111 protein-coding genes (1 of these 111 running past the window's edge) are annotated in these 115,343 nt (G+C 54.8%); 47 read left to right on the forward strand and 64 right to left on the reverse strand.

All coding sequences use genetic code 11. The features are described from left to right. The 7 genes from ACN0RL_RS04010 to aspS form a co-directional block, all read right to left on the reverse strand. Positions 1–128 (reverse strand): biopolymer transporter ExbD (locus ACN0RL_RS04010; RefSeq protein WP_417514392.1); only part of this gene is annotated, 128 nt, incomplete at its 3' end. A gap of 55 nt (positions 129–183) precedes the next feature. After that, positions 184–876, reverse strand: a complete 693-nt coding sequence (gene tolQ, locus ACN0RL_RS04015) for a protein TolQ (RefSeq protein WP_417513949.1) — start codon at positions 874–876, stop codon at positions 184–186. Between the two features lie 3 nt (positions 877–879). Then, the gene (gene ybgC, locus ACN0RL_RS04020) at positions 880–1,341 is read right to left on the reverse strand and encodes a tol-pal system-associated acyl-CoA thioesterase (RefSeq protein ID WP_417513951.1); all 462 of its coding nucleotides are present in this window, start codon (positions 1,339–1,341) and stop codon (positions 880–882) included. Beyond that, positions 1,328–2,365: a Holliday junction branch migration DNA helicase RuvB gene (gene ruvB, locus ACN0RL_RS04025; protein WP_417513953.1), complete on the reverse strand. Its 1,038-nt coding sequence runs from the start codon at positions 2,363–2,365 to the stop codon at positions 1,328–1,330. Before ruvB ends, ybgC begins: the two co-directional genes overlap by 14 nt. 139 nt (positions 2,366–2,504) lie before the next feature. After that, positions 2,505–3,134 carry a Holliday junction branch migration protein RuvA gene (ruvA, locus tag ACN0RL_RS04030; protein ID WP_417513955.1) on the reverse strand — a complete coding sequence of 210 codons (630 nt, stop codon included), beginning with the start codon at positions 3,132–3,134 and terminating at the stop codon, positions 2,505–2,507. 30 nt (positions 3,135–3,164) lie between these two features. Beyond that, positions 3,165–3,692: a crossover junction endodeoxyribonuclease RuvC gene (gene ruvC, locus ACN0RL_RS04035; protein WP_417513957.1), complete on the reverse strand. Its 528-nt coding sequence runs from the start codon at positions 3,690–3,692 to the stop codon at positions 3,165–3,167. Positions 3,693–3,727: 35 nt separating this feature from the next. Continuing rightward, positions 3,728–5,530, reverse strand: coding sequence for an aspartate--tRNA ligase (aspS, locus tag ACN0RL_RS04040; protein ID WP_417513959.1), 1,803 nt, complete (start codon positions 5,528–5,530; stop codon positions 3,728–3,730). Positions 5,531–5,865: 335 nt separating this feature from the next. Here aspS and fabR point away from each other — a divergent pair, with 335 nt between their 5' ends. Beyond that, entirely contained in the window at positions 5,866–6,489 is a 624-nt protein-coding gene (fabR, locus tag ACN0RL_RS04045) for an HTH-type transcriptional repressor FabR (protein ID WP_417513961.1), read from the forward strand. A gap of 23 nt (positions 6,490–6,512) precedes the next feature. Here the strand turns inward: fabR and ACN0RL_RS04050 are convergent, their stop codons facing one another. Genes ACN0RL_RS04050 through tadA form a run of 4 tightly spaced genes read right to left on the reverse strand, consistent with a single transcriptional unit; the run spans position 6,513 to position 9,852 of the window. After that, positions 6,513–6,944, reverse strand: coding sequence for an HIT domain-containing protein (locus ACN0RL_RS04050; protein ID WP_417513963.1), 432 nt, complete (start codon positions 6,942–6,944; stop codon positions 6,513–6,515). A gap of 19 nt (positions 6,945–6,963) precedes the next feature. Further along, a complete protein-coding gene (locus ACN0RL_RS04055) occupies positions 6,964–8,307 on the reverse strand; it encodes a UDP-glucose dehydrogenase family protein (RefSeq protein ID WP_417513965.1) in 1,344 nt (447 codons plus the stop codon). Between the two features lie 39 nt (positions 8,308–8,346). After that, positions 8,347–9,342, reverse strand: coding sequence for a UDP-glucose 4-epimerase GalE (galE, locus tag ACN0RL_RS04060; RefSeq protein ID WP_417513967.1), 996 nt, complete (start codon positions 9,340–9,342; stop codon positions 8,347–8,349). Positions 9,343–9,348: 6 nt separating this feature from the next. Further along, the gene (gene tadA, locus ACN0RL_RS04065) at positions 9,349–9,852 is read right to left on the reverse strand and encodes a tRNA adenosine(34) deaminase TadA (protein ID WP_417513969.1); all 504 of its coding nucleotides are present in this window, start codon (positions 9,850–9,852) and stop codon (positions 9,349–9,351) included. Between the two features lie 343 nt (positions 9,853–10,195). Between tadA and ACN0RL_RS04070 the strand changes: the two genes are divergently transcribed. Further along, entirely contained in the window at positions 10,196–10,753 is a 558-nt protein-coding gene (locus ACN0RL_RS04070; RefSeq protein WP_417513971.1) for a hypothetical protein, read from the forward strand. A 28-nt stretch (positions 10,754–10,781) separates the two neighbouring features. Here ACN0RL_RS04070 and ACN0RL_RS04075 read toward each other — a convergent pair whose 3' ends face one another. The 6 genes from ACN0RL_RS04075 to ACN0RL_RS04100 are packed head-to-tail and all read right to left on the reverse strand — an operon-like array spanning position 10,782 to position 20,905. Beyond that, on the reverse strand, positions 10,782–11,906 hold the full coding sequence (locus ACN0RL_RS04075) for an ABC transporter permease (RefSeq protein ID WP_417513973.1): 1,125 nt from the start codon (positions 11,904–11,906) through the stop codon (positions 10,782–10,784). Between the two features lie 2 nt (positions 11,907–11,908). After that, complete coding sequence (rbbA, locus tag ACN0RL_RS04080; RefSeq protein WP_417513975.1) at positions 11,909–14,707, reverse strand: ribosome-associated ATPase/putative transporter RbbA; 2,799 nt, start codon at positions 14,705–14,707, stop codon at positions 11,909–11,911. Continuing rightward, positions 14,704–15,765 (reverse strand): HlyD family secretion protein, encoded by a 1,062-nt coding sequence (locus ACN0RL_RS04085; protein ID WP_417513977.1) that lies wholly within the window; start codon positions 15,763–15,765, stop codon positions 14,704–14,706. The genes rbbA and ACN0RL_RS04085 overlap by 4 nt, the downstream gene beginning before the upstream one ends. A 16-nt stretch (positions 15,766–15,781) precedes the next feature. Further along, a complete protein-coding gene (locus ACN0RL_RS04090) occupies positions 15,782–16,414 on the reverse strand; it encodes a TetR/AcrR family transcriptional regulator (RefSeq protein ID WP_417513979.1) in 633 nt (210 codons plus the stop codon). A gap of 25 nt (positions 16,415–16,439) precedes the next feature. Then, positions 16,440–19,541 (reverse strand): efflux RND transporter permease subunit, encoded by a 3,102-nt coding sequence (locus ACN0RL_RS04095; protein ID WP_417513981.1) that lies wholly within the window; start codon positions 19,539–19,541, stop codon positions 16,440–16,442. Then, positions 19,538–20,905 carry an efflux RND transporter periplasmic adaptor subunit gene (locus ACN0RL_RS04100; RefSeq protein WP_417513983.1) on the reverse strand — a complete coding sequence of 456 codons (1,368 nt, stop codon included), beginning with the start codon at positions 20,903–20,905 and terminating at the stop codon, positions 19,538–19,540. The genes ACN0RL_RS04095 and ACN0RL_RS04100 overlap by 4 nt, the downstream gene beginning before the upstream one ends. A gap of 207 nt (positions 20,906–21,112) precedes the next feature. On the opposite strand from ACN0RL_RS04100, the gene ACN0RL_RS04105 reads away from it, so the two are divergent. After that, on the forward strand, positions 21,113–22,144 hold the full coding sequence (locus ACN0RL_RS04105; protein ID WP_417513985.1) for a zinc-dependent alcohol dehydrogenase family protein: 1,032 nt from the start codon (positions 21,113–21,115) through the stop codon (positions 22,142–22,144). A gap of 260 nt (positions 22,145–22,404) precedes the next feature. After that, positions 22,405–22,749 (forward strand): NirD/YgiW/YdeI family stress tolerance protein, encoded by a 345-nt coding sequence (locus ACN0RL_RS04110; RefSeq protein WP_417513987.1) that lies wholly within the window; start codon positions 22,405–22,407, stop codon positions 22,747–22,749. 161 nt (positions 22,750–22,910) lie between these two features. On the opposite strand, the gene ACN0RL_RS04115 is transcribed toward ACN0RL_RS04110, so the two are convergent. The 3 genes from ACN0RL_RS04115 to guaB form a co-directional block, all read right to left on the reverse strand. Further along, positions 22,911–23,156 carry an EAL domain-containing protein gene (locus ACN0RL_RS04115; RefSeq protein ID WP_417513989.1) on the reverse strand — a complete coding sequence of 82 codons (246 nt, stop codon included), beginning with the start codon at positions 23,154–23,156 and terminating at the stop codon, positions 22,911–22,913. A 75-nt stretch (positions 23,157–23,231) separates the two neighbouring features. Then, positions 23,232–24,809 carry a glutamine-hydrolyzing GMP synthase gene (gene guaA, locus ACN0RL_RS04120; protein ID WP_417513991.1) on the reverse strand — a complete coding sequence of 526 codons (1,578 nt, stop codon included), beginning with the start codon at positions 24,807–24,809 and terminating at the stop codon, positions 23,232–23,234. A 62-nt stretch (positions 24,810–24,871) separates the two neighbouring features. Continuing rightward, positions 24,872–26,335: an IMP dehydrogenase gene (gene guaB, locus ACN0RL_RS04125; RefSeq protein WP_417513993.1), complete on the reverse strand. Its 1,464-nt coding sequence runs from the start codon at positions 26,333–26,335 to the stop codon at positions 24,872–24,874. A gap of 220 nt (positions 26,336–26,555) precedes the next feature. Between guaB and xseA the strand changes: the two genes are divergently transcribed. The 3 genes from xseA to ACN0RL_RS04140 all read left to right on the forward strand — a co-directional run bounded on the left by xseA (position 26,556) and on the right by ACN0RL_RS04140 (position 30,258). Then, entirely contained in the window at positions 26,556–27,914 is a 1,359-nt protein-coding gene (xseA, locus tag ACN0RL_RS04130; RefSeq protein WP_417513995.1) for an exodeoxyribonuclease VII large subunit, read from the forward strand. A 111-nt stretch (positions 27,915–28,025) separates the two neighbouring features. Next, the gene (locus ACN0RL_RS04135; RefSeq protein ID WP_417513997.1) at positions 28,026–29,918 is read left to right on the forward strand and encodes a propionyl-CoA synthetase; all 1,893 of its coding nucleotides are present in this window, start codon (positions 28,026–28,028) and stop codon (positions 29,916–29,918) included. Positions 29,919–30,048: 130 nt separating this feature from the next. Further along, positions 30,049–30,258: a cold-shock protein gene (locus tag ACN0RL_RS04140; RefSeq protein ID WP_417513999.1), complete on the forward strand. Its 210-nt coding sequence runs from the start codon at positions 30,049–30,051 to the stop codon at positions 30,256–30,258. 81 nt (positions 30,259–30,339) lie between these two features. On the opposite strand, the gene leuA is transcribed toward ACN0RL_RS04140, so the two are convergent. After that, positions 30,340–32,046: a 2-isopropylmalate synthase gene (gene leuA / locus ACN0RL_RS04145; protein WP_417514001.1), complete on the reverse strand. Its 1,707-nt coding sequence runs from the start codon at positions 32,044–32,046 to the stop codon at positions 30,340–30,342. Positions 32,047–32,192: 146 nt separating this feature from the next. Here leuA and ACN0RL_RS04150 point away from each other — a divergent pair, with 146 nt between their 5' ends. Both ACN0RL_RS04150 and ACN0RL_RS04155 read left to right on the forward strand, forming a co-directional pair. Beyond that, the gene (locus ACN0RL_RS04150) at positions 32,193–32,690 is read left to right on the forward strand and encodes an Lrp/AsnC family transcriptional regulator (protein ID WP_417514003.1); all 498 of its coding nucleotides are present in this window, start codon (positions 32,193–32,195) and stop codon (positions 32,688–32,690) included. Between the two features lie 120 nt (positions 32,691–32,810). Beyond that, positions 32,811–34,538 carry a proline--tRNA ligase gene (locus ACN0RL_RS04155; protein ID WP_417514005.1) on the forward strand — a complete coding sequence of 576 codons (1,728 nt, stop codon included), beginning with the start codon at positions 32,811–32,813 and terminating at the stop codon, positions 34,536–34,538. Positions 34,539–34,584: 46 nt separating this feature from the next. Here ACN0RL_RS04155 and murB read toward each other — a convergent pair whose 3' ends face one another. From murB to ACN0RL_RS04200, 9 genes are all read right to left on the reverse strand, one after another. Beyond that, positions 34,585–35,613, reverse strand: coding sequence for a UDP-N-acetylmuramate dehydrogenase (gene murB, locus ACN0RL_RS04160; protein ID WP_417514007.1), 1,029 nt, complete (start codon positions 35,611–35,613; stop codon positions 34,585–34,587). Beyond that, complete coding sequence (locus ACN0RL_RS04165) at positions 35,610–36,089, reverse strand: low molecular weight protein-tyrosine-phosphatase (RefSeq protein ID WP_417514009.1); 480 nt, start codon at positions 36,087–36,089, stop codon at positions 35,610–35,612. The genes murB and ACN0RL_RS04165 overlap by 4 nt, the downstream gene beginning before the upstream one ends. Continuing rightward, positions 36,086–36,901 (reverse strand): 3-deoxy-manno-octulosonate cytidylyltransferase, encoded by an 816-nt coding sequence (gene kdsB / locus ACN0RL_RS04170; RefSeq protein ID WP_417514011.1) that lies wholly within the window; start codon positions 36,899–36,901, stop codon positions 36,086–36,088. Before kdsB ends, ACN0RL_RS04165 begins: the two co-directional genes overlap by 4 nt. Before the next feature lie 27 nt (positions 36,902–36,928). Then, positions 36,929–37,117, reverse strand: a complete 189-nt coding sequence (locus tag ACN0RL_RS04175) for a Trm112 family protein (RefSeq protein ID WP_417514013.1) — start codon at positions 37,115–37,117, stop codon at positions 36,929–36,931. Between the two features lie 19 nt (positions 37,118–37,136). Further along, complete coding sequence (gene lpxK, locus ACN0RL_RS04180) at positions 37,137–38,174, reverse strand: tetraacyldisaccharide 4'-kinase (RefSeq protein ID WP_417514015.1); 1,038 nt, start codon at positions 38,172–38,174, stop codon at positions 37,137–37,139. Continuing rightward, positions 38,171–39,949 carry a lipid A export permease/ATP-binding protein MsbA gene (gene msbA / locus ACN0RL_RS04185; RefSeq protein WP_417514017.1) on the reverse strand — a complete coding sequence of 593 codons (1,779 nt, stop codon included), beginning with the start codon at positions 39,947–39,949 and terminating at the stop codon, positions 38,171–38,173. Before msbA ends, lpxK begins: the two co-directional genes overlap by 4 nt. Then, complete coding sequence (locus tag ACN0RL_RS04190) at positions 39,946–40,371, reverse strand: ExbD/TolR family protein (RefSeq protein WP_417514019.1); 426 nt, start codon at positions 40,369–40,371, stop codon at positions 39,946–39,948. The genes msbA and ACN0RL_RS04190 overlap by 4 nt, the downstream gene beginning before the upstream one ends. Positions 40,372–40,376: 5 nt before the next feature. Further along, on the reverse strand, positions 40,377–41,003 hold the full coding sequence (locus ACN0RL_RS04195; protein ID WP_417514021.1) for a MotA/TolQ/ExbB proton channel family protein: 627 nt from the start codon (positions 41,001–41,003) through the stop codon (positions 40,377–40,379). Between the two features lie 72 nt (positions 41,004–41,075). Next, positions 41,076–43,604: a DNA internalization-related competence protein ComEC/Rec2 gene (locus ACN0RL_RS04200; RefSeq protein ID WP_417514024.1), complete on the reverse strand. Its 2,529-nt coding sequence runs from the start codon at positions 43,602–43,604 to the stop codon at positions 41,076–41,078. Positions 43,605–43,628: 24 nt separating this feature from the next. Between ACN0RL_RS04200 and ACN0RL_RS04205 the strand changes: the two genes are divergently transcribed. After that, the gene (locus ACN0RL_RS04205; RefSeq protein WP_417514026.1) at positions 43,629–44,177 is read left to right on the forward strand and encodes a DUF2062 domain-containing protein; all 549 of its coding nucleotides are present in this window, start codon (positions 43,629–43,631) and stop codon (positions 44,175–44,177) included. On the opposite strand, the gene lolD is transcribed toward ACN0RL_RS04205, so the two are convergent. Beyond that, a complete protein-coding gene (gene lolD / locus ACN0RL_RS04210; protein WP_417514394.1) occupies positions 44,165–44,854 on the reverse strand; it encodes a lipoprotein-releasing ABC transporter ATP-binding protein LolD in 690 nt (229 codons plus the stop codon). The genes ACN0RL_RS04205 and lolD overlap by 13 nt on opposite strands. A gap of 13 nt (positions 44,855–44,867) precedes the next feature. Continuing rightward, complete coding sequence (locus tag ACN0RL_RS04215) at positions 44,868–46,109, reverse strand: lipoprotein-releasing ABC transporter permease subunit (protein WP_417514028.1); 1,242 nt, start codon at positions 46,107–46,109, stop codon at positions 44,868–44,870. Between the two features lie 122 nt (positions 46,110–46,231). On the opposite strand from ACN0RL_RS04215, the gene ACN0RL_RS04220 reads away from it, so the two are divergent. From ACN0RL_RS04220 to infA, 9 genes are all read left to right on the forward strand, one after another. After that, entirely contained in the window at positions 46,232–46,819 is a 588-nt protein-coding gene (locus tag ACN0RL_RS04220; RefSeq protein WP_417514030.1) for a PilZ domain-containing protein, read from the forward strand. 104 nt (positions 46,820–46,923) lie between these two features. Then, on the forward strand, positions 46,924–47,226 hold the full coding sequence (locus ACN0RL_RS04225; protein WP_417514032.1) for a hypothetical protein: 303 nt from the start codon (positions 46,924–46,926) through the stop codon (positions 47,224–47,226). A 109-nt stretch (positions 47,227–47,335) separates the two neighbouring features. After that, a complete protein-coding gene (locus ACN0RL_RS04230; protein ID WP_417514034.1) occupies positions 47,336–48,388 on the forward strand; it encodes an agmatine deiminase family protein in 1,053 nt (350 codons plus the stop codon). A 14-nt stretch (positions 48,389–48,402) separates the two neighbouring features. After that, a complete protein-coding gene (locus tag ACN0RL_RS04235) occupies positions 48,403–49,320 on the forward strand; it encodes a carbon-nitrogen hydrolase (RefSeq protein WP_417514396.1) in 918 nt (305 codons plus the stop codon). A 7-nt stretch (positions 49,321–49,327) separates the two neighbouring features. Further along, a complete protein-coding gene (locus ACN0RL_RS04240) occupies positions 49,328–50,239 on the forward strand; it encodes an AAA family ATPase (protein WP_417514036.1) in 912 nt (303 codons plus the stop codon). Positions 50,240–50,370: 131 nt separating this feature from the next. After that, positions 50,371–51,324 (forward strand): thioredoxin-disulfide reductase, encoded by a 954-nt coding sequence (trxB, locus tag ACN0RL_RS04245; RefSeq protein WP_417514038.1) that lies wholly within the window; start codon positions 50,371–50,373, stop codon positions 51,322–51,324. 173 nt (positions 51,325–51,497) lie between these two features. After that, a complete protein-coding gene (gene aat / locus ACN0RL_RS04250; protein WP_417514040.1) occupies positions 51,498–52,211 on the forward strand; it encodes a leucyl/phenylalanyl-tRNA--protein transferase in 714 nt (237 codons plus the stop codon). After that, a complete protein-coding gene (locus ACN0RL_RS04255; RefSeq protein ID WP_417514042.1) occupies positions 52,212–52,925 on the forward strand; it encodes an arginyltransferase in 714 nt (237 codons plus the stop codon). 153 nt (positions 52,926–53,078) lie between these two features. Further along, entirely contained in the window at positions 53,079–53,297 is a 219-nt protein-coding gene (gene infA / locus ACN0RL_RS04260) for a translation initiation factor IF-1 (RefSeq protein ID WP_166255363.1), read from the forward strand. Positions 53,298–53,390: 93 nt separating this feature from the next. Here infA and clpA read toward each other — a convergent pair whose 3' ends face one another. Together clpA and clpS are read right to left on the reverse strand one after the other, a co-directional pair. Further along, positions 53,391–55,661: an ATP-dependent Clp protease ATP-binding subunit ClpA gene (clpA, locus tag ACN0RL_RS04265; RefSeq protein ID WP_417514045.1), complete on the reverse strand. Its 2,271-nt coding sequence runs from the start codon at positions 55,659–55,661 to the stop codon at positions 53,391–53,393. Between the two features lie 18 nt (positions 55,662–55,679). Further along, positions 55,680–56,039 (reverse strand): ATP-dependent Clp protease adapter ClpS, encoded by a 360-nt coding sequence (clpS, locus tag ACN0RL_RS04270; protein ID WP_072797840.1) that lies wholly within the window; start codon positions 56,037–56,039, stop codon positions 55,680–55,682. Positions 56,040–56,363: 324 nt separating this feature from the next. Between clpS and cspD the strand changes: the two genes are divergently transcribed. The 8 genes from cspD (at position 56,364) to ACN0RL_RS04310 (ending at position 63,415) form a co-directional block, all read left to right on the forward strand. Beyond that, on the forward strand, positions 56,364–56,675 hold the full coding sequence (gene cspD / locus ACN0RL_RS04275; RefSeq protein WP_417514047.1) for a cold shock domain-containing protein CspD: 312 nt from the start codon (positions 56,364–56,366) through the stop codon (positions 56,673–56,675). A gap of 179 nt (positions 56,676–56,854) precedes the next feature. Continuing rightward, positions 56,855–57,493 (forward strand): pseudouridine synthase, encoded by a 639-nt coding sequence (locus ACN0RL_RS04280; RefSeq protein WP_417514049.1) that lies wholly within the window; start codon positions 56,855–56,857, stop codon positions 57,491–57,493. After that, entirely contained in the window at positions 57,490–57,939 is a 450-nt protein-coding gene (locus ACN0RL_RS04285; RefSeq protein WP_417514051.1) for an NUDIX hydrolase, read from the forward strand. The genes ACN0RL_RS04280 and ACN0RL_RS04285 overlap by 4 nt, the downstream gene beginning before the upstream one ends. Before the next feature lie 51 nt (positions 57,940–57,990). Then, positions 57,991–59,175 carry a tRNA 2-thiouridine(34) synthase MnmA gene (gene mnmA / locus ACN0RL_RS04290; protein ID WP_417514053.1) on the forward strand — a complete coding sequence of 395 codons (1,185 nt, stop codon included), beginning with the start codon at positions 57,991–57,993 and terminating at the stop codon, positions 59,173–59,175. Beyond that, positions 59,172–59,816 carry a high frequency lysogenization protein HflD gene (gene hflD, locus ACN0RL_RS04295; protein WP_417514055.1) on the forward strand — a complete coding sequence of 215 codons (645 nt, stop codon included), beginning with the start codon at positions 59,172–59,174 and terminating at the stop codon, positions 59,814–59,816. Before mnmA ends, hflD begins: the two co-directional genes overlap by 4 nt. A gap of 89 nt (positions 59,817–59,905) precedes the next feature. Continuing rightward, positions 59,906–61,273, forward strand: coding sequence for an adenylosuccinate lyase (gene purB / locus ACN0RL_RS04300; RefSeq protein WP_417514057.1), 1,368 nt, complete (start codon positions 59,906–59,908; stop codon positions 61,271–61,273). Positions 61,274–61,290: 17 nt separating this feature from the next. Further along, positions 61,291–62,442, forward strand: a complete 1,152-nt coding sequence (locus tag ACN0RL_RS04305; RefSeq protein WP_417514059.1) for a JmjC domain-containing protein — start codon at positions 61,291–61,293, stop codon at positions 62,440–62,442. Between the two features lie 4 nt (positions 62,443–62,446). Further along, complete coding sequence (locus ACN0RL_RS04310; protein ID WP_417514061.1) at positions 62,447–63,415, forward strand: GNAT family N-acetyltransferase; 969 nt, start codon at positions 62,447–62,449, stop codon at positions 63,413–63,415. Here ACN0RL_RS04310 and ACN0RL_RS04315 read toward each other — a convergent pair. Beyond that, on the reverse strand, positions 63,404–64,414 hold the full coding sequence (locus ACN0RL_RS04315) for a LysR family transcriptional regulator (RefSeq protein ID WP_417514063.1): 1,011 nt from the start codon (positions 64,412–64,414) through the stop codon (positions 63,404–63,406). The two genes, ACN0RL_RS04310 and ACN0RL_RS04315, sit on opposite strands and share 12 nt — an antisense overlap. A 246-nt stretch (positions 64,415–64,660) precedes the next feature. On the opposite strand from ACN0RL_RS04315, the gene ACN0RL_RS04320 reads away from it, so the two are divergent. Continuing rightward, entirely contained in the window at positions 64,661–65,434 is a 774-nt protein-coding gene (locus ACN0RL_RS04320; RefSeq protein WP_417514065.1) for a hypothetical protein, read from the forward strand. A 50-nt stretch (positions 65,435–65,484) separates the two neighbouring features. Continuing rightward, the gene (locus ACN0RL_RS04325; RefSeq protein ID WP_417514067.1) at positions 65,485–67,557 is read left to right on the forward strand and encodes an ATP-binding protein; all 2,073 of its coding nucleotides are present in this window, start codon (positions 65,485–65,487) and stop codon (positions 67,555–67,557) included. On the opposite strand, the gene ACN0RL_RS04330 is transcribed toward ACN0RL_RS04325, so the two are convergent. Further along, positions 67,523–67,984, reverse strand: a complete 462-nt coding sequence (locus tag ACN0RL_RS04330; protein WP_417514069.1) for a MarR family winged helix-turn-helix transcriptional regulator — start codon at positions 67,982–67,984, stop codon at positions 67,523–67,525. The genes ACN0RL_RS04325 and ACN0RL_RS04330 overlap by 35 nt on opposite strands. Positions 67,985–67,987: 3 nt before the next feature. Then, positions 67,988–68,479 (reverse strand): glutathione peroxidase, encoded by a 492-nt coding sequence (locus ACN0RL_RS04335; protein ID WP_417514071.1) that lies wholly within the window; start codon positions 68,477–68,479, stop codon positions 67,988–67,990. 273 nt (positions 68,480–68,752) lie between these two features. Here ACN0RL_RS04335 and ACN0RL_RS04340 point away from each other — a divergent pair, with 273 nt between their 5' ends. The 3 genes from ACN0RL_RS04340 to htpX all read left to right on the forward strand — a co-directional run bounded on the left by ACN0RL_RS04340 (position 68,753) and on the right by htpX (position 71,440). Continuing rightward, a complete protein-coding gene (locus ACN0RL_RS04340) occupies positions 68,753–69,967 on the forward strand; it encodes a pyridoxal phosphate-dependent aminotransferase (RefSeq protein ID WP_417514073.1) in 1,215 nt (404 codons plus the stop codon). Positions 69,968–69,994: 27 nt separating this feature from the next. Continuing rightward, positions 69,995–70,465, forward strand: a complete 471-nt coding sequence (locus tag ACN0RL_RS04345; RefSeq protein ID WP_417514075.1) for a hypothetical protein — start codon at positions 69,995–69,997, stop codon at positions 70,463–70,465. A 90-nt stretch (positions 70,466–70,555) separates the two neighbouring features. Further along, the gene (htpX, locus tag ACN0RL_RS04350) at positions 70,556–71,440 is read left to right on the forward strand and encodes a protease HtpX (RefSeq protein ID WP_417514077.1); all 885 of its coding nucleotides are present in this window, start codon (positions 70,556–70,558) and stop codon (positions 71,438–71,440) included. A 5-nt stretch (positions 71,441–71,445) separates the two neighbouring features. On the opposite strand, the gene pdxB is transcribed toward htpX, so the two are convergent. Genes pdxB through ACN0RL_RS04365 form a run of 3 tightly spaced genes read right to left on the reverse strand, consistent with a single transcriptional unit; the run spans position 71,446 to position 74,465 of the window. Further along, positions 71,446–72,600, reverse strand: a complete 1,155-nt coding sequence (gene pdxB, locus ACN0RL_RS04355) for a 4-phosphoerythronate dehydrogenase PdxB (protein ID WP_417514079.1) — start codon at positions 72,598–72,600, stop codon at positions 71,446–71,448. A gap of 17 nt (positions 72,601–72,617) precedes the next feature. Further along, positions 72,618–73,904 carry a DEAD/DEAH box helicase gene (locus tag ACN0RL_RS04360; RefSeq protein ID WP_417514081.1) on the reverse strand — a complete coding sequence of 429 codons (1,287 nt, stop codon included), beginning with the start codon at positions 73,902–73,904 and terminating at the stop codon, positions 72,618–72,620. 6 nt (positions 73,905–73,910) lie between these two features. Next, the gene (locus tag ACN0RL_RS04365) at positions 73,911–74,465 is read right to left on the reverse strand and encodes an elongation factor P hydroxylase (protein WP_417514083.1); all 555 of its coding nucleotides are present in this window, start codon (positions 74,463–74,465) and stop codon (positions 73,911–73,913) included. A 185-nt stretch (positions 74,466–74,650) separates the two neighbouring features. Here ACN0RL_RS04365 and dsbD point away from each other — a divergent pair, with 185 nt between their 5' ends. Beyond that, positions 74,651–76,543, forward strand: a complete 1,893-nt coding sequence (dsbD, locus tag ACN0RL_RS04370) for a protein-disulfide reductase DsbD (protein ID WP_417514085.1) — start codon at positions 74,651–74,653, stop codon at positions 76,541–76,543. Positions 76,544–76,569: 26 nt separating this feature from the next. Here the strand turns inward: dsbD and tusA are convergent, their stop codons facing one another. After that, positions 76,570–76,809 carry a sulfurtransferase TusA gene (tusA, locus tag ACN0RL_RS04375; RefSeq protein ID WP_417514087.1) on the reverse strand — a complete coding sequence of 80 codons (240 nt, stop codon included), beginning with the start codon at positions 76,807–76,809 and terminating at the stop codon, positions 76,570–76,572. Between the two features lie 85 nt (positions 76,810–76,894). Between tusA and ACN0RL_RS04380 the strand changes: the two genes are divergently transcribed. The 10 genes from ACN0RL_RS04380 to ACN0RL_RS04425 all read left to right on the forward strand — a co-directional run bounded on the left by ACN0RL_RS04380 (position 76,895) and on the right by ACN0RL_RS04425 (position 86,205). Then, positions 76,895–77,185 carry an antibiotic biosynthesis monooxygenase family protein gene (locus ACN0RL_RS04380; RefSeq protein ID WP_417514089.1) on the forward strand — a complete coding sequence of 97 codons (291 nt, stop codon included), beginning with the start codon at positions 76,895–76,897 and terminating at the stop codon, positions 77,183–77,185. 366 nt (positions 77,186–77,551) lie between these two features. Then, positions 77,552–78,982, forward strand: a complete 1,431-nt coding sequence (gene ccoN, locus ACN0RL_RS04385) for a cytochrome-c oxidase, cbb3-type subunit I (RefSeq protein ID WP_417514091.1) — start codon at positions 77,552–77,554, stop codon at positions 78,980–78,982. 14 nt (positions 78,983–78,996) lie between these two features. Further along, positions 78,997–79,605 (forward strand): cytochrome-c oxidase, cbb3-type subunit II, encoded by a 609-nt coding sequence (ccoO, locus tag ACN0RL_RS04390; protein WP_417514093.1) that lies wholly within the window; start codon positions 78,997–78,999, stop codon positions 79,603–79,605. A gap of 4 nt (positions 79,606–79,609) precedes the next feature. Beyond that, positions 79,610–79,795 carry a cbb3-type cytochrome oxidase subunit 3 gene (locus tag ACN0RL_RS04395; protein ID WP_417514095.1) on the forward strand — a complete coding sequence of 62 codons (186 nt, stop codon included), beginning with the start codon at positions 79,610–79,612 and terminating at the stop codon, positions 79,793–79,795. Next, positions 79,792–80,682, forward strand: a complete 891-nt coding sequence (ccoP, locus tag ACN0RL_RS04400) for a cytochrome-c oxidase, cbb3-type subunit III (protein ID WP_417514097.1) — start codon at positions 79,792–79,794, stop codon at positions 80,680–80,682. The genes ACN0RL_RS04395 and ccoP overlap by 4 nt, the downstream gene beginning before the upstream one ends. A gap of 132 nt (positions 80,683–80,814) precedes the next feature. Continuing rightward, a complete protein-coding gene (ccoG, locus tag ACN0RL_RS04405; RefSeq protein ID WP_417514099.1) occupies positions 80,815–82,245 on the forward strand; it encodes a cytochrome c oxidase accessory protein CcoG in 1,431 nt (476 codons plus the stop codon). Between the two features lie 47 nt (positions 82,246–82,292). Next, entirely contained in the window at positions 82,293–82,808 is a 516-nt protein-coding gene (locus ACN0RL_RS04410; protein ID WP_417514101.1) for a FixH family protein, read from the forward strand. Then, the gene (locus ACN0RL_RS04415) at positions 82,805–85,210 is read left to right on the forward strand and encodes a heavy metal translocating P-type ATPase (RefSeq protein WP_417514103.1); all 2,406 of its coding nucleotides are present in this window, start codon (positions 82,805–82,807) and stop codon (positions 85,208–85,210) included. Before ACN0RL_RS04410 ends, ACN0RL_RS04415 begins: the two co-directional genes overlap by 4 nt. Positions 85,211–85,261: 51 nt before the next feature. After that, entirely contained in the window at positions 85,262–85,519 is a 258-nt protein-coding gene (gene ccoS / locus ACN0RL_RS04420) for a cbb3-type cytochrome oxidase assembly protein CcoS (RefSeq protein ID WP_417514105.1), read from the forward strand. Further along, complete coding sequence (locus tag ACN0RL_RS04425; protein WP_417514107.1) at positions 85,516–86,205, forward strand: sulfite exporter TauE/SafE family protein; 690 nt, start codon at positions 85,516–85,518, stop codon at positions 86,203–86,205. Before ccoS ends, ACN0RL_RS04425 begins: the two co-directional genes overlap by 4 nt. A gap of 40 nt (positions 86,206–86,245) precedes the next feature. Here ACN0RL_RS04425 and ttcA read toward each other — a convergent pair whose 3' ends face one another. Further along, entirely contained in the window at positions 86,246–87,139 is an 894-nt protein-coding gene (ttcA, locus tag ACN0RL_RS04430) for a tRNA 2-thiocytidine(32) synthetase TtcA (RefSeq protein WP_417514398.1), read from the reverse strand. A gap of 84 nt (positions 87,140–87,223) precedes the next feature. Between ttcA and ACN0RL_RS04435 the strand changes: the two genes are divergently transcribed. The 3 genes from ACN0RL_RS04435 to ACN0RL_RS04445 are packed head-to-tail and all read left to right on the forward strand — an operon-like array spanning position 87,224 to position 89,638. Continuing rightward, on the forward strand, positions 87,224–87,886 hold the full coding sequence (locus tag ACN0RL_RS04435; protein WP_417514109.1) for a TetR/AcrR family transcriptional regulator: 663 nt from the start codon (positions 87,224–87,226) through the stop codon (positions 87,884–87,886). Positions 87,887–87,932: 46 nt separating this feature from the next. Further along, positions 87,933–88,610 carry a DNA-J related domain-containing protein gene (locus ACN0RL_RS04440; RefSeq protein ID WP_417514111.1) on the forward strand — a complete coding sequence of 226 codons (678 nt, stop codon included), beginning with the start codon at positions 87,933–87,935 and terminating at the stop codon, positions 88,608–88,610. After that, positions 88,607–89,638: a polysaccharide deacetylase family protein gene (locus ACN0RL_RS04445; protein ID WP_417514113.1), complete on the forward strand. Its 1,032-nt coding sequence runs from the start codon at positions 88,607–88,609 to the stop codon at positions 89,636–89,638. The genes ACN0RL_RS04440 and ACN0RL_RS04445 overlap by 4 nt, the downstream gene beginning before the upstream one ends. 5 nt (positions 89,639–89,643) lie before the next feature. Here the strand turns inward: ACN0RL_RS04445 and ACN0RL_RS04450 are convergent, their stop codons facing one another. The 7 genes from ACN0RL_RS04450 to ACN0RL_RS04480 form a co-directional block, all read right to left on the reverse strand. Next, the gene (locus tag ACN0RL_RS04450; protein WP_417514115.1) at positions 89,644–90,612 is read right to left on the reverse strand and encodes a MalM family protein; all 969 of its coding nucleotides are present in this window, start codon (positions 90,610–90,612) and stop codon (positions 89,644–89,646) included. 34 nt (positions 90,613–90,646) lie between these two features. After that, positions 90,647–92,272, reverse strand: coding sequence for an OmpP1/FadL family transporter (locus ACN0RL_RS04455; protein WP_417514117.1), 1,626 nt, complete (start codon positions 92,270–92,272; stop codon positions 90,647–90,649). Between the two features lie 39 nt (positions 92,273–92,311). Then, positions 92,312–93,322 carry a transporter gene (locus tag ACN0RL_RS04460; RefSeq protein WP_417514119.1) on the reverse strand — a complete coding sequence of 337 codons (1,011 nt, stop codon included), beginning with the start codon at positions 93,320–93,322 and terminating at the stop codon, positions 92,312–92,314. Between the two features lie 60 nt (positions 93,323–93,382). Next, a complete protein-coding gene (locus ACN0RL_RS04465) occupies positions 93,383–94,183 on the reverse strand; it encodes a C39 family peptidase (RefSeq protein WP_417514121.1) in 801 nt (266 codons plus the stop codon). Between the two features lie 275 nt (positions 94,184–94,458). Beyond that, on the reverse strand, positions 94,459–95,922 hold the full coding sequence (locus ACN0RL_RS04470; protein ID WP_417514123.1) for an SLC13 family permease: 1,464 nt from the start codon (positions 95,920–95,922) through the stop codon (positions 94,459–94,461). Between the two features lie 51 nt (positions 95,923–95,973). Further along, on the reverse strand, positions 95,974–97,728 hold the full coding sequence (locus ACN0RL_RS04475; protein WP_417514125.1) for an N-acyl-D-amino-acid deacylase family protein: 1,755 nt from the start codon (positions 97,726–97,728) through the stop codon (positions 95,974–95,976). Positions 97,729–97,776: 48 nt separating this feature from the next. After that, positions 97,777–98,097, reverse strand: a complete 321-nt coding sequence (locus ACN0RL_RS04480) for a TraR/DksA family transcriptional regulator (protein ID WP_417514127.1) — start codon at positions 98,095–98,097, stop codon at positions 97,777–97,779. 152 nt (positions 98,098–98,249) lie between these two features. Between ACN0RL_RS04480 and ACN0RL_RS04485 the strand changes: the two genes are divergently transcribed. Continuing rightward, entirely contained in the window at positions 98,250–100,049 is a 1,800-nt protein-coding gene (locus tag ACN0RL_RS04485; RefSeq protein ID WP_417514129.1) for a PHA/PHB synthase family protein, read from the forward strand. Between the two features lie 70 nt (positions 100,050–100,119). On the opposite strand, the gene ACN0RL_RS04490 is transcribed toward ACN0RL_RS04485, so the two are convergent. The 15 genes from ACN0RL_RS04490 to ACN0RL_RS04560 all read right to left on the reverse strand — a co-directional run. Further along, complete coding sequence (locus ACN0RL_RS04490) at positions 100,120–101,130, reverse strand: AgmX/PglI C-terminal domain-containing protein (protein WP_417514131.1); 1,011 nt, start codon at positions 101,128–101,130, stop codon at positions 100,120–100,122. Continuing rightward, complete coding sequence (locus tag ACN0RL_RS04495; RefSeq protein WP_417514132.1) at positions 101,127–101,633, reverse strand: ExbD/TolR family protein; 507 nt, start codon at positions 101,631–101,633, stop codon at positions 101,127–101,129. The genes ACN0RL_RS04490 and ACN0RL_RS04495 overlap by 4 nt, the downstream gene beginning before the upstream one ends. Continuing rightward, a complete protein-coding gene (locus tag ACN0RL_RS04500; protein ID WP_417514134.1) occupies positions 101,630–102,151 on the reverse strand; it encodes an ExbD/TolR family protein in 522 nt (173 codons plus the stop codon). Before ACN0RL_RS04500 ends, ACN0RL_RS04495 begins: the two co-directional genes overlap by 4 nt. 24 nt (positions 102,152–102,175) lie before the next feature. Further along, the gene (locus tag ACN0RL_RS04505; RefSeq protein WP_417514136.1) at positions 102,176–102,907 is read right to left on the reverse strand and encodes a MotA/TolQ/ExbB proton channel family protein; all 732 of its coding nucleotides are present in this window, start codon (positions 102,905–102,907) and stop codon (positions 102,176–102,178) included. A gap of 138 nt (positions 102,908–103,045) precedes the next feature. Beyond that, positions 103,046–103,351, reverse strand: a complete 306-nt coding sequence (locus ACN0RL_RS04510) for a hypothetical protein (RefSeq protein WP_417514138.1) — start codon at positions 103,349–103,351, stop codon at positions 103,046–103,048. A 15-nt stretch (positions 103,352–103,366) separates the two neighbouring features. After that, entirely contained in the window at positions 103,367–103,954 is a 588-nt protein-coding gene (locus ACN0RL_RS04515) for a tetratricopeptide repeat protein (RefSeq protein ID WP_417514140.1), read from the reverse strand. Beyond that, complete coding sequence (locus ACN0RL_RS04520; RefSeq protein WP_417514142.1) at positions 103,941–106,934, reverse strand: tetratricopeptide repeat protein; 2,994 nt, start codon at positions 106,932–106,934, stop codon at positions 103,941–103,943. The genes ACN0RL_RS04515 and ACN0RL_RS04520 overlap by 14 nt, the downstream gene beginning before the upstream one ends. Next, positions 106,927–108,915 (reverse strand): hypothetical protein, encoded by a 1,989-nt coding sequence (locus ACN0RL_RS04525; RefSeq protein ID WP_417514144.1) that lies wholly within the window; start codon positions 108,913–108,915, stop codon positions 106,927–106,929. The genes ACN0RL_RS04520 and ACN0RL_RS04525 overlap by 8 nt, the downstream gene beginning before the upstream one ends. Then, a complete protein-coding gene (locus ACN0RL_RS04530; protein WP_417514146.1) occupies positions 108,912–109,457 on the reverse strand; it encodes an AraC family transcriptional regulator in 546 nt (181 codons plus the stop codon). Before ACN0RL_RS04530 ends, ACN0RL_RS04525 begins: the two co-directional genes overlap by 4 nt. Positions 109,458–109,476: 19 nt before the next feature. Next, positions 109,477–110,637 (reverse strand): DUF3570 domain-containing protein, encoded by a 1,161-nt coding sequence (locus ACN0RL_RS04535; RefSeq protein ID WP_417514148.1) that lies wholly within the window; start codon positions 110,635–110,637, stop codon positions 109,477–109,479. After that, complete coding sequence (locus ACN0RL_RS04540) at positions 110,624–110,860, reverse strand: DUF4266 domain-containing protein (RefSeq protein WP_417514150.1); 237 nt, start codon at positions 110,858–110,860, stop codon at positions 110,624–110,626. Before ACN0RL_RS04540 ends, ACN0RL_RS04535 begins: the two co-directional genes overlap by 14 nt. Before the next feature lie 20 nt (positions 110,861–110,880). Next, positions 110,881–111,378 (reverse strand): TlpA disulfide reductase family protein, encoded by a 498-nt coding sequence (locus ACN0RL_RS04545; protein WP_417514152.1) that lies wholly within the window; start codon positions 111,376–111,378, stop codon positions 110,881–110,883. A gap of 17 nt (positions 111,379–111,395) precedes the next feature. After that, positions 111,396–112,055 (reverse strand): outer membrane beta-barrel domain-containing protein, encoded by a 660-nt coding sequence (locus tag ACN0RL_RS04550; protein ID WP_417514154.1) that lies wholly within the window; start codon positions 112,053–112,055, stop codon positions 111,396–111,398. Further along, positions 112,025–112,774: an SH3 domain-containing protein gene (locus ACN0RL_RS04555; RefSeq protein WP_417514156.1), complete on the reverse strand. Its 750-nt coding sequence runs from the start codon at positions 112,772–112,774 to the stop codon at positions 112,025–112,027. The genes ACN0RL_RS04550 and ACN0RL_RS04555 overlap by 31 nt, the downstream gene beginning before the upstream one ends. Before the next feature lie 20 nt (positions 112,775–112,794). Beyond that, a protein-coding gene (locus tag ACN0RL_RS04560) for a hypothetical protein (protein WP_417514158.1) crosses the window boundary here: on the reverse strand, positions 112,795–115,343 show its 3' portion. 112 nt of this gene lie beyond the right edge of the window; only the last 2,549 of its 2,661 coding nucleotides appear in the window; its start codon lies off the right edge, out of view — the gene reads right to left on this strand; its stop codon occupies positions 112,795–112,797.

A 115,343-nucleotide genomic window follows, 5' to 3' on the forward strand; every position in this document is an offset into this window, starting at 1 on the left:
TGAGTCAGCATGGGCGCCGTGACCATGAAAATAATCAACAGCACCAGCATCACGTCGATGTATGGAACGACGTTGATTTCCGACATCGGCTTCTTCCGATTTTCGGGCATCATCCCCATACCTTTCATAGCGCTGCACTCCGGCTGTTAACGGTTGGCATGATTGCTCTCGTCACTGCTCTCTTCACTGCTGTGCGCCCCTATCGGCGCTGTGGACACGACGATGCAGAATGCTGGAAAACTCGTCGGCAAAGGTTTCGTAGTTCTTCAGAAGTGCGTCCGACTTGGTAGAGAAGCGGTTATAGGCAATAACTGCTGGAATCGCTGCGAACAAACCCATGGCGGTTGCTATCAACGCTTCTGAAATACCTGGAGCCACCGTAGCCAGGGTCGCCTGCTGTACCTGTGCCAACCCCCGAAACGAATTCATGATGCCCCAGACAGTACCAAACAGGCCGACATACGGACTGGTCGAGCCCACAGTAGCCAGAAACGGCAAATGGGCTTCCAGACGTTCCTGCTCGCGGGAAAATGCGACACGCATGGCTCGCTGGGTGCCTTCCATAACGGCATCGGCATCCCGGCTTTGCTGCCGCAGCCTGGAAAACTCTTTGAAGCCCGCACGGAACAACGATTCCATACCAGAGAAGGGTGTCGGTTCGGCATTCACCTCCCGGTAGAGTTGCCCCAGGTCCATACCGGACCAAAAGCGCTCCTCAAACGCAAGCTGCGCCTGTCGGGCTTTGCGAAATACCTGATAGCGCTGAAAAATCAGCGCCCATGACACCACCGATGCGGCTGCGAGCAACAACATGACCAGCTGTACCAACACACCGGCGTTTGAGATCAGACTCCAGACTGATAATTCCGAATCCACCGCTTACTCCTGGCTTGTTTGGTGTTCCGTTTCAGGGTGCGGCCTGCTCTGCTCGAGCAAACCCCGCATATTTTCAGGTAGACGCATTGGCCGCCCGCTGTCGAGGGCTATACACGCTACTTTTACATCCGCTTCGCACAACATTTTCTGATCATGCACCCGCAAGACCCTTTGCCTGAATTCCATCCAGACCCGGCCAAAGGCCACAGGTTCCGCCGTTACGACTAGCTCATCATCAAGCTTTGCCGGCGCGACATAATGAATCGACAAACGTTGTACAACATAACTTATGTTGTCCGCCAAACCTGCCCTGAGCCCGATTCCGCAACTGCGAACCCACTCTGTGCGGGCACGTTCCATGTAGTGCAGATAGCGGGCATGAAAAACAATACCACCGGCGTCTGTATCTTCAATATAAACCCGGACGGGCCAGCCAAACGCTGCTGACTCTTCACGATTGATCAACAGGACCTCCTTCTGCGTTTGTACTCTCCCTCACAATACCAAAATGCTGATAAGCGTGAGAGGTCACCATACGACCGCGGGGTGTGCGCATCATGAATCCCTGCTGAATCAGAAAAGGTTCAAGGACATCTTCAATGGTGCCGCGCTCCTCGCTGATTGCCGCTGCCAGGCTTTCAACGCCAACCGGACCGCCATCAAACTTCTCAATCATCGCCAACAGCATGCGCCTGTCCATGTGGTCAAAACCCTCGCTGTCCACCTTCAGCATGTTCAGAGCCTGATCCGCAATACCTGCGCTGATGTGCCCGTCGGCCCGCACTTCCGCATAGTCTCTTACGCGACGTAACAGGCGGTTGGCTATCCGGGGCGTCCCGCGTGAGCGACGCGCTATCTCATAAGCGCCCTCTTCATCAATATCGACACCTGAAAGCCGTGCGGAACGTGCGATGATATGGGTGAGATCCGCCGTGTTGTAGAATTCCAGGCGCTGCACGATGCCAAAGCGATCCCGCAGTGGAGACGTAAGCAAACCTGCCCGTGTGGTTGCTCCGACCAGGGTAAAAGGTGGTAAGTCCAGCTTGATCGAACGTGCTGCCGGACCTTCGCCGATCATGATATCCAGCTGATAGTCTTCCATCGCCGGGTACAGTATTTCTTCTACCACGGCGCTGAGCCGGTGTATTTCATCAATAAAAAGAACGTCGTTCTCTTCAAGATTAGTGAGCATTGCGGCCAGATCACCGGCTTTCTCGAGAACCGGGCCGGAAGTGGTCTTTATCGCCACACCCATTTCATTGGCAATGATATTGGCAAGCGTGGTTTTACCAAGCCCGGGCGGCCCGAAAATAAGGACATGATCCAGCGCTTCCCGGCGACCCCGGGCTGCTGAAATAAAGATGTCCATCTGCTCCCGCACCGCAGGCTGTCCCACATACTCGGAGAGCAACGCGGGCCGGATAGCGCGATCCTGAACCTCTTCGTTGTCACCGGCCCGGGCTGAGATCAGTCGGTCGGATTCAATCATTTACTTTTCCGTTTATCGGGAATCAATAGATTGCCACTTAAAGCCAGAAGTGCACCAATTGTACAAACAGCCCTGCGCGTGTCACGTTACGCTCTCTACAGGTTTGGCGCTACATAAGCGACACATTAAAGTCATGTCATCATGCAGGGATCATGTTTCTCAGTGCAAGACGAATCAGAGCTTCGCTGGACATGCCCTCTTCTGCCACCTTGCTGATTGCCCGCGCAGCCTCCTGGGGTTTGTAACCAAGTGCTATGAGCGCAGCCTCTGCTTCGTCTTCCGGGTTGTGGGAGGCCATTGCCAGCTGAGGGGAATCCGTGATCGAGCCGGCCGTGCCAGCAGGCACAGGTGCAAAATGGCCTTCCAGCTGCTTGATGCGGTCTGCCATCTCAATCAGTAAACGCTCGGCTGTCTTCTTGCCGACACCCGGGAGTTTGACCAGAGAGTTGATATCACGCCCTTCGACACAGCGAATAAACTGCTGGGCATCCAGGCCGGACAGAATGCCGGCGGCCAGCTTGGGGCCCACGCCATTTACTTTTATCAGCAACCGGAAAAGGTCGCGATCAAGACGCGAGGCAAAGCCGAAAAGGCTCTGGGCATCTTCGCGAACCACAAAATGTGTATGAAGGGTAACCTCCTGCCCGGGTTCTGGCAGGTGAAAAAACGTGGTGTACGGGATTTCTACTTCGTAACCCAGGCCGCTGCATTCAACCAGCGCCTGCCCGGGTGTTTTTTCGACCAGAATGCCTCGGATACGACCTATCAAGGATTGCCTCCTGCCGCTCCGCAGAGCAGTTTATTGTTGTCGCACACGCCCGCTGCGTGCCTTGCCCGCAACACCGGCTACTCTCAGGATGCTTTGATTCATGTGCGCATGACACAACGCAATTGCCAGGGCATCAGCGGCGTCAGCCTGGGGTTTTCGGGAGAGTGACAGCAACACCTGAACCATGTGCTGTACCTGAGATTTGTCGGCACTGCCTTTGCCTACCACGGCCTGCTTGACCTGCCGTGCGGAGTACTCATACACCTCAAGCCCGCTGGTGGCAGCACCAACGATGGCGGCACCACGAGCCTGCCCGAGCTTGAGTGCTGAATCGGGGTTGCGCGCCATAAAAACCTGCTCAATGGCAAATTCCTGGGGCCGGTATTCGCCGATCAGGCTTACCAGGCTCTGAAAAATGATTCGCAGGCGCTCCGCCATGGGTTTTTCGCCCACGCGGATGCACCCGCTATCGATATATTCTATGTGCCTGCCCTCAACACGGACAATACCGTAACCGGTGATCCTTGAGCCGGGATCGACACCCAGAATAATCGCCACATCAGTGCCCTTTTATTGACCTGTCAGCGCCCCGCTTATTGTTCGCCAGCAGCCGACGAGTTACCTTCAACCGCTTTGGCTGACTTGCGAAGGCGGATGTGCAGTTCACGCAGCTGCTTCTCATCCACTTCACCCGGCGCCTGAGTCATCAGACAGGTAGCACTCTGGGTTTTCGGGAAAGCAATCACATCGCGAATCGAGCTGGAGCCGGTCATCAGCATAATCAGGCGATCCAGGCCGAATGCCAGACCCCCGTGGGGCGGGCAACCGAACTTGAGCGCATCGAGCAGGAACCCGAACTTGGCACGGGACTCTTCCTCACCGATACCCAGAATGCGGAACACTTCCTGCTGCATTTTATCGCTGTGAATACGAATGGAGCCGCCACCCAGCTCGGTGCCGTTCAGGACCATGTCGTAAGCTCGGGACAAGGCCGTTGCCGGGTTGGCCGCCAGCTCTTCCGGGCTGCAACTCGGTGCAGTGAACGGGTGATGAATCGCGGTAAGGCCGCCGTCTGGCAGTTCTTCAAACATTGGGAAATCAACAACCCACATCGGAGCCCAGTCGCAGGTCAGCAGGTTCAGGTCGTGGCCGACCTTGATACGCAATGCGCCCAGGGCTTCGTTGACGACCGTGGTCTTGTCGGCGCCAAAGAATACGATATCACCGTCCTTTGCTCCGGTGCGCTCGATAACGGCCATGGCGACGTCATCACCCAGAAACTTGACGATGGGCGACTGCAAACCTTCAACGCCTTTGGCAAGGTCATTTACCTTGATGTAGGCCAGACCTTTAGCTCCGTAGATACCCACAAACTTTGTGTACTCATCAATCTGCTTGCGGCTGAGCGTGCCACCCTGGGGTACACACAGCGCTGCTACGCGGCCTTTGGGATCCCTGGCTGGCCCGGCAAACACTTTGAAATCCACGCCGGCGACCAGATCACCCACGTCCTGAAGCTCCAGAGGAATACGCAGATCCGGCTTATCACTGCCGAAGCGATCCATGGCCTCGGAATAAGGCATGCGCGGAAATGCGGGCAGCTCGACATCCATGACATCCTTGAACAGAGAACGAATCATGTCCTCATTCAGGCTCATCAGGTCTTCTTCATTAATGAACGACGCCTCGATATCCACCTGGGTAAATTCAGGCTGGCGATCCGCTCGCAAGTCTTCATCACGGAAGCACTTGGCAATCTGGTAGTAACGATCCACGCCCGACACCATCAGCATTTGCTTGAACAGCTGGGGCGATTGCGGAAGCGCGAAGAAAGAGCCCTCATGGGTACGGCTTGGCACCAGATAGTCCCGCGCACCTTCAGGCGTCGCACGGGTCAGAATGGGTGTTTCCACATCCATGAAACCGTTGCCGTCCAGGTAATTGCGGATGTAGCTGGTCACACGCGAGCGGAAGCGCAAACGGTTCAGCATTTCCGGGCGACGAAGATCGACAAAGCGGTAGCGCAGGCGAACATCTTCACCTACATCTACATGTTCATCCAACGGGAACGGAGGTGTAGCGGCGGCGTTCAGGATGGTGACTTCTTTACCGAGCAGTTCAACCTGCCCTGTGGACATGTTGTTATTCTCTGTACCGGCAGGACGACGACGCACAAGGCCAGTGACTTTCACCACATACTCGCTGCGTACTTTCTCTGCCAGCGCAAAGCTCTCCTCGGTGTCCGGGTCTACCACGACTTGCGCAATACCGTCCCGATCGCGCAGATCCAGGAAGATAACCCCACCATGGTCACGGCGGCGGTGTACCCATCCGCAAAGTGTAACTTCCTGATCAATGTGAGATTCGTTGATCCCACCGCAATAATGACTGCGCATACCGGTTCCCGTAGTGTCTGATGTTTACGTAATTGTCTGATAAGTCTGCCAGGCAAGCGGGCGTATGGCCTTCCGAAACGCGCTGTGAATACGTCCGTGTACGCTCGGCTCCGCCATCCATGGCTCCGCACGGTTTCGGAAGGCCATACGCCCGCTTGCCGTTAACTTTGTTCTTGCCCGCCAAATATGGAAGGAACCATACTGGAAAAGCCCATCATTATAAACATATTGGCGCCGGAAATCAGGCGTGTTTGGCCCGGAGTAAAAGGGCTCTGGTGACTAGCAGTAAGCAGATCGATAGAATGCTGCATTCATTTGTCATTGGAGCCGCTACCTTGTCAACCAGAGCCGAGCAGAAACTCATCACCCGGCGCACACTGATGGACGCAGCACTCGGTCAGCTAAGCGCGGATCGTGGTTTCGGGAGCCTGAGCCTGCGCGAGGTTGCGCGAGAGGCTGGAATCGCGCCAACGTCGTTTTATCGTCATTTTGCAGATCTTGATGAGCTGGGACTGGTGCTGGTCGACGAAGGCGGCGTCGCCCTGCGGCAACTGATGCGCCAGGCACGCAAAAGGATTGCACGGGATGGCAGCGCCATCTCCACCTCAGTAGAGACTTTCATGGAGTATCTTGGCAACAACGCCAACGTATTCCGCCTGATGCTCCGGGAACGTACCGGCGGCTCCAAACCCTTCAGAACGGCCATCAAAGCTGAAATTGATCATTTCGTAACAGAGCTTGCTGATGACCTGAGGCGTTTCGCCGAGGAGCAGCATAAGCCTTTGTCTGATGCGCGGGTGGTAGCCGAAGCGATGGTCACGCTGGTATTCAACCAGGGGGCGGAAGCACTGGATGCCACACCAAAAGAACGGGATGAGCTGAAAGCCAAACTGAAAACCGAGCTCCGGATGATTCTGATCGGCTCCCAGATGATGGCCAAGCACGCATCGATTCGGTAACCGGCATCAGCGGGCTTAATTACTCAGCAAACACCCAGCTCTGAAAGCACCGGCACCAGAGACCCCCTGACCTCCGCCAGCCGATTTTCATCATAAGGAACGGGTGGCTGCTTACCCCACACAGGGCCAGGCCAGGCCGGATCACCCTCGAAACGGACAATGTGATGCAGGTGCAACTGGGGCACCATGTTTCCGAGCGCCGCGACGTTCATCTTGTCGCCACCGAATACTTCCATCATGCCACGACTGAGCGCAGAGGATTCCTGCATCAACCGATGTTGCTGCTCCGGGCTTAACTCGTAGATTTCGCGAATGCCGGCAAGTGCCGGCACCAGCAACACCCAAGGCCAGGTCTGATCGTTCATCAGCCGGATTTCACACAGGCTGCTGCGGCCAAGGCTGATGGTATCTGCCGCTAGCCGCTCGTGAAGTGTGTATTCCTGCCCTTGAGTCATCGTCGCGCCCTGCCCTGATTTATAAGGAATGAAACTGGTTACGGCCACGCCCGATGGCGTAGTAAATCAGCTCGTGACGCTCCAGCATTTCAGGTTCGTAAAGGTTACGGCCATCGAACACAACAGGCTCGCGTAATGCTGACGCGATCGCTGCAAAATCCGGTGAGCGGAACTCTTTCCACTCAGTACAGATCGCCAGCACATCTGCGCCCCGAAGCGCCTGCTCTTTGGTGCCACACAGCGCCAGGCCTTCGTGGTCGCCGTATATACGCTGAGTCTCTTCCATGGCTTCCGGATCAAAAGCCTGAACGGTAGCGCCGGCTTTCCAGAGATCTTCCATCAATGTGCGCGCTGAAGCTTCGCGCATGTCATCGGTATTTGGCTTGAACGCCAGCCCCCAGATTGCTACGACCTTGCCCTTCAGATCACCGCCAAAATAGTGGCTGATCTTGTCAAATAGAACGTGCTTCTGAGCGTAGTTGACAGCTTCTACGGCATTCAACAAACGCGCATCGTAACCGCAGTCGGCCGCCGTGCGTGCCAAAGCCTGCACGTCTTTCGGGAAGCAGGAACCGCCGTAACCGCACCCCGGGTATATAAAGTGATAACCAATACGCGGATCCGAACCCATGCCGCGGCGCACCGCTTCAATATCGGCACCCAGTCGCTCAGACAGGTTGGCAATCTCATTCATGAAACTGATTTTAGTCGCCAGCATGGAGTTGGCCGCGTACTTGGTCAGCTCCGCAGACCGGATATCCATAAAGATCATACGATCGTGGTTGCGGTTGAACGGGTAGTAAACTTCGCGAAGCACATCTGCCGCTTTATCGCTGTCGGTACCGATAATGATGCGATCCGGCTTCATGAAATCGTTGATCGCCGCCCCTTCTTTCAAAAATTCCGGGTTGGAGACCACATCAAACTCAAGTTCCAGACCACGGCTGTCGAGCTGGGCCCGAACGGCAGCTTTGACCTTGTCACCTGTACCAACCGGCACGGTGGACTTGTCCACGACGACTTTATAGTCGTCCATGTACTGCCCGATAGACCTGGCTACGGCGGTGACATACTGCAAATCTGCAGAGCCGTCTTCGTCCGGCGGCGTGCCCACTGCGATGAACTGGAGTGTGCCGTGCTTTACCGCTTCCTGCGCATCCGTGGTAAATGCCAGGCGCCCGGCCTCAACGGTGTGTTTTACGATATCCTCAAGCCCTGGCTCATAAATAGGGATATGACCATTTTTCAGTTTGTCGATCTTTGCCTGATCAACGTCCATGCAGAGTACGTCATGCCCAACATCGGCCAGGCAGGCTCCGGTAACAAGCCCAACATAACCGGTACCAAAAATCGTAATTTTCATCCGTTAAATCCCGACATATCATAGGTTTAAAATTAAGTCTTACTGGCCAGCTTCAGCTTTCTTCTTTTGCCAGATTGCTTCCCAGGCCAACGCGGTGCCGACAATCGTTTCGAGATCGTCATAGGCAGGCTGCCAGCCCAGGGTCTTTTTAATGAGAGCATTATCTGCCATGAGCGCAGCCGGATCACCAGCGCGGCGGCCTACTTCAGTCACCGGGAAGTCGACACCGGATTGTTTGCGCACAACGTCGATCACTTCACGCACAGTGAAGCCACGACCATAGCCGCAGTTCATGATTCTGGATTCACCGCCATTGGCCATATATTCAAGCGCCATAACGTGGGCACTGGCGAGATCTTCCACATGAATATAATCGCGCACACAGGTGCCGTCGCTGGTGTCGTAATCCGTACCGAATATACTCATGCCGTCGCGCTGCCCGGTTACGCACTCACAGGCCACCTTGATAAGGTGCGTCGCTTCCGGCGTCGCCTGCCCAAGCAAACCATCCGGGTTAGCCCCAGCCACATTGAAATAACGCAGCACAACATAATTGAGACCGGAAGCTGCGGCGAGATCCGTGATCATGCGCTCGCTCATCATCTTGGATGCACCGTAAGGATTAATTGGCGCAAGAGGAAGGTCTTCGGTGAGAACCGTCTGCTCCGGCATTCCATAAACCGCAGCGGTTGATGAAAAAACCATATACGGGACCTTGTACCTGTCGACAGCTTTGAGCAGGTTCAGCGTATTACGGGTGTTATTGCTGTAGTACTTTAGAGGGTTGGTAACAGATTCCGGCACCACGATATTGGCCGCAAAGTGCAATACCGCCTCAAACTGATGATTTGAGAAAACCTGATCAATCTCGGCTTCGTTCGCCAGATCGCCGATAACCAGCTCACCGGCGGTTACAGCCCAACGATAACCGGTCGAAAGATTATCGAATACAACGATATCGTGCCCGGCCGCTGCCAACTGGCGCACTACATGGCTGCCAATGTACCCGGCCCCGCCGGTCACTAGTACTTTCATGCAGAACTACTCCTTCCCTGAATTCTGTTTGCGCCGCTGCCGGATTTCTGCCCGTCGGCGGCTGAAAAAATTACTGATGATCTGGCTGCAGTCATCCTGCAGGATGCCACCCACCACGTCTACTTGCCAATTAAGGTGGGGCTCATCCAGTGTGCGACGGGCCGATTCAATGGCACCCGCCTTGGGCTCACGGGCACCGTAAACCAGTCGGCTGATACGGCTGTGCACAATTGCGCCAACGCACATTGTGCAGGGTTCGAGGGTTACGTAAAGGGTCGCTCCGGTAAGCCGGTAATTACCTGCCCTCGCTGCCGCATCACGCAGTGCGCATATTTCAGCGTGGGCGGTGGGGTCACACCCGGTAATTGGCACATTAAAGCCTGTACCCAGCTCTTTGCCATCACGAACTACAACGGCACCAACCGGAACCTCATCCACAGAAGCGCCACGAGCGGCCAGTGTGAGTGCCCGGGCCATCCAGTAATCGTCAATGTTCTGTATATCCGGCATAAACGCGGCTCTGCTGATAGCGCCCTATACAAATACGACACTGGGTACACCAAGAAGCGCCACGAAAATACCATTGTTCGCTTTTTTTACCAAGCAGCCGATCTCAGGAACGCCGGAAATCTCGGTCGTGTTGCATACACGGGCGCGGTGGTTCGTTCCGGCTGGCGTGGAGCAGTTTGACGAACACCTCGGCCATCACGCCTTGGCGTTCGATCGCACTGCGCTTTGAAATTTGCAGCTAAGCTGTCTGAGATGTCACCAGAATTTCCGTGAACCCTTCATCAAGCATTTTTATGAGCGACGTTGAAGAAGACATCTCAACCGGAAAGCGAGGAGTACAAACATGAGTAAACATGCGATAGCGATCAGCAATACCTTGATGAGCGCCCCGTTACGAAGCCGTGGAAGACAATTTAGAATGGTCGCAGCCGCTGCTCTGCTGGGCAGTCTGGTACTTAATGGAGCCGTCATTGCTGCAGAACCCGTGGGACCCGATCTGACGGAGAAACTACGGGGACTGTTGGCAAAGGAGATGATCGAGATTGAGACAGCGATGAAGGCGACCTACAGCGCCATCATCCAGGGCAGGCATGATGAGGTAGCGCAGAAAGGACAAGCCATCCACGACAGCTTCATCCTCAAACAGTCCCTTACCAAGCAGGACAAGCAAGATCTGAAATCGGCGGTGCCAAAGGAATTTCTGCAGATGGACCAGTATTTCCACCAGTTGGCAGCGGAGCTGGCTGAGGCGGGGAAGCAGCAGGATACCCAGGCCCAGGCCGAAACCTTCAATCGTATGACCGAATCCTGTGTAGCTTGCCACAGCCGCTATGTGACGGATCGATTCGAGGGTCTGAAAGAGCAGTCAGTTCCTCAGGAATGGGGTCACTCCACTGAATAGTTTTCCTGGGCGCCGGGCGAGCCTCTTGCTAACCGGAAAGGCTCATGGACCTGCGGAACAGCGCCAGACTCGCTGCGAAAAATCCGATGCCCAACCCGGCCATCATCGACAACTCGAACCATACGTTGTCGGGGCCAGCACCGCGGAACACCACGGCTTTGGCAAACGCGAGAAAGTGTCGCGAAGGCAGTGCCAGCGTTAAACGCTGGACAATATCAGGCTGGCTTTCGATCGCCCCCATACCACCGGAAAGCATGATAATGGGGATGATCACCATGATCACTAACAGTGCAAATTGAGCCATGCTGCGCGCCATAGTGCCGAGGAACATTCCGATGGCAGCAGCGGCAGCCAAATACACGGTCGTGCCCGCCAGCAACAATGGTATAGATCCGGCCACAGGCACATGCAGAATCTCTTGCACGACCAAAACAAGCGACAAGGTGAATGCTCCCAGCACCACAACAACGTTGGCCAGAACTTTGGAAAGTGCAATTTCGAGCGGCGTGAGTGGCATGACCATCAGATGCTCGATGGTGCCCTGCTCTCGCTCACGCAGCATCGCCGCGCCCGTCAAAGCGATGGTCAGAAGCGACAATTGATTAAGCAACGAAGACACTGCCTTGAACCAGACAGGATTTCCATTGGGGTTGAAAGCCCGGCGTAACTCAAGCTTCAGTGCGGGCTCAGGAGTCTCAGGAGTACCTGACAGAAAGGCACGGCTTTCGGAAATCAGAATATTGGAAATGTAATCCGTGCCGAGCTGAGCTTGTGAAACGGCCGTTGCGTCTACCTCAAGCTGCGCGGCGGGCGCCAGGCCCGCGATTACGTCGGCTTCAAATTGCGGCGGAAAGCTGAGCACAAACATGATACGCCCGGCATCCATCTCTGCTGCCACCTGATCCGCTGAAATAGTAACGGGAGGCTGAAACCAGGGCGGTCCCAAAGCATCCGTTACTTGCCGGCTAAGCGACGATTGATCTTCATCGACAATGGCAATCGCCGCATTGTAGACCGTATCGCCCGCCCCACTGGCCTCAAGAATGACAGCGATCACGAAAGACCACAGAATCAGGATAACCATCACCGGGTCGCCAAGAACGCTTTTCAGTTCCTTGCCTGCTAGCCAGAAGGTATTGGCAAGACGCTTCATGCTTACTTCTCCTGCTTACGCAAAGCGAGCACGGCCAGCCCGGTCAGAACCGGTCCGAAAGCGGCGAGACGCCAGAGGTGCCCTGACAGCTCCGACAGGCCCAGCCCCTTGGTAAAGGTGCCCACACTGACCCCCATGTACCAGGTTGTTGGCCAGAAGGTGCCGACAACCTGCGCCGCCCCCTCCAGCGAGGACACCGGGGCTATCATTCCGGAAAACTGCAGGGTCGGCATAACCGAAAGAATGGCTGCCGCAAAGACGGCCGTCACCTGGGTTTTAGCGATCATCGATACGATCAGGCCGTACCCTGTTGCGGCAACAGCGTAAAGCAAGGCGCCCAGCACCAATGCAAGCGGAGCGCCCTTGAGCGGAATGCCCAGAACCGTTACCAGCAACGCCGTCAGGATCACAAAGTTCAAAAGCGTGATGACGATATAAACCAGTTGTTTTCCGATCAGGAATTCGGCGCGGCTGGTGGGTGTAACGTAAAAATTGGTGATTGTGCCGATTTCTTTTTCCCGTGCCACGCTGACCGCCATCAGGATTGCCGGGAAAAGTAACAACAAAAGTGGTGGGATTGACGGGCCGATGGAAGGCAGGCTTTCCATCGCAGGATTGTAGTGAAATCGCGGAACCAGGGTTGCCGGCGCGGCCGCATCCGGTGATCGGGGTGTCATCAGGTCTTCCAGCGCCAGTGCAGATTGCGCGTCAATACCCATTATGTGAGCGTGAGCGCCCTTCACGTAGCTTTCCACGGTGCCCGCCCGGTTGGTATCTGCGCCGTCAATCAGCGCGGCTATTTCGTTTATTCCGGTTCCACGCACCGATCTTCCAAAATCTGGCGGTATCTGGATTGCCAATGCCAGCTCACCGCTTTTAAGACGCTGCTCGAGCTCTTCCACACTGCTGATAGCCGGTCGTTTCAGAAACCATTGAGAATCCTCAAATCCTGAAAGATAGGCCCGGCTTTCCGGGCTTTGGTCCAGATCCAACACGGCGAACGGAATATTGCGCACTTCCTGTGAAATACCAAAAGACATAATAAGCAAAAGCAGAGCGCTGCCAACGAACGAGAATACCAGCCGCACAGGGTCCCGCCTTACCTGCATCGCCTCTCGTGTGGTGAAGGCCAACATGCGTTGCAAGCTGAAGCGTGACGCGATTGGGTCCGGCTCATCCACATCATTCCTGCCAAGCAAGTGTTCGTCTTCAGTTACCGCCTGCAGCTGAGCCGGCTGCGTTGGCAACGAGGCATCAAGCATATACGCTATGAAGGCCTCTTCCAGTGTTTCAGCGCCCCGTGCCTCGATCAGCGCTGCGGGTGCATCCGACACCAGCACCTTGCCCGCGTGCATCAATGAAATCCGGTCACAACGCATGCCCTCGTCCATAAAATGGGTCGAGATAAAAATCGTGACTCCATCCCGATGCGCAAGCTCCAGCAACATGTCCCAGAACACATCCCGTGCCTGCGGATCAACGCCGGAGGTTGGTTCGTCCAGAATCAGAATCGCAGGGGCATGAATAACCGCCACCGCCAGAGAAAGGCGTTGCCGCACACCCAGGGGCAATGATGCGGCCCCCTGATCAAGATAGGATTCGAGCCCGAAACGTGGAACCAGCTCCTCCATCCGCTCAGCGGTCAGAGCTCGGCCCAGGTGAAACAGACGCGCGTGCAAAAGCAAGTTCTCACGCACCGTAAGTTCGCCATAAAGGGAAAACGACTGGGACATAAAACCAACCTGCCGACGTGCGTCGAGATTCTGCGCATCCACCGGCTCACCGAAAATCCAGGCTTCACCCCCGGTTGCCGGTGTAAGACCGGTCAGCATTTTCATGGTGGTGGTTTTGCCGCAACCGTTCGACCCGAGGAACCCGAAAATCTCACCCCGCGCGATCTCGAAACTTACGGAGTCCACAGCCGTAAAATCGCCGAATCGCTTGGTCAGGTTATGGGCCCTGATGGCCGGCGGTTCTGCCTTTCCTTTGGTTGCAACTGGCGCGTCGGTAGCCTCGTAACTCTCAGGAATCGTCGCAGGCTTGCCGCCCAGCAGTGTCACATAGGCCGCTTCGACCGTCTCTGTGCCAGTCTGGGCCAGCAACTCTTCCGGGCTTCCAGCGGCCAGGATACGCCCGTCGTTCATCGCGACCAGATGCTCAAAACGTGCGGCCTCTTCCATATAGGCGGTTGAGACAAGAACACTCATCTGCGGACGATCGGCGCGGATGGTATCGATCAGATCCCAGAACTGACTTCGTGACAGCGGGTCCACCCCGGTTGTCGGTTCGTCGAGCAACAGGAAATCCGGATCGTGAATCAGCGCTGCGCAGAGTCCCAGCTTCTGCTTCATACCACCCGAGAGCTTTCCAGCGGGGCGGTTCATAAACGGGTCCAGGCCTGTTGCCTGCGTCAACCGCGCAATCCGCGCCTTCCGCTCGGATTTGTTCAGCCCGAACAGTTTGCCGAAGAAATCGAGATTCTCTTGCAGGGTAAGATCATGATACAGATTGCGCCCGAGCCCCTGGGGCATAAAAGCGATCCGACTCCCGGCATCGGTCCGATGGCGTTTTTTCGCCATATCGCCGCCCAGTGCTTCAATGTGCCCGGTCTGCAGGCGTTTGGCACCGGCGATCAACCCCATCAGGGTGGATTTACCCACGCCATCCGGCCCGATCAAACCGACCATACGCCCGGCGGGCAACTCCAGGGTTACATCATTGAGCGCACACACCTTGCCATAGTGATGACTCACGTCAGCCACGCGTGCAACCGGCGTATGAGACCGGTCTGTGACAATCATTTTTCAGAGTCCCCAGGTACCTCGCCGATCGTGCCCGCCGGGCTGTTTGGTGCAGGCAGAACGTTAGCCACGGGTGGCGTCAACCCTTCCGGCCAGTCAGGCAAGGTTCCATCCGCTTGCACTAACCGAACCCAGGCCTCGCCGCGCACACCGGTTTTTACCTGTGCAAGCCGGACAGCAACCATCTCAGGAGGAATGCGCACACGGACGCGGAACATCAGGCTCTCCCGCTCATCCAGAGTCTCAACCTGTTTTGGCGTGAACTGCGCCTGTGGCGCGACAAAGCTCACCACCGCCGGTATCGCCATATCCGGCATGATGTCAGCCACAATCCGGGCCTCATCCCCCAATCGTACTTTTGGCGCTGCATTGGCAGGCAAGAAAAACTCCATATAGACGTCGCCAAGGCTGACCAGCGTCAGCACCTTGCCACCGCTACCCAATACTTCTCCGGGCTGGGCAAGACGATAGAGCACCCGCCCCGCCTGCGTTGAATAAAGCGTGCTGTCGGCAATGCGAGCCTCAATTTCCTGCAAAGCGGCATTTTCCGCATCAACCGCCCGCTGTTTCGCAACCGCTTCAGCATCCCCTGCAACCAATACGGACTCGGCCACCTTGGCTTCCATCCGCCGGATATCCAGTTCTTCACGGGTTACGACACCGCGTTTGCTCAAGGTTTCCGCTCGAGCCAGATTGCTTTGCGCCAAAGCCAGCTTGGCTTTAGCCTGAGTGATTCCGGCGTTCGCCACATCCACAGCGGCCTCGGCGCTGGCCACCGCAGCCTGCGCCCGTTTTTGCTGCGCTACGAGTTCGTTAGTATCCATTACGGCCAAAAGGTCGCCTGGCCGGACCAGATCACCCTCACGCACTGCAATGTCCGAAACCCGGGCTGCCAGGCGAGTGGAAACGTCAATCAGGTCTGCTTCAATCCGCCCATTACCGCGGGCAAAACCATCGGGTGGCAGGTTGTCCGATGCCAGTAGCACCTTCCAGATAGCGTAACCCAGAAATACCGCCAGAACGGCCAGAACAATAGCAGTGGAAATTTTACGCGACATGATTGCTCTCCTCGCTTCAGAGCTCTCCTCGTTTTTCCGGATCCGCACAGGTAATTCCGCGCCGGTATATGGCAAATACACCCGGGGCGTCCCGGCGCATCTGCTCCATATCGCCCGAAATCAGCGACTGCATGATCAATCCTTGGATGGTGCCAATAAACAGTATGGCCGCGGCGTGGTTATCCAGATTCGCGGGCAACTCACTGCGGGATTTCGCTGTTTCTATTAACGTATTCAGGCGTTCTGCATACTGTTTAAGCAACGCATGAGCCAGACGTTTCGCCGGTGTTGCCTTGGCGCCCTGAAGCTCACCAAACAGCATACGAGGCGCCCCTGGGTGCTCAGAGACAAACGCAATGTGGGCCATAAACATGGCTTCCATTGCTTCAAGGGGCGAATCCACTCCGTCCGCAGCTTTCTCGATCCTTGACATCAGGCGTTCGGCAACCCATTTCATGACCGCCTGCCAGATGGCCTCTTTATTCGGGAAATGCCGGAACAGAGCTCCCTGCGTCAACTTCATATGTTTGGCGATTGCCGCCGTCGTTATGTCACCAGGGTTGGTCGTCGCGGCGAGATCAATCACTGCCTCAACGGTAACGTTGCGGCGCTCATCGGCTGGAAGGTTCTTTTGTCTTGTCTTTTCCATCACACCCTCTCATAAACATTACAGACTATTCGGTTTCTGCAGGCTCGTTGGCGGTCCAGCCCCAATCATCGAACAACACATAGACCGCCGGGATCATGACCAGCACCAGTACGGTCGTCGCCAACAGGCCAAATACCACGGAAATCACCAGAGGCTTGATGGCCGCAGACTGCACGCTGGTTTCTGCCAGCAAGGGCAGTAACCCGGCTATGGTAGTAGTGGATGTAATCAGGATGGCACGTAGCCGGTCACGACTGGCCTGCCCAGCTGCAACGATTGCGCTCAAACCTTTGCGTCGGTTTTCCTTGATGAACTGAACCAGCAGTATGGAATCGTTTACCACTATGCCGGCCAGAGAGGCGGCACCGATCATAGACGGCATGGAGATGTACCAGCCCAGCAAAACGTGCCCCCAAAGCGCGCCGACAAAAGCCAACGGAATAGCCAGCATAACGATAAGTGGCTCGGAATAGCTTCGGAACTGGAAAGACAGAATCACAAATACACCAAGCAAACCAATCATCAGCCCTCGAGCAATGGACCCGCCGGTTTCTGCAGAACGCGCCACCTGGCCCTCAAAGGTGATGGCAACATTCGGGTGGCGTTGCTCTAATCCTGCCAGCCATTGGCCGCGCATATCATTAACAACCGCCTGAGCGCTCGCCTTACTTGCATTCACATTGGCCTGAACCGTAACCGTACGCTGGCCACCAACGCGAGTGATCATGGCCCAGTCGCGCTGGTCGTGAATATCGACTACAACTTCCAAAGGCATCTGGCGCCCATCAGGCATCAGGATTGTCTGGTCTGCAAGGTCGTCCAGGCCGTCTCTATCGCCTTGAGATTGACGCACCAGAATATCCACATCGCGCCGGCCAATTCGCTGCGTATCGACAACTTCCCCGAGAAATGCCGCGCGCAACTGCGAGGCGACCATTTCAGCGGTTAATCCTGCGGCCAGCGCACCGTCTGTCAGCGTAAAGGTTCGCTGAGGTTTGCCAGGGCGTAAATCGTCGATAATGTTGTAGACGGCCTCATAACCCGCCAGGTAATCGCTTACGTCCAGCGAGGCAGCCTTGAGGTCAGCCAGATCCGGACCCTGTAGCCGAACCTCAATGGGTATGCCCGCCGGACCGAAGCCAGGCTCCTGAATAATCAGGCTTGAAAGCCCCGGGATATCGCCTATCTCGTTGCGCCAGGCAACCGTAAGCTCATCCAGGTTCATGGTCCGGAGCTCTGCGCTCAACAGATCGACCATCACTGTAGCAACATGAGCGCCTGCCTCACGTGCACTGGGGTTGTAGTTAAAGCGCACCTGGATAGCATCAACCAGAGGCGCCTCATCGGGCTGATCCGGCGTAAAGATTTCGTTCAGATGCCACATGGCATCCGAAACCTGCCCGGCAGCGCGCTCTGTGTGTGCCAGGGGCGTACCCTGAGGCAACAGAATCCGGGCCTCCAATGTATCGCCGTCAAGATCAGGCATGGCTTCTGTGCTTACATGGCCTCCAGCCATAAAACCAGCTGTACCCAGCAAAATGAATAACACTCCACCCAACACCCCATAACGCCAGCGCACCGCTTTGTCGGCGAGCCTGCCGACGCGCTCCTGAAAGAGACCGAAGTGGTGGTCAAAGGCTGTGCGAAAACGGGATTGAGTGCTCGCCTGCAACGACAAAACACTGCCCTTGAGATGGTGCGGCAAAATCCAGAGTGCCTCGATAAGACTCGCGAACAAAGCAGCAATCAACACCACCGGCAACACTTTAAGAACCGCCCCCAACTCGCCAACAAGAAAGGCCAGCGGCGCAAATACCCACACAGTTGTCAGGAAAGACGACACAACTCCGGGTAAGACCTGCCGAGTGCCCTCCACTACGGCTTCCAGCGGCGAAGCACCACCACGGGCCTGTACTGCAATGTTATCGGCTATCACCACGGCATCATCCATAACGATGCCAATCGCCATCAACAAGGCAACCAGGGTGATCATGTTTAACGACAATCCGCTCAGGCTCATCACGAAAAAGGCGCCTGCAAACGCTATGGGCAAGCCGAGTACAGCCCAAAGAGCAAGGCGTGGACGGAAGAACAATCCCATCACCACGATCAGCAAAGCCAATCCCGCTATACCGTTACTTACCAGCATTTGCAGGCGATCGCGAACGATGCTGGTCATATTCTGGGTCATAGTCAGCTGCAGTGGCCCATCGATACGCTGACGCTCGGCATTTACTAACGCTGTAAGCTCCTCCAGCACATTCAATGAATCATCACGGAGCGTTTTGCTGACCTCCAGGACGACCGCTCGCTGGTCGTTGAAATAGACCAGCGCCTCGGGCTGTTCTCCGGTTTCCCGCAGCGTTGCGATCTGGCCGAGAGTAAGCTCGCCCCCGCCGCTTCCTGATACCACCACCAGATCCGCCAGCTCCTGCAAGCTTCGCCTCTGGTCGGTAAAGCGCAGCAAGATGTCGCGATCAGGAGTCTCCAGAGTCCCCAGGGGAACATCAATGCTCTGCTGCCTTAGCCGTATCGCCAGATCACTGGCAGACAATTGATACTGAGCCAGCGATGCCCGCGGTATCTCCACCTGCCACTGGCGTTGTGAAAGTCCTTGCAGAGTTACCTGAGCAACACCGGGCAGCGCCATGATGCGTTCTTCCAGCTGCAACGCATAGTCTTCAAGGCGGTTCGGTGCCAAATCGCCATGCACGGCCACCGCCGCTACCAGATCGCTTCGGTGCAGTTCCCGCACCACCGGTCTTTCTGCTCGCGCCGGCAGGTCGGTGAGCGCATTAACCTCAGTATCGATATCACTCAGAAAACGAATGGAATCCCCGGCAGCTTCCATAGAGACAGTAGCGCGGGCAAGATTGTCCTGCGCAACGCACTCTATCTCGTCGAGGTAATCAACACCTTTGACGGCATCGTATAAACGCCGACAGACTGCATCTTCCACGTCGGCAGCACTGGCACCGCGATAGACAACGTCGATACTTATTTCAACAGGGCGATAATCCGGAAAGGTTTCACGCTTCAGATTCGGTGCAGCAAATAACCCCGCCGCCAATAATAATATCAGCAGCAGGTTTGCCGCTGTCGGGTGGCCTGCAAACCAGCGGATCATTGCGCAGCACCCAGCGCAAGTTGTTGCAGGTGTTGCTCGAGAACCGCATCACGATGTGGCACAACTTTCATGCCTGCGATCGCAGGCACAGGGTCATCCGTGATTAACAGCTCGCCGGTCGCCAGTCCACTTTCAATTACTGCAAGGCCATTCTGCTCAAAAACCACAACAACGGGGCGCCGCTGGAGTAAGTTATCATTGCCCAGCAGATATACTTCGCCCTGATGCACTGCCGAAGCCGGCACAGCCAGCAAGGGCCTCGGGCTCGGGGCGAAAAACCTGACCTGCACATGCATATCGCGTTGAAATGCAGGACGTTCAGGAACGCTTGCAAGACTGTATGGCTTTTCAACTGTAACAATTACTCGCCCGCTGCGTGTGCCAGGATCCAGACCACTAGCCACCCTGCTGACGCTTGCAGGCCAGCGCACGGATGGGAAACCGGTTAGCTCCACTTCACTTCGGATCGCTGAAAAATCAAACCTCTCGGTAATATCCAGTGCACCTGACTGCGAATCAACTGGCCTCGAAACCGCTGTCATAAGCCTGCGCAACATGGACAATGGCACCTGAGCTTCTACTTCGGCCTGCTCGATTCCGTCCGCAAGAAACAGCGGTTGCCCCAAGGCTGCGTATTGATGTTCTTCTACATCAACAGTACGGATACGCAGATCATAGGGGGCAATAAACCGGGTATCTTCGAGATCCTGGCGCCCCTGCTCAAGGCGCGTATGAGCGCGCTGTATCTGGGCGTCAAGATATTGCTGTTTTGAAGGCAACAACGAGAGCTGATTCTCCAACGACTGCACAAGTTGGCGCTGCGACAGCGTTGCGCGTCGCTGCTCATCAAGCCGTGAACGAGATACAGCACCGGTTTTCAGAAGACGCTCGATACGACCCAACTCGCCTTCAGACAACTCTAGCCGTTCGCTTTCCAGCTGCAGCAGCTGGCGGGTATTTTGTGTTTCTGCATCAAGCTGAGCTTGCTCAGCCGCCAGAGAAGCCAGTTCGGCTTCCGTCTCGGCAATCGCCAACTGGTAACGCCCCGGATCCAGCGCGATCAGCAAGGCACCTGCTGGCAGCAAAGTTCCGCTGTTCAGCTCTGGATGGCGCTCAACAACCCGGCCGGCAACGTTGGCCACAGCCTGCCAGGTTTGTACCGGGCGCGTAATTCCAAAACCCCGCGCGGTGAGGACAAAAGGCATGGGCTGAACTTCAATAACGGTCAGCGGCATAGGTGCAGTATTCGACTCATTGTGCGCTGGCCTCTCACGCAAAAAAACAAGAAGCACAATCAGCAAAATCCCGCCAACAAAGCCGACCAACGCCAACAACTTTCTGTTACTGAACTGCCGCAGAGCCATGAGGTTTTCTCTTAAAAGAATATCTGAATTAGATAGTAATTAGTCACTATCTTTTTTGCAACGAATGAATGATGAACCTCATTTTGAGCCCGAAGACCCAACGAACACGATATTGACGTGAATCAAGGACGCTGAATGCAGCCCGTGCATTCTTGAAGGAGCAGTACCTGATATTGGCAGTTTTGAACCGTCAACGGAGGAAGTGTCATGAAAGCATTGGTATTTCACGGTCCCGGCAAACGCAGCTGGGAAGACAAACCCAAACCGGCAATCGAGAAATCCACGGATGCGGTGGTTCGCATAACGCATACAACCATTTGCGGCACCGATCTGCACATATTGAAAGGCGATGTGCCTGCGGTAACACCGGGTCGCATTCTGGGGCACGAAGGCCTGGGGGTTGTGGAAGAGGTAGGTGACGGCGTAAGCAACATCAAGGTTGGCGATGAAGTGCTGATTTCCTGTGTCACTTCCTGCGGTCGCTGCGACTATTGCAAACGCGGCATTTATGCCCATTGCCGTGACGGTGGCTGGATACTCGGTCACCTGATTGACGGAACCCAGGCGGAGTACGTGCGCATCCCCCATGCAGATAACAGTCTGTACCTGCTTCCCGATGAGATGGACCGCGCCGCGGCTGTAATGCTCAGCGATATCTTACCGACAGGGCACGAAATTGGCGCCCTGAACGGAGAGGTGAAACTTGGTGATACGGTGGCCATCGTCGGCGCGGGCCCTATCGGACTGGCGGCATTGATGACCTCGCGTTTCTATTCTCCAGCCCGGATCATCATGATCGACCCGGACGAGAATCGCCTGGCTATGGCCAAAATGCTCGGCGCCACAGACACCATTGCCCGGGATCCAGTTGAAGCTATCAAAAAGATGACCAATGGCGAAGGCGTAGACGTGGCCATGGAGGCAGTAGGTATTCCCGAAACCTTTGATATCTGCCAGAGTATTGTGCGCGCAGGCGGCCACGTGGCCAACATAGGCGTACACGGCAAGAGCGTTGAGTTCAAACTGCAGGATTTGTGGATCAAGAACATCACTCTACGCACTGGCCTGGTGAACACAGACACCATTCCGGTGCTGATGAAAGTGGTCGAGAGTGGCGGCGTGAAGCCCGAGGACCTGGTCACTCACCGCTTCAAACTCGACGAAATCGAAAAAGCCTACGATATATTCAGCGAAGCAGCGAAGGAGAAAGCTATCAAGATGCTGCTGACTGCCGAATAACAATAGCGGTCTTTAGGGAGACTCTGAATAAGTCTCCCTAAAAACAATGCCGCATCGAATTGAGGCGATAGTTGGCCGTTATGAATTCCTGGAACACGCAGACGCAACAGGGGCGGTCTGGCAGCGGTGAGCAACGATCTGGTTGCAAGTGCGCATGATTTGAAAGGTTACATATTTTCAATGTAAAGCGGTTTCGGGAACTGCCTGTTAAGGGCTGAGTCAATAGAGTGTAAGTACACTTTAATCGCCCGAGGTGAATTATGAAAATACGCCATGCCATATTGCCGATCGCGTTGATGTTTGCCTTCCCTGCCAGCCACGCTGTGGCCGATTCCGTTACTCCTATTTCTGCTATTGAACGCGGAATTTCCGTTACCATTAAGGGAGAGGTTATTCGAATTACCGACGAAGACGAGTTCCGGTTGCAAGATGATACGGGTTCCGTGCTGGTGTACATTGGCTGGAGGAATCCGATGAGTGTGAGTACGGGGGATACAGTTACGGTTGAGGGTATGGTTGATAACGACCTGATCAATGCCTTCCGCCCGGAAGTATACGCCCGTAGTATTACCAAAGAAGACGGTACAGTTATAAATCTGAGGTAGTTGCCGGTTAGCCGTGCAAACGGTATGACGACTCCTCGCCAACTGCATAGGCCAACATCTTGAGCTGAACCGTTGGTTTTTCGGGCCACTTGGTGGCCCGGATTAATTAACTGAAGGTGAAGATCGACATTTCAATGGCTTAATTCAACCATTCAGCACTATCATGGATTTTCTGTGTACTTGAAACTGGCCAGCTCTTTGGCCGGTATGGGTTTACTGAAGTAAAAACCTTGTGCAATGTCACACCCAAGTTCCTCTAAAAGACCGAGTTGCTCGCGGGTTTCAACGCCTTCAGCAACAACACGCAGCCCCAGGCTATGGGCCATCGCTATTGTTGCAGTTACCAGGTTACGATCTGCCAGCGCAACAGAGCTTCTGCACCTATGATGCTTCTTTTTTCCCTGCATAAAAAAACCCCCTGTTAAGGAGGCTTTTCATTCTGGCTTCGTTACACTAACTGCGCGACAGTGTCGTGCGGGAAATCACTCCCACTCGATTGTTGCCGGCGGTTTTGAAGACACGTCGTAAGTCACCCGTGATACACCGCTGATTTCATTGATAATGCGGTTGGACACTGTTTCCAGGAGTTGATACGGCAGGTGGGCCCAGCGGGCTGTCATGAAATCGATAGTTTCAACAGCGCGCAGTGCGATCACCCACTCGTAGCGACGGGCATCGCCTACCACACCAACTGACTTTACCGGCAGAAATACGGCAAATGCCTGGCTGGTTTTGTGGTAAAGATCAGCCCGGTGCAACTCTTCCAGGAAGATGGCATCGGCTCGGCGCAGGATATCGGCGTAGTCTTTCTTCACCTCACCCAGAATACGCACACCTAAGCCCGGCCCCGGGAATGGGTGGCGGTATACCATATCGTACGGCAGGCCCAGTTCCAGCCCAATGCGACGCACTTCGTCTTTGAACAGCTCACGCAGGGGCTCTACCAGCTTCAGCTTCATGGTTTCTGGCAGGCCACCCACGTTGTGGTGGGATTTGATCACATGGGCCTTGCCGGTTTTAGAAGCGGCAGACTCGATCACATCCGGATAGATAGTGCCCTGGGCCAGCCAGTTCACATCTTTAATGCGCGTGGCCTCTTCATCGAATACATCAATGAAGGTATTACCAATCACCTTGCGCTTTTGTTCCGGATCGCTAACGCCCTTGAGGTTTGTCAGAAAGCGTTCTTCCGCATCAGCGCGAATAACCTTTACGCCCATGCTGCTGCCAAACATATCCATCACCTGATCGCCTTCGTTCAGGCGCAGCAGGCCGTTGTCGACAAACACACAGGTAAGCTGGTCGCCAATGGCCTTATGCAGAAGCGCTGCCGTTACAGACGAATCCACCCCGCCAGACAAGCCCAGCAACACTTTGTCAGAGCCTACCTGTTCGCGGATCTTTTCCACTGCGTCGTCAACAATCTTGGCAGGAGTCCATAAAGCCTCACAGCCACAGATGTTCATTACGAAGTGCTCGAGAATGCGCTTGCCCTGCAGGGTATGCGTCACTTCCGGGTGGAATTGCAGGCCGTAAAGGTTACGCGACAGATCCTGCATCGCTGCGATAGGCGCGCTCTCTGTAGAAGCCAGCAATTCGAAGCCCTCGGGCATAGCCACAACTTTGTCACCATGGCTCATCCACACGTCCAGCAGCGACTCACCTGTTACTGTCAGGTGGTCAGTGATGTCCTGAAGCAACGGCCCTTTGGCACGCACTTTTACCTGAGCATAACCGAACTCGCGCTTTTCGGAGCTGGCTACCCGGCCGCCCATCTGCTCGGCCATGGTTTGCATGCCATAGCAAATACCCAGCACCGGAATACCAAGATCAAACAGCCCCTCAGGGGCGCGTGGGCCACCCAGTTCAGTGACCGATTCCGGCCCACCCGCCAGCAGAATGCCTTTAGGGTTGAACGCCTGCAGTTCTTCTTCAGTGATATCGAAAGCGCGAACCTCACAATACACACCGATTTCACGTACGCGGCGGGCAATCAGCTGAGTGTATTGGGAACCAAAATCCAGAATCAGGATACGGTGGTCGTGAATGTTGTGGGCCATAGAATCCTCGAAGAAAATAAGCTGTGCGGCTCCGGTCAGAGCCGCACCCGGGCTGTCTGCTCTTAGCTGACGCGGTAGTTTGGCGCTTCTTTGGTGATGGTTACGTCGTGTACATGGCTTTCACGCATACCGGCGCCAGTAATGCGCACAAAACGGGGCTTGGTGCGCATCTCTGTCATGTCTGCACTTCCGGTATAGCCCATAGACGCGCGCAGGCCACCGATTAACTGATGGATGATATTGCGCATAGGCCCTTTGCAGGCAACACGGCCTTCAATGCCTTCCGGCACAAGCTTCTCAATACCTTTACTGGCATCCTGGAAGTACCGGTCACTGGAGCCCTGCCCCATGGCACCCAGCGAACCCATGCCGCGGTAAGCCTTGTAGCTGCGCCCCTGATAAAGCTCGATTTCACCGGGAGCTTCATCAGTACCGGCAAGCAGGCTGCCGATCATGACGCAGTGAGCGCCGGCAACGATAGCCTTGGAAATATCGCCGGAAAAGCGCACACCACCATCAGCAATCAGTGGAATGTCACGGTCTTTCAGTGCTTCAGCGACACTGGACACTGCCGAAATCTGCGGCACGCCCACGCCAGCCACAATGCGAGTGGTGCAGATAGAACCGGGGCCGATGCCCACTTTAACAGCATCTGCACCGGCATCGGCCAGAGCTAGAGCAGCTTCAGCAGTAGCAATGTTGCCACCGATTACCTGTACGTCAGGGTAGTTTTCCTTGATCCAGCGAACCCGTTCAATCACGCCGCGAGAGTGGCCGTGGGCGGTATCGACAACGATCACGTCGACGCCGGCATCTGCCAGTGCAACAACCCGCGCTTCGGTATCACCTCCGGTACCAACTGCAGCACCTACTCGCAAACGCCCCTGGCTGTCTTTACATGCCAGAGGGTAATCTTTGGATTTCTGGATGTCTTTCGCGGTGATAAGACCCCGGAGCTGGAAATCGTGATTCACCACCAGAACTTTTTCGATGCGGTGGCGATGCAGCAGCTCTTTCACTTCGTCCAGGCTCGCGCCCTCGTTTACCGTAACCAGCTTCTCTTTCGGTGTCATTATCTGATGCACCGGTGTATCCATACTGCTTTCGAAACGAATGTCACGGCCGGTAACGATGCCAACCAGCTCGGTTCCGTCAACGACGGGCAATCCGGAAATGTTGTTCGCCATGGTGATTTCCACCAGCTCACGAACGGTGTTTTTCGGGCTTACAGTAATCGGGTCTTTTACCACGCCACTTTCGAACTTTTTCACCCTGCGCACTTCAGCAGCCTGCTGATCAGGGTTCATGTTCTTGTGCATAATGCCAATGCCGCCTTCCTGCGCCATGGCAATCGCCAATTCTGCGTCGGTTACCGTGTCCATGGCCGCAGAGACCAGCGGTATGTTCAGCGTAATGTTCCGGGTCAGTCTGGTGCGCAGATCCGCCTGATGGGGCAACACCTCGGAATAACCGGGTACCAGCAGAACGTCATCAAATGTGAGAGCTTCTTCGGCAATTCGCAGCATTGGGATAGGCCTTTTGAACGTGCTAAATTTAAACCTTCCGTGCGGCACCTCTGGATAAAGAGGGTGCAGCCGCAAAGTAAAACGCGTAATCGACCTATTATAAAGAGGTGTCGCAGGTCAGTAAACTGCGCAGTTCATCGTCACAAACCGCATGCGCTTGAAATTCCAGCACTTTACATTCATATTTTTCGGCTATTGCGTATAAGCCGGTCAGGAGTTTTTGGTGAACAACGTGTTTCAGGATACCCGGCCCAGAGCGTTGAGCGTCAGCGAACTGAACCATCAGGCCAGGCACTTGCTGGAATCCAGCTTTATGCAGGTCTGGGTTGAAGGCGAGTTATCAGGTTTTTCACGGCCTTCGTCCGGCCACTGGTATTTTTCCCTGAAAGACCGGAAGTGCCAGATTCGCTGCGCCATGTTCCGCGGGCTGAACCAGCGCATTCGCGACATACCGAAAGAAGGTGACCAGGTTCGCATTCGCGGCAAGGTGACCCTCTACGAAAACCGGGGTGACTTTCAGATTATTGTCGAGCACATTGAGCCTGCAGGCCTTGGCGCGCTGCAGCAGGCCTTTGAGGAATTAAAGCGCAAGCTTCAAACAGACGGCCTGTTTGAAGCAGGCCGAAAAAAACCGATCCCCACCCTGCCCGCACACATTGGTGTTATTACCTCGCCAACTGGCGCTGCCATACACGATATTCTTACGGTTCTGGCCCGGCGCTGCCGTGCCATTCCGGTTACGCTCTACCCGACAACCGTGCAGGGCAAGCCGGCTACGGCAGAAATTGTCCGGGCCATTGAACTGGCACAGGCTCACGGCGTAGCCGACGTGCTGATCATCGGGCGTGGCGGTGGCTCGCTGGAGGATCTCTGGTGCTTTAACGAAGAAACGGTGGCACGCGCAATCGCAACCTGCACCATCCCTACCGTCAGCGCTGTTGGCCATGAAACTGACGTTACCATCGCTGACTTCGTAGCAGACCTTCGGGCACCCACGCCCTCCGCCGCCGCGGAAAAAGTATCGCCCGACCAACGAGACATGCTCCGGCAGATCAATGACCGGGAATTCCGTTTGGCAAACGCTGCCCGGAGAGCGCTTCAACGACTGAACACCAAGCTCGAGCACCTTGCAGCGCGCTTACGCGATCCGCGAAGAGAACTTCTGGAAAAGGCTCAGCGCCTGGATGACCTCGAACTTCGGTTAGGCAAAGCCATGGAGCAACGTCTGGACCGTTCACAGGTGCGCAGAACTCACCTGGCTCAACGATTGGCGATGCAATCTCCCGGCAAGCAGCTGGCAAACAGTCGCGAAGCCCTCGAACGATCTGCCTCACAACTGGATAAAGCCCTACAACGAATCCTCGCGAGACTACAGGACCGGCTGGAGCACACTGCAGCAACCCTGAACGTGGTAAGCCCTCTGGCCACACTGGGGCGCGGGTATGCCATCGTTCGCGATGAACATGGCAACATCATCCGCAACGCGGGCAATGTAGCTGTGGGGGACCGGATTTCCGCGCGCCTGGCAATCGGAACCGTCACGGCCGAAGTAAAGTCTGCAAACCCGGATAACCGGTAACCTCAAAACGCCGGAGACTAATCCTATGGTCTACTGGATCACTATCTCAAAGCGCCTAAAGTTGGAGATACTGACAACAGAATAACAACAGGCACAATGAGGTAGAAAGGTATGGACTACCACTCAGAATTCCGGAGATCGATTGACAAGCCGGAAGAGTTCTGGCGTGAACAGGCAGCGAGCATTGACTGGATAAAGCCACCCGGGACCATCTGGCAAGCCACAGACAACGGCCATGGCCAATGGTTTCCTGACGGCATGCTTAATACGTCCGATATAGCCCTGGATGCAAATGTCCGTGCTGGCCGTGGCGATCAGAAAGCCCTCATATATGATTCGCCGGTTACGGGCGCCAAACTCAGCTATACATATAGCGAGCTTACCGACGAGGTTGCCCGTTTTGCCGGGGCCTTGAAGGCGCAGGGGATCAAAAAGGGCGACGTGGTAATCATCTATATGCCGATGATTCCGGAAGCTGCCATTGCGATGTTGGGCTGTGCCCGTATTGGCGCTGTTCATTCAGTGGTTTTTGGCGGCTTTGCAGCCCACGAGCTCGCGGTGCGAATTGAAGATGCCCAACCCAAAGCAGTCATTACGGCGTCCTGCGGCATAGAGGTCACGAAAGTAATCGAGTACAAGCCTCTGGTAGACAAAGCCATTGAACAGGCCTCACACAAGCCTGACTTCTGCATTGTTTATCAGCGCCCGCAGGCTAACGCCCGGATGCAGGATGGGCGAGATCATGACTGGAGTGATCTGATGGCCAGTGCCGAGCCGGCAGAGCCCGTGCCAGTGAAGGCGACAGACCCGCTTTACGTGCTCTACACCTCCGGCACTACAGGCAAACCAAAGGGGGTGGTAAGAGACAACGGCGGCCATGCCGTCGCCCTCAAGTACAGCATGAACCTGGTGTATGACGCCAAACCAGGCGACATTTTCTGGGCGGCTTCGGATGTGGGCTGGGTGGTAGGCCACAGTTATATTGTGTATGCCCCGCTATTCGCTGGTTGCACAACCATACTTTATGAAGGCAAGCCGGTCAGAACGCCTGATGCAGGTGCTTTCTGGCGGGTAGTTCAGGACCACGGCGTCAACCTTCTGTTCACTGCCCCTACCGCTTTTCGCGCAGTGCGCAAGGAAGACCCGGAAGCTGACCAGCTTTCCCGTTATGACATCAGCTCATTGCGCCGTATTTTCCTTGCCGGTGAACGCCTGGACCCCCCGACTTATGAGTGGCTCCGGGAACACACACAGCTGCCGATACTGGATCATTGGTGGCAAACAGAAACCGGATGGGCAATTTGCTGCAACCCTGTCGGGATCGAAACCATGGTCACCAAACCGGGCTCCGCAACCGTTCCTTCCCCGGGCTATAACGTTCAGGTTGTGAGCCCCGATGGCAGCCAGATGCCAGCGGGAGAGCAAGGCCAGATTGCGGTGAAACTGCCACTTCCGCCCGGCTGCCTGATCACTGTCTGGGGCGATGACCAGCGATTCCAGGACAGTTATCTCAACTCTATTCCCGGCTTTTACAGCTCTGGCGACGGCGGCTTTATAGACGAGGATGGCTATGTTTTCGTAATGGGCCGTACCGATGATGTGATTAACGTCGCAGGACATCGTCTCTCTACCGGTGAGATGGAAGAAGTGGTTGCCTCACACCCGGCTGTCGCCGAATGCTGTGTGGTGGGTGCACACGACGATATGAAAGGCCAGATCCCACTCGGCCTGGTGCTTATCAAAGATGGCGCCACCATTGATCATGACGAGCTTGAGGAAGAGCTTGTCGAGATGGTGCGGGATAAAATCGGGGCTATTGCCTGTTTTCGCAGGGCTTTAGTGGTAGACCGCCTGCCAAAGACCCGCTCCGGTAAAATCCTGCGGCGGGTTATCCGTCAGATTGCTGATGGCGAAGAATATGCCGTTCCCAGCACCATTGATGATCCGGCGATTCTCGAAGAGATCAGCGAGCAGTTCGGTCACAGTTCATTCAAAAAAACCTAACATGTTGTTTTTGAATGATTTAAAAGCACTCAAAAAACATTGACGACCTCCAAACTCGGTCTATACTGAAAATGCTGTGGAAAATCTTCAGTGCCCCGTGGGGGAAATCTCAGAAATACAGGAAAGATCAATGTCCGATACAAAAACAGGCACAGTAAAGTGGTTTAACGAGTCCAAGGGCTTCGGTTTTATAGCTCAGGATGGTGGCAGTGACGTCTTCGTACATTACAGCGCCATTACCTCGAGCGGCTTCCGCACTCTGACAGAAGGTCAGCAAGTGCAGTTCACCGTCACACAGGGCCCCAAAGGCCCCCAGGCGGAAAACGTGACCCCGGTCTGAGGCCCTTGCTCGCCCTCTACCCCTCACGGGCATGAGAAATACAAAAACGCCGGCACTCGTGCCGGCGTTTTTGTGTGCTGGTCAAGCGCTTATCGCGCGCTCCGTGGTATCTCCCTGGCTATTTCCCGTCTCTGCAACCTCACCTGCAGCCTGGGCAACAGCTGAAAACAGCGCCTGCAAAGTTGCGGAGGTGGTGTCCTCAGCCAGCGCAGCAGCACTGCAATGCTTTCCGCCTGCAGTCAGACGGATGCAGGCCAGAGCATTGGCACGCGTGCCCTCTCCCAACGCAAATTCGTCATAGGCTTCTACCGCTATTTTAAACCCGAAACGCTTCTCCAGCGCTGCAGAAACCGCTTCCACCGCACCAAGGCCGCGACCTTCAAGGCGCACAGGATCCGACTCCTGACCAAAGGTTACTTCGGCAAACACACCCTGATCGTCTCTGTGCAGATCATAGGCACGCAAGGCCCATTCGTCATGAACCTTCAGATAACGCCGCTCGAACAGGCTGTGGATGGACATTGAGTCAATCTCACCCCCGTTAGTCTCTGCAGCCTTCTGAACAACCTTGCTGAATTCAATTTGTAACCAGCGCGGCAGGCTGATGTTGTAATCCCGCTCAAGAACGTAGGCAACTCCACCCTTGCCCGATTGGCTGTTGATGCGCACAACCTCTTCATATCGACGCCCCAGGTCGAACGGATCTATGGGTAAATAGGCCACATTCCAGGCGTCTCCATCTTTCCTGAGCGCCAGGCATTTGCGAATCGCGTCCTGATGGCTTCCTGAGAATGCCGTAAAAACCAGTTCGCCCGCGTAAGGGTGGCGCGGATGGGTTGAGATTTCAGTGCAGGCTTCAACAACCTCGGTAATCTCCGCCATGCCGGACAAATCCAGCTCCGGATCAATGCCCTGGGAATACAGGTTCATGGCCATGGTCACCAGGTCCATATTGCCTGTGCGCTCTCCGTTACCCATCAAGGTTCCTTCAACACGATCTGCACCGGCCATAACAGCGAGTTCTGCCGCTGCCACACCACACCCTCTGTCGTTGTGCGTGTGAACACTGATGCTGACATGCTCGCGCCGGCGGATTTTGTCACAAACCCATTCGATCTGGTCGGCAAACACATTTGGCGTCGCCATTTCAACGGTGGCGGGCAGGTTGATGATAACCGGCTGCCCCTCGTCCGGGCGCCAAACCCCGGTTACCGCATCAATGACTTCGACCGCAAAGTCCAGCTCGGTGCCGGTGAAGCTCTCCGGGGAGTACTGAAATGTCCACTCGGTGTCCGGGTAGCGCGCCGCAAAATCCTTGACCAGCTGAGCACCGTTAACCGCGATATCACAGATTCCCGCACGATCCAGCCCGAACACCTGTTCCCGCTGTACCGTCGATGTAGAGTTATAAACGTGAACAATGGCGCTGCGAGCGCCCCGCAACGCCTCATAAGTGCGCTCGATCAACTCGGGCCGGGCCTGGGTCAGCGCCTGAATTTTCACATCGTCAGGAATGCGGTTTTCTTCAATCAGCTTGCGACAGAAATCGAAATCCGGCTGGCTGGCCGCCGGAAAACCGATCTCGATTTCCTTGAACCCCAGCTTCACAAGCAAATCGAACATGCGTTGTTTCTGGGCAACATTCATGGGCTTTACCAGAGCCTGGTTGCCATCGCGAAGATCCACAGCACACCAGGTCGGTGCCTTTTCGATGACCTTATCAGGCCAGCGGCGATCTGTTTTTGCTACCGGCCGGAAGGCCGCGTATTTGCGATGATCAAAAGCCATGTCGGTGGTTCTCCGTTACGTTTCTCGGGTTTGCATCAATACCATCTAGCTTAACCTGTTCTCTGAAGCATGTGATTGCTAACTCGAGGGCAAAAGCGTAATTTAAGGGTCATATATTTTAATTATACTTATATAGAGGCAATTTTATGCCCATAAAATCCGAAACACTCGTACCAATTGATAAAACCGACCGGCGCATTCTGGCCCAGATCCAGAAAGATGCTTCCCTCACCAACCAGCAGCTTGCGGAAAAAGTGGGGCTATCGCCCTCCCCATGTCTGAGGCGGGTGCGGGCGCTGGAGGATGCGGGCATCATTGTGCGCACGGTGACGGTTCTTGATCACAAGAAACTGGGCCTTTCGCTGACCGCCATTATTCTGATTGGAATGGACAGGCACACGCCTGAACGCTTCGCAGCGTTTGAAGAACAGGTCGGCGAATACCCTGAGGTTCTGGAATGCTATCTGGTTACCGGCCACGACGCAGACTACATGTTGAAAGTGGTGGTACCGGATATGGAGCACTACCATCATTTTCTGCTCAACAGGATTACCCGAATTCAGGGCGTGAGCGGCGTTCATTCAAGCTTCGTACTGAAGCGTGTTATCGACAGCACAGCTCTGCCTCTGGGGTACTTATCCTGATACCGCGCTCCCTCACCGGATAACCTCATTCGCCATCTGTACCTTGTGCGACAGGCTCCGTACAATAACCATCACTTTACCAAGTACCAATCTACGCAACTCCAATGAACGGAAACCACAATGCGAGCAAGCCGTTACCTGATTGCAACCCAGAAAGAGACACCCTCTGACGCGGAGGTTATCAGCCACCAATTGATGCTGCGTGCCGGTCTGATCCGGAAACTGGCGGCTGGCCTTTATACCTGGATGCCAATGGGCCTGAGAACCCTGCGCAAGGTTGAGCGAATTGTTCGGGAAGAAATGGACAAGAGCGGTGCGCAGGAAGTTCTTATGCCCGCAGTCCAGCCTGCGGAACTGTGGCAGGAATCCGGTCGCTGGGAGCAATACGGTGGCGAACTGCTGCGAATGAACGACCGCCATGGCCGTGAATTCTGCTTCGGGCCCACCCACGAAGAAGTTATTACCGATCTGATCCGCAATGAGCTGAAAAGCTACAAGGAGTTGCCCGCAAACTTCTATCAGATCCAAACCAAGTTCCGCGACGAACGTCGTCCACGTTTCGGTGTCATGCGCGCCCGGGAGTTCATCATGAAAGATGCCTACTCCTTTCATGTGAGCGCGGAATCTCTGGATGAAACCTACCAGATTATGCACCGCACCTACTGCGCCATTTTTGATCGCCTGGGTCTGGATTACCGCCCGGTACAGGCAGACTCCGGGGCTATTGGCGGCAGTGCATCCCACGAATTCCACGTTCTCGCTTCGTCTGGCGAGGACGACATCGTATTCAGCACAGACAGCGATTACGCTGCCAACATTGAGAAGGCTGAAGCCGTTGCTCCATCCGGCGATCGCTCAGCGCCGGCAGAAGACTTGCAAGAAGTAGCAACGCCGGACCAGCGTACCATTGAGGCTATCTCGCAATTTCTCAGTATTGACGCCACCCGCACGGTAAAGACCTTACTGGTTAAAGCCGAAGCAGACGATGAAGGTAATGCGGGCCTCATCGCCTTGATATTGCGTGGCGATCATACACTGAACGAAATCAAGGCAGAGAACCTGGAAGGTGTGGCCGAACCTCTGACCATGGCAACCGACGAAGAGATCGAAGCGGCAATCGGTTGCAAAGCGGGCTCAATTGGCCCGGTAAACCTGCAGGTGCCGGTTATTGTGGATCGCAGCGCAGCTCATCTGGCCGATTTTGTATGCGGCGCTAACAGGGAAGGCTACCACCTGACCGGCGTTAACTGGGAGCGGGATCTGCCGCTTGGCCGGGTTGAAGATATCCGCAACGTTGTAGAAGGCGACGCCAGCCCTGATGGCAAGGGTACGCTGGAGATACGCAGAGGCATTGAAGTCGGCCATATTTTCAAACTGGGCAACAAATACAGCACCGCCATGAACGCCACGGTACTTGATGAAAATGGAAAAACCGTGATTATGGACATGGGCTGCTACGGTATTGGTGTTTCTCGCATCGTTGCTGCCTCAATCGAACAGAACCACGATGACAAAGGCATTATCTGGCCTGATGCCATTGCCCCGTTCCAGGTGGCTATTGTTACGCTCAATGCCCATAAAACGCCTATCGTGGCCGAAGCCGGTGAGAAACTCTACGAGCAGTTAACGCAGGCTGGCTATGATGTCCTGCTGGACGACCGCAAGGAGCGCCCCGGCGTGAAGTTCGCCGACATGGAGTTGATCGGCATTCCTCATCGTTTCGTTATTTCCGATCGTGGGCTTACCGCTGGCACTCTTGAGTACAAAGGGCGCAGAGACACTGAAAAGCAGGATATCGCAATCGAGGACGCACTCGGGCTCCTTATCAAGGCATCGCCTGTTAAATAACATCAGGCTCCGGCAGGCTGGCGGCTGAGTGTTCAGATATGGACATTCAGCCGCCTACGATGCCCGGCTCCATTTCCAGATCTACATCAAAGCGTTTCTTTACCGACTGGCGAATATCCGAGGCCAACTCAAGCACATCCTGGCCCGCCCCACCCGAATGGTTGATCAACACCAGTGCCTGACGGTTGTGAACGCCAACGCGGGCATTCCGATAACCTTTCCATCCACACTGATCTATCAACCAGGCTGCTGCCAGCTTGACCGTATCTTTCTGCAGATAGCCGACGACGTCCGGATGTTCGGCCTGCAACCTGCTGAACTGTTCGGCAGAGACCACAGGGTTTTTGAAAAAACTGCCAACGTTCGGAATAATGTCCGGGTCCGGCAACTTGCGGCGACGGATCGCCATCACGGCCTCGGCGACTGCCAGCACATCGAGATCCTGAGAAACCGTTTCCCCCAGATACTCCTGAAGGTCTTTGTAGCCAAGTTGCAAAGGCTTCTCGCGGGACAGGCGCAACCGGATCTCGGTGATGATGTAACGGCCGGGCGAGCGCTTGAACAAACTGTCGCGGTAGGCAAAACCGCATTGCGCGTTATCCAGGCATACAACCTCGTTGAGTTTACGATCCAACGCAGTTACTGAAACCAGCGTATCGCAAAGTTCAACACCATAGGCGCCTATGTTCTGAACCGGCGCTGCGCCGGCGGTTCCGGGTATCAACGCAAGGTTTTCAATACCCCTGTACCCTGACCCGGCGGCATACAACACCGCCTCATGCCAGCTTTCACCAGCACCCAACACAAGTGTCGCCCCCGTGTCGTCCACCTGTTCCCAGTGACGCGCAGCTATCTGCATGCGGATAACGAGGCCGCTGAAGTCTCCGGCAAAAACCAGGTTACTGCCACTGCCAAGTACCAGTGTCCGGACCTCATTCTTTTCAGCCCACGCCAGTGCCCGACGCACATCATCCAGGCTCACAACATCCATGTAGTATCTTGCAGTTGCGGATACGCGCAGAGTATTGAGCTCGGTAAGCCCGACATTTTTCTGCAGTTCCGCACACGTTTTCACGCGAAACGCTCCTTAATATCGACGAGCAAGCCCTCGCCTGCCTCTTCAATCAGGTCAAGCACCTCTTCGAATCCGTCCTCGCCACCGAAATAGGGATCTGGCACCTCAGCCAGACTGGAGCGACCGTATTCCAGAAACAGTGTGGGTTGTGTACCCCCATTCTGGTGCCAGATATCTTTTACATCAGCCAGATTCTGGCGATCCATCACAACCACGTAGTCGAAGGTATCCAGATCTTTTTCGGTAAATTGACGAGCCTTGAGCATGCTTATATCAACGCCCCGCTTCACCGCAGCTTCCTGTGATCGCAGATCAGGCCCCTTTCCTATGTGCCAGTTGCTGGTGCCACAGGAATCGATGTGTACCCGGTCTTGCAATCCGGCCTGCTCTACCAGTTTGCGAAAAACGCCTTCTGCAGTCGGTGAACGACAGATATTACCCAGACACACAAAAAGCACACTGGCGGGCTTGCTCATACCCCCTTTACTCCTTTTTCATCAGATTTGGTCATCCAGGCTCTGACCCGCTGCAGGTCTGCTTCGGTATCAACGCCTGGCGGTGGCGTACCGGCCGCTACCTCAACGTGAATCCGTGCACCGTTATAAAGTGCACGGAGCTGTTCCAGTGACTCAGCCTGCTCAGCAGGCGCCGGTGCCCAGCTGACAAAGCGACTGAGTACACTGGCGCGGTATCCATAAATGCCTATATGCCGAAAATACCCGGCACCGTCCCTCAGCGCAGATCCCGCATTCGGGCCCGAAAGGTTGCCCTCGCGCATATCGCTCCAATGGTCCCGTGCCCAGGGAATGGGTGCCCGGCTGAAGTAATGCGCCATACCCTCCAGATCAAAAACCACTTTTACAACATTGGGGTTGAACACCTGCTCAATGTCGTGGAGCCGCTCACAGAGTGTCGCGATGGCAGCCTCCGGGTAGCGTTCGAGGTTGTCGGCAACCTGGTCTATCAACCGTGGCGGGATCAAGGGCTCATCGCCCTGAACATTAACAACGCGGTGGTCCGCATCGAGCCCGAGTTTGCGCACAACTTCTTCCAGACGATCGGTACCGCTGACATGATTGGGTGATGTCATCACAACTTCGGCACCAAACGCCTCGCAGGCAACCTGGATACGGGAGTCGTCCGTTGCAACGACAACGCGGCCTGCCCGGCTCTCGGATGCGCGCTCACAAACGTGCTGGATCATGGGTTTGCCGGCGATATCCAGCAGCGGCTTACCGGGCAATCGTGTAGAGGCATAGCGGGCCGGAATCACAACCGTAAACGACATGGGGCTTCGATCCTGCAGAGAGATGGCTCAGTTTTTGTGAAGGCGCTCATCAGTGGAAAGTGTGCGGGCCTCGGCGGCCAGCATGACAGGAATACCTTCGCGTATAGGGAATGCCATGGCGTCCTGATAGCAAACCAGTTCAGTTCTGGCCTCATTGAGTTTCAGATCACCTTTACAGACAGGACAGGCCAACAAGGCCAAAAGTTTTTTATCCATAATTCAGTCTCACTGACAGTTAAGAAGTCGATGGCCCGCTGCACGCCCGCAGTTTCGCAAGCACAGCCTCTGAAAACGCCTTGGGCAGCTCCGCTTCAACATAGAGTACCCAGGCGTTATCCGGGGCGAAACCACGGCATTTGACCCCGTCTTTAGCCGTCATTACGAGCATGTGACCGGATTCGGTGCCGAGATCTTCAGGGCGGAAACGATGATGGTCGGGAAAAGGCACGGCAATTAATTTTGCGCCCAGCGCCTTCAGGGTATCAAAAAAGCGTGTCGGGTTTCCGATACCGGCGATTGCACGGATTTTCTGGCCCTGAAGGCTTTCGGGTGATCGGGTCTCACCTGTTTTCAGATTGACCAGGCGCGTTGGCTTCAGGCGCATGGCATACATTTGGGGATGCGCAATGCCCGCGAACGAGTGCAATGGTACAAGGCCGTTCTCGTCGGCCGTATCGGTGCCGTTAACAACAACAAAATCCACGCTGTTCAGACGGCTTACAGGTTCACGCAGGGGCCCGACCGGAATCAAGGCACCATTACCAATGCCGCGGGCGCCATCAAACACAGCCAGTTCGATATCCCTCGGCAACCGATAATGCTGAAGCCCGTCATCACTGATGAGGACGTCGCCCAGGGCATTATCCAACGCAAATGCTGCACCCCGGCGCCGATCCGGATCAACCACAACCGGCACGCTGGTTGCCTGGGCCAGCATTACAGGTTCGTCCCCTGCAAGCGCCGGCAGGGTGTCTTCGGTCACCAGAAGCGGGTACCCGGCCGATTTGCCGCCATAACCTCGGCTAAGAATAACCGGCCGCCAACCGGCAGACCGGATTTCATCGACAAGCCAGGCCGTTAATGGAGATTTTCCTGTACCACCGGCGGTGATGTTACCCACAACCACTACGGGCACAGGAAGTTTCTGGACATAGGCATCATGGGCTTTTTGCCGCCGCGCATCAGAGACCGCCCGGTAAATCCAGGAAAACGGCGACAGAATAAGGAGTGGGCGACCCTTACCGTACCAAAGGCGCTCTATGAGGGAAGTCATGACTGCTCACTGAACTGCATCTGATGTAGCTGAGCGTAGGCACCGCTACGGGCAAGCAGCTCGTCATGGGCACCAGATTCAATAATACGACCGTTTTCCATAACGAGAATCCGGTCTGCCTTCTCAATTGTCGAAAGCCTGTGGGCAATTACCAACGTAGTCCTGCCCTGGATAACCATTTCCAGCGCTTCCTGAATATGACGTTCCGATTCGCTGTCCAGTGCTGATGTCGCCTCGTCGAGAATCAGGATGGGCGCGTCCTTAAGCAATGCTCTGGCAATTGCCAGGCGTTGTCGCTGTCCGCCAGAGAGCATTACGCCGTTGTCTCCGATCATGGTATCGAGGCCATCCGGCATGCGATCGATAAATTCCAGTGCATGAGCTTTCTCAGCGGCTTCGCGGATTTCTTCTCTGGAGCAGTTCCGGAGTGCACCGTAAGCTATGTTGGCTGCGATAGAATCGTTAAAAAGCACAACGTTCTGAGTAACCAGGGCAATCTGGGATCGTAGTGCCTTGAGAGAAAAGTCTTTCAGGGAATGCCCGTCAATCCGGATATCACCATCGGTATACTCGTAGAATCTTGGCAGCAGGCTCACCATTGTTGACTTTCCGCTACCTGAACGCCCCACCAGCGCTACACTCTTCCCTGCCGGAATTTCAACGGAAATACCTTTCAGCACATCGTCGAGCTGGTCCCGGTAGCGGAAGGAAACGTTGTCAAACTCAATAACCCCTTCGACGCGTTCGGGCGCATAGGAACCGGGATCCTGCTCCGGAACCTCATCAATCGTTTCAAATACATCGTAGGCAGCTGCTACGCCTTTCTGGATCTTGGCATGAACCGAGGTAACCTGGCGGATTGGCTTGGCCATGGTTGTGGCGGCTGTAATAAACGCCACCAACTGGCCTGTTGTCATCTCGCCGCGTATCTCTGGTGCAAGCATGGTCCACACGAGCGCGGCAATGGCAATTGCTACCAGTGTCTGGATAACGGGAACACTGATAGCCTGGGTAGACGCCATCTTTAGACTTTGCTTTAAGTTATTATCATTAACTTTCTGAAAACGTTGCTTTTCATACTCTGTTCCACCAAAAGTACGAACGACCCGGTAACCGGCAATCGACTCCGACGCCACGTGGGTGATGTCCCCCATGGAGCCTTGAATGCGCTGACTGATCTTGCGAAAGCGCTTGCTCGCATAGCTGACGACTGCTGCGATCAGCGGGCCGACGGCGAGAAACACCAGCGTCAGTTTCCAGTTTGTATAGAGCATGAACCCGAGCAGACCCACAATTGTCAGGCCTTCCCTCAGGGTTATGGTTATGGCGTTGGTTGCGGCTTCCGCCACTTGCTCGACGTTAAAAGTGAGCTTTGACACCAGCCTTCCGGCGGCGTTTTCATCAAAATACCGGGATGGGAGCGTCATCAGACGGTTGAACACGTCATTCCGGAGCGCATTGATAACCTGCCGCCCCACGTAACTGATGAAATACTGGCTCATGAAGGTTCCAACACCACGGAAAGAAAACACCCCGACAATCAGAAACGTCAGTAGCAACCGATTCTGCTGCGTCGGATTTTCAATGGCAGCAATGACATACTCCATGGCGGCTGCCATTCCAGTGGAGGCCGCGGCATAAATTACATTGCCAACTACAGCCAGAGAAAATGCCAGCCAGAAGGGCTTTACGTAAGTCAGCAGTCGCTTGTAGGTCGGCCAGCTTTCGCCAGCCTTGACGCTTTTTGGATCAGGTAGCGGCTCAGCAAGACTCACTGACTGTCTGCCTCACGCTCAGTGGTAATGCTCAGCCTGGAGAAGCCCAGGCGACCTGCCACGTCCATTGCCCGGACAACATACTCATGGGGAGTGCGGGCATCCGCAGTGATAATAAACGGCAGGCCGGTTTCGCCTTCGGCCAACTCACTCACTCCCCGCTCCAACGTCTCACGGCGGTTATTGACCAGGGCCTTGTTGTTAAGAACGTACTGCCCCTCTGCGTTGATCACGACGTCGATTTGCTTCAACTCCGCGGGCGAAGCAGGCTCGCCACTGGCTTCGGGCAATTCCACCTGCAAATGACTTTCCCGGGTGAACGTCGTAGAGACCATAAAGAAAATCAGCAGCAGGAAAACCACATCGATCAGCGGCGTCAGATCTACTCCGACTTCCTGACTTCTCTGGCGTGTGAACTTCACAGTGCTCAGGCCCCTTCCACGTCGATTTCGCGATCACCATGAACAACTTCAACAAGTTTGATGGCTTCCTGCTCCATGCCAACAACAAGCTCGTCTACCCGCCGGATGAAATACCGGTGACAGATCAGTGCCGGGATAGCAACAGTAAGGCCAGCTGCCGTAGTGATCAAAGCCTCGGAAATGCCACCTGCGAGGTTTCCGGCGTTGCCTACACCTGCAAGCTGAATTTCAGCAAACACCTTGATCATGCCGATCACGGTACCCAAAAGGCCAAGCAGAGGGGTGATGGTTGCAACGGTACCCAGAGGGTTCAGGAATCGCTCCAGGTCGTGTATCACCTGGCTGGCTTCGTGCTCAATGCTTTCCTTCATGATCTCACGGCCATGCTTGGCATTGATCAGTCCGCCAGCGAGAACACGGCCCATCGGTGAAGAGCTTTGCAGCGCTTTCAGCTTACGACCATTAAGTTCTTTTTTCTTGATCCAGCGCCACAGTTCGTTAATCGTCTGAGGCGGTGCGACCCGGGATGCTCTCAGTGTCCAGAATCGCTCCAGAATAATCGCAAGCGCCAGAATGGAACAGGCAACGATTGGCACCATCAGAATGCCACCAGCTTTCAACAGCTCGAACACGCTTGATCTCCCTGATTGTTTACAAGCCGCGCTACTTTAGCATAGCTGCCTGCCGAGGCCACACCCGGAATGTCACAGTATTTTACACTGGTCTCTGGTCAGGCCAGGGCCACTGATCCAGAAGGGGCCCTGATGTCGGGATTCCTGAATTTTAACGGCGTCGCCCGAAATCGTCATAACAAGCGCGCCCGAACAGGCTGTGTTGAATGCCTCGACGCCCGCTTCCCGGTAACGAGCCGTTATGTCCCGGTGAGGGTGCCCGTATCGATGCCGGTAACCGGCAGTATAGATCACCGTGTCCGGGCTGAGCGCACTGATCCAGGCAGTGGAAGATGATGTTTTGCTGCCGTGATGAGGTGCAATCAGTACGAGTTCCGCCGGAGGATTCGCGGCTAATTTTTTCTCACTTGCGCGCAGATAAAGGGACTCGGTAGCAGTGCTGATATCGCCCGGGAAAATCCATTCAATGCCGGACTTCTTATCCCGGGCAATCAGAACACAGGACGCATCGTTCCCGTTTAACCTGCCATTTGCTTGCCAGAAGGAAAGCGACAATTCGTTTGTCAGATTCTCTTCGCCAGCGCAGCTGTGGACCTGAACCTTTAAGGGTTCTCGGCCCTCAGAGCGCCGATCTAATTTTTCTCGAACAGCCTCAGGCTCACCAGTCAGGATTCGGCCTATTTCAAATTCATCAATAAGCAGCCCGATACCGCCGGCGTGATCGCTATCGGCATGGCTTATCACCAACGTATCAATCCTTCTTATACCCAGCGCCCGAAGATTGGGCAGAAGTACCGACTCTGCAGCCGAGAAAACACCTTTCACTTCCGGCCCTGTGTCGTATAGCAATACTTTGTCTCCGGCCCGAAGCATCGCTGAGAGCCCCTGGCCGACATCCCACACCCGCACTTCCGGACTCGCAATCCGCGGGTTGCCAGTATCCGTTGGGGCGCTGGCCGCAATTACCCACGCCAACACAAAAAAAGTCCCGGTAGTGCGAAACAGCCTGATCGGAACTGTGATAATGAGCATCACCAGCAAACCCAGAAAGGCAATCTCCGGAAGGGTTCCTTCAACATTTAGCCAGTTCATGCCTGCAAACCACTCAAGAAAGGTCCACATCACCCCAAGTACCGAGTCCATTGCCGGAACAACCAGGCTCGATATGCCGGGGAAAAGGGCTACTGCAAGCCCACCCGCAATCAATGCGGGCATCACCACCAGCGAGACCCAGGGAATTGCGAGAACATTGGCAAGCAACCCGGCCACTGGCTGCCCCTGCCCCGTCACTTCAAGAATCGGCCAGAGCCCGGCGAACACCGCACCCTGGGCGAGGACGAGGCCGGCGAGCCAACCGGTTCCACCCAAACGGCCGGCAAAGACACAAATAAGAACGGAAACTGCCCCAAAGGACAGCCAGAAACCCTGGTCCAGCGGGGCAAACGGATCCAGCAGAAGAACCAGCCCGAGCGCAATAACGATGGAATGCCCGGCGGACACCTGCCTCGCCATCAACAGCAACCAGCCACCGACCGTCACCATAACAAGCGCCCTTCGGGTGGGTACTGTAAAACCGGCAGCGAGCGCATAGAGCGTGCAACACAGAACAACCGCAAGGAAGACCCCGAAGCGCACGGAGTCTTCGCTCATGCGGTAAGTGGATATTGCCAGCAGAAGCCTACGCGCCACAAAGCCCGCACCCAGCGCTACCAACCCCAGATGAAGGCCCGAGATAGCTACAAGATGGATGGTGCCGGTTGCTTTCAACACCTCCCAATGCCGGGAGGAAAGGTGTCCACGGTTACCGATCAGCAGCGACGCAATCAATGGGTGGTGTCGGGCATCCGCGAATTGCGTATCAACCCATTGCGCCAGCCCGATATGAAAACGGTGATACTGACATCTGATTGAACAGACGACAGAAGGATCCGGCTCAGCACTGCGCACACTGCCGGTTGCCCGGTAGCCTTTACGAAACAGCCAGTCCTCGTAGCGAAAACCAACAGGATTCAGGGCGCCATGGGGCTTTTTAAGCACAACCTCCAGACGCAAGCGGTGATCCGGAAGAGCATCCGCAGGCTTACCATACCAGGCCAGACGCAACCTTTTTGGCAGAGTGCTGTGACGCTCCGGGATCCGTGAATGCCCGTACCACCGGGTTACGCAGAAGCTGAAACGAATGCTTTCAAAGCTGCCGGCCTGGGGAAGATTACAAACGTAGCCGGAAATAACAGTTTTTTCGCCCTCAAGACCCGAGGGAAGCCGCTGTTCGAGGCGTTCATGTGCCCACAAGCCCGCCCATGCAACACCCAGAACAAAACCGAACAAAAAGGCCCGTACGAGCGGGAATGGCCGCAGATGTTTCGGTAAAAACCATAATAAAGTTGGAAGTGTGCACCCGAGCAGCCACACTGATGGTGGCAACACCGTCAATCTATAAAGTAAGATGACGCCGCAGGAAAAGGCGAAGACGCACAGTACTGCAGGAAACGCAGAGCCCTGCGAACCAGACAAACCAGAGCCATTGAAAGAGCTTCCGGACAATCCTTGTCCTCCCGATGATGTTATCCGTCGGCGACATCCTTGGCGCCGGAATTTCATTCTACTTTAAGGTAGAGTTCCCCAATGCCGAAGAAGTTCATCAAACGATATCTGCCATCACCTGAAAAGGTGCAAGCGATGCAGTCGCTTGGATTTCTTGGCGATATCCTGAATGAACCCAACCTCTGGCATATCAACCGTCACAGCGTTGCCCGGGCGTTTCTGATCGGTATATTTTTCTGCTTTATTCCCATGCCGTTCCAGATGCTTGCAGCAGGCTTCTTTGCCATCTGGTTTAACGCCAACCTGCCTTTATCTGTAGTGCTGGTATGGATCAGTAACCCCATTACCATGCCGCCCATGTTTTACTTCAATTACAAAGTAGGCGCCTGGGCACTTAACCGACCGGTTTTGAGCTTCGATTTTCAGCTTTCATGGCCGTGGATCAGCGAGCGCTTGCTGGACATCGGCATTCCGCTGTATCTGGGCTCGTTGATCATAGCCACGATTTCAGCTTGCCTGGCGTACCTCGCAATACAGTTTATCTGGCGCCGGAAAATCCGCACCGATTGGCAGCTGCGCCGCAGCGCCCGTCAAGAGCTCCGGCGCGCATCGCGCGATCAGGCCTCCTGAACCAGCCTGCCCTGCTCCAGCCTCAGAACCCGCCCGAGACTTCTGGCCATCTTCATATCGTGGGTGACCATAACAAAAGCAATCCCGAACTGATCCCGCAGAGACTCTATGAGCTCCCGCACACCTTCACCCGTGTGCTCATCAAGATTACCCGTAGGCTCGTCCATCAGCACACAATCCGGCTCATTGACCAGAGCTCGGGCAATCGCAACACGTTGGCGCTCGCCACCGGAAAGCTCACCAGGCTTATGCTCCAGACGCTCAGCAAGCCCGACCCTTTGCAAAATTGATTGTGCGCGCGAACGTGCATCGCTAATGGCCGTTCCCCCCAGGGCACAAGGCATCATGACGTTCTCAAGCGCTGTAAATTCCGGCAACAGATGATGGAACTGGTAAACGAAGCCCAGGTGACGATTGCGAAAGCGCGCCCGCCCGGCCTCGGACAACCGGTGAATGTGCTTGCCACAGATTGAGATTTCCCCGGACGACGGCTTATCCAGCCCGCCCAGGAGGTTCAGCAGGGTTGTTTTTCCGGCACCGCTGCTTCCCACGATCGCAACGGTTTCACCTGCCGTGACTTCCAGTGAGATATCAGAAAAGATGGTCAGTTTTTCCGGGCCCTGAGTGTAGGTCCGGGTTACCTGACGGCAGTCGATCACCAGAGGGACATCCTTCATGTCACCGTTTTCCTTATTCATAACGCAGAGCCTCTGCAGGATCTATCCGCGACGCTCTCCACGCCGGATAAATGGTTGCCAGCAAGCTCATGGCAAGACCGGCGCCGCTGATAACCGCCACATCCTGCCATTGCAACTGGGAGGGCAGATAACTGATGAAGTACACGTCTGCACTCAGGAACTCGTGCCCCAGAACGCCTTCCAGCCAGGAAATAAACGCACTGATGTTCAGCGCACCCAGAATACCGAGCGAAGTACCAATCAGCGTGCCGAAAATTCCGATAACGGCCCCCTGAACGATAAAGATCCTCATGATACGACCCGGTGTTGCTCCCATGGTACGGAGAATAGCGATGTCTGCTGTTTTGTCGGTCACCACCATGACCAATGTCGACACAATGTTGAACGCCGCAACCGCCACAATAAACATCAGCAACAGCCCGATCATGGTTTTCTCCATGCGGATGGCCTGGAACAGGTTGCCGTGGGTTCGGGTCCAGTCTGAAATATAGTACCGACCAGAAAGCTCTCTCGCCGCCTCTTCCGCGACTCTCGGCGCAGCAAACAGGTCATCAACAAGTAGCCGCACGCCTTGAGCTTTACCGCCGGTTCGCATCAGCTTTGCTGCATCATCCATGTGGATAAGCGTGTAATTGCCATCCAGTTCGGCGCCAACACTGAAAACGCCCTTAACCGTAAAGCGCTTTAAGCGCGGCAACACACCGGCAGGTGTTACCGAGGCTTCAGGTAGCACCACGGTTACTTTGTCACCCAACTGCAAGCGCAGGCTGGCCGCCATGCTGCGACCTACGATAATCCCGAATTCGCCCGAAACCAGATCATCCAGCTTGCCCTCAATCATGTGGTTCTCGATGATTGAAACCGTGCGCTCCTCCTCCGGCAAAACGCCATTGAGCATGACTCCACGTACATCGCCACCACCGGTAACCATGCCCTGGCCCTGAATAAACGGAGCCGCAGCAAGAACCCTGGGGTGCTGCTGCACCTGGGCATCCACTGTCTCCCAGTCGTCCAGAGGCCCACTGCCCTGAATAATGGCATGAGGGACCATGCCGAGGATCCTCTGTTTGAGCTCACGGTCGAATCCGTTCATCACGGACAACACGATGATCAATACGGCAACACCAAGCATCAGACCGATCATGGATGTAAGCGAGATGAACGAGATAAAGTGGTTACGCCGTTTGGCCGCGGTATAGCGCAAGCCGATATAAAACGATAAGGGTCTGAACATGAGGAGGTGCCTGTCGCTACCTTCGGGTCAATCGTGGTCTGGAATTCCCGGCGGCCTTTCAGCACGACGGGAAACTGCTAAACTTTTACTATTGGCTATCATTCTTGATCCCGGAGCCCTGAATGCACACCCGAGACACACCGTCCGAACCGGCAGGCTACGTGCCTGAGCGTCGGGAATTCTACCGCATCGAAGACCGGATTGGCCTGGAACTCAATAAACTGGCGCCTTCGGCCGGGCTCGACGAAAATGTTTTTAACGTCGATCATCTCGAAATCCTGGAGGCGGAGTTCAGGCGCCTTGATCAGGACATCAAATCCCAGCTTGCCAGCCTTGCGGATCAGGATCGCTTGCTCACAGGGCTGATAAAGTCCCTGAATGGCAAGCTGGACACGCTTGCGCGCATTATGGCCTTTCAGCAAAATCCCTTGCAACCTGGGGACTGGCAGGACGTTACGCTGAGCGAAGGAGGCCTGGCGTTTTGCGCAAGCCCGCAGGCATGGCAAACTGGCGACAGGCTTGCCGTTCGTATGACCTTGCCGCCCGAACTTTCCCAGCCCCGTGCGATCGCACAGGTTCTGGATATACAGGCTGATGAAACAGGCAGCGTAAGGGTTCATACCGGTTTTATCCGGATTCAGGACAGCGATCGCCAGCAAATAGCCCGACATGTGATGCGGTGGCAGATTCGCCAGCGGCAAAAAGAGTAGACTGGCGAAAACATGTGACTTTTACCCGAATTTCTCGGATATTACGTTTTATCCATGTCACCGGAGCATGTGCCGGCGACCCCAGTATTAGTGGAGAACCATCAATGACAGTAAAGCGAGCCCTGACTGGCACACTGGCAACGGCAATACTACTCACTCTGGCACCGGTTTCCGGCGCGTTTGCCGAAGAGCTTCGCGTACCCGTTGGCAGTCAGGCGGACAGAAGCCAGCAAAGTGTACCCCGGACGGGAATGACACAAGCTTCAGTGAAAGCTTCCTGGGGCGAGCCGGCGAACGTTGAAGGCCCTGTCGGGCAACCTCCGATCAGCCAGTGGCATTACGGTAAATTTGTGGTCTATTTCGAAAATGACCGCGTTATACACTCCGTACTGACACCCCAGCGCTGATATTATCAAGCATAGCGTTTTTCCCGCCCGCCACTCCGGGCACATACCCTGACGATATGCCGCCGTTTCTATAGAATGGCGGCTTTTGCAATTTTAAGGTGACTGTAAAGTGACATCCTTACGCGTGTTGCCCGCTGAGTGGGCGCCCCAAAGCGCCGTTGTGCTTACCTGGCCCCACCCAGGTACTGACTGGGCAGGGATGCTTGATGAGGCTGAACCGGTATTTCTTGAAATTGCCCGTTCGGTTCTTCGCTTTGAACACCTGGTCATCAGCTGTGAACACGTCATTCGACTGCAGGATCTTGAGCGCGAGCTCAACACCTGGGCCGACCAGCAAGGTCTGCCGGGGCGAGTGTTTGCCGTGCCGGCACCGGCGAACGACACCTGGGCCCGCGACCATGGCCCGATCACCGTGCTCACGGATAAAAAGCCCGCCTTGCTGGATTTTCGCTTTAACGCCTGGGGCGGCAAATTCCCCTGGGAAAAAGACGATGCTCTCAACCGTCATCTCGCCAATTTCGGAGTATTCAAAGCTACACCCATGCAAGCGGTGGATTTTGTTCTTGAAGGCGGCTCCATCGAATCAGATGGCGAAGGTACCCTGCTGACGACCAGCGAATGCCTTCTGACACCTTCGCGCAACGGCTCTATGGATCGAGGCGCCATTGAGCAGTTGCTGTCCGAGATGCTGGGGGCGGAGCGCATTCTGTGGCTTAACCATGGCTATCTGGCGGGGGATGATACCGATAGCCACATAGACACACTGGCCCGTTTTTGTGCGCCGGACCATATCTGCTATGTCACCTGCCCGGATGTGGCCGATGAACATTACAGCGCGCTGGCTGCAATGGAAGAAGACCTTCAGGAATTCCGACAGCGCGATGGCACGCCATACAAGCTGACTGCACTGCCATGGCCGGACCCGGTATTTGGCGATGACAATGAACGTCTTCCCGCTACTTATGCCAACTTTTTGATCATAAATGGCGCCGTTCTTCTGCCAGTCTATGGTGTGCCTCAGGATGACGAAGCCATCCGTATCATCGGTCGGATTTTCTCTGGCCGGGAAATCATTCCCATAAACTGCCGGACGCTGGTGAAACAACACGGTAGCTTGCATTGTGTCACCATGCAGATTCCGGAGGGAGTCGTTACTTTATGAGCCGTAACCCACAAATGCGTTCGCGCCCTGGCCCACTCGCAATTGCCGCCGTTCAGCAGGCATGCAGTAAAGACAAGGCTGCCAGTCTGGCAACAACTGAAATGCTGGTTCGTGAGGCGGCAACAGGCGGGGCCCAGCTGATTATCCTGCAGGAACTTCACGCAACTCAGTACTTTTGCCAGTCTGAGGATACCAGCATATTCGACCTGGCCGAGCCCATCCCCGGCCCCACCACCGAACGGCTTTCGGATCTTGCACGGGAACTGGGTATTGTTCTCGTCGGTTCTGTTTTTGAGCGGCGCATGAATGGCGTTTACCACAACACCGCAGTCGTCATCGAAACCGATGGCTCCATCGCCGGCCTGTATCGAAAAATGCACATTCCGGACGATCCCGGGTTTTATGAGAAGTTCTATTTCACACCTGGTGATGCACAGTTCAACGATGGCCGAAACGGCTTTTCACCCATAGAGACCTCAGTGGGCAAGCTGGGCGTTCTCGTATGCTGGGATCAGTGGTATCCCGAAGCCGCCCGCCTGATGGCTCTTGCAGGTGCAGAGATACTCATTTACCCCACTGCCATAGGCTGGGACATCACCGATGACCCGGACGAACAGGCCCGCCAGCTGGAGGCCTGGGTAACCGTTCAGCGCGGTCATGCTGTGGCCAATAATCTTCCAGTGGTCGCGCCCAACCGGGTTGGTACCGAACCGGACCCCACCGGACACTCCGATGGTATCCGCTTCTGGGGTAACAGTTTTATCTGCGGCCCCCAGGGAGAGTTTCTGGCCCGGGCTGATGACAGCACCGAGTGCATCCTGAGCGTCACACTTGATCGCAACCGCAGTGAATCGATTCGACGCATCTGGCCGTATTTCAGAGACCGACGTATCGACGCCTATGGCGACATTCTCAAAAGAGTGAGGGACTGAAAGCGGCATGAAAAACCTGGTAGACACCGTTGTTACGGAACTGAATCAGATTCTGCTTGGCAAGGAGCGCCAGGTTCGCCTTGCCCTCTGCGGCCTGCTGGGCCGGGGCCACTTACTGATTGAAGACATCCCCGGAATGGGAAAAACAACTCTGTCCCACGCTCTGGCCAAAGTCATGGGGCTCAGCTACCAGCGTATCCAGTTCACTAACGACCTGCTTCCCGCAGACGTACTGGGCTACTCCATGTACGACAAACAGGCCGGCAGCCTGGTATTCCATCCCGGACCCATTTTTGCTCAGGTTGTGCTGGCAGATGAGATCAACCGGGCCTCTCCACGAACACAGAGTGCTTTACTGGAAGCCATGGAGGAGCGCCAGGTTTCCATCGAAGGCGAAACCCGCCCGCTGCCGCATCCGTTCTTCGTTATCGCAACCCAGAATCCGACGGAGCAAGGCGGTACCTATCCGCTACCGGAATCACAGCTCGACCGCTTCCTGATGCGGATACGTCTTGGCTACCCCGACCCCAGAGCCGAGCGGGAACTTCTGGAAGGTGAAGATCGCCGGGTTATGACCGATCGGCTCGACACACTGCTCTCCGAAGCAGATCTCGCAAAACTCCAGGACGAAGTAGCCCGCGTGACTGCAAGCCCGGCACTGCTGGACTATATTCAGCGCCTTCTCGAACAGAGTCGCCGGATGCCCGGAGTGCTTTATGGCTTGTCACCGAGAGCCGGGCTGGGATTGCTCAGGGCCTCAAAAGCCTGGGCCCTGATGGAAGGCCGCCAACACGTTCTGCCAGATGATATTCAGGCTGTCTTCCCGTCGGTTGCCGAGCACCGTCTCGAGCAAGGTGAATCCGGCAAAAGCGCCGAACGCGTACGACAACTGCTGACTACAGTATCCGTACTGGAGTGAATAGCTAAGCTTTATCAGCAGAATTGGCCAAAACAAATGGCAGCCCGCTGCTTTCGTGATAGCCTTTTGGCCTTCCTCGTAATACTGGCTCTGAAAAAGCCTGACACGTACCAAATCAGTGAGAGACATCCATGAGCGAAACCAAGCATTCCCGGCTGATCATCCTCGGCTCCGGCCCTGCCGGATACACCGCTGCCGTCTATGCAGCCAGGGCGAACCTGAACCCGACCCTGATCACCGGTATTGAAGTCGGCGGCCAGCTCACCACCACCACCGACGTCGACAACTGGCCCGGCGACAATGATGGCGTACAGGGCCCGGAACTCATGCAGCGTATGCTCAAACACGCCGAGCGCTTCGAAACCAGCATCGTTTACGACACCATCAGCGAAGCCGACCTGCAGAGCCGCCCTTTCCGCCTTAAAGGCGACAGCGGCGAATACACCTGCGACGCCCTTATCATCGCCACCGGTGCATCCGCTATGTACCTGGGCCTGGAATCCGAAGAAAAATTCAAAGGCCAGGGCGTATCTGCCTGCGCCACCTGCGACGGATTCTTCTACAAAAAACAGAAAGTTGCTGTTATCGGCGGCGGCAACACCGCCGTTGAAGAAGCCCTGTACCTCTCCAACATCGCCGCAGAAGTCACACTGGTTCATCGCCGTGACAGCCTGCGCGCCGAGAAAATCCTGCAGGACAAACTTTTTGAAAAAGCCGAAAACGGCAACGTTAACATCGTCTGGGATCACACCCTCGACGAAGTCCTGGGCGACGGCACCGGCGTAACCGGCATGCGCATCAGAAGCATGAAAGACGACTCCAAACAGGATCTGGACCTGGCCGGCGTCTTCATCGCCATCGGACACAAGCCCAACACCGGCTTGTTCGAAGGCCAACTCGACATGGAAAACGGCTACATCAAAATCCGCTCAGGTCTGGAAGGCATGGCCACCCAAAGCAGCATCCCGGGCGTATTTGCCGCCGGCGACGTAGCCGACCACGTTTACCGCCAGGCTGTGACTTCCGCAGGCTTCGGTTGCATGGCGGCACTTGATGCTGAGAAGTTTCTGGATCAGCAGGATTAGTCCGGACTGAGCTACACTGAACGAAGGTAACTCTTTCGCCGATAAGGCAGGTGGGGGCCGGCTTTCTGAAACTGTGCGGAGCCATGGATGGCGGAGCCAAGCGTACACGGACGTATTCACAGCGTGTTTCAGAGAGCCGGCCCCCACCTGCCGACACCTCCAAGTTATAGAGAATGACCTCACTACCCTGGCTAGACCCCGACCAACTGTGGTTCCCCCCAGCCGAAGAAGCCCTCGACGACCCCGATGGCCTCCTCGCGCTGGGAGGCGACCTCTCCACAGAGCGGCTGATCCTCGCGTACCGAAGCGGCATCTTCCCCTGGTACAGCGAGGAGCAGCCCATACTCTGGTGGTCTCCAGACCCCCGCTGCGTCCTCTTCCCCGAAGACATCCACATATCCCGCAGCCTTCGCAGAACCCTCAACCAACGTCGCTTTCACGTCACCGCTGATCAGGCCTTTGGTCGCATTATCCGCCTGTGCGCTTCCACCCGCAGTGAAGGCACATGGATAACCGACGACATGATAGCCAGCTATTCCAGCCTGCACCGCCAGGGCGTTGCCCACTCCATCGAGGTGTGGAACCGGAACGGTGAACTGGCCGGCGGTATGTACGGGATAGCAATAGGGCAATGCTTCTTCGGCGAATCCATGTTTTCCCTGGAAACAAATGCATCCAAAGTGCTGATGGTTCACCTGGCCCACCAACTGCAAGACTGGGGCTATCGAGTAATGGACTGCCAGGTGGAAAGCGACCACCTGATTACCATGGGCGCCCGCACCATACCCAGAAGCGAGTTTTTATCTATAATCGGTGCATACGCAGATCGAAAACCGGATCAGCCCGACTGGACATTCAACTGGCAATGGCGCGGGCCGGAGGCATGAATGAGTAGTCTCAGAACCCTGGTATTCTTTGCAACACCTGCCCACGATTGCAGCTATCTACCCGATCGCGAAGCAACTACCATGTTCGTCGATCCACGGGCTCACATCGACAAAAAGCTATACAGCCAACTTACGTCACTGGGCTTCCGGCGTAGCGGCTCTCATTATTACCGCCCTCATTGCGAACTCTGCAACGCATGTATCCCGGTTCGGCTGAACGTAAACGAATTCCGCCCGGACCGCAGCCAGCGCCGTGTTCTTAAAAAGAACAGTGACCTGGAGTGCAAACTTGTACCCGCGGCTTTCAGTGAAAGCTACTACAAGCTTTACGCCAACTATGTTGAGCTGAGGCACAAAGACGGCGACATGTATCCACCCTCGCGAGAACAGTTCACTTCTTTTCTTGTGGAAGGCTCTACAGATTCCTGGTTTCTGGAGATGCGCATAGACGGAGAACTGGTCGCCCTTGCGGCAGTGGACGCGCTGGATGACGGGCTCTCGGCCATTTACACCGTGTTCGACCCGGCTTTTGAACACCGAAGCCTGGGAACCTTTGCTGTGCTATGGCAAATCGAAGAGACCCAGCGGCGCAATCTGCCTCACCTATACCTCGGCTACTGGATAAAGCAGTGCAGGAAGATGAACTACAAAACCCGCTTCAGGCCTATAGAGGCTCTGCAGAATGGCCATTGGAGAACTATAGATGTCGCTTAGTGTCAGCTTTTGGTTGAAAATAGCCTGAAAACCGGCGCCTGAGCGCCTTTTTCCTGAGCAGCCAACCAACTCACTTTGCCAAACGCTTACAAATCAGGCAGAATTGCGCAATTTAAAATTACGGAAAGTATTCCCAACAGAGGTTTCTACTGAATGGCGAAGTCAGATGCTATTGAAATGGAAGGTGTTATTCTTGATACCCTTCCCAACACCATGTTTCGGGTTGAGCTGAGCAATGGTCATGTTGTTACCGCTCACATTTCTGGCAAGATGCGTAAAAACTATATCCGCATCCTGACCGGCGACAAGGTCAAGGTTGAGTTGACGCCTTACGATCTGAGTAAAGGCCGGATTGTGTACCGCGCCCGCTAAGATCTCAGCGACGCCCAGAAAGCATAAAAAAAACCGCTGCGTTAATGCAGCGGTTTTTTTGTGGACGGTTTAAAAGCCGAACCGGCAACCGACTCAGACGGCTTCCGCTGGCTCGGCCTCATACTCGAATACCAGCTCATCATCCTTGAGGTGGATAAACACATCGCCACCCTTCTCGGATAAACGGCCAAACAGGATTTGCTCCGCAAGCGGACGCTTGATCTTGTCCTGAATCAGACGCGACATCGGGCGGGCTCCCATCGTGACATCATAGCCTTTGTCCGCCAGCCAGAACTTCGCGGCATCATCCACATGAAGCACAACGTGCTTTTCATCCAGCTGTGCCTGCAACTCGGTCAGGAACTTGTCCACAACATGTGTGATAGTGTTCCTCTGCAAGTCACCGAACTGAATAATGCTATCCAGGCGGTTACGGAACTCCGGCGTGAAGGTCTTGCTGATAATTTCCATGCCATCACTGCTGTGATCCTGCTCGCTGAAGCCCATCGAACGGCGTGCCATACTCTCAGCACCGGCGTTAGTGGTCATTACGAGAATCACGTGGCGGAAATCCGCTTTGCGCCCGTTATTATCGGTCAGGGTCCCGTGATCCATCACCTGCAGAAGCAGATTGAACACCTCGGGGTGCGCCTTCTCGATTTCATCCAGCAGCAAAACACAGTGAGGATGCTTGTTGACGGCTTCTGTTAACAGGCCACCCTGATCATAACCAACGTACCCCGGAGGCGCGCCAATCAAACGGGAAACCGTGTGGCGCTCCATATACTCGGACATATCGAATCGAACCAGCTCGACACCGAGCGCTTTCGCAAGCTGCTTGGTCACCTCCGTTTTACCAACACCCGTAGGACCGGCAAACAGGAAAGAACCTTCCGGCTTCTCCGGCGCTTTCAGGCCGGCACGCGCCAGCTTGATTGCCATTGTCAGGGATTCAATAGCCGGATCCTGCCCGAAGACCACCATCTTGAGATCCCGCTCCAGATTCCGTAACAGATCCTTGTCGCTGGTAGACACGTTCTTGGGCGGAATACGAGCAATCTTGGCAACAACTTCCTCGATTTCCGACACATCAACCGTTTTCAGGCGTTTCTCCTCGGGCATCAGGCGCTGGCGTGCGCCGGCCTCATCGATCACGTCGATGGCTTTATCCGGCAAGTGACGGTCGGTGATGTAACGATCCGCAAGCTCCGCCGCCACGCGAAGCGCCTGGTCTGTATATTTCAGGTCGTGGTGCTTTTCAAAGTTCGGCTTCAGGCCTTTCAGTATCTGATAGGTATCTTCAACGCTGGGCTCGTTCACATCAATTTTCTGAAAACGACGGGCCAGCGCACTGTCCTTCTCGAAAATGCCCCGGAACTCCTGGTATGTGGTGGAACCGATGCAGCGGATTTCTCCTGAACTCAGCATAGGTTTGAGCAGGTTCGAAGCATCCATGACTCCGCCAGACGCGGATCCCGCACCGATAATGGTGTGGATTTCGTCAATGAACAGTATCGCGTGCTTTTCTTTTTTCAGATCCGCGAGCAGCCCCTTGAGGCGCTTCTCGAAATCGCCACGGTACTTGGTTCCGGCAAGCAGAGCACCAAGATCCAGAGAGTACACAACGCCATCAGCGATGATATCTGGTACCTGCCCATCAACAATGCGCTTGGCCAGGCCTTCTGCAATCGCAGTTTTACCGACACCGGCCTCACCGACCAGCAACGGATTGTTCTTGCGGCGGCGCACCAGAATCTGCACCACTCGCTCGACCTCATGCTCTCGGCCAATCAGAGGATCAATACGACCCTGGCGAGCCTGCTCATTCAGGTTGGTTGCATAATTTTCCAGTGGCTTGGACTGGCCACCTTCTTCACCTGCCTCATCGTGAGAGATCTGCTCATGCCCATCCTGATCTTCCGCTCTCTGCACCCGGGAAATTCCGTGGGATACAAAGTTCACAACATCAATGCGAGCAACACTCTGTTTCTTGAGCACGTACACAGCCTGGCTTTCCTGCTCACTGAAAATGGCAACCAGAACATTGGCACCGGTAACCTCTTTTTTACCGGAGGATTGCACATGGAAAACTGCGCGCTGCAACACTCGCTGAAAGCCAAGCGTTGGCTGAGTCTCGCGCTCGTCGTCGCTGCTCGGGATCAGTGGCGTTGTGGAGTCCACAAATTCGACCAGCTCATCATGAAGCTGCTTGAGATCTGCCCCACAGGCTTTGAGAACACCCACCGCCGATTCGTTGTCCAGCAAAGCCAGCATCAAATGCTCCACGGTCATAAACTCATGACGCTTGTCGCGGGCACTTTTGAAGGCCGTATTCAGCGTAATTTCAAGATCTTTGCTCAGCATGGGCCACCCCGCCGTCTATCAGTCCGCACATTCAATCTCGCAAAGGAGCGGATGGTCGCATTCCGAGGAATACTGGTTCACCTGTGCCGCCTTTGTTTCCGCGATGTCCCGGGTATACACCCCGCATACTGCCTTTCCCTGCGTATGGACGAGCAGCATCACCTGTGTCGCCTTTTCTTCATTCATCCCGAAGAATGTTGTCAGCACATCCACAACAAAATCCATGGGTGTGTAATCATCGTTCAGAAGCATCACCTTGTACTGAGATGGACGCTTCAGCGCAGGCTTTTCGGGAGCAACGCTGAGGTCATCGTGACGCCCCGGCTGTTCATCCTCCCCCTGGTTTAATACTAGTAGAGAATTTTCGATAGTCCGCATCATTCTTTACCGCTTATCGGTACCTTATATCAATGTGGTTGTCCGGCCCCGGGTTTTCAAGTCAGATCCCTGCCCGGGGATGAGATAATTACCTATACGTTCATGATACCGCTTCCGGACTGCGTTCAACCACACATTACAGCAATAGAAGCTATTGACTCGACTCCGGGTTTCGCCGACAGTTAGCCTATAGTGTTAAATAATGTAAATACATGAGAGATTCATGTAACAAGATCGTCAGATGTGCGATTCCAGGACTGGTCAGCACGCGGAATATCCAATGTGACAACAACAAGTGACAGCAAAAGAACAGGGGAGTTCATCATGCCAAAAGGCAAAGTAAAGTGGTTCAACAATGCCAAAGGGTACGGTTTCATCATAGAAGATGGCTGCAGTGACGACCTGTTTGCCCACTTTTCGTCGATTCAGATGGATGGTTACAAGACGTTAAAAGCAGGTCAGGCAGTCAATTTCGACAAGAAGCCCAGCGATAAGGGTGTGCACGCTGTCAACATTGTGCCAGAGGAACAGGCCGGCGCGCCGACCCGGGCGGACATGTCGGATGCCCCGGAGCAGGCGCCCGGAGCCGCTGATGCGGATAGCGGCGACTACCCTTCCCGCGCGGCAAACGCCTGACCCACACACCGGGCTGGTTTTTCCGCTACCGAGCAATCCTGTCGGATAGAGCCGGCGGGGTCTCGCCCTTGAGCCCTGAGGGCGCAGTGCAGCGTTTGCCTTGCACTTTCAAACACAGGCTTTTCTACGTACCCTTCTGACTGATTTTCTTTTAATCTGCCCGCCCGGGAGACATCTCCATGGCTGAACTCGTCCTTTTTAACAAACCCTTCCAGGTACTTTGCCAGTTTACGGATGAGCCCATATCCGCCGGGCAGGAGCCTCGCAAAACCCTGGCTGACTGGATCAGCATTCCGGGCGTCTATCCGGCCGGACGGCTGGATTACGACTCCGAAGGGCTTCTTCTGCTCACGAGTGACGGCGCCTTGCAGCATCGTATTTCTTCACCAGCTCTTAAAATGCCGAAAACATACTGGGTACAGGTCGAAGGCGAGATTACCGCAGGTGCAATAAAAGAGCTCTCGACTGGAGTTACGCTCAAAGATGGTCGCACCCGGCCGGCACAGGCCCGCAAAATAGAAGAGCCGGACCTGTGGCCCAGAGTTCCCCCCGTACGCCAGCGAGATACCATACCAACCAGCTGGCTGGAGCTGACCATCGCCGAGGGCCGGAACAGACAAGTGCGGCGGATGACCGCCGCAGTCGGGTTTCCAACGTTGCGGCTGATCCGCTATCGTATTGGCGACTGGACTCTGGATGGGCTTGAGCCGGGCAAATACCAGAAGATCACCATCAATCTGCCTGCAGCATCTCAGCCCGCAAAGCGCCCGATGCGTGCCCGACCTGCGAAGGCGCCACGGAGGACCCGACGATCATGACATGGACACCCCACGCCACAGTAGCCGTGGTTGTTGAAGATGAACATGGCCGCTTCTTGATGGTTGAAGAGCACAGCAGCGGGCGGGTTGTGTTCAACCAACCGGCCGGGCATGTCGAGGAAGACGAAGACATCATCGACGCAGTGCGACGGGAGGCACTCGAAGAAACCGGCTGGGACATTGAACCTGAACACTTTCTGGGGCTCTACACCTACAAGGCACCGGCGAACGGCGTAACCTACTATCGTTTCTGCTTCATAGGTAAAGCTCGCAAACAGGTAACGGAACAACTGGACGCTGGCATAATCGCAGCCCACTGGATGTCGCTGGAAGACATACGCCAGCTAGGCAAGAAACTCCGCAGCCCGCTGGTTATAAAGAGCATAGAGGATTACCGAAGAGGTCGCTGCTATCCGCTGGACGTGATTGCAAACACGCAGACGTAACCGGTACAAAATGGTAAACTCCCGCGTTTTTCACCGGTGCCCGGAACTGTCATGACAAATCCAACCCCCGAAGCTCGCTCCCCGGAAGACACACGCGTCATCGTCGGCATGTCTGGTGGTGTCGATTCCTCGGTCGCGGCCTGGTTACTCAAAGACCAGGGTTACCAGGTCGAAGGCCTGTTCATGAAAAACTGGGACGAGGATGATGGTACAGAGTACTGTACCGCCATGACCGATCTGGCAGATGCTCAGGCGGTCGCAGACGCTATCGGGATCAAGCTCCACACCGCGAGCTTCGCAGCCGAGTACTGGGATCGCGTTTTCGAACATTTCCTCTCCGAGTACCAGGCTGGCCGCACCCCGAACCCCGATATTCTTTGCAATAAAGAGGTCAAGTTCCGGGCCTTTCTGGATTATGCAATCACACTTGGAGCGGATTACATAGCCACGGGCCACTACACCCGGCAGCGGCTGCTCAACGACGGGTCAGGCAAAGCGCTTTTATTGAAAGGTCTTGATGCCAACAAAGATCAGAGCTACTTCCTTCACGCTGTGTCCGGTGACCGGATCGCACGCACCTTGTTCCCGGTTGGCGAGCTGGAAAAACCGGAAGTTCGCAGGATTGCCGAGCAGCAAGGGTTCATCACCCATGACAAGAAGGACTCTACCGGTATCTGTTTTATCGGTGAGCGAAAGTTCAGCGACTTCCTGAAACAATACCTGCCGGCACAGCCTGGTGATATCGAAACTCCAGAGGGCAAAAAGATTGGTCGGCACCAGGGCTTGATGTATCACACCATTGGCCAACGTCAGGGCCTCGGTATTGGTGGACTCAGCGACTTTGGCGACGACCCCTGGTACGTGGCCGGAAAAGATCTGAAGCGCAATGTGCTGACAGCCGTTCAGGGCAAGCATCACCCGTTATTATTCTCCCGGGGCTTGCTGTCCGATCCGATCGACTGGGTCGCGGGCGGGCCGCCGGCGCAATCGTTCCGCTGCAAAGCGAAAACCCGCTATCGCCAGCCTGACCAGGACTGCGAGGTGACGGTAATTGATGGCGGCGTAAAGGTGGTGTTTGATGAAGCCCAGAGAGCCGTCACACCCGGGCAGTCTGTGGTTTTCTACAATGACGACAATTGTCTCGGAGGCGGTGTGATCACAGAGACCTGGCGTGACGGCGAACCCCTCCCGGAGCGCCTCTCTCCCACTGATCCAAATCAGGAAGCAATACAATGAGCCGGTCGCTTCACGATCAGACACTGGCTTTGGCAGGCGTATTCCAGGCTGCCAATCTGGTTCAGCAAATCGCCAACAACGGACATTGCAACGAAACCAGCCTGGAGGCATGCCTGCGCTCGCTGTTTGCAACAAATCCCGCAACCACGCTCGATGTCTACGGCGGCGAACTGACCGATGTACGTGAGGGGCTGGTTACGCTCTCAACGGTTATGAGCGAACAGAGCAAACAGCAGGATGTCGAGGTTCTGCGTTATGTACTCAACCTCATTCATCTGGAATCAAAGCTCAACCGGCAGAGTGACATGATCGACGTAATCGGCAGCCGTATCGAACAGGCCCGGCATACTGCCAGCCACTTCGGCTATATCCATACAAACCTGATCAGCAACCTGGCCTCTATTTACACCGATACCATCAGCACCTTTCGCTTGCGCATTCAGGTGAGCGGCAACCCCTCGCTGCTGCAACGAGACGAGAATGCTGCAAAAGTCAGGGCGCTCCTGCTCGCAGGTATTCGTTCGGCGGTGCTCTGGAGACAGACCGGAGGCCGCCGCTGGCAGCTGGTTTTGTCACGCCGCAAGGTAATTCAACATGCGCGGGAACTTGCGGAGCAAGCGAACCGCGCACTTGATAAGTGACCCCTGGCCACTGATTCATCGGCTGCGCTGGTGTATTATGTTGCATCCTTTTTTCTGAACCGATTCTTTGATTATTTGCGAGGTTTTCGATGGAACTCAACGCCCTGACCGCCATTTCTCCGGTCGATGGACGCTATGGCAGTAAAGTCAGCGTTTTCCGTGACATTTTCAGTGAATATGGCCTGATCAGGAACCGCGTGACGGTCGAAATCCGCTGGCTGCAGCAGTTGGCGGCACATCCCGAAATCATTGAGGTGCCAACATTCACTGCAAAAGCCAACACTTTTCTGGATCAGTTGATCAGTGGATTCAGCCTGCAGGATGCTGAGCGCATCAAGGAAATCGAGCGCACCACAAACCATGACGTAAAAGCGGTCGAGTACTTTATCAAGGAAAAAATCGCCGACGTTCCCGAGCTGCACGCGGTCACCGAGTTTGTTCACTTTGCCTGCACCTCTGAGGACATTAACAACCTCTCTCACGCCCTGATGCTTCGCGAGGGTCTCGATAATGGCCTGCTGCCCGCAATGAGCCGGGTTATCGAGAAGCTGGGCGAACTCGCTCAGGAGCATGCTGAACAACCAATGCTTTCCCGCACACACGGCCAGACAGCATCGCCAACAACCGTCGGCAAAGAACTCGCCAACGTTGTTTATCGCCTGCGTCGACAAATGAAGCAAATCCGGGATATTGAGGTTCTGGGCAAGATCAACGGCGCGGTTGGCAACTATAACGCCCACATCTCTGCTTATCCGGCTTTGGACTGGGCAGCTAACGCCCAGGCATTTATCGAAGGCCTGGGCCTGGACTTCAACCCTTACACCACACAGATTGAGCCTCATGACTACATCGCTGAGCTTTTCGATGCGGTCGCGCGTTTTAACACTATCCTTATCGATCTCAACCGGGACGTATGGGGCTACATCTCGCTGGGCTATTTCAAGCAGAAGACTGTTGAAGGCGAAGTAGGCTCTTCGACCATGCCCCACAAAGTCAATCCGATCGATTTCGAAAACTCCGAGGGCAACCTGGGCATTGCCAATGCTCTGCTCGGCCATCTGTCTTCCAAGTTGCCGATTTCACGCTGGCAGCGCGACCTCACAGACTCCACAGTACTGCGCAACCTGGGTGTGGGCTTTGCTCACAGCCTGATTGCCTATGAAGCCACCCTGAAGGGATTGGGCAAGCTGGAGATCAACCCGGCACGCCTGAACGAGGATCTCGACAAAGCATGGGAAGTTCTTGCAGAGCCGATCCAGACTGTGATGCGCAGATACAACATCGAGAAGCCCTATGAGAAGCTAAAGGCGCTGACACGCGGCAAGGCCATGACCCCTGAAGTTATCAGGAGTTTTGTTGAAAGTCTGGACATGCCCGATAGCGCGAAAGCGGAACTAATGGCCCTGACACCGGGCAATTACATCGGTAACGCCATCGATCAGGCCCGCAACATCTGAACCGAAGGAGTACAACAATGGATATGCTTGGTGGACTTTCGCCTTCTGAATTTCTGAGGGACTACTGGCAAAAGAAACCCTTTGTCATCCGCCAGGCATTTCCCGGCTTTCAGTGCCCTGTCGACGCTGACGAACTGGCCGGCCTCGCTTGTGAAGAAGGCGTGGAATCACGCATCGTCATCGAAAACGATGACGGCAAGCCCTGGCAGTTGCACAATGGCCCCTTCTCGGAGGAACGCTTCAGCCAGCTACCCGACAAGGACTGGACCTTACTGGTACAGGGCCTTGATCACTGGGTTCCAGAGGTCGCTGACCTACTCGAACACTTCCGCTTTGTGCCCAACTGGCGCCTTGACGACATCATGGCGAGCTACGCACCCAAGGGCGGCAGCGTAGGCCCCCATTACGACCAGTATGATGTGTTTCTGCTTCAGGCTCAGGGACACAGGCGCTGGACGTTTGGTGGCCGCTGCGATCAAACCTCGCCCCGTGTGGAAGGCACGCCGCTGCGCATTCTCAGCAACTGGGAAGGCGAAGAAACCGTTACTCTTGAGCCGGGCGATATGCTGTATCTGCCTCCGGGTATTGGCCACCACGGTATAGCCGAAGATGATTGCATTACACTCTCGGTGGGCTTTCGGGCACCAACGATTGAGGATCTGCTCACCGGGTTTACCGACTTCCTGTGCAACCAGTCAGATGCCTCCGATCACATGAATGACCCGGATCTTCAGGTTCAGGACAATCCGGGCACCATTGCGCCGGGCGTTATTGACCGGCTGCAAGCGATTCTGACAGAAAAGCTTGAAGACAAGCGCCAGTTGGCGCTGTGGTTTGGTCAGTATGCGACAGCACCTAAAAACATGGATGTTGTGGTGCCTGCGGAAGAACCTGCCTCGGAGGAAGACTTTGCTGCCGCTATTCGCGCCGGCGAACAACTGCGCTGGAACGAAGGCTCCCGCTTTGCCTTCCATGAACAAAACGATGAAACCGCCCTGTTTGCAGACGGCGAGCAATTTCTACTCAAAGGTGATGCCCGCCCATTGGCACCCCTGTTGTGTGCAGGAGCTCGCATTGACATGAGTGCCCTGGCTCAGTTTGCCGGAGACCCGGCCCTGCTTGGCCTTCTGACAAATCTCTATAACCAGGGTTCAGTGTATTTCGAGTGATGCTATGACGGTCAGGATTCGAAAATACAGCTGGCAGCTTGCCCCGGGGCACATCCGGGAAATTCGTCAGGCCGTATTTGTTGAAGAACAGCAGGTTCCACCTGAGCTGGAATGGGACGACACCGACGAAATCGCCGATCATTATCTCGCGGTCCTGCCCGACAACACGCCTGCGGGCGTGGCCCGATTATTCTCCACCCTGGGCGAAACCGGCCATATCGGACGTATGGCCATATTGCCGGAATTCCGTGGCCGGGGCATAGGTGAGGCTCTGCTCCGGCACCTGATCACCGAATCCGCCGGGCAGTACCAGGAGCTGAAGCTCTCTGCCCAACAACATGCCGTAGCCTTCTACCAGCGCGCGGGCTTTCATGTTTGCTCCGAGCCTTATGACGATGCCGGCATACCCCATCTCGATATGCGCTGTCTTGCTCCGGGTCTGCTTCAAGCGGAGACCGGCTCCGGGAGACCCCGCCCACTGCAACTGGGCGCAGACTCGCAATCCTGGCTCTTCGACAACGAAAGCAGCCTGCATGATCTGATGGACTCCATGGTCGGACAGGCAAGCCAGCGCTTGTGGCTGTACGACCGGATACTGAGCCATGAGCGTTACGATCGACACAGATTCAGGGAGCTGGTATCCAGTCTTGCACGTCGTCACCGGCTCAGCGAGATACGTCTGTTAATCCATGATGACCAGCCACTTATCAAGCGCCGGCACCAGTTGGTTGAGCTAATGCGAAGGCTCCCCAGCCGTATCCAGCTGAGACTGGTCAACAAGGATTATCCCCACGAAGACCAGCCATTCATCCTCGCAGACCGCGAAGGCGTAGTGTACCGGCATGACTTCACACAGCCCTCCGGGTTTGCAGGCTTCGCGGAAAGCGGCCGTGTCAGGCTGCTGTCCGACAACTTCCAGCGCATGTGGGACGCAGGGCGCCCATCGCTTGAACTGCGCGAGTTACCGATCTGAACCCTGCGCCAGAGGCGTATCCACAGATTCGAAACGGGCGCCAAAGGGTGCGAATTCCTCATCTACTTCTTCCGCGACATCTGAAATCAGCCTGCGAAGCCACTGGTGATCCGAGTTGTGCTGTAACAGCGGGCTCCAAGCCATTTTAAGCTCAAAAGGCGGGATATCGAAGGGTGGAATTTTCACCACCAGATTTGCGTTATCTTTTTGCAGCCAGGCCGCCCGCGACGGAAGCGTCGCAATCAGATCGTGCTGCTCCGCAAGCAACATGGCCGACTGATAATGCCGGGTAAACACCGAGATCTGCCGTTTTCTCCCCATTCTCGACAAAGCTTCATCCACCCAGCCGAGGCGCTGTACGTCCTTCGGATTTACTCCGACACCTACGCCAAATCCGGTTTTACTGACCCAGATATGGCTAGCGTCAAGGTAGGTATCCAGTGTGAAAGGCTCACTCAGTATCGGGTTTCGGGCGTTCATCAGGCAGGCAAAATATTCTATCCAGAGAGTTTTCTGGTGGAACGACTGAGGAATCTTGTCGAACCGGTTAATCGCCATATCAAGGCGCCCCTGCTCCACGTCCAGAAAGCTCACATCGCTCGGAGTCAGTACATCCAGCGTTACGTGTGGCGCCTCCTGGCGAATCCGCCTTAAAACTCTGGGCATAAGACAGGATTCTGCATAATCACTGGCCATGATGCGAAATACCCGCTGGCTCTCCAGTGCCGCAAATGGCGTCTTTTCCTGCACAGCCTGTTCAATATCCGAGAGAATACTCCTGACCAGTGGCTGCAGCTCCCGCGCACGTTCTGTCGCTGTCATGCCCTCACTCGTCCGTACCAGTAGAGGATCACTGAACAGATCCCGCAAACGGCGCAAGCTGTTACTCATAGCCGGCTGGGTAATGCCAAGATGGTTTGCTGCTTTGGTGACATTGCGCTCTCTGAGCAACACATCCAGGTAAACAAGAAGGTTGAGGTCGATGCGGGAAATATCCATAAACAACTCCGAAGCAGGATAAAAGCAATCAGACGGGCGTAATTCGAGCGACCCATTCACTGAAGCAATATACACAATAAAAATAATTCACGAAATGAATACGCGAAGTCGATCTTTCACATTTGATTTCGGATTCAATGTCGAATTTCTGCTAATCTTTCGGACAGTTGCCGGATATATCGGCATATCAGGCCGGAGCCCTGATCAAGGCATGACTCGTCTAAAAGCCGGAGCCATTACCCAAACATGAACGCCATTACCATTGTTTTTGCCCTGGCGGCCATCGTTGTGATTTCGATCGTCGTTATTGTGGTCAGCCAAATGCGCGAGAAGGCCAAAATCGAACGTATTCGAAAAACCACTGCGCTTGAGGACAGCTATAAGAGATGCAATCGCCTGCTCTCTGAGCTGCCCGGGCAATATCTCACACCGGACCTGAAGCTGTTACTGCTCAAGCGCATGGAAGATGTCTGCAATGACCTTGCAGGGCTGAAATCCGGGCTACCGGTTGAGCAATGGCGCGAGGCCGCAGCACAGCGAAAAGTCCGGATTCGGGAAAACCGGGATGACGTACCGCCGGTCAAGATCGACTCACCCGAAAAATCCGCGTACGTCAAAGAGCTTCTGCAAAATCTGTTCAAGATGATCGAAGCCATGCACAAAAGTGGCCGGATAGATGGCGCAACTGCCAAGAAAAATCTGAAATATGTTCTGTTTCTGGTCCACAAAACCCACGCGGATCTTCATGTTTTCCAGGCCCGCGACCATATTCGTCAGAATCAGATACGAAAGGCCATCCACTCATACCATCTGGCCAGTACAGAAATGGGTAAGTCCCGCGACAACCCCCTTGCCATGAAAGCTGTCAAGAGTTTCCGAACACGTATAAAGGAGCTTGAAGCCGCGGGTACAGGTGGCAACACCAACAACCCTGCGGAATCTCAGTCCAGCATGGATAAGCAGTGGGACAGTTTTCTGCACGACGAAGAATGGAAGAAAAAAGCCGACTACGACGACTGAATTCGTGAGCCGGGCAGATCGGCTGCCCGCATACAGGGACAGTGACACCCGTGACCAGAGGCTTCAAACACCGGCTTTCCTATCGTCTCACTCGCGATACCGTTCTGATCGCGATGCTTTTAGGGCTGGTACTCAACGTCATACAGATCACTCTGGACTATTTTGGTGCCCGCGACTCCATGGAAGCGGACATCCAGGCACTGATTGAAATCAGCCACAGCCCTGCCTCCCAGATCGCCTACAACATTGATGTGCGCCTCGCTGAAGAGCTGCTCGACGGCCTTCTCAGGCACCCTGCTACCATTGACGCCAGAATTGTCGATAGTGAAAACAGCACTATGGCAGCGGCCAGCAAGAGCAGCCCCGGTTCACCCTATCGCTGGGTCAGTGACAGACTGTTTGGCTCAAGCAGGGTTTTCAGCCGGGAGCTTCGTGTTTCCCAGCTCAACAATCTGCCTCTGGGTCAGCTGGTGGTAACAATTGACACCTTCCACTACGGCCTGCAGTTTCTGGAACGCGCGACTTACACGCTTATCAGCGGATTCCTGAAGAGCCTCATTCTTTCTGCCTCGCTACTGGGTATTTTCTATCTCATCCTCACGCGGCCGATGCTCAGTGTTATCGGGGCACTGAAAGAGGTCAAAGCCAGATCCCCGGAGAAGATCCGCCTGCCCATTCCTGCGGGCCATAAGCAGGATGAAATAGGGACGATGGTGGAAATCATCAATCAGCATCTGGAAACCGTAGACTTCACTCTGGCCCAGCTGCGCATGGCAGAAACTGCCATGAAAAACTACTCCAGCGAGCTGGAGCATGAAGTCGAGAGTCGAACCCGGGAAATTTCGGAAAAAAACCAGGCTCTGCAACGGGGCAACAGAGCTCTGATAAAAGCCAAAGAAGACGCCATGCGCAGAGCCAGAGCCCGGGCTAACTTTCTGGCCAGCATGAGCCATGAAATACGTACGCCTCTGAACGGAGTACTTGGCATGCTGGGGCTTGTTATGGAGAGCGAGCAGGATTCCGCCAAGCGCCACCGCCTTCAGATCGCTATGTCAGCCGGCGAAAGTCTTCTCGGTATACTCAACGACATTCTGGACATTTCCAAAGTTGAAGCCGGAAAGCTCAATCTGGAGAACATTCCCTTCGATATGCATGGGCTGATCGAAGAATGCGCGATGCTGCATTCTCAGCAGGCCGGCAAAAAAAATATAGACCTGATTGCAGAAACAGAACCGGGTTTTCCGGATGGGTTTCTGGGAGACCCGACCCGGATTCGCCAGATACTGAACAACCTGCTGAGCAATGCCATCAAATTCACTGACTCAGGCAGCGTACGCATCAATGTTCGCTATTCCGCAGGCATTCTGACCCTCGAAGTGAGCGATACCGGAATCGGTATGAGCAAAGAAGGCCTGCGCCGGATATTCTCTCCCTTTGCCCAGGCCGACACGCAAACCACTCGCCTGTATGGCGGCACAGGATTGGGCCTGACGCTCTGCCGCCAGCTTATTGAACGCATGCACGGTGAAATAAATGTGGAATCAAAGGAACAGCAGGGAACCCGGTTTACCGTCACCCTGCCCCTGCCGGTCCACAGCAATTTGACCACCGTAGCTTCCCAGGAGCATTTCCAAACAGACTATCTACCGAACCAGCTCTCAAGCCATTTATCGAACTATCAACGGCGCTCCGGGCTGGCTGAACTGTCCGAAAGCAGCGAAATGCAAGCAGCCTCACCACAGCGTTCGCTCAAAATACTGCTGGTCGAAGACAACGAAGTAAACCAGATGGTGGCGAGCAGTTTGCTGAAAAAAATGGGGCACCTTGTGGACTTGGCGGATAACGGGAAGTTGGCAATTGATGCACTGGAACAGAGCCATTACGATCTGGTGCTAATGGATTGCCAGATGCCGGTAATGGACGGCTTTGTAACAACGCGAGAGATCCGCAAGAATCCGGAGTGGCGCGAACTGCCTGTGATAGCCGTTACCGCCAATGTGATGCAGGGCGACAGGGATGACTGCCTTGCCTGCGGAATGGACGACTACATCACCAAGCCATACAACCGCAGTCAGCTGAACGCCGTCATTATGCGCTGGGCACCTTCTCCTGAGTCTCAATAGCCCTTAGCACTGCATTCAGCTCAGCCTTCAGCGCCAGCAACCGCTCAGGAGCAACGTCCAGACCGCACAGAAGCTTCTGTGGCACCTGCAAAGCCTTAGCCTTCAGATCAGCGCCATGCCCGGTTAACGATATAGTCACCACCCGCTCGTCATCGACGCCGCGTTCCCTGAGGATGAGCCCCCGCAAAGCCAGGCGTTTCAGCAGCGGGGTAAGCGTACCCGAATCCAGCCGCAGCCGTGCCCCAAGATCAGAAACCCGGGTTGCCTGCCCGGTCCGGGCTCGCTCCCAGAGCACAAGCATTACAAGATACTGCGGGTATGTCAGTTCCAGCTCCGCCAGCAGCGGGCGATACCGGGCAGTGATCGCCCTGTTGGCCGCGTACAGGCTGAAACAGATCTGGTTATCCAGCGCGAGTAAGTCGTCCACAGGTCAGCTCGAGAGAAGCTTTTCAATATCTGTCTTGATACTTTCAGGCTTTGTCGTTGGCGGATACCGACGCACTACTTTGCCATCGCGGCCTATCAGAAATTTGGTGAAATTCCATTTTACCTTCTCTGAACCCAAAAGCCCTTTAGCCTCAGCCTTAAGAAACTTGAACAAAGGGTGGGCATTGTCTCCGTTAACATCGACTTTTGAGAACATAGGAAAGTCAACGCCGTAGTTCAGGCTGCAAAACTGGCTGATGGCATCATCATCAGCAGGATCCTGATTCATGAACTGGTTGCAGGGAAACCCGAGAACTTCCAGCCCCTGCTCCCCCAGCTCTTCGTGCAATGCCTGCAGCCCCTCAAACTGGGGAGTAAAACCACATTTGCTGGCTGTATTTACGACCAGCAATACCTTGCCCTGGTAGTCGGCCATCTTCTTTTCGTTACCCTTGATATCTCGAACCGTAAAGTCATAAACCGAATTACCAGCCACAAATTTCTCCTCGGCAAAATGTGAATGCCTGTTTCGACCAGACACGATTATAATCTTGCACATTTAAATTGCACACAATGTATTTAAGCACTATACATGGAAATCTGCACATGCAATTGTTTTATCGGGTATTAATTTATGGAATATAAAGCTGCCCTGCCATAATTGATCACAATTACACTGTTGCCGTTGGCACTGCCTCCGCTAGAATAGTGGTTTGCCTGAACGGCAGGTGTCTGTTTTACGTCTACTGACTGAGGAAGCCCGTGTCTTATGCAGAACCACTACAAATCCGCCAAGCTGGATAACGTGTGTTATGAAATCCGTGGCGTCGTAATGCGGGAGGCACGACGCCTGGAAGAGGAAGGTCACCGGGTACTCAAACTCAATATTGGCAACCCTGCTGCTTTTGAGCTCGACGTTCCTGAAGAAATACAGCAGGACGTGATCTACAACATGCAACAGGCACAGGGCTATGTTGAATCAAAAGGCCTGTTTTCCGCTCGTAAAGCGGTAATGCACTATTGCCAGCAGAGAGGCATCGACAAGGTCGATATTGATGACATCTTTCTGGGCAACGGCGTCAGCGAACTGATAGTCATGACCATGCAGGCCATGCTCAACACCGGTGATGAAGTGCTTATTCCGGCGCCTGACTACCCTCTGTGGACAGCAGCTGTCACGCTTTCAAGCGGCAAGCCCGTGCACTACCGCTGTGATGAAGAGCAGAACTGGTTTCCGGACATAGACGACATCCGTAAAAAGATCACCCGTCGCACCCGCGCCATTGTGCTGATCAACCCCAACAATCCAACTGGGGCCGTGTACAGCCAGGACTTGCTGGAACAGGTCATTGAGCTGGCCCGTAAGCACAACCTGATCGTGCTCTCCGATGAGATCTACGACAAGATCCTTTTCGATGGAACCCGGCACGTATCCACGGCCTCGCTGGCCGATGATGTGCTGTTCTTCACCTATAACGGTCTTTCCAAGAATTACCGCGCCGCCGGCTACCGATCCGGCTGGATGATCATCAGTGGCGCCAAACATCTGGCCAAAGACCTGATTGAGGGCATCGACATGCTCTCCAATATGCGCCTTTGTGCCAATGTTCCAGCGCAGCTGGCCATACAGACAGCACTGGGCGGCTACCAGTCAATCAACGATCTGGTTGCGCCGGGCGGACGGCTTTACGAACAGCGCGAAACCGCCTGGCGAATGCTGAACGATATTCCCGGGGTAAGCTGTGTGAAGCCACAGGGCGCCCTCTACCTTTTCCCGCGGCTGGATCCGAAAAGATTCCCCATCGTTAATGATGAAAAGCTGGTTCTGGATCTTCTGCTTCAGGAGAAAATCCTGCTGGTTCAGGGTTCTGCTTTCAATATTGACGACAAACAGCATCTCCGGGTTGTGTTCCTGCCCCGTAAAGACGTGCTGGAAGATGCCATGGGCCGCCTGGGTAACTTCCTGACAAAATACAAACAATGAAAGTACTGGCAGTAAAGGACCCTGCGCATGGCTGACATCCACGTTGAAGAGTTCTACAAAGACGCAGCGATCGCACTGGCTCAGCTATACAGCGCCTTCCCCAGACGTATAGACCTGTTTGTAGAAGATATTGCCGGCCCGGACGAAACAGACGAATTCGGTCTGCACAGCAAACGTCATATGGCGTGCTTTGGTGCTCTGCTCTGGCTGGCCGAAGAGGGGTTTTTGCGCTACGTGGATACCATCCGACAAGATGCTCTGGATCAGGCAGTGCTCTCCCGGGACGCATTTATTCGTTTAAGCTCTCCGGCACCTGAATCTCTCCTGGAGTCGCTCATGGGGCCAGAGGGTGCCCCGAAAACACCGCTACCCCCCTCTTTACAGGAAGACCTCTCCAGCTACATCCATCTGGTACGCACCGCGCTTAAAAGCGGCCATTCCGTGCGTATCGGCCACATAGTGCGGGCCACACTTTTTTCGGCCAGGCCAAACCATTAAATCCCGGTAACATCATTGAAGCGCTGAACCCTGACCCTATTTACCGGTCTGAAACCCGGCTTTTCACTTTGAACGGATCAGGAAACCAACATGCGTATTCTGCTGTTTCTGGCAACCAACCTTGCCGTTATTCTTGTCGCCAGTTTTACACTGAAACTTCTGGGCGTGGACAGCTACCTGGCCCAGAACGGAATTGAATACGGCTCCCTGTTGGCGTTTGCTGCAGTGTTCGGATTTGCAGGCGCCATTGTCTCCCTGCTTATATCAAAACCTGTTGCAAAGTGGAGCACCAAAGCCCGGGTGATCGATTCTCCTCGCACACCCGCTGAGCGCTGGCTCCTTGAGACAGTAGCCCAAATGGCAAAAACAGCTGGCATTGGCATGCCGGAAGTCGCCATATTCCCCGCCAGCCAGTCCAATGCTTTTGCCACGGGCTGGAACAAGAACAACGCATTGGTTGCCGTCAGCGAAGGCCTCTTGCACAGGTTCAGTAAGGATGAAATACGTGCGGTTCTGGGCCATGAAATCGGGCACGTTGCCAACGGCGATATGATAACGCTCGCGCTCATTCAAGGTGTTGTGAATACCTTTGTGATCTTTGCATCACGAGTGATCGGCTCGTTCGTTGACCGTGTCGTCTTCAAAAATGAAAGTGGACACGGTATCGCTTTTTTCGTGGTGAGTATTGCGGCGGAACTGGTGCTTGGCATTCTGGCCAGCACCATCGTTTTCTGGTTCTCTCGCAGGCGTGAGTTCCGGGCAGATATAGCCGGCGCTCAGTTGGCTGGTCGCGCGGCCATGATCAGCGCTCTCGCACGCTTGAAACAAGAGAGCGAAGTGCCGGATCAAATGCCCGACAGCCTCCAGGCTTTCGGCATTAACAGGGGCGCTCGCAGTGGTTTGAGCGCACTGTTCATGACGCACCCCCCTCTTGAAGAGAGAATTACAGCACTACAGCAATCAAACCTTGCGTAGTTTTTTCAGATTTTCAGCTTGAAGCCGATGGCGCGGAAGCTGTCCTGCAAGGATCTACTCGTGCCTTTGAGCTGAACTTTCAGGCTGGAACACTCCCTGCGTACCGGATAATCCCGCCGCAGACGATCAAACGCAGCACCGCGCTCGTCTTCCGGAGCTTTCATGATCTGTCGCAAACGGGCATCGTCCTGTCGTGGATCATAGCAGGCTCGCAACGCTATCCGGATGGCTGCACACTCATCCGCCGCGCTGGTAAACGAGACTTTGCTGAGGGCAGGCTCAGGCAAAAACTGGCCTGCCTGTTTGCGCGTCGGCAGCCCAAGAAACCTGCTCATCGCCTGGTATATCATTTCTGTTCCCTGAACCTTGCCTTCAAGGCTATAGCCTGCGATGTGGGGCGTAGCCATCCATACCTTTTCTACCAGTTCCGGGTTGATCTTCGGTTCATGTTCCCAAACATCAAGAGCCAGCAGCGGGGCGTTAGCGCGCCCCAACCTCTCGCACAGTGCCGCATTATCAATAACCTCACCTCGCCCGGCATTGATCAGTAGCTGTTCAGACGTCAGCCCGGCCAGCTCCTGTTCGCCGATCATGTGGAACGTGGCGTGGTCAGAATCACGGGTCAGGGGGGTGTGCACTGAAACCACATCGCACGCAAGCGCCTCGCCCAGATCGACAAAGGAATGATCACCTTCCGGTTCACGTTCAGCGCGGGGCGGATCGCAGAGCTTGACGCTGAAACCAAGGCGATTGAGCTTATCCGCCAGCTCACCCCCCACATTCCCGACCCCGACAATGCCTACTGTGAGCCGCGACCAGTCTTCCAGACCACGACGCTCTGCATAAAGAGACAAAACTGCCAGCACATACTCGGCAACACTATTGGCATTGCAACCGGGAGCCGCCGAAAAGCGGATGCCGTTTTCCTCAAGCCAGCCCAGATCTACGTGATCGGTTCCGATGGTCGTGGTTCCGACGAAGCGCACGGCACTGCCTTCAAGCAATGCCCGGTTTACACGGGTAACGGAGCGCACCAGAAGTATATCGGCGTCGCGGACATCCGCAGCGCTCATCGTCCGGCCGGAGACACGACGGACTTCACCGATATCGCCAAAAAAGGCTTCCAGCAGCGGGATGTTCTCATCTGCGACGATCAACATATTGAATTCCCGTCGAATCAGTTCCTGCGTGGCCGCGGGCTGCGCCCACCGGGGCCCCGTCCACCCTGCCCCTGGGAGGGGCGGCGGCCGCGCTTGCGGGTAATGGGCGGATTATCCATTTCGGCCATCAACTCTTCTTCCGGAACGGTTGTTTTAAGCTTCTGGCCGATGTACTTCTCAATCGCCGGAAGACCAAATGAATCGTCCTCGCCCGCAAAGCTGACGGATACGCCGGTTTTTCCTGCCCGGCCCGTGCGCCCTATGCGATGCACATAATCTTCAGCGCTGTCTGGCAGGTTATAATTGAAAACGTGGGTAACACCGTCCACATGGATACCACGCCCGGCGACATCGGTAGCCACCAGCACCTGAATGCTGCCTGCCTTGAACTGATCCAGGGTTTTCAGGCGTTTGGCCTGGGCAATCTCGCCGGACATAAGGGCTACTTTAACGCCCTGGTTGCGCAGATCCTCTTCAAGATCCCGGCATTGGTCCCGTCGATTGGCAAATACCAGCGCCTTGTCTACTTCCGGCCGCTTGAGGTAATTCACGAGCACTGGTAATTTCTCGTCGTCACCCACCATGTAAACCGTTTGCTCAACCCGCTCAGCCGTTTTCTGCTCCGGCTCGATTTCCACAAATTCCGCGTTATTAGTCCACATAGAAGCAAGGTTCAGAACGTCCTGATTGAACGTCGCACTGAACAGCAACGTCTGGCGTTCATCCTTGGGAGTGCATTTTCGGATAATGCGCTTCACATCAGGAATGAACCCCATATCAAGCATCCGGTCTGCTTCATCAAGGATCAGAATATCGATCTGGTCAAGAAATACATCCTGTGAACCAAGGAAGTCGATCAGACGGCCAGGGGTGGCCACCAGAATATCCACAACACCGTTGTGAAGTTGTTCGCGTTGTTTGTCGTAATGCATGCCGCCAACAACCGTAACGACCTTGTGGCCGGTATGCTTGCACAGCTCCTCGGCGTCTTTGGCGATCTGCATGGCAAGCTCGCGGGTCGGAGCCAGCGCAAGCACACGGGGCTCGGAAGCAAAACGGTCGTTTTCAGGTATCGGGGTCTCCAGAAGGCTCTGGATGGCGGTAATGAGAAACGCCGCCGTTTTACCGGTTCCGGTCTGGGCCTGACCGATCAGGTCCTGACATGCCAGCGTCCAGGGCAGAGTCTCCGCCTGTATCGGTGTGCAGTATTCAAAACCTATGGCAGCAATGGCGTCCAGAAGGCGCTTGTCCAGATTCAGGTCGCTGAATCTCAGATCGCCGGTGTGCTTTGGGTCAGATGTCATGGAGTCTCAGTTTGCCTCGTAATGTTCTTTTGCGGAATATAAGGGAACCACACGCCCGACATCATCACGCCAGGCTGCCTTGAAAGTATTACCGGTTCCATAAAACGATTTCAGCGTATCAAAAAAGGACTGCGCCCGCTCAGGAAGGCCGTTGGCTAGATAGTCTTCTGCCTGATCCAGCACCCCGCTCCGGAAGCTGCTGTCATCACACGCACCATCTCCGGACAGGTTATCCACGCTGATGTGAAAGCACGAGCCGGCGGCTACTGAAAACAACCACTCTATGGCCTGTGGCTTTATCTCTACTTGCTCAAAATAACGCTGCTGCGTGGCTGTCCGGCCGTCCGGACAGTACCAGTAACCATAATCGTGAAGTGTGCGCCTGTGCTCACCTGCAATACACCAATGACTTATTTCATGCAAAGCACTGGCATAATAGCCATGGGCAAAAACAACCCGTGCCGGTTCTGTGGCACTTCCTGCAGGCAGGTATTCAGGTTCTTCGCCGCCTCGGACCAGAGTTGTCCGGAAATCTTCCCGGAACAGGTCATTAAACAGCATGATAAGATCGTTTGTACTGTGATTCATTGGGAAGCTATTGTGCGACTTTAACGCGCCTATTGCCAGAGGGAACTTTCGCCGGGCCACTGTGTCCACTGGCTTCCTGAACATTGCCGGGCAGGCGGCTCGCCTAACAAAGCCATCTGTTCTTTTTTACATGAACAAACCGGGAAACTGTGCATTCAATGAGAGTTCTATCCACCACGTCCGACAGTATCCACCGCCTCTCGGGGCCATTCAGCCTTGTACTCCTGTTGGTACTGCTGCTGACAACCACCAATACATCCTGGGCGCTTGGCAGCAACAACTCCCTTTTCGGCGGCCAGGGCAACCAGTTTCTCCCGGTAGACGAGGCACTCCCATTCAACCACACGACTGATGGCAATGCTGTGGTGCTGTTTTGGGACATAACACCCGAACATTACCTTTACCGGGATCGTATCAGCATCAAAGCCCTGGATGAGCGCATCGGCACTGGCGCCATAGAATTCTCAAGCCCGGGAACTGAAACTGAAGACGATTACTTTGGAAAAACCACTGTTTTCTTTGACCCTGTTGAAGCCAGGGTTCCGGTAACGCTGCCTGAGAATATCCGCGAAGCCCGATTCGAGGTAACCTATCAGGGCTGCGCAAAGGCCGGCCTTTGCTACCCGCCCCAAACCCGTGAAGTGCTCTACTACCAGAGCCAGGATGCCGGTTCTGGTTTGCAGCAATCCGGGCAAAGCAGCCTGCCCCCACGAACAGACACCAGCTCTGCAACCGGGCTTGCAGGCTTCCTTTCAGAGCAGTCGACGCTCGTAATTGCCGGCGTTTTCCTTCTTTTGGGCCTGGGGCTGACGTTTACACCCTGCGTGTTACCTATGGTGCCGATCATCTCATCACTGGTATCCGGTCAGAACACACGGACAACCGGGCATGCGCTGTTACTCTCTGGCAGCTATGTGCTAGGGATGGCCCTGACGTATGCAGGAGCCGGCGTGCTCACCGGGCTACTCGGAGCAAGCTTCAATCTGCAGGCCCAGCTTCAGTCACCCTGGGTACTCAGCATTTTCGCGTTGATGTTTGTGGTGTTTGCCCTGTCAATGTTCGACCTGTTCGAGATTCAGCTCCCGCGCTTTATCAGCCAGCCGCTGAATGACGCAAGCCAACGACTCACTGGCGGCCGGGTTGTCAGTATATTTGGCATCGGCGCCCTATCCGCACTGATCGTATCGCCCTGCGTATCTGCTCCACTTGCCGGCAGCCTGCTTTATATATCCACAACGCAGGATGCCGTCATTGGCGGCATTGCGCTTTTTTCTCTCGGGCTCGGCATGGGCATCCCGCTTATTCTGGTGGCCGTGGGTGGGCGCACTCTTTTGCCAACGACAGGGCACTGGATGACCACCGTCAAACACTTCTATGGCGTTATGCTGATTGCCGTAGCCATCTGGTTGATTGAGCGTCTGGTCCCGGGCTGGCTAGGGCTGACACTCTGGGGCGGACTGCTTGCCATAACCGGCGTTCAACTGGGAGCTTTCGACGCAGCCAAAGCTGGCTGGGAACGCACCCGAAAAGGCGTTGGCCTGATCTTTTTCGCCTACGGCCTCGCTCTGCTGGCGGGGGCAATTGGCGGGGCAAACGACCCTCTGGCCCCGCTGGATCCCTTTATCGCAAAAGCCAGCACGTCCGGACCATCAGGCTCGGCTATTCCCTCTGATAACAGCCACGCAGATTTTGCCCGGGTAGAGAGCCCTTCAGAAATTGAGGCAATGCTGTTACAGGCCAGACAACAGGGCCAGCCGGTTGTGCTGGACTTCTATGCAGACTGGTGCATTTCCTGCAAAGTCATGGAACGTAACGTATTCAGTGATGCCAATGTGGTTCGCGCGCTCAGCCCGTTCACGCTGCTACAGATTGATATGACAGACAACACGCCAGCCCAGCAGGCAATGCTGGACAGCCTGGGATTATTCGGGCCACCGGCCATTCTGTTCTATGACAACACTGGTGAAGAAATGACACAGCAACGGGTTCTGGGAGAAATGGACCGGGACCAGTTCATGAATCACATCAATGGCCTGAGCCCTGCTATCTGAAAACCTGCAAACCCCGGGAAACCGGTTCAGGCACCGCGACGTATGTAATAAACAAACCGGTCGCCCTGCTCTGCGTGGTCAATCAATTCATGCCCCAGAAACTGGCAGAATCTCGGCACATCGCGGGTTGTTGAAGGATCTGTTGCAGTGACTCTGAGAATTTCCCCCGGTGCCACATCCTTGATGCGATTGTGAAGCATCATAACGGGCTCGGGGCAAAACAGCCCGCATGCATCCAGCTCGGCATCATACTCGGCAGCGGTCACAATACCTCTCCTTCTATGGTCGTCTGTTTTTCAAGAAATACGTGCTAAATTACTGTTTATACCATTAAAACATCTGGAGGTTTGCATGATCCGGGTTCTGATTGAACGCCATATAGCCGAATCACTCGAAACTGCTTACGAGGAACGCTCGCGCAGAGTTCTGCAACAGGCAGTTGCAGCCCCGGGATTTATTTCCGGCGAAACACTGGTTGACAGCCACGATGCCAATCACCGCATCACTCTGGCCAACTGGCGCTCCGAAGCGGACTGGAACCGCTGGTACCAATCTCCCGATCGTCGCAATCTGATGATAGAGCTGGTGCCGATGATGGACAAGGACGAAACCATAACGGTGCTTCAACAAAGCGGTGTTTGACCAGTACCGGCCCATAGTGCAGCGACCCGATGAGCACCAGCAAGAGCTTTTCGGGCTTGCCGATAACGTCCTGCACTAAGCGAAGGCCCGAGGGCGCAATCAAACTGTTATAGCTGGAAAATAAAGCGGTTTCTCCCTGCTCAATGCTGCGTTTTTTGTTCTTAATCAATTTTACCAAGTTCAACTTGCACGCCTCCGGGGCTATGATAGAGCCTCAGCTCGCAAAGCGTTAGGGAACAACGCCATGCTACTGATTCGGGCGCATTTGATGGATGTCAGGAGTTGATCCGCATCATTGCAAACAGCTAATGGTTTCTCCATACTTGCGCCCGCATAATTCCCCACTCTGAACCCATTGGTAAGGCTATGAGCACACAAAATCCGAACCTGACATATAACTACAAGGTGGTGAGACAGTTCGCCATCATGACAGTGGTATGGGGTATTGTTGGCATGGCGCTGGGCGTGTTGATTGCAGCACAACTGGTCTGGCCATCCCTCAACCTCGATCTGCCGTTTACCCATTTCGGTCGCCTCAGACCGTTGCATACCAACGCTGTTATCTTTGGCTTTGGTGGTAGTGCCCTGTTTGCGACATCATATTATGTGGTTCAGCGCACCTGCCAGACACGCCTGATTTCTGACAAACTTGCAGCCTTCACCTTCTGGGGCTGGACTGCGATCATTGTGTCTGCGGCAATTACCCTGCCAATGGGTTTGACCAGTACCAAAGAATACGCAGAACTGGAGTGGCCGATTGATATTGCCATTGCCGTGGTCTGGGTTGTCTATGCTCTGGTGTTCTTCGGCACCATTACCAAACGCAGCACTCCCCACATTTATGTGGCCAATTGGTTCTATGGCGCTTTCATCATTACCATTGCAGTACTGCACATTGGTAACAACCTGGCATTGCCGGTCAGTGCTTTCAAGTCCTACTCTGCTTATGCCGGTGTAACCGACGCAATGATGCAGTGGTGGTACGGCCATAACGCCGTAGGCTTCTTCCTCACTGCTGGCTTCCTGGGCATGATGTACTACTTCGTTCCCAAGCAGGCCGGACGCCCTGTCTACTCGTACCGCTTGTCGATTGTTCACTTCTGGGCACTGATCGCCACGTACGTGTGGGCCGGTGGCCACCACCTGCACTACTCTGCTCTGCCAGACTGGGCCCAGACCGCCAGCATGATCATGTCCCTGATCCTGCTCGCTCCGTCGTGGGGTGGCATGATCAACGGTATGATGACCCTCTCCGGAGCATGGCACAAACTGCGCACCGACCCCATCCTGCGCTTCCTTGTGGTTTCCCTGTCGTTCTACGGCATGTCCACCTTTGAAGGCCCGATGATGTCCATCAAGACAGTTAACGCACTGTCTCACAACACAGACTGGACCATAGGCCACGTGCATTCCGGCGCTCTGGGCTGGGTTGCAATGATCAGTATCGGTGCAATCTATCACCTGATTCCCAAGCTCTGGGGTCTCAAGGAAATGTACAGCACAAGCCTGATCAACGTGCACTTCTGGCTGGCAACGGTCGGCACTGTTCTGTACATCGTCGCAATGTGGGTTAATGGCATCATGCAAGGCCTGATGTGGCGTGCAGTCAATGATGACGGCACCCTCACCTACAGCTTTGTGGAGAGCCTTGAAGCTTCCTACCCAGGCTACTTTGTGCGCTTCCTCGGCGGTGTCATCTTCCTCGCCGGCATGCTGTTCATGGCTTATAACGTCTACATGACCGTGCGCCAGAAAGAAGCAGCTGCCCAGGACAACGCCGTAGTTCAGGCGGCGTAACGGAGAGAGACCAGATGAAACACGAAATTGTAGAAAAGAATATTGGCCTGATGATTGTCTTTATCATCCTGACCATCAGTGGAGGCTTCCTGGCGGAAGTAGTCCCTCTGTTCTTCCTGAAAAGCGTCAATGAACCCATCGAAGGTCTTGAGCCGCTGTCAGCGCTGGAACTGGAAGGCCGTGACATCTACATCCGCGAAGGCTGTCACGTTTGCCACACCCAGCAAATCCGTCCGTTCCGGGCGGAGACCGAGCGCTACGGGCACTACTCCGTTGCGGGCGAGTTCGTCTACGAGCGTCCGTTCCTGTGGGGCTCCAAGCGTACGGGGCCTGATCTGGCCCGTGTTGGCGGTCGTTATTCGGATGCCTGGCAGCGCCAGCACCTGTATAACCCTCGCAGCGTGGTTCCTGAATCCAACATGCCTGCTTTCCCGTGGCTGTTTGAAGATGTAGTAGATCACAACGGCACCGCAGCCAAGCTTTCTGCCCTGCAGACACTGGGCGTGCCCTACACTGACGAGCAGATCGCCGCAGCAGCAGGTCAACTGGAAGGCAAGTTTGAAATCGAGGCCCTGGTCGCATATCTGCAACAGCTGGGCACCGTACTTTCAGAAAAACGGTGATTTGATGGACATTAACGAGTTACGCGGCGTGCATACCCTTTTAGTGATGGCGGTTTTTATCGGCATCATCTGGTGGGCGTTCAGCGCCCATCGTAAAAAGGCCAATGAAGAAGCAGCCCACCTTCCATTCGATGATGACGAATTGGAAAAGCGTACTCTTGAACAGGAAAAAACGGAGAAAAAACAATGAGTACCTTCTGGAGCATCTGGGTCAGTGTGATCGTGCTCGGTACCGTCTTTGGCTGCTGGTGGCTATTGTTTGCCACTCGCAAGAGCCAGACCACCGATGTAGAAACCGACCGCACTATGGGTCACTCCTTCGATGGCATCGAAGAATACGATAATCCACTGCCCAAGTGGTGGTTCTATCTGTTCGCAGCTACCTGCATCTTCGCCCTTGGCTACCTGGCTCTTTACCCGGGTCTGGGTAACTACAAGGGCCTCCTGAACTGGACATCAACCAATCAGTGGGAAGCAGAAGTAGCCGACGCTGAAGAGAAATATGGTCCAATCTTTGCGCAATATGGTCAGACTCCGGTCGTGGAGCTTGCAAAGAACGGGGATGCACTGAAGATCGGTCAGCGCCTGTTTGCCAACAACTGTGCTGTCTGCCATGGCTCAGCCGCTCGTGGCCAGGTTGGCTTTCCGAACCTGACCGATGATGACTGGCTGTGGGGCGGTTCACCCGAGGCTATTCTGGAAACCCTGCACAACGGTCGAATGGGCAATATGCCCGCAAAAGGTGTAATGCCCAACATGACCAATGAACAGGTCGACCAGGTGGTCAACTACGTTCTCAGTTTCAGTGGTCGGGAAAAGGATGCAGCTGCAGCTGCGGCCGGTGAAGCCGTATTTGCACAAGGCTGTGTCGCCTGTCACGGCCCGGAAGGTAAGGGAATGGAAGCACTGGGTGCACCCAACCTGACGGATAACGTCTGGCTGTACGGCTCCAACTACGAATGGATCAAAGAGACAGTTTTACACGGTCGCCAGAACGAAATGCCTGCACAGGGCGGTCGTCTGTCCGGCGATCAAATCCAGATTCTGGCTGCGTACGTTTACAGCCTCTCTAACTGACTTTCCTGCCGGGCGTTGAGCCCGGCCTGGTCTGTTCAACCCTGTGTCTGCGTGCGGGCACAGGCTTGAAAAGATCAGCACCAGCCTGCAAAGGCACCTGCGCCCGAATCAAGACTCCATCTGGAGATACCCATGAGCAATGAAATCCCGGTCAAACAGGTTGATCCCTCCTCGGAGCCCTCGGGCAAAAAAAAGCCGGAAGAAACCGTAGAGCTATACGCCAGCCGCAAGAAGATCTACGTCAAGGAAGTTAAAGGCCTGTTCCAGCGTATCCGAACGATCAGCCTGCTGCTGCTCATGAGCATGTACTTCCTGTTCGTCTGGCTCACTCTGGACGGAAACCCGCTGATTCATTTCGATTTGCCGGCCCGGGAGTTCCACCTGTACGGGGTTACCTTCTACCCGAAAGATTTTTTCCTGCTTTCAGGCATGCTGATCATCTGCGCCTTTGGCCTGTTTTTTATCACCACCTTGTTCGGCAGAGTATGGTGTGGTTATACCTGCCCACAAACGGTGTGGACATTCATTTTCATGTGGGTTGAAGAGCGCATTGAAGGCAGCCGTAACAAGCGCATGAAACTGGATAAAGCACCTAACTCCAGAGAAAAGCTGGTCAAAAAATCAGCCAAGCATGCAATATGGCTGTTCATAGCATTAATGACCGGGCTGACGTTTGTCGGATACTTCTACCCGATTCGTGAGTTGATCGCCGATATTTTCACTTTCGAGGCCAACGGCTGGGCCTATTTCTGGGTTGCTTTTTTCACTGTAGCTACCTACCTCAACGCCGGATGGATGCGCGAGCAGGTTTGCCTGTACATGTGCCCTTATGCCCGCTTCCAATCTGTAATGTTCGATCCGAACACCCGTATTGTCTCCTATGATCCTAACCGCGGAGAGCCGCGCGGTGGTCGTCGCAAAGAGGTCAAACCAGAAGAAGTTGGTCTTGGTGACTGCATCGACTGCGGGCAGTGCGTACATGTATGCCCTACCGGTATCGATATTCGTGACGGCCTTCAGTATGAGTGCATCGGTTGTGCCCTGTGCATTGATGCCTGTGACGAAATCATGGATAAAATGGACTACCCACGCGGGTTGATTCGTTACACCACCGAAAATGAACTCGAAGGCAAACAGTCGAAACTGCTTCGGCCCCGTACATTTGGTTATGGTGCAGTTTTGACGGCGATGGTCACTGCGATCATATTTGTGATCGCTACACGTGTGCCGGCGCAGATGGATGCACTGAGAGATCGCGGTACACTTTTCAGCTTTAATGGCGAAGGGCGCATTGAGAATTCCTACACCCTGAAAATTGCCAACATGTCAGAAGTCCCGCAGACCTTTACGCTTTCTGTAGATGGCCTGGATGGCATTCGCATTCTGACTCAGACGCAGGTAACGGTAGACAGCGGCGAAAACCGCTCGCTGCCGACCGTTGTGGATGTCCCGCCGGAGTCTATTCCACAATCAAACAACGAAATAATCTTCCATGCACAGTCTGAAACGGATGCTTCACTGAAGCTGGAAACCGAAAGCCGATTTGTCGGTCCAACGAGATGATCCTTCGGGTCACCGTTGGTAACCTGTAAAAGACGAGACTGAGCACTATGAAGCAAGAAGTACCCGTAGCACCCTGGTATCGGCAGCCCTGGTTCTGGTTTCTGACCGTGGCACCGCTGTCGGCAATTACCTTCAGTATGTTCATGCTGGTCGTAGCATCGAACATGGACGATACGATGGTAACCGACGACTATTCAAAAGAAGGCCGGGGCATCAACCTGGAAATAGCCCGTGATCAGACAGCCAAAGATATGGGTCTGAGCGCAGACATGGTATTCGAGGACCGCAGCATTCTGCTGAATGTTAAGACTCAGCAGGGGCCTGCGGATTTTCCCTATCTGGTGCTTAACCTGTTTCATCCGACGCTGTCACAGAAGGATCGAACCATCCAGTTCCGGAGTGACGGCAACGGCCATTATACCGGGACCATGCTGCAGGATATCGACGGCCGCTGGTATTACGACCTTCGTGGACCGGACAATCAATGGCGCCTGAAAGGTGAAGCATGGCTGCCCGCCAAAGGCAACCTTCATATGGGTCCGGAAGGCTCCGCGAAAGGGTGACCCCCCTGGATTGTTTCCATTGCGGCGAACCGGCAGACGGTGAGCCGCCGATTACGCTTCAGATTGATGGCCAGGCCCGTTTTTTCTGCTGTCAGGGCTGCAAAGCCGTGTGTGAAACCATTCATAACGAAGGTTTGACCGGCTTTTATCAGCTTCGCACTGAAACAGCGGTGACGCCCCGTCAGCTGACAGACTCCGAGCTGGACCGGCTCAGGGAACTGGATCATCCCCTTGTGCAGCAGGCCTTCGTTGCTCCGGTTAAGGGCGGCCAGGAAGCTCAGCTTTTGATCGGGGGCATTACCTGTGCCGCCTGTATATGGTTGCTTGAAAGCCATATGAAAAAGCAACCGGGCGTACTCTCCTTCTCTGTAAACCATACTACCCAACGGGCACGGCTCGTATGGGCTCAGGACAAAGCTTCCCTGAGTGATTTGCTGATCGCTATTCACGAGCTCGGCTACACCGCCCGCCCCTATCAGTCAGACGCAGTTGAGGATCAACTGAAAGCAGAACACCGCTCTATGCTGATCCGGCTGGCCATTGCCGGTATTGGCACCTTCCAGAGCATGATGCTGGCGTTCCCTCTTTATTTTGAGCTGATCAGTGGTCTGTCGCCGGAATTTGTGTCGTTTTTCCGCTGGTTCAGCCTGCTGGTAGCGACACCGGTTGTGCTATACAGCGCAGCACCTTTTTTCCGCAATGCAAAGCGCGATATCAGAACCCGGCACCTGACCATGGATGTGCCTGTAGCAATCGCGATCGGTCTTGCCTACCTTGCCAGTGCCTGGGTCACCGTTATGGGCGGTGAAGAAGTTTATTTTGAATCCGTTTGTATGTTCACGTTCTTCCTGTTGCTCGGCCGCTACATTGAGGTACAAGCCAGATACCGTGCCGGGCTTACAGGCAACGCTTTGGCCGGGTTTCACCCTACCGTTGCAACCCGGGTGAACGGTGAAAACACGGAAATCATACCCGCCCATCAGGTAAAATCAGGTGACGTGGTTCGAATCAGGCCTGGCGAAACCCTCCCGGTAGATGGTGTTATTCTGCGGGGCCAATCCACTCTCAACGAATCCGCACTGACCGGCGAGTACCTCCCGGAAACCCGCGTACCCGGAGATACGGTCCATGCCGGAAGTATCAACGGGGAAAACTCGCTGGACGTTCAGGTGGAAAAGTCCGGAGCCCAGACTCGCCTGTCCGGCATCCTCCGGATACTGGATCGCGTGCAATCTGAAAAGCCTCCCGTCGCCCGTATGGCGGATCGCATTGCCGGAAAATTTGTCGGGCGTGTGCTTATTCTTGCCCCCGTAGTCTGGATCGGTTGGTGGCTTGCGGGAGCAGACAATGCGTTCGATATAACGCTTTCCGTCCTGGTAGTGACTTGCCCCTGCGCCCTCTCACTCGCAACGCCTACCGCTATAACCTCGGCTACCGTGAAATTACGGCGCCTTGGGTTTCTGCCCACCCGGGGCCATGCACTTGAGACCATGAATACTATCGATACTGTGGTTTTCGATAAAACCGGCACTCTGACCCGGGGCGAGCTGAGCCTTATTGATATTCGTGTTGTCGGCAGCAAGGACAAAGAGACCTGCCTGCGATTGGCAGCCGGCCTCGAACGCCATTCAGAGCATCCGATTGCGAGGGTGTTCCACAACCGCCCGGCTACCACTATCGATCATGTGAGCAACCATCTGGGCGGCGGGCTTTCAGGCCACTCTGGTAATCAGTCGTTCTTTATTGGCCACAGGGAATTTGTAGCGCAACATTTGAGTGCGCAGGAACCTGAGTCTGGCACGTATTCGGGCATGGAAATCTGGCTGGCTTCAGATGATGAGTGGCTTGCCTGTTTCCGGCTGGATGACCAGCCTCGGGAAGACGCCGCACAAGCGATCAAAGCCCTGCAGGACGCAGGGATTCGCACGATTCTTCTTAGCGGTGATCGATCCGGCCATGTCCGCCAGATTGCTGACATGCTGGGCATCAACGAAGCGATTGGCCAGGCCTCGCCGGAACAGAAACTGGACGTTCTGAACACGCTGAGATCGGAGGGGCGCCAGGTAATGATGGTGGGAGACGGCCTGAACGACCTCCCGTCCATGGCAGGAGCTGGCATCTCTGTCGCCATGGGATCGGCAGCGGACCTCACTCAGCTAAAGGCAGATGCGGTTCTGCTGAACGGCCAGCTGATGCAATTGGTAGCAGCGCTGGATACCAGCCGCCAGACGCGGAAAATCATTCGTCAGAACATGACATGGGCACTCGTGTATAACGTCTGCGCTCTTCCGCTTGCAGCCGCCGGCCTGGTTCCACCCTGGCTGGCAGCAATTGGCATGTCACTCAGCTCACTGATTGTTGTACTTAATGCTTTGCGCCTTGGCGCACAAGCTACGCCCTGATAACGTAAACTCCTGTCATTTAACAATGAGGTTTTTCCCGTGGAAATCGTAATGTTCCTGGTCCCGGTGATGCTGATCCTGGTGGTGATGGGCATGCTGTTGTTTTCCTGGGCAGTCAAGAATGGCCAGTACGATGACCTCGAAGGCCCGGCACACCGCATTTTGTACGACGACGATAAAGACATGATCCCGGACGAGGCGCGCACGGACAAACCTGAACACGCTGACGCGCCGGCCGATGAGGACGCCAGCGCACAAGAAACCGGGGAACAGGATAACAGTACCGAGGAAAAACCTGGCCGCTCATGAATCCGGAACTGTATCTCAGCTACCCCAGTGCATTTATTATCGGCCTGTTAGGCAGCACCCATTGCCTGGGCATGTGCGGGGGAATCAGTGCGTCCCTTTCCATGGCTTTGCCGGTCGGAAAGGGTTTCCGTCTGCGCCAGTCCGTGCTGCTTATTGCCTTTAATTCCGGACGAATTGCAAGCTACGCATTAATAGCAACGCTCGTGGCGATATTAAGCACATCCGCCGCCAATCAATGGGCTGAACTGGGTCTCGCTCTGCGCACAATCGCAGGCTTACTGCTGATTTTCATGGGACTATCCATGGGGCAATGGTGGCAGGGTATCCGATATGTAGAGCGTATCGGTGCGCCGCTCTGGAAGCGGCTGTCGCCGATTACCCGCCGCTTCCTTCCCGTCAATCACGCAGGTCAGGCGCTTGCCCTTGGGGCTCTTTGGGGGTGGCTACCTTGTGGGCTCGTATACAGCACGCTGGGCTGGGCGGCTTTACAGCCGACCGTGGGCTCGGCTGCGCTTACCATGGTATTTTTCGGGTTGGGAACTCTGCCCTCCATGCTGGCGACCGGTTACGCAGCAGGCTGGATCAGTGGTCTGAAAAGCAATCAGATATTTCGGAAATTTACCGGTGCCCTGTTGATTCTTTTTGGACTCTGGACACTCCCGGTCATGGCTATAATCGCCCATTAAGCCGACTCTGAGCCCCTTGGCCGGACTCTCAGCGATATTCTCAGATATTCAGAACATCCAGGCGACCAAAATTCTGATCTGCCTCCTGCATCGGTATGGCTGTCTGAACAGCCGGACGCTTGCCCCCGCCGAAATCGTACAGGCTGGTATCGGCGAGATGCGATGGCTCTACATTGCGTAAGGCTCCGAACATGCTTTCAAGCCGCCCAGGGTGTTGTTTATCCCACTCCTGGAACATCTCCTTGATAACCTGGCGTTGCAGGTTTACCTGAGAACCGCACAGATTGCAGGGAATAATAGGGAACTGTCTCAACTCCGCATAACGGGCAATATCTTTCTCACGGCTGTATGCGAGCGGGCGGATAACCGTATTCCGGCCATCATCACTGTGCAGCACCGGCGGCATGGTTTTAAGTTTGCCGCCATAGAACATATTCAGAAACAGGGTTTCCAGAAGATCGTCGCGATGGTGTCCCAGTGCGATCTTGGTCACGCCATGCTCTTCTGCAAAGTTGTAAAGAATACCGCGGCGCAACCGCGAACATAGCCCGCAGGTGGTTTTGCCCTCAGGCACCTTGTCTTTGACTATGCTGTAGGTATCCCTCTCGATGATGTGATATTCAATGCCCAGATCAGCAAGGTAGCCCGGCAGAATTTCTTCCGGAAACCCCGGCTGCTTCTGATCCAGATTGACAGCAATCAGCTCAAATGAAACCGGCGCGCTTTTCTGGAGGTTAAGCAGGATGTCCAGCATGGCATAAGAGTCCTTGCCACCAGACAGACAACACATTACCTTATCGCCTGCTTCGATCATCGAGAAGTCAGCAATCGCCTGGCCAGCTTCCCGGCGTAGTCGTTTCTGCAGCTTATTCTGCTCTACTTTCCGGGAACGTTCGTATTCAATTTCAGGGGCTTGGTTCGAGCTTTCTGTCATCGTTTCGGGCATATCAACCGTGTTCATCGGGAAATTGGTCATGAGATTATACGCATCACATCATTTCATGGACAGGACGCAGCCATGGATATGTTGAGTTCAAAGAAAGAAGTTATCGGAAAAAGGGAGCAGAACAGTTTGCGCAATCGGCAGGCTATTCTGTCAGCTGCAAGGGCATGCTTTAAAGAGCGCGGGTACGAAAATACCACTATCCGCGATCTCATCAAGAAAACAGATCTGGCCTCTGGCACCTTTTACAATTACTTCCGAAGCAAGCGGGATATCTTTGCCGCGCTGCTGGCTGACTTCCTGGGTGGCTTGAATGAGCACCTGATCCACTCGCGCCGCACAGCCAATACCGCAGAAGAGTTTGTTCATCGCTCGTACCTGGCCCTCTACACCGCGACTGCGCGGGACCCCCTGGTCTATGAGCTTGCTCATCGCAACGACCGAGCACTCAATGAGCTGTTCGGCTCCGGTATCCTCAGACTTATCATGATTTCTCTTGAGGATGATGTTCGGGATGCAGTTGAGAGGAAGATCCTTCCCGACGTAGACCTTGATTACCTTTGCACAGCCTTCTTCGGTGTTGCCTATGAAGCCAGCCTGGTGCTTGCAGAGCGGGTGCACCAGAACCCGGAACGGGGCGACGAAGAAGTTGAAATGGCGACCTGTTTTTCAACAACTCTGTTTATCGGCGGCCTGGACCGACTGGCAGCTCTTCCCTGTGGGCGGCCACTGCCCTAACATTAGAGCTATGCTTAACTTCAGTACTGCGGCCAGAGTCAGGAATGTGAAGAGCAACCCGACCTCCCCTGAGCGCTCACGCCCGGCTCCTCTTAATGAGTCCGCCGAAATGCTCGAACAGCACATCCAGCACCTGCTGGTTGCTGTTGAGCATGAACTCCGCATGTCGCCCGGCGGCATAGACGAACTCAATCTGATCAAGAGGCTGCAACGTGCGCCATGGAATCTGATCGGAGACCTCGAGTTTCACGATCCCGGTAAGCTCTATCCAGTGCACTTTCTGCTTTTTCACGTGCTGTATCGTCTCAGGGATACTGTGGCCGAGGCCGGTGAAAGCCTGACCATCTCGCCCATGCGAATCGGCATTGATTACCAGAATACTGTGAGTGGAAACGGTGTGCCAGATGCCGTCGATAATCTTCGGACGTTCTATCTGGATATTTCCCAATACGAGCTTCCGGAGGCCTCCATTGCGCAGATGATGGACAGATTCTGGGCAGGCCATCAAAACTCAGGACCCACCGGGCCGGAAGCTCTGGCAGCGGCAAACATACTCGGATTCGAAGCGGTTCCTGACAGTTTCTCGACAACAAAGCGGGCGTTCCGGCGCGCCGTGATGCAAGCACATCCGGACCGGGGTGGAGAAACGGAGGCAATCCAGGCACTCAATGAGGCTTTCGCCGTTCTGAAAGCACATTTCAGTCAGATGATGGAGCAGACATGAGATTACGAAAACTCTGGAAACCGGCAGCCCTGTGGTCGCTTTTGCTGGCGAGTTTTTGCGCAAGAGCCGACCTTGTGGTTCTTCAGTATCATCACATCAGCGATTCCACCCCACCATCCACCAGTACTTCTGTATCCCTGTTCCGGGCCCAGCTTGATCTGATCAAGGAGCTTGGCATTGACGTTGTTGAACTGCCGGCCGCAACGGAAAATATATTTTCCGGCAACCCGCCCGCCGGCCAACACATCGCAATCACCTTCGATGATGCGTATGAATCGGTTTACAGCGAAGGAGCCGGTATTCTCCATGAAAGCTCCCTGCCCTATACCATCTTTGTAGATACTCAAGCGGTCGGTAGCCCCGGTTATATGACCTGGGAGCAGTTGCGGGAACTCGCTGAGCGAGACGGCGTTGCCATTGCCAACCATACCGCCGGGCATGGGCACCTTGCGAGAAAGCCTGGTGAGACGAAAATAGACTGGAAACAGAGAGTAACCCATAGCCTGGACTCCGCTCAGACAACCCTTGAAAAACAGCTTGGAACAAACCTTCCCCTGTTCGCCTACCCGTACGGCGAATTTGATGAAGCACTGGAAGCGGAGATAGCCGACCGTGGATGGTTCGGATTCGGGCAACAATCGGGAGCTATAGGTCCGCTATCGGGCAAAACTCGACTACCGAGGTTCCCCATGGCCAACGCTTACGGAAAGCTTAACGGGCTTGAAGACAAGCTGAACAGCAAAGCGTTTCCCATAGATACCAGCAAGCTGCCCGATGGCATTATGACTACCAACCCGCCAACACTGACATTGCCACCTTCATCAGCGATTCAACCTGAAAGGCTGACCTGTTTTGCCTCCGGCATGGGGCGTATAGAGTTTGAGACCACAGACGAGGGAATCATCGTCAAGGCTCCGGAACCCTTCAACAGCCGCCGGTTCCGCTATAACTGTACTCACCCGGCTGGAGACGGCAGCTTTTACTGGCTGTCACAACAGTGGCTGGACCTCAGCCAGCCGGAAGACTGAACCGACTACTCTGCGTCTACCATGATCAGCCCGAATTCGCCTGTGCTGACATGGGGTATCTTGCGGGGGCCGCGACGGGTTTCGATAACCGTTTGTCCTTCAAGATCCTGACTGCGGGTAAAGAGCACCATCCAACGCTCTTCGCTTGATAACAGAATCGGAATCCGGGCTTCAAGGTAGCCGCGCCGATGCCAGTTTTCGGGTTCAAAACCCGACACCAGATCCGTCACCAACCGAACAGGCCTGAGAGCGCTGTCCAGAAAAACCACAGAAGGCACAAAAACCCCGTTACCAGCGTAGGAACGCAAGCGCAAAATTTGCGCTTCGAGTTTATCTTCTCGGGGCAGAGCAATCAGTTGATAGGGGCTTTCCCCCGTCAGAAATTGGTGGACCGGGGAGCGTTCGTTCAGATGGATACCGAATTCACGACCTTCCTGCCATGGCTCATGATTTTGCGCATCCAGCGCCTTACAGCAGGTGCCGGAAAAGCGCTCAAGGTAACCTTCACTGCCCTCTTCAATTCCCAGAATGGCGAAAGCATCCGGGTCGCGCCCAACCACGGGTTCGGGAGCCAAAAGCATGTCGGTCACGCGATAGACCGTTGCGGGAGTAATCCTGGCGGGCGACTCAACAAGCCCTTTTTCGTCATCTGTACGAGTATCCGGCTGATAGTAAGTGGTTCTGGCGTTACCCTCGGCATCACGCCAGGTATAGTAGGGCTGGCCGTTTTCTTCACGCACGTACCCTTTACGCCTGAGCTCTTCCGCATCCGGATAGTTTTCAGCTGTATATTCGTCATCGGGTGGACTCCCCTCAGATTCGCCTGTAGGGGAGTAGCGTACCCGGCCTTGCTCATCTACCCAGGTAAAATAACCTTCTCGGTCTGAAACCGTCGAACCACCAACCTGACATCCTGCCAGTAAAGCCCCTAAAGCGACGCATGCAACAGCTGTCCATAGTTTGTGTTTGGTCACAGAGACGCCCTTTAAAAAGCGACACAGAGTGTCGTCAGAATTTCTTCCTGAAACTTAAACCGGCCATAACAACTCGCAGCGAGGTTTTAACATCCAGCCCGGCATAGGGGTTGTAGATAATATTGGTAATGTTATCGCAGTTGATATTGCAGCTGGTATTTGCCGGGATGCTTTCAACGGAATGCAAATAGCTGAGATTCATATCAATTTCAGTATTTTTATCCCACTTGTACCCCATTCCGACACTGTATAGGTTGGCGCCGCCAAAAGGCGCCATAACCGAACGCTGATCATCCGGTATTACCGAATCCCGGATCTCGACACCCGCCCTCAGATCAAGCCGGGATGAAGCATGAAACTCCATACCGAACGCCCAGTTCCACTGGCTTTTGAAGCCCAGGGGAAGCTTGAGGGTATTCGGGGTGGCGTTGTCCGGAGACAGAATACGGGCTGCATTGAGAAACTCGAGGTTGCGGTCAAACCGGAACAGAAAAGCATCCCATTGCTCATAATCTGTCCAGCCGATGTCGGCGTTCAGCGTCAGTTTCGGGTGCACATCAACACTGATGCCCGTCTGGAAATGCTGGGGGTAGACCAGGTCCATACTAACGTTGCCGGCCTCCCGAGGTGCGCCCGATGGCAGGCTGAGAATGGCCGAGGTAATAGCACCCAGAACCGATCCGTTAACACTCTGCCAGAACCCGGACCAGTCATCGGTATACTCGATTTCAAAGGTCCCCTTCATATTCATTTCAGCTTCTGAGGTATAGCTTGCCCCCCAGGTAAACCAGTCCACCGGATCCCACATCACCCCGAGTGTGTAAGTGGGCGACAGTGTTTCCTGAACACTGATACTCAAGGCACCGATATCGTCCCAGGGCCCCACATTCCCCCCGCAAAGCGCGAGCCAGGGCTGCAATGGCTCATCACCGCTTTCACAGTTGAATGCGTCCTGAAGAATTTCTGCCACACCCAGCAACAGGTTAGGCGCCCGCATATATTGGTCCGCAGCAATTCCCATGTGGGACAAATGGATTCCCGCACCCACAGACCACTCATCATTGATCTTGTAGCCAACAGTTGGCGCAAGGTAGGTCGTACGCTGCAGTGCAGCCGCCTGAGGCTGATAACGGCCGGGATCATTTGTATCGCGATAAAAGCCAGCCGCCATTGGCAGATAAAATGCGTTACCAAAGGTCAGCTTGGAGCCGGGAGGATTAATACTGAAACCTGCAGAAGGCGCGATAGCCGGCCCGGGAGGCATGCGCAAAATCCCGAAACCGGGTATATACAATGCAACGTTGTTGGTATGGCTATGGGAGTTGGCTACCGGGTCCCGTTGTTTGCCTGTGTTCGGATCGGTTTCCAGACCATCAATGCCGAATATTTCGTACCCATCCGGAGCCGTGAAATCGGCGTCAATATCCAGATAGATGCTCATAAGGTTCACTTCGAACTGACGGCCATCAAGTTTTGTCAGGCCCGCCGGGTTGTAGTGAATCGCCATAATCCCGGGGGGATCTGCTGTGACAGCATTCCCCAAAGCCAATGCCTTGGGGTGAATGGTCAGGTTCTGTGCGAGCTGAGCCTGTGCTCCACACGAAAGTGTCGTGGCGACCATTGCCGCGAGAAGCTGCCGCTGGTAGCTGTTATGTCCCATGAAATCTTTCCCTTCCCGTTAAATCGTCAGCGGCGCCAATCACTCTTTGAGGCCGGAGAAATTAATGGGCAGGGACACACCCAGGGAGAAATCCGGGGCATCCTCAGTCAGGCCGATACCAAGACTGGTGTTCACAATCGTGGTATCGCTGACCCGGGTTCCCAGAGACATGCTCAGGAAACCGGTCATCTGATCCTGTGCCATGGCCTGCTCGCCATTGGAGAAGGTCAGGATAGTTTCATCGCTGTAGCTGAGCTGCGCTGAAATACTCAGGGATATGTCGTAGGAAAGTGAATAGGCAAATCCGGCAGACCCTGAAATACCAAAACCGGGTTCGACCTCTTGCAGCAGACGCGCACCGCGAACCTGCTGCAGATCTTCCGCAGGCAGGTTGTAGGTCCCGCTCACAGAACCGAATATGACGACCGGATCAAGCACCTTTGACAGACTCAACCCACCGCTGAGAGAGTAATACCCACTACCGCTTGAAAGCTGTTCGGTAATATCTATTTCGTAGGGGCTTACACCAGTCCTGGTGGTAAACGTCCCGAACAGGGTCGTCGACATCTTGCCCGGCACATAGGCAAAAGGCTGCCACCGCCCGGTAAAGGAGATGTCACCAAAATCGTACAAATTGAGTTCGTCTTCAGTATCGTACTTAACGACCAGAGGAATCCTGGCACCAACAGTGAGGTTGTCCAGAAAGCCATAATCGTACGAGAATGAATTGGTAAAGTTGTGGGTTGCCGAAGGCACCACATCAAGGTTGCGCACCGAACCGTCGGTGATGGCAAGATCCAGTCGCTGATCTGCCGTATAGGAGTAATCAAACGAATAGTTGAGGGAGTGAGTGCCTTTTTTCTGAAGCGAATAGTTCTTTTCGGCAGCCTGAAACACTTCCTCAAGCTGGCGCGAAGAGTCTTTGTCTCCCTCCTGTTTTGCGAGTGCGTCCCTCGCCTGATCTACATTTCCATCCTGCGCCAGGGCCATGCCCGGAAGCAAACCTGTCGCGGAAACAAGGATAAGACCTCGCACAAACCAACGATTCATCCTGACTCCCTTATTTTTTATTGGTAATAATCCTGAACCAGGCAAGCCGCCTGGAGATCGTTAATTGCGACGGTAGTGCAATTGTTTTCGGGTATTCTCAACACTGCCGTCCGGGTTGTTCTTCTGGCGTTCAAGCAGGTTCTGAACGCGCCGGGCAGTGGACTCGTGGAAGGCTGGCATACGCTCCAGGGCCAGCAGTGTCATGGTCTGATCATCTACAAAACGCAGATCTTCTTCTTTGAGTTCGAGGTTATCCAGGGGTTTATCGCTGCCCGGAAAAACAATAAAAAGCACATTGTCGTCCCACTTTTCTTCAAACTGGGCGAGCGTGAAGGACAGGTTCCCCACCGCTGGGTCGGCCATGTATACACGGCCATCCCGAATGGTTCTGAGCACAACAAAGTGTTTGAAACCTGCATGCTGGATAGGAACGATAGCCGGATGGTCAAGGTCAATCAGGTCATCGATCGTCGCGCGAAAACCACCCGATGGATAACCCAATGCGGTAACAAGGCGCTTCATATCAAGCATGGAAAAAGCCCGGCGCGAAACGATGCGCTCACTTTCGCCATAATGCAGCAGGCCTTCCATCACCTGGCGTTCCGAGAGAGTGCGACCAAGATAGAAATTCAGAACGGTTGTCAGCGCTGCGCTACCGCAGCTGTAGTCGTACGCCTGGCGGACAATATTGCGAAATTTCTGCTCTACCAGCGGCTCGATACGAAAATCGGTTTGCAGCTTTGCAGGGCTGGAATCGACCTTCTGCTCGATAACAACGGCACCCTTTTCGTAGGGCTCTACCACAGTGGCTTCCTGCACTATGGCAAATGTAAGAATGGATCCAGCGAGCACCAGCAGCATGTCGGACGAAATCCCTTTTTTTATTAGGTGTGATTTTTATTGGGTTACATATTGTTACGGTAAGATACCGAAATAGCCGGGACCTTAAAGATAACTGTGCCTCAAATCTGGCGGTGCAAAAGCGCACAGCCCATCGTGCCCGTCGAAAGCGTGTGGAGCGGAAAAGTTGGAAGTCCGGAGATTGAGAATTCAGGGGTTGGGAATTCAGAGGTTGAGAGCGCAGGTATTGAAAGTGCGGGAGAGCAGGCGCAAGACATCTCGCGCCTGCCCGACAGTCAGATAGTAAAAATCATATCCATAAGCAGGTAGCACAGAAGAGTCACCACCACGATGCCGGCGATGTTCAGAGCGAACCCTGCCCGAATCATATCGCCGATCTTCATGTGCCCACTGGAGAACACAATGGCATTGGGCGGCGTCGCGACCGGCATCATGAAGGCACAACTGGCCGCGATGGCAGCCGGGACCGTCAGCAGCAATGGCGATGCGCCCTGAGATAGCGCAAGCGCTCCGAGTAGTGGCAGAAAAGCCGCTGCAGTGGCTGTGTTACTGGTCACTTCTGTGAGGAAAATAATCACCGTAACAACCAGCATGACCATAATGATCACAGGCAAAGCGCTTGCAACACCCATGCTAGCCGCAATCCAGTCTGCCAAACCGGAACTGCTGATAACTCCCGCCATGGCAAGGCCTCCACCGAACAGCAGAAGCACGCCCCAGGGAATACCTTTGGCCGTGTCCCAATCAAGCACAAAACTCTGCTGGCGCACATTAACCGGAATGATGAACATGGCAATGGCAGCCGATACTGCGATCCCGGTGTCAGTCAACCAGGGCGCAATGCTGGCCGACAATAAGGGTCGGAAAATCCAGGCGCTGGCTGTCAGGACAAACACTACCGCAACCAGTTTTTCACCACGGCTCATCTGGCCCATAGCCGCAAGTTCGTCATGAATGGCCGCGCCGGCGCCTTGCTGCGCCTCCAGACCAAAATCCTTGCGTGTCAGCCACCACCACACGATACCCAGCATAACGGTTGCCACTGGTACGCCGAGAAGCATCCACTGTGCAAACCCGACGGAAACCCCCTGAGTCTCATTGAGATAAGCTGCCAGCAGCGCATTAGGAGGAGTCCCTATCAGCGTTGCAATACCGCCGATACTGGCGGAGTACGCGATAGACAATAGCAGTGCCGTGGCATAGCGCTGAACATTCTCAGGCTGACCATTGCCCATCATGCCAATCACCGACAAACCGATGGGCAGCATCATGATTGCAGTCGCGGTATTGCTCACCCACATACTCAGGAAAGCGGTTGCCAGCATGAAACCTGCAATCTGGCGTTTTGGCTCATTTCCAACCGCCTTCAGCGTCATCAGGGCAATACGGCGATGAAGATTCCAGCGCTGCATCGCCAGGCCCAGAGTAAAGCCACCCAGAAACAGAAAGATAATCGGGTGCGCATAAGGCGAGGTCGCCTGAGAGATACTCCCAAGGCCAAGCCCCGGCACGAGCACAATCGGTAGCAGAGCAGTTGCGGGAATCGGGATAGCTTCCGTTGACCACCAGGTTGCCATCAGAAGCATCAGACCCATTGCCGACCAGGCCTCCACCGACATGGATTCCGGTGGCGGAAAAATTATCGTCATCAGCAAAAATCCGGCGCCAAGAATCAGGCCAATCAGCCGGCTTTTGGAGTAGCCTTCTGCCTCCTCCTGCATCTGTCGTTGTTCAGACATACGAACACTCCACTCCTCTTCGGAACAATGGGGGCAGAATAATGCCTGAACTCAATCACCAGAGCGATATCCGGCAGGCAGAAAACGGCCAAAACCGGAACTTTTGCCGAGGTCAGCGGCAAGATTCCCGTCAGTCACCGCAAGCCGACCGTTGATCAGCACGTGTTTTACGCAGCCGGGCACCCGGTTGACCATCCGCTGAAGCCCAAAGTTTTCCATTTCGGCCCATTCGACACTCTCCAGGTTCTGACTGAGGCCTTCGGGATCGAGAATCGTAATATCTGCCCGGTCGCCCTCGCGAATATGCCCGGCCTCGATACCAAACCAGTCTGCCTGCTCGCCAGTCAGGCGATGCACCGCCCTTTCAAGAGACATCACCGGTGCGCCCTGCTCCTGGCTTTCAAGAACCAGCTTGAGAAATCTCAGGGGTAAATTGTAGAAAGCCATGTTGCGAATGTGCGCGCCGGCATCCGAAAAGGTAATCAGCGCATCAGGATCGGCAACCATTTTGCTCAACCGATCCTTGCGATGGTTGCCCACAACTGTATACCAGCGTAGCGCCCGACCGTGGGATACGACCATGTCTAGGAAGAAGTCCACCACATGGATGCCTCGCTCCAGCGCCAGCTCGGCAAAGTTTTTCCCGACAACAGACTGATCCGGACAATCAAGAATAATGGCATCGCCAAAATCCCGCTGCCAAACCCGCGGCGAAAGCTTTTCCCGATAGAATTTACGGAATTTGCGACGGTATGCTTCGTCTTTCAGCAGTTCATTCCGTTCAAGCTGATCGCGAAGATCCAGTGCCATCTCGCCAGCGCCGAACTCCTCAAACAACACAATGTCCATGCCATCGGCGTAGACCGTGAAGGGCGTAGGTAACAGTTGCCAACGAAAATTTCCGCCGAAGCTGTTTGCAATCCGGCTCACCAGGCTGGCCATGGGTCTGACCGTCGGGTTGCCCTTAAGGTCAATCATCGCAATAAGGGTTGTTTTCAGCGGTTTGCGCAACCAGCCCAGGGTTTCCCGAAGATACTGGGTCACTTGTAGAGGATTGGCGGCATTGGGCGCGCCCTGGTGCACACGGTCATACCGGCGCAGCAGGCGATTAAGCCGGCTGACTTCGTGCCAGCGGGCGTAGGTGCTGGGCAGGCTTTTGGACCACTCCCGGTCTCCATCTACCTTGTCCCACTTCAGGCACATAGTAGATAAGCCCAGAAAACCTTCCTGCAGGGCTTCCTCCAGCAGATCTTCCATCTGCTGCTGTTCCTGTGCACTGGGTTTTACCTCCCGGTCTGTTGCCCGGTGCAACCCCATCACGGCTGTCCGAAGGTCACTGTGACCAAGAAAACTGATTACGTTGGGCCCCAGAGGGTGATTCCGAATAAAATCAACCCATTGCTTTGGCGTGCTCCAGCTCTTGTGAGCCTGCAGAATCGGTAGCACCTTCTCCCGCGGCACTGTTTCTACCCGGGTAAAGATATCCGAGGCATCCTCTGCCTCCGAACACACCATACTGAGCGAGCAGCTGCCTATCAGCACCGTTGTTACACCGTGCCGCACAGACTCCGAAAGCGCAGGAGATACCAGCAACTCGGCATCATAGTGTGTATGGGTATCCAGAAATCCCGGCGTTACCCAGCAGCCACTTGCATCAATAACCCTGCTTGCCAGGGCGGGGTCCGGCTCCTCCTCAAATACCCGCGCCACTCTGCCTTCATGAACTGCAACATGTGCAATGCGCGAGGCGGCACCCGTACCGTCGAAATAACGGCCTCCGATAATCAGCGTGTCATAATGGCTCACAGTGCCGGACTCCTTTTTTTATTCTTGGTTTTTATACTGAAAAGCAGTTTAGCCTTCGGCGCAGGCAACGCAAACCGTAGTATAAGGCAGCACCTGAAGCCGTCGAGGATCAATAGCTTCACCACAGACTTCACACTCGTCACCCTTGCCGTGCTCAATGCGTTCAAGAGCAGTTTTTATCTGGCCCAATTCGGCCCGGGTTTCTTCTTCAAGCGAATCAACGACTTCATCGTTCTGTGTCTGTTGAGCCCGCTCCTCGGAGTCTTTGTCCAAAGCACCGTCTTTACGCTGCTGATGTGCTTCATAGCGTTCCAGCCGCGCTGTAAGATCGGCTCTCAGGGTTTCAAGTTCGGCTTTGCGATTGCTCATTTCACATCTCCTGGTATTTCAGACCGGTTACGGATTCCCTGCAGACCACATTAGCGTCTAAGCCCTTTGCCGGATTGATGTTCGTCACAATTGTGTCAATGTACCTGGGAGAGAATAGTACTTTACCCGTCATCTGAACAAAGGAGTTGCAAATGCTGGGTCTGAACAAGCTGGGAAAAACTGCCAAGCAGTTAGTCAGTACATTTGAAACGAAGGTACGCGATGGGCAGCAACATCTGGAAAAGTTGCTTGGAGATACCGGCGTTATGGACCACGCGAAAATCTCCACAGTATCAGAGATGTCAGATGCCTATCGCACCATGGCTAAAGACCTTCTGCTGAACCCTTGGCGCTTTGTGGGAGCGGAGCTGGATCTGGCCCGCAAACAAGCAGATCTCGGTTCTTACACTTTCTCCCGGCTAACCGGGGTTGAGAAAGACCCGGTTGCACCGCCGGATATCGATGACCGGCGTTTCAACGCAGAAGAATGGCATAAACACCTGCCGTTTGATGTATTACACCAGGCCTACCTGATCAACTCCCGCGCGTTTCTGGACTGGGTAGAGAACATGCAAGGCGTCCCGCCTGCAGGCAAGGAACAGATGCTTTTCTACGCGCGCCAGCTCACGAGCGCGCTTGCACCTTCCAACTTCCTGGCAACAAACCCTGAAGCTCTGAAAATAACCTGGGAACGCAAGGGTATGAATCTGGTCGATGGCGGACGACAGTTCATCGATGATTTTCGCCAGAATCCGAAACTTTTCAACGTCGGCATGACCGATCGCTCCGCATTCGAGGTGGGCAAAAACCTGGCGACCACACCTGGCAAAGTCGTCTTCCAGAACGAGTTGATACAGCTCATCCAGTATACACCGAGCACGGAAACCGTCAGTAAACGGCCGTTGCTTATCGTGCCGCCCTGGATCAACAAGTTTTACATTCTTGACCTGACGGCCAAAAATTCTTTTATCAAATGGCTTGTGGACCAGGGGCAGACGGTCTTCATCATATCCTGGCGCAACCCGGGGCCCGAGTTGAGGGACAAAGGCTGGGATGACTATATGCTGGAAGGGCCTTTGGCCGCCATGGACGCCGTAACCGCTGCCACCGGTGAAGAGCAGATGAACCTCCTCGGTTACTGCATCGGTGGCACCCTCCTGGGCTCCACTCTGGCCTGGCTTAAGAAAAAAGGGAGAGACCCAGTCGTCAGCGCTACTTACCTGACCAGTCTGTTGGACTTCTCCGATCCGGGTGGCATTGGCGTGTTCATCAACGAGCACTCAATTCGTGGCATTGAGCGGATGCTGGACAAAAAAGGCTATCTGGACGGTCGCGCCATGGCGTTCACGTTCAACCTGCTGCGGGAAAACGAGCTGTTCTGGTCGTTCTGGACAAACAGCTACCTCAAAGGGAAGAAGCCCGCGGCATTTGACCTGTTGTACTGGAATACCGATGGCACCAACCTGCCCGCAAAAATGCACAGCTTTTATCTGCGGGAGATGTACCTGAATAACCGTCTGGTAGAACCCGACTCTCTTACCTTCGCTGGCGAAAGCATCAACCTTGCTGAAATAGAGGTGCCGTCGTTCTTTCTTTCAGCCCGTCAGGATCACATTGCCAAGTGGAAATCCACCTATAAGGGTGCACTGGTTCATGGCGGTGATGTGCATTTCGTATTGTCTGGTTCCGGCCATATCGCAGGCGTCATAAATCCTCCGTACAAAGAAAAATACGGCTATTGGACAAACGACACCATGAACCCGGATGCCGATGAATGGCTCGAAAGTGCAGATGAGCACGCTGGGTCCTGGTGGCCACACTGGCTGGAGTGGATTCAGCAACATGCCGGTGAGCAGGTTGCCGCAAGAATACCCGGAGAGGGCAAGCTTGCCGTTCTGGAGGATGCTCCAGGTAGTTATGTTCGGGTAACGGCGGCAGAAGCCGCCAAATAAACTGCAGGTGAAAACAAGTGCTGTCCGGCGCCAACGGCCACATCAAGAGCCGTTAGCCGGACAGCAATCATCAGCCAGACAGCAATTCAATCGGGTAGCGAATCGTCGTCTGATCGACTCCCGGCCGGGAGCCAAAGTCCACAAGCCGAAGGCGATTACAGATCTTGTTCTCCAGACCAGGCTCGCCAAGCGTTGACTCAACCACAGAACATTGAGACACAACGCCACTGGATTCGATTACCAACTCGGGCGTAATGCTGCCCTGCAGCGATGGTTTGCGACGAAGCTCACGATTGTAAATACTGTAGATGGCCGACTTATTGGCATCCATCGTACGTCGCAACTCTTCTTTGCTGCGTGTCCGCGAAGCGGTTTCCTGCTTTTCGCGGCGAACCGCCTCTTTAACCTCGGCAACACGCTCAGTCTCGGCAACTTCCGTTCTTTCACGCTCTTCAAGAACAACCTGACGGCTTTCACGCTCAAGTGCTGCGTCACTCACACCAGCACTGCGCTCATTTGTGGTGGCGCGGGCCGCCAGCGTGTCTTCTGTGGTCTTGCGGGTAATTGATTTGGCTGTGCGCGTAACCGGCGCGTCAAGCTTGACCGAACTGGCCAGGTCGCTGAGCCTGGACAGTTCATTGCCCATTGCCAGAATGCCGCTGCTCTTTGCTTTTTCACGGGCCTGGGCGACGGCTTCGGGCTTGGGCTTTTCCTTCACCTCGGGCTTCGGTGGCTCTGGTTTTGGTTCGGGCTTTGGTTCAGGCTTCGGCTCTGGTTTCGGTTCAGGCTTGGGCTGTTCAACCGGTTTCTCTTCGGGTTTTATCTCAGGCTCTGGTTCCGGCTCGGGCATAACCACCGGTTCAGGCGGTTCTTTTTTCTCGATAACCAGCTTGGCCAACTGTGGCGGCAAAGCCTCACGCTCCTGTCGATCCCGTTCCGGCAAATCTATCCAACTGATATATCCGGCAAAAATCACAAACAGAGGCGCAACGACCAACGCCACGGACAGCAAGCGCCTGCGCTCGCCCCGCTCGTGACTCCAGGGTAATCCATACCGGTACTCTGTCCCGCTCTGAGTCATGCTCCGGCCCCCTCTTTGGCGCGCTGGTTCACCGCCAGAGATATACTTGCGTATCCAGCATCCACACAGGTAGACATAATTTTCTTGAGCAAATCGTAGGGCAGTTCACGGTCTGCAAGGATGGTAATCGCCCGCCCCGCCTCGGGCTCGGGCTGACCTGACCGGCTGGCCTGGTAGTCCAGCTCCTGTTTCAGACCAGGTTCTATCTGGCCGTCCAGCGTCTGCAGTACGTCGCGTTTGATGACCACACGTCCGTTTACCAGAATATCCTGATCGGTTACGGTCAGCGCGAGCACGTCACCAGGCGGCTGTACCGCTGACGAGTCTGGCAACTTGATGGTGCTGCTCTGGTTGAGCACCTGCACGTCAGACGAAGAATTAACCATCAGGAAGAACACAAGAATCGTAAAGATGTCCATCAGCGACACCAGGTTCATCTTGCTCTGATTCTTGTTTCGTCTGTGGTGGCGCTTCAGGCGGCGGGCTTTTGCAGATTCTTTCATGACTGCCCCCCTTCTTTCGCCGCTTCTCCAGCCTCTGCTGTCGGCGCATCGCCCAGCGAGATTTCAGGGAACAGTTCCGCTTCCACGAGGCTCCCGGCGACCACGGCATCATAGGAGCGAACCGTATCCATTACGGAAACCAGCGCCTGATAGGACGTTTCCTGCGAGGGCATGATAATAATGTCTTTCTTGTCAGGGACCCGGCTTTTTATCTCTTTCATAACGTCTTTGAGTACAACGAAATCGTACTCGCCGTCGTTCCGGGCAATGGCCTTGATGACTCCACCCTGGTTGTCCGCAACTACCAGTCGGTCTGAATGGATAACCACCTGTATCTGCAGCTCCTCAACCTTATCCGGCGTGAGGCTTTCGCCCGTCGGGAAATTGAGCTCCAGAACGCTGGTGTGAGCAAACACCATATTCAGGAGCAGCACCGGCACCAGCACAATCATGAGGTTCATGAAGGGGGTGATATCGAGATCCGGCTCGCTCTGTAATCGACGATGCTTCCGTCTCATAGCCTGAAATCCTTCAGCTGATTATCAGGCCGGAGTGCGGGCGGTAGCGCCTGCGAGAGCGCCGGCCGGCGCTGCAGACGAAGCAGACAACGATGCAGCCTGCCCTGTAGGCGCAGAACCGGAGCGAGTGCCAGAACCATCGCTGAGCAGGTTGAGTACTTTGATACCCGCCATTTCGAAGCTGTCGACAATCTCATTGGTTTTGGTTTGCAGAACGGAATGGATCAACAGCATGGGAATGGCCGACATCAGACCGAACGCAGTGGTGTTCATGGCCACGGAAATACTCTGGGAGAGCAGGCTGGCTTTTTGCGCTGGGTCTGCTGCTGCAACAGCGGTAAATGCTGCAATCAGGCCGATGATTGTACCCAAAAGACCCAAAAGTGTTGCAATGTTGGCAAGCGTTGCGAGGTACTGGGTTCGCTTTTCAATGCGTGGCATGACATCGAGCAGACCCTCTTCCATGGCATACTCGATGTCCTCACGGCCTTGTCGGCGGGCCAGCCGCTGCAGGCCGAAACCGATCATTGTCGACATGGCAGTGCCAGATTCCTGGGCGTAATTGAGTGCACCTTTGAAATCACGCTTTGCAATCATCTGATGCAGACGGTCGAAGTCTCTGCGATTCGTGATCTTCTGAGCAGACAGGTATACATATCGCTCAATGGCTACAATGAGTCCGATAATCAGCACAATGGCAATCGGAAACATAAAAAAGCCACCTTCCTGAAAGAAGCGAACGGCGGTATCGATCATTTTCTGGGCACTCCATGGTCCGGGTTTTGAGTCAGTCTAAGCGCTGCTCTACCCCAAAGGGGTTAAGTTAGCGGAAGTCTTTGTTGCGGTTTGTTGTAGTTTGCACTCGGGCACAGAAACACTGTGACGCACGTCTCACTAATTACCCTGTTTCACTGCAGCCGGTTCGCTACTGAACGCCTCATGGTAGCGGACAAGCCTTTGAAATTCGTAGCGCTCCAGAGGCGAAAAGGCTTGTTCAACCATCAATTGCTCGTCTGGCGCCCGGAGTTCGTCTACCTCCGGTGGCTGCCAGGGCACTATGTACATCACCGTAGGTACCTCCTGGTCACCCCGAATGCGGGTGCCCTCAATGGTAACTATCCCTGACTCCTGGGCTTGGGCAGCCTGGAGACCAACCAATGAAACAAGAACCAGCAGAGCCGGTTTCCCCAGTTGTCTCATGATCTGCCCCTCACATCAGATTCTGTTTTTTGCATCAAATATCCAATCATCCAGTCTTGGGTCAGGTTCGGCGGCAAGCGCTTTGTACTGTTCGTAAAGTGGTAGCGCCTGCTCTGGTTCTCCAAGGTAAATATCCAGCAAAAATGCCAGGTTCAACAATGCTGGCAAGTATTCGGGGTTTGCCGCAAGGGCCTCACGGTAGCGCTGCTCCGCAGTTGGAAAATCGCCCGCGTTGCGGGCAATAACGCCCAGATGATTAAGCGCAACCGGGTGCGTCGGGTTCAGGACCAGCACCTCTTTGAAGCGCGCCTGAGCCAGTTCGGTTTCGCCCGCCTGAAACGCGATCACCCCCAGATTAATCAGCGGGCCAGTGCGTTGCGGATGCTGCGCCGCGATCTGCTCGAAGCGGCCTCTGGCCTCATCGGTATCGCCGTTTTCCAGTAATACAACCGCTTCGGAAAAGGCTTCCTGCAGAAGCGCTTCTGATTCCTCCGTTGCTGCAGCCGCATCATCTGGCGTATCTGTTCGCTCAGGCCCAAGCGCGCAACCAGACAAAAGCAAAAGGCTCAGAACCACCGCATTACGTTTTTTATCCCAGATCATGAACCGCTCCGGCTGTAACTTCGGGTTTGTTATAGCGGCCGGGCAGCAAACCACGCAACGACTCATAACTGCGCCTTACCCACTCATCGAAGATGCCTTCACGGGCACGTCGGATATTCTGCTCGTGAATATCAATGGCGCTGTCTTCAAATGGATAGGCCTGCTCTTCCAGAAGCAACTCGTACTGGGAAAGCTCGAGTTCACTGAGCCCATCCGGGCGTTCGGAATCCATAAGGTCGGCACCAAGGCGGCTGTAGATATGGGCAATCTGATAACCTGCCTCGGTTGAAAAAGACGATAACCCGTAACCTGCAGTGGTTTGATAAGCCTGCACGGCCTCTTCCAGCGCATTTGTTTTGGCCACCATGCTTTCGTTCAGCGGCAGTGTCAGGCGGATACTGTCATAGTAAGCCAACGCCTCCCGGGCGAAGATGGCAGAGGCAGACGCCGCCAGGTAACGCATGCGATCATCCGCAGCCTCGGGGTTCTGGTCAACTTTCTCCATCTGCCTGCTCAGCCAGAAATTACGGCGTTCAATATCGCCACGGGACTCGTAAAGCTCAGCCAGCCGGTTAGCCGCTTCCATGTAAACCGGTGCCGGCTCCGGGTGACTGTTGGCATATTGGCGCCAGGTATCAATCGCCTTGTCGTCGTTTCCGGCCTGATCGTAGAGTTCAGCTGCAATCTGCAAATTCTCCCGTCGCTCTTCCGGCGTAGTCGCCATGGCAACCATGATATTGAGCTCGTCGCCGGCTTTCTCCCACTGCCCGGTTTCCCGATAGGCGAAGGCAAGCTTTGCCGGCACCGTATCAACCAGCTCATGTTCCGGGAAGCGTGAACGGAAGCCCGTGAGCACTCCTATGGCCTCATCCCATTTCGCTGCACTCACCAGCAGGGATGCCGCGTCATATTGCGCATTGGCATTCAGCACAGACGCAGGTGCTACCGCCCCCACCCGCAAATATTCGCTGACGGCTGCGTCAATATTGCCCGCCTCTGCCAATTGCTCTGCTTGTCGGAATACAGACGCCGCCATGTTTTCCTGTATGCCCGGACGCCTTTCATCATCAACGGGCATCATGGCCAGAGCGTCACGGTAAGATTGTTCAGCTTCACTATAACGCGCAAGCTCGAACTGGCTGTGCCCGGCCATCAGCAGCGCCTCTGTAACCAAAGCAGGATCTGCAGCTGGCTGCCAGGTTGCCAGGCGAGCTGCCATAGGTATGACTTCCTCGAGGTTCTGCTGGTCAAATTCCCGCTGCAAGGCTATGTAATACACACCCGGAGCTCGGGAATCCTGCGGGAAGGCGTTCACGAATCTCAGGCGATTAAGTTGCTGGATTTCCTGCAGCGCGAAGAGATCAGCGCTTGTTTCGTTCAGCCAGGTTTGCGAGTACTCGCGAAATGCCAGAACTGAAGCATACCCTGCTTCTGCGGCGCGCTCCGATACCTTGCCGGCAGCGGGATAATCGTAGGCTACACGTTCAAATGCCTGGATGGCATCAGGCCACTCCTGCAACTCGATGTAGGTTTCTGCCAACAGGAACAGGCGCTCCGGTGTGCGGGGATGATCAGGGAACGTGGCTGCAAATTCCGCGTAATAAGAGGCAGCCTGGCGATAGTGTTCAGCCACCCCTGGGCCTGGCTTACTGGTATCGTCAGGTTGACGATTCCGGTTCTGCCGGGTGAGTTGCTCTTTTCTGGCTTCGCCGGCCAGCAGGTAATGACGATCTGCAAGTTCCGGCAACAGGATTTCGAGCTGGTCTTCTATATAAACCAGAGTCTCGGGGTCGGTCTGCGGCCAATAGTCACCATAGATACCGTAACGTTTAATAAACTCAGCCTTGCGATCCGGAATAGCTTTGTCAAAGCCTGCCAGATCAAGGGTATCGATTATCCGCATGAAATAACGCGGTGCCCAGCGGCTTTCCGGATGCTCGTCAATGTATGCTTCAAACACATCAACGGCGTCGCTGTATCGCTCACGCTCAATCAACAACTTGCTATACCGGTCGTAAACGAGAACTTCATAAGGCCGGCTACCCGTCTGCCGGAACAGGGCTTGCAAAGTCTCTGCGCCGTCAAGGTAAGACAGTGAGAGACCGACAACCCGGAACAAGTCTTCCGTGAGCGTCTGATAACGCTGGTCAGGCGCTTCTGCATCCTGTGCATCCGGCATAATCAGATCCAGCACTTCGACGTAGCTGAACAGAGCCTGCTGATAATTGCCCTGTTTGAACTGGCTCCACCCCTTCATGTAATAGGCATTCATCAAAAAGGTCGGATCGGTGCTTTCTTTGCTACTGCCGGGTTCACCACCGGCGAGAGCAACCTCATCAAACGCCTGTTCCGCCTCAGCGTACCGGCCATTGATAAACAGAATATCTGCACGCCGGAACTGGGCTTCAACCCAGTAATCTGAATCCGGATAACGTGTTACCAGGGTATCCAGCGCAACCAGCTGTTCGCCGGTCATACCACGTAACTCCCAGGCTCTGGACAACTGATAGTAAATCTGGTCGTTGCCCTCTCGCTCGGGGTATTCCGCCAACAGGTTGGTGTATGCAGCAATCGCCCCGGACAGATCATCTTGTGCGGTGTCGGTCATGATGCGCTCGGCCCGCGCGAATTCGAGATCGGCGAGCCGGTGCCGGATGGTGACCTGTTTGACGGGATCGTCCACCAGCGGAAGTAAATCCCGATAACTGCGCATCACTGATTCGAGAGAAACGGCGTCCTGCGGATTTTCATCGAGCTTGCCCTCCACCACAGCAAGATCTGCCTCTCTCGCCGCGCTTGCTGTGCCTAAAGACGCCAGAGTTCCGGGCCGGACGGCAGGCATTTCGTCGTCGCCCTGCCCCCACCACAGTGCCTGACAGCCTGTAGCCAGCATCGCATAAAGCACCGGCATCAGGCTTTTAGCCAGACAAAAACCAGAACGTCGGGCCTGCTGTAGAGTTTCAAGAGGCATTTTAATCATTGGCAGCCTCCGCGCTCTGGCCTTCACGGAACAGCTGATCCGCCAACCGCGCCTGGGCATGACGGGATGCAACCAGGTACCGACGCAGCTCACTGCTCTGTTGCTCAAGCGATTCATCCAACCGGCTCATCAGAATGCCCCGCGCCTGCTGCAATGCATCTTGCACCTGGGCTTTCAGTTCCTGAAGCTCCGCAGCGTTGCGGGCCAGCCGCCCGGTCAACTCACTATGTTCACTATCCCCTGCCATCAGGGCCTCTATACCGGCTCTCTGACTTCGGAACTTTGCCATTTCGCTACCGAGCTCGCGCAGCTGTTTCTGGGCTTCCCAACGGTTGACGCCGTAATCGTTCGCCACTGTCCAGTCAAAGTAAGCCTGCATTCGCTCATAGCTCGCACGCTGCCTGGCAGTGCTCTGATCAACCGGAAGCTGCGCGAGCGTAGCCGCAACCTTGTTCAGACGCGCCTTCAGGTCTTTCTGTTCAGTGGTCATGAAAAATTCAGCGTCTTCTCTCGCAAGGGCGGATTCAATATCTGTACGGAATGAATCCAGTGCTTCCGCCCAATTGTCTGCCTGCTGTCGTTCGAGCTCATAACGTGTCTCACGGCTTCGGCGCTCGCGCTGTATTTTTCGTGTTTCCAGCATGGCTTCAAAGGTGCCAAGCTGCGTTTCCCGCTGCACCAACAAAGTCTGCATCCGGTATAGTTCGTTGAGCTCCCCTAAAGCCTGCTGGAAAGGTTCTGTTGCCAACACCTCAGAAAGCCCGAAATCAGCAGGCGTTACCCGGAGGCGCCCATAGGCATCGGTAATAATGTCATCGCTGTCGCGGAGAAAACTCAACCGGGTCATCAGGTTCTCTTCGGTCAGTGCCTGCCGGGCTGTTATCAGTTCCTCTCCCCGGTTTTCGTAATGTTCAGCGGCCTGCGTATACGCGTTAAGCGCCTTACGCGGCTGATTCATCTGTTCCAGTACATAACCCCGGGCATAGGGAACCTGCTCTCTCCAGGCTAAAAACAACGTGCGCTGCGACAGGGCATCAAGTGCATCCAGAGCCCGCTGCATCTGGCCCTGACCCGCGGCCGCGACTGCATAATCAAACAGGGCCCTGTCAGAAAAAACTCCATCCAGAGGCATGGCACCTAACAGTGTCAGAGCATCGTCAAACCGGGCATCTCTCAGGTAAAGCCTGGCGAGAGATAACCGGCTTTTATCCAGTAACGCACGGTGCTCGGAAACCACCTCTTCCTCTGGATCCTCGTCTTCCATATCGGCAATGAGCGTGCGAAGGCTTTGCTGTGCTTCTGCGAAATCTCCGCCAGCGATCTCGTCCATGGCCAGGTTGTAGCCAAGATAGTGCGCCCACGGGCCTGATTGCCCAAGCTGCTGCCGCAGGCCCTCAATCAGAGCTTTGTCACCGAACGCGCCGGATGTCATGGCCAGCCGGGCTCTCAGATAAAGCCATTCCGGGTATAGCCCTGAATCGCTTTCTTCCAGAACATCTGCGTCTACCCGCTGAAGGTTCTCATAAGCCGGTCCATAGTCCCCTTCGAGATAGAACACTTTTCCCAGATAGAACCAGGCCTGACTCCGCACATCGGGCTTCAGGGTTACACCCGGCTCTCCATACTCCGGGTCATCGCTTTCGGCGGTGCCCGCTTCTTCAAGCAAGCGGGTGAACAGGTCGCGGGCTCCGCGGGTCATGCCGTAAGAAAGCATAAGCCCGCCCTCGACCAGCTCAGGATAGGCACCGTGCCCACCAATGCCACCACGCTCACGGGCGACATCGAGCAATGTCAGTGCATCAAAGGACTCACCCTGATAATAGTTGTATAGCACCCAGCCGTATTCCGGGTCCCTAGCCCTTTCCGGAGCCTTGTCGGCAGCCAATGCCGGCGTACCGAGCATGAGCGCAGCTGCGGCTGCCAGACGCACCGCCAAACCGGAATGAATTGCCCTTGCAATAAATGCCACTGGTTGTGTCACTCCCACTCCACAATGGAAACCGTGGGCTGATAATCCGAGGAACGATCCTGAATGCGGATTTCCAGAGCAGCTGTCTCAGTGCCCTTTTCAAAAGCCAGGCTTGCCGCCTGCTTGTAGGCGCGATTATCCGGCCCGATACCTTCTACAAACGCTGTTACTTCATGAGTACCGGTTTTCAGATTGCCAATAAACAAGCGTTGCATGCCACCACGCTCAAGGGCCGAGACCTGTCGATCTGTATAAAGATGGGAAGCCACAATATCGCCGTTTACCTTCAGCTTCACCGCATCCAGCTTGAGAAATTCGCCCGCATCAACGCTGAGGAAGACAGCAAATTGCGTGCTGGCAGGGAACAGCAGATCTTCTTCCAGAATGAAAAGATCCCGGTTAAGACCGATAACTTTCTTTTTAAGATTCTCAACGCGCTCCGCAACGGCCTGGCTGTCCTGAGCAGCGTCGGGCTCTGCGTACACCGCAGCGCTCGAAAAAAGGAATAATGCTGCAAATGCGCCAGCCAACAAGGTTTTGAACGAATCGATCATAATCAGGGCTCCTGCAAACTCAGTATTCGAGAATCACTGACGCTCTGGTAACCAGCGCATCAAATGAATAGAGAGGCTCTTCGCCCGGCAGATAGTTGCCCGGAGCCGTCACATCCCGGAAGTTGTCATAGTCAAAGTTCAGCCAGTCCAGCAACAGGCTGAACTGCAGCCGTTTGATGCCGGGCAGGGATGTCTGTTTCCACTCATAAACTGCACCGGCCCCAAGAGTAGTGCCTGAAAAGGAGCTCATTTCCTTGTCTCGTGCCAGGTGCGTCTGTGAGTTTTCGAAGGCAAAAAGGTCGCTGTAGAAATCTGCCTCACTCTGGCTGTAATAACGGACCGAGCCTTCGAGCGTCCAGCGCTCGTTCAAAGCGTGAACGTAACCCAGCTCCAGGGTGTGTGCACCGATGCCCCAGGTATCACTGAAATGCCGGTATTCGCCGCGGATCGACGCCCGGTATGGCAAATGATAGATCGCTCTGGCGGCCACAGACGTGCTGGTCCGGGTTTCCGGGTAGCGCTCGGGCTGGTAGAGAAACGACGTTGCATCATTCGGGTCGAGATAACGATTCTGGCGATACGGGTTCTGCAGGAAGCCCTCATCCGTGACCACTTCCAGATCAAGGCCCACAAGCATATTGCGGGTAAGCACCTGGCTAACGCCCAACTGGAAATTGCGTCGGTCGGCGTCTTCACTGAAATTGTCATTGCCTATCTTGCCAACCTCATCCCAGCCGCCGGCGTAGCCGAGGGTAACCGTCGACATACCACCAAAGAATTCCTGGCTGACGGTGAAGTAAACAGTATTGGCTTCATAGTCGTTTTCGAAACTGTTGGTAAAGCCCAGGCTCATAATCGAACGATCGTAGAGGTAATCAACACCAACGGTGTATTCAGTGCGTTCTTCTGTATAGGCACTTGCCGTTGCAAGTACATCCACAGAGGCAGCAGATACCATATCCACGTAATACTGCCCGGACACCGACACCTGGGGGCCGACACTCTTACGGGCCAGTATTACCGGTCCGTCAATAACCATGCCGCCACCATCGTAACGGTGGTAGAGCATATCGACGCTATCAACCGGAAGGGTTGCAGCCTGGGTTAACGAGCAAGAAACCATCATTGCGAGAAACGCCCACAGTGCCTGGAGCCGGAAGTTTCGATCAATTACATCCACAACCACCCCCTGCTCCGCCTTCTGCTCCTCGGGCAGATTCCCGGGACTGATAAACGTGATGCATATAGGAGTCCGCCTTGCCGTGACGACTCAAGCTCATGATCGGATCAGCCAGTCGGTCTCTCTCGTAGGGTTTTACCCAGGGTTTTACAGAACTGCACCCAGCGGTTGCCGAAAGCAGCAGTGCCAGCAGCAACGGCATGATGATCGTAAATTTACGCATAACGTTTACCCGCACTGATATCACTCTCGCACCAGTTCTCTGATCTGAGCTTCATACTCGACTTCATAGCCGGGCTTGTAGCCATAGTGAATGTAGCGGGCGTTACCATCGCGATCGATCATCACGGTTGTTGGCATGGCCGGCACTTCGTAAAGCTCGCTTACCGAACTTTCCGGGTCGTACAGAATCGGATAATTCACCGGCACCTTGTCCAGAAAACGCAGAGCCTCGTCGCGGTTCTCGTCGACATTCACCGCAAGAATCGTGAAACCAAGATCCTGATAGCGACTGTAGATATCGTCCATCAAGGGCATTTCCTGCCGGCAGGGGCCGCACCAGGACGCCCAGAAATTCAGCATGATCACTTCACCACGATGATCTTCAAGCCGGATGTTGTCTCCGGCGCGGCTTTCAAGAGTGAAATCCGGAGCCGGAACATTGATAGCGTCTGCTTGTACCGTGACTGCTGCGCCCGAAAGGGCAAGTGCCAATGCGATGGCTGTAACCGGGTTGTTCATTTCAAAGGCTCCTGTACTCAGAAAAAGACCGACAATCCGGAACTGATTTCGGTATTTATGGACGTCTTCTCGGGACCCACTACATCAATGCGGTAATAGTGCTGGCGCACACCCAGATGAATCGCAACGCTGTCTGTCAGCAGAATCTGATAGCCAGCACCGACATTCACGGTGAAACGCGTATCACCAGCAAAGTCCGTGGAACCAGCACCTGCAATCAGATAGAAGTTGGTATTGAAGGCGTAGTTTTCGGTAAGAAATGCCTCACCAGGCAACACGTTATAACCGAGGTTGATGTTGTAATAGCTGTAGTCGCGCTCGCTGTCAGTCAATACCTGAACGTTGCCAGCCAGATTCTCGAAACTGGTTTGACCGCCCTCTGCAAAGCCTATTCCGGCCTCGAAGAAAAACGATTCGCTCAGGTGATAGGTGAGCTTGCCGCCGTAAACCATTGATGATTCAAAATCTTCGATATTGAGCACGCCCACGAAAGCTCCGATCTCGAAGTTCTCGGTATCGATCAGCGCCTCATCAACTGGTACCGGCTTTACATCCGGCTCGATCAAAGGCCGATCGTCCCGCTCAGTTTCTTCAGCTGCTAACACCTGAGGCGCAAACGCTATGACTTGTGTCAGGCAGAGCCCGGTCAGAAAAAGATACTTAGTCCGATTTTCCATTCTGTCGCTTCTTCGTTGGTTGATCGGCTGGTAAAGACTTTGTAGTCCTTGAACTCGGCCCGGATAAAATAACGGTCGGTGATATAAACACGCACGCCCACGCCCGCGTGGCCAATAGGGTTATCACGCTCTTCTGGCTGAGCAAGTGTCGCTTTCGGATCCACCCATATATGGCCCACGCCAAGGGTGAAGAACGGCGAAACCCGCCATTGGGGAAACGGTTGGTGCACAATATTCGCATTCACCATGAGTATTTCCGAGGCGCTGCCCAGCACCTGCGAACCCCAGAGTTCTGCTGCCAGGTTGGGGGTAAACCAGTAACCTCCGTAGCCAGAGGTTACCGGAGCACCTTCAAATTCCCCCATCATGATTCCGGCTTCGATAGTGCGCTCACTGAACGCCTCGAGATTCGGTACGTTGAGATCAACAAACTCCCCCGTAGCATCCCGGGTTTGTGCAATAGCAGCCACAGCCACCCAACCTTCGCGACCTTTCTCATCCCGCACTTTCATCCATCCGGTCTTGCGCTGCAGAAGCGTCAGCCATTCGCCTTTTTCGCTGCTGTGAAAAACCGGATACCCCACCGCCGGGCCGGTACGCCAGACAACATAAGCCTCGACAACCTGAACCATGGGATCGGCTTCATCCTCACCCCACAACCAACCCGCCCAGGCAGTCACAGGTAAACAGAGCATCAGTATCAGAATGGCAATGGGCATGGTTCTGGTATCGGTCCTGATCAGTCTTCCGGTGCGGCGAAGGGGTTGTTGTAGTATTGGGCGCCTATATCGAGCCACTCAGATATCAGGCGGAGTTCAGCCGCGGACAGGAAATCTTCATGTGCTCCGCCCGGGCCAAATACATTCCGGAACCGGGTACTGGCCAAGGCGCCGTTAACAGACATACTTTCTCTGACCGCAACCGGCGCAAGAATGGGCGTTGGCAGGCCAGTTACTTCATCCAGTATCGGGTCTCCATTTTCATCCCTGAGGACATCACCCGTATCAATCATTGTGTCCACCAACACACCACCCGGAGTGAGCTCCTGCTCGTTATCCGGAAACAGCAGCTCTCGATAAGCCTTGAAATGCAATGGTTCGGCGTCTGAAGGGCCGTCCGTGAGATCCAGTTGTGCCTCTGCAATAAATGGCGCTCCGGCCGCATCGCTGTTGGTATGGCAGCCAGTGCAAGTATAATCATCAATCACTTCCTCCTGACCGGCGACCATACCCAGAATTTCGCGATTCAAGCCCCAGAGCGGATGAATGTGCGATTCATAGTTGATAACCGTGCGACAGTTGGCGGCCCAGTCGTTTTCGCACACACCGGAAATCGGCTTCGGTGTGTCCAGTTCTTCGTAGGTCAGAGACAGGTCCGCAACGCTGTTAGCAAAATCGACCCATTCATCTGCAAAATAAACCGGATCGGGCGACGGCTCGCGGATACCCTTTATACGGGCATAGACTTCAGCCATCGTCTCGCCCATATCAGCGAACAGTGTTGTATCTGTGTTTGGAAAAGGTATACCGTTTGTGCTTGCGCCCGCCCAGACCGCTGCAGGACTCGCGTCCGGCCGGCCATGGGGAACCATTGAGTTCGGCTCATGGCAACCCTGGCACTCCAGGGTTTCACCGGGCTGAACCGTCAACCAGTTCTGATGACGAGCGCTGGTTCTGCGCCCTTGAGAGTCCACTACACTGACCGCAAAGGCCACGTTTGCCGGCACAGCCACTTTAACCGAACCGTCGGGCTCCACGGGCACGTAACCCAGTATTTCCCGCATCAGTTGCGCCCGGCTGCGACCAAAAGCGCTGTTATCAAAATCCCGCACGTTCTCACCGGGCATGGACACAGGCTTCTCCAGACGTAAAAATCTCGCCGGGCGATCAGCTGCAGAGGTTATTGAGGGATCCGCAGTTGCTGCGATACCGTTCGGCGCGGCATCTACACCGTCGATGTCATAAACACTACGAATATGTAGAATACCGTAGCCCCTGTCCGCCAACTGCGCGGCCTCTCCAGTAGTCTGGGCTTCGGGAATAAAGCCTTCTAGCGGGCGCTCGCGCATCAGCAGAGCCCCATCAAACTGCTCACCCTCTGAAGGCTCTACCACAGGCCTTTGGGTGCCACTTGCTACGTCCAGGAGCCAAAGACCGTAAACCGGGGGCGCGGGAACATAGTCGGCAGAAACCAGACGCTCTTCCGTGCAATTAACAATCCGGCTTGATGAAACCTCTGTGAGCCTGCACGGCGTCCAGCTCACAAGGTATCGGCCAGTGCCGTCCATCAGGGGTGATATAGACCCATAACGGCCTTGCAGTGAAAGCTCACCGTCAAGCGTAATACCTGAGATCAACGGCCTCTGACCCGTTCCCTCGCTGCCATCAATGCGTAATCCTGCTTCGACATAGTTATCAACATCTACCAGGGCCGGGGCCGAAGCATAGTCGTCGCTTTCAAAAGGGCGCAGCTGCACTAACAGATCGCCGGAATCGGTCGTGCGTGACTTCAGATACTGAACGTTGCGCGCGCCCTCCACGGAGTTGTGGGAATTGCGTCCGAAGAGATACGTGAGACCGGTTCCGTCGGGATTGACCTTGTATAGGTTAACGCCATTATTACGGGTCTGACCCGCATTGTCCCACCGGCTGAATACGATGGCTCCTGCGTCAGTAACCAGGGGATCAAGGTCGTGACTCTGGTTAAACGTAATCTGCAGGATGTTATCGCCATCCTCATCCATGGTGTGGAGCACGAATGCAGGGACATCCCTGTTTTCGTCAAGACCTGCATACTGGCCTTTGCCTTCGTCCAGCAAAATCGCTTTGGACGTACGCTGACGGGTGGATGAAAACACAATCCTGCCATCGGGGAGATAAGCTGGCGCAACATCCTGCCCAGCTTTAGCCGTTACATCCGACGTAATGATTCTGCGCAACAGGTCTGCGGCGCGGTCGTATTCCCAGATATTCCAGGTGGGCTGGTCTTCCTCATCGGCGTCTTCGATTTCAGGTGCGCGCATGGCGAACAGAAGGCGATTACCATCGTGAGAAACGTGCAGATCTTTTACGTCGTAACGCAGCCGACCGTCATCATCCAGAAACTCCGACCCGGAAAATGCCCGGGACGAGACATCGATCGCGCTTGCGTCAATTGATGCGCTGGATTTCAAAAACAGGCGAGCTCCGGGGCGAAAACCCGAAGGGTCCGCCAGGTTATCTTCAATCAGGGCCCCGCTGTTCTCATCAAACAACAAAGGCCGCTTCACGTAGGCAACCGGATTCTCAA

This window comes from Marinobacter sp., from assembly GCF_048259445.1.
Lineage (GTDB): Bacteria > Pseudomonadota > Gammaproteobacteria > Pseudomonadales > Oleiphilaceae > Marinobacter.

Coding starts and splice junctions, on each gene's coding strand:
- ACN0RL_RS04530 (WP_417514146.1), bottom strand. CDS start 109,457: ATGATCGATTCGTTCAAAACCTTGTTGGCTGGCGCATTTGCAGCATTA.
- ACN0RL_RS04435 (WP_417514109.1), top strand. CDS start 87,224: ATGGATATGTTGAGTTCAAAGAAAGAAGTTATCGGAAAAAGGGAGCAG.
- ACN0RL_RS04095 (WP_417513981.1), bottom strand. CDS start 19,541: ATGATCCGCTGGTTTGCAGGCCACCCGACAGCGGCAAACCTGCTGCTG.
- ACN0RL_RS04395 (WP_417514095.1), top strand. CDS start 79,610: ATGGACATTAACGAGTTACGCGGCGTGCATACCCTTTTAGTGATGGCG.
- ACN0RL_RS04360 (WP_417514081.1), bottom strand. CDS start 73,904: ATGACATCTGACCCAAAGCACACCGGCGATCTGAGATTCAGCGACCTG.
- ACN0RL_RS04100 (WP_417513983.1), bottom strand. CDS start 20,905: ATGGCTCTGCGGCAGTTCAGTAACAGAAAGTTGTTGGCGTTGGTCGGC.
- ruvB (WP_417513953.1), bottom strand. CDS start 2,365: ATGATTGAATCCGACCGACTGATCTCAGCCCGGGCCGGTGACAACGAA.
- ACN0RL_RS04445 (WP_417514113.1), top strand. CDS start 88,607: ATGAGATTACGAAAACTCTGGAAACCGGCAGCCCTGTGGTCGCTTTTG.
- ACN0RL_RS04345 (WP_417514075.1), top strand. CDS start 69,995: ATGGCTGACATCCACGTTGAAGAGTTCTACAAAGACGCAGCGATCGCA.
- ACN0RL_RS04165 (WP_417514009.1), bottom strand. CDS start 36,089: ATGAGCAAGCCCGCCAGTGTGCTTTTTGTGTGTCTGGGTAATATCTGT.
- aspS (WP_417513959.1), bottom strand. CDS start 5,530: ATGCGCAGTCATTATTGCGGTGGGATCAACGAATCTCACATTGATCAG.
- htpX (WP_417514077.1), top strand. CDS start 70,556: ATGCGTATTCTGCTGTTTCTGGCAACCAACCTTGCCGTTATTCTTGTC.
- rbbA (WP_417513975.1), bottom strand. CDS start 14,707: ATGATTGTCACAGACCGGTCTCATACGCCGGTTGCACGCGTGGCTGAC.
- ACN0RL_RS04465 (WP_417514121.1), bottom strand. CDS start 94,183: ATGCTGCTGGTGCTCGCTGGATCCATTCTTACATTTGCCATAGTGCAG.
- ccoN (WP_417514091.1), top strand. CDS start 77,552: ATGAGCACACAAAATCCGAACCTGACATATAACTACAAGGTGGTGAGA.
- ACN0RL_RS04515 (WP_417514140.1), bottom strand. CDS start 103,954: ATGATCTGGGATAAAAAACGTAATGCGGTGGTTCTGAGCCTTTTGCTT.
- dsbD (WP_417514085.1), top strand. CDS start 74,651: ATGAGAGTTCTATCCACCACGTCCGACAGTATCCACCGCCTCTCGGGG.
- ACN0RL_RS04085 (WP_417513977.1), bottom strand. CDS start 15,765: ATGTCGCGTAAAATTTCCACTGCTATTGTTCTGGCCGTTCTGGCGGTA.
- ACN0RL_RS04470 (WP_417514123.1), bottom strand. CDS start 95,922: ATGTCTGAACAACGACAGATGCAGGAGGAGGCAGAAGGCTACTCCAAA.
- ACN0RL_RS04555 (WP_417514156.1), bottom strand. CDS start 112,774: ATGCCCATTGCCATTCTGATACTGATGCTCTGTTTACCTGTGACTGCC.
- trxB (WP_417514038.1), top strand. CDS start 50,371: ATGAGCGAAACCAAGCATTCCCGGCTGATCATCCTCGGCTCCGGCCCT.
- galE (WP_417513967.1), bottom strand. CDS start 9,342: ATGAAAGTACTAGTGACCGGCGGGGCCGGGTACATTGGCAGCCATGTA.
- ACN0RL_RS04340 (WP_417514073.1), top strand. CDS start 68,753: ATGCAGAACCACTACAAATCCGCCAAGCTGGATAACGTGTGTTATGAA.
- mnmA (WP_417514053.1), top strand. CDS start 57,991: ATGACAAATCCAACCCCCGAAGCTCGCTCCCCGGAAGACACACGCGTC.
- ACN0RL_RS04520 (WP_417514142.1), bottom strand. CDS start 106,934: ATGATTAAAATGCCTCTTGAAACTCTACAGCAGGCCCGACGTTCTGGT.
- ACN0RL_RS04310 (WP_417514061.1), top strand. CDS start 62,447: ATGACGGTCAGGATTCGAAAATACAGCTGGCAGCTTGCCCCGGGGCAC.
- ACN0RL_RS04070 (WP_417513971.1), top strand. CDS start 10,196: ATGAGTAAACATGCGATAGCGATCAGCAATACCTTGATGAGCGCCCCG.
- ACN0RL_RS04225 (WP_417514032.1), top strand. CDS start 46,924: ATGACAGTAAAGCGAGCCCTGACTGGCACACTGGCAACGGCAATACTA.
- ACN0RL_RS04205 (WP_417514026.1), top strand. CDS start 43,629: ATGCCGAAGAAGTTCATCAAACGATATCTGCCATCACCTGAAAAGGTG.
- purB (WP_417514057.1), top strand. CDS start 59,906: ATGGAACTCAACGCCCTGACCGCCATTTCTCCGGTCGATGGACGCTAT.
- ACN0RL_RS04220 (WP_417514030.1), top strand. CDS start 46,232: ATGCACACCCGAGACACACCGTCCGAACCGGCAGGCTACGTGCCTGAG.
- ACN0RL_RS04175 (WP_417514013.1), bottom strand. CDS start 37,117: ATGGATAAAAAACTTTTGGCCTTGTTGGCCTGTCCTGTCTGTAAAGGT.
- lolD (WP_417514394.1), bottom strand. CDS start 44,854: ATGAAGGATGTCCCTCTGGTGATCGACTGCCGTCAGGTAACCCGGACC.
- ACN0RL_RS04315 (WP_417514063.1), bottom strand. CDS start 64,414: ATGGATATTTCCCGCATCGACCTCAACCTTCTTGTTTACCTGGATGTG.
- ACN0RL_RS04550 (WP_417514154.1), bottom strand. CDS start 112,055: ATGGAAAATCGGACTAAGTATCTTTTTCTGACCGGGCTCTGCCTGACA.
- ACN0RL_RS04140 (WP_417513999.1), top strand. CDS start 30,049: ATGTCCGATACAAAAACAGGCACAGTAAAGTGGTTTAACGAGTCCAAG.
- ACN0RL_RS04240 (WP_417514036.1), top strand. CDS start 49,328: ATGAAAAACCTGGTAGACACCGTTGTTACGGAACTGAATCAGATTCTG.
- ACN0RL_RS04490 (WP_417514131.1), bottom strand. CDS start 101,130: ATGACTCAGAGCGGGACAGAGTACCGGTATGGATTACCCTGGAGTCAC.
- cspD (WP_417514047.1), top strand. CDS start 56,364: ATGCCAAAAGGCAAAGTAAAGTGGTTCAACAATGCCAAAGGGTACGGT.
- ACN0RL_RS04150 (WP_417514003.1), top strand. CDS start 32,193: ATGCCCATAAAATCCGAAACACTCGTACCAATTGATAAAACCGACCGG.
- ACN0RL_RS04545 (WP_417514152.1), bottom strand. CDS start 111,378: ATGAACAACCCGGTTACAGCCATCGCATTGGCACTTGCCCTTTCGGGC.
- ACN0RL_RS04255 (WP_417514042.1), top strand. CDS start 52,212: ATGAGTAGTCTCAGAACCCTGGTATTCTTTGCAACACCTGCCCACGAT.
- ccoG (WP_417514099.1), top strand. CDS start 80,815: ATGAGCAATGAAATCCCGGTCAAACAGGTTGATCCCTCCTCGGAGCCC.
- leuA (WP_417514001.1), bottom strand. CDS start 32,046: ATGGCTTTTGATCATCGCAAATACGCGGCCTTCCGGCCGGTAGCAAAA.
- ACN0RL_RS04495 (WP_417514132.1), bottom strand. CDS start 101,633: ATGAAAGAATCTGCAAAAGCCCGCCGCCTGAAGCGCCACCACAGACGA.
- ACN0RL_RS04200 (WP_417514024.1), bottom strand. CDS start 43,604: ATGAAATTCCGGCGCCAAGGATGTCGCCGACGGATAACATCATCGGGA.
- ACN0RL_RS04365 (WP_417514083.1), bottom strand. CDS start 74,465: ATGCTGTTTAATGACCTGTTCCGGGAAGATTTCCGGACAACTCTGGTC.
- guaB (WP_417513993.1), bottom strand. CDS start 26,335: ATGCTGCGAATTGCCGAAGAAGCTCTCACATTTGATGACGTTCTGCTG.
- hflD (WP_417514055.1), top strand. CDS start 59,172: ATGAGCCGGTCGCTTCACGATCAGACACTGGCTTTGGCAGGCGTATTC.
- ccoP (WP_417514097.1), top strand. CDS start 79,792: ATGAGTACCTTCTGGAGCATCTGGGTCAGTGTGATCGTGCTCGGTACC.
- ACN0RL_RS04050 (WP_417513963.1), bottom strand. CDS start 6,944: ATGACTCAAGGGCAGGAATACACACTTCACGAGCGGCTAGCGGCAGAT.
- aat (WP_417514040.1), top strand. CDS start 51,498: ATGACCTCACTACCCTGGCTAGACCCCGACCAACTGTGGTTCCCCCCA.
- ttcA (WP_417514398.1), bottom strand. CDS start 87,139: ATGACAGAAAGCTCGAACCAAGCCCCTGAAATTGAATACGAACGTTCC.
- infA (WP_166255363.1), top strand. CDS start 53,079: ATGGCGAAGTCAGATGCTATTGAAATGGAAGGTGTTATTCTTGATACC.
- ACN0RL_RS04215 (WP_417514028.1), bottom strand. CDS start 46,109: ATGTTCAGACCCTTATCGTTTTATATCGGCTTGCGCTATACCGCGGCC.
- lpxK (WP_417514015.1), bottom strand. CDS start 38,174: ATGACTTCCCTCATAGAGCGCCTTTGGTACGGTAAGGGTCGCCCACTC.
- ACN0RL_RS04540 (WP_417514150.1), bottom strand. CDS start 110,860: ATGCGTAAATTTACGATCATCATGCCGTTGCTGCTGGCACTGCTGCTT.
- ACN0RL_RS04485 (WP_417514129.1), top strand. CDS start 98,250: ATGCTGGGTCTGAACAAGCTGGGAAAAACTGCCAAGCAGTTAGTCAGT.
- clpA (WP_417514045.1), bottom strand. CDS start 55,661: ATGCTGAGCAAAGATCTTGAAATTACGCTGAATACGGCCTTCAAAAGT.
- tadA (WP_417513969.1), bottom strand. CDS start 9,852: ATGCCGGATATACAGAACATTGACGATTACTGGATGGCCCGGGCACTC.
- ACN0RL_RS04075 (WP_417513973.1), bottom strand. CDS start 11,906: ATGAAGCGTCTTGCCAATACCTTCTGGCTAGCAGGCAAGGAACTGAAA.
- ACN0RL_RS04055 (WP_417513965.1), bottom strand. CDS start 8,307: ATGAAAATTACGATTTTTGGTACCGGTTATGTTGGGCTTGTTACCGGA.
- ACN0RL_RS04380 (WP_417514089.1), top strand. CDS start 76,895: ATGATCCGGGTTCTGATTGAACGCCATATAGCCGAATCACTCGAAACT.
- ACN0RL_RS04235 (WP_417514396.1), top strand. CDS start 48,403: ATGCGTTCGCGCCCTGGCCCACTCGCAATTGCCGCCGTTCAGCAGGCA.
- ACN0RL_RS04155 (WP_417514005.1), top strand. CDS start 32,811: ATGCGAGCAAGCCGTTACCTGATTGCAACCCAGAAAGAGACACCCTCT.
- ACN0RL_RS04105 (WP_417513985.1), top strand. CDS start 21,113: ATGAAAGCATTGGTATTTCACGGTCCCGGCAAACGCAGCTGGGAAGAC.
- ACN0RL_RS04455 (WP_417514117.1), bottom strand. CDS start 92,272: ATGGGACATAACAGCTACCAGCGGCAGCTTCTCGCGGCAATGGTCGCC.
- ACN0RL_RS04135 (WP_417513997.1), top strand. CDS start 28,026: ATGGACTACCACTCAGAATTCCGGAGATCGATTGACAAGCCGGAAGAG.
- ACN0RL_RS04090 (WP_417513979.1), bottom strand. CDS start 16,414: ATGGAAAAGACAAGACAAAAGAACCTTCCAGCCGATGAGCGCCGCAAC.
- ACN0RL_RS04510 (WP_417514138.1), bottom strand. CDS start 103,351: ATGAGACAACTGGGGAAACCGGCTCTGCTGGTTCTTGTTTCATTGGTT.
- ACN0RL_RS04305 (WP_417514059.1), top strand. CDS start 61,291: ATGGATATGCTTGGTGGACTTTCGCCTTCTGAATTTCTGAGGGACTAC.
- ACN0RL_RS04480 (WP_417514127.1), bottom strand. CDS start 98,097: ATGAGCAATCGCAAAGCCGAACTTGAAACCCTGAGAGCCGATCTTACA.
- ACN0RL_RS04320 (WP_417514065.1), top strand. CDS start 64,661: ATGAACGCCATTACCATTGTTTTTGCCCTGGCGGCCATCGTTGTGATT.
- ACN0RL_RS04280 (WP_417514049.1), top strand. CDS start 56,855: ATGGCTGAACTCGTCCTTTTTAACAAACCCTTCCAGGTACTTTGCCAG.
- pdxB (WP_417514079.1), bottom strand. CDS start 72,600: ATGTTGATCGTCGCAGATGAGAACATCCCGCTGCTGGAAGCCTTTTTT.
- ACN0RL_RS04500 (WP_417514134.1), bottom strand. CDS start 102,151: ATGAGACGGAAGCATCGTCGATTACAGAGCGAGCCGGATCTCGATATC.
- ACN0RL_RS04460 (WP_417514119.1), bottom strand. CDS start 93,322: ATGAATCGTTGGTTTGTGCGAGGTCTTATCCTTGTTTCCGCGACAGGT.
- ccoO (WP_417514093.1), top strand. CDS start 78,997: ATGAAACACGAAATTGTAGAAAAGAATATTGGCCTGATGATTGTCTTT.
- guaA (WP_417513991.1), bottom strand. CDS start 24,809: ATGGCCCACAACATTCACGACCACCGTATCCTGATTCTGGATTTTGGT.
- ACN0RL_RS04410 (WP_417514101.1), top strand. CDS start 82,293: ATGAAGCAAGAAGTACCCGTAGCACCCTGGTATCGGCAGCCCTGGTTC.
- kdsB (WP_417514011.1), bottom strand. CDS start 36,901: ATGTCGTTTACGGTTGTGATTCCGGCCCGCTATGCCTCTACACGATTG.
- ccoS (WP_417514105.1), top strand. CDS start 85,262: ATGTTCCTGGTCCCGGTGATGCTGATCCTGGTGGTGATGGGCATGCTG.
- ACN0RL_RS04115 (WP_417513989.1), bottom strand. CDS start 23,156: ATGCAGGGAAAAAAGAAGCATCATAGGTGCAGAAGCTCTGTTGCGCTG.
- ACN0RL_RS04110 (WP_417513987.1), top strand. CDS start 22,405: ATGAAAATACGCCATGCCATATTGCCGATCGCGTTGATGTTTGCCTTC.
- ACN0RL_RS04425 (WP_417514107.1), top strand. CDS start 85,516: ATGAATCCGGAACTGTATCTCAGCTACCCCAGTGCATTTATTATCGGC.
- ACN0RL_RS04285 (WP_417514051.1), top strand. CDS start 57,490: ATGACATGGACACCCCACGCCACAGTAGCCGTGGTTGTTGAAGATGAA.
- clpS (WP_072797840.1), bottom strand. CDS start 56,039: ATGCGGACTATCGAAAATTCTCTACTAGTATTAAACCAGGGGGAGGAT.
- ACN0RL_RS04505 (WP_417514136.1), bottom strand. CDS start 102,907: ATGATCGATACCGCCGTTCGCTTCTTTCAGGAAGGTGGCTTTTTTATG.